Below are 106791 nucleotides of genomic sequence, written 5' to 3' on the forward strand. Positions count from 1 at the left end.
CCCCCCCCCCCCCCCCCCCCCCCCCCCCCCCCCCCCCCCCCCCCCCCCCCCCCCCCCCCCCCCCCCCCCCCCCCCCCCCCCCCCCCCCCGGCCCGGTTCGTGCTCACTCAGTTCACCGCGCTGGCTTACCGCTCAATAAGCACTGCAAGCCCGTCGAGCGTCCGGGCGAGGCCGAACTCGAAGGCGTGCTCGGCGTTGTACGCGGCGTCGTGAGCCTCGCCCGCCGCCTGGCCGACGCGCACGGCGGTCGGAAAGCGTTCGGTGTCGAGGACCTTCGCGAGGAGCGGCCCGTTGGCCTCCCACCATTCCTGGTCGCCGATGCCGCTGGCCGCGCGCTCGGCCTCGGACTGGGCGGCGTCCTGTGCGGCGGTGCGCACGAAGGCCAGCAGGTAGGCCAGGGCGTCGTCCATCTCGACATCGTTGAGCCCCAGGCCTTCCAGGGCCTGCAGCTCGTGCTCGTACTTGGCGCACTGGCCGGGCCCGAGCGGCGGCCGACCCGGCGAGGCGGCCGCGGCCCACGGATGCGCCCGGTAGAGCGCGTAGTTGTCCTGTGCGACAGCGGCGAGCCGAGAACGCCAGGGCCCACCCTCTGCCGTCCTCCCCATCCCCTCGAAAAGGGCATCGAGCATGAGGGCGACGAGCTCGTTCTTCCCCGGCACGTAGGTATAGAGCGTCATCGGCGCCTTCCCCAGCTCCTGCGCGAGGCGCCGCACGGTGACCGCTTCCAGCCCTTCGGCATCGGCCAGGCCGATGGCCGCGGCGACGACCTCGTCGACGGTCAGCTGCTTGCGGGGCCCGCGCCCGGTCTCGGGGGCGGCCCTCCAGAGCAGTTCGAGCAGGTTCGGTTTCGGTGCGTCAGTGGCGGCAGTCACGGAAGAATCCTATCCGACGAACTTGTACGCCGTACGACGTACGTTGTACAATATACAACGTACGAAGAAAAGGAGCCGCACATGCGCATCACCTCATCCGCCGTCTCGCTCAACGTCGCCGACCCGACCGCTTCCGCCGAGTTCCTCAAGCGCCACTACGGCTTCGCCGAGGACATGGCCGCAGAAGGCTTCGTCTCCCTCTCCCGCCCGGACGCCGGCTTCAATGTCATCTTCCTCAAGACGGGCCTGCCCACCTTCAAGCCCGAAAGCGCGAAGGGGCACGCCGACGGCCTCCTCCTCGCCTTCGTCGTCGAGGACATCGACGCCGAATACGAGCGCATCAAGTCCGAGGGCGTCGAGATCACCACGCCCATCGAAACCGAGGAATGGGGAGAGCGCTACTTCCAGACCGCGGACCCCAACGGCGTCGTCATCCAACTGGTCCAGTGGATGACCGAACCCGAGGCAACACCGGGCGCCTGACCTGCAGTGCAGCGACGATCCACAAGGTTATCCACAAGAAGGAAACTTGTATTCGACAGTTGCCTGCAACCCGTGACACCGTTGATACATGCGCCAGACGAACTTCACCACCAGCACCGCCGCCTCAATCCACAAGGCTGTGTGCGCCACGAAAGCCGTTCTGCCGGAAGTTATCCACAGGCAGAAACTTTCTGTTGCAGGCCAACTACGAGGTGTGTCAGCCTTGATACAAAAAAGCCATCTGGCCTTGCGGGATGGCGGCGAAAATGAGGGATTTCGCGAACGTCGCCATACCGAGACCGCGCGCGGGAAGCCACCCGCGCGCGGTCCCCGCACGGGCCACACCTCCTCCATGGAGGAACACCTGCGGGCGGCCGGACACTCCAGCCCGGCCGCCCGCAACACGACTACCCGCAAGCTTGCTCGCACCGGCCCCAGGCCGGCAGCCGCTCAGGACAAGCGGAACAGCGCCGCGCTGTGCGGCTGGAGCTTCGCCCGGAGGTGATCGCCGGGCACGATGTCTGAGCGGTTCCAGCAGTCCCGCACCTGCGCCGGTTGGGTCAGCCCCAGCGAGGCCCACGGCAGCTGCAGTTCGGCGGCCTCGGCGCTCCGGTTGAAGACCGCCGCGAAGGCGCCGTCTTCCGAGGCCCAGGCCACGTGCCGGCCCTCGCGCCAGACCTCCCGGGCCCCAGCGGGGTGTCGTTGGGCCGCGAGGACTTCGGGGTTGGTCAGCAATTCGATCGTTTCAGCGCTCGACGCTGGCAGATCGGCCCCGACCATGAGCGGGGACCGGGCGATGCACCACAGGGTGAGCATCGTCCGCTGCTCGTCGGGGGTGAGCAGGCTCTGGCGGGGTTCGCCGACTTCGGCGCGGATGCCCATGCGGCCCAAGGGGAGCATGTCGGCGTCGGGCCAGTGGCCCGGGCCCGCGAAGGGGGCCCAGTCGCGGAGCAGGTCGAATTGGGCGTCGATGTCGCGCCAGCGGTCCCACAGGTCCGCCGAGATGCGCCACAGGTGCGAGTGGGCCTGGAGGTGCTGGGCGTGGTCGGTGGAGAGGCTCATCCCGGGGGAGAGGCTGAGCACGATGTCGCGGTCGGCGCGGTCGACCGCGTGCCAGAAGGCTTCGACTTCGTCCTCCCAGTAGGGGGCGATCATGTCGTCGGCCTTGATGTAGTCGACGCCCCACTCGGCGAACTGGCGGACCAGCGCGTCGTAGTAGGCCTGCCCGCCCGGGTGGGAGTGGTCGATGCCCCAGTTGTCGTCGACCCAGGAGGAGACCCGCTCGCGGTCGGGGATCTGCGCGGCCGAGTACTCGCTGCCCTTGATGGGGGTGTCGGCCGCGACCGCTTGGCGGGGGACCCCTCGGAGGATGTGGACGCCGAACTTCAGGCCCAGGGAGTGCACGTAGTCGGCCAGGGGCTTGAACCCGGCGCCGTCCGCGGCGGAGGGGAAGCGGTTCGGGGCGGGTTGGGGGAGGCCGTACTCGTCGAGGGTGAGGCGGGTGCCGAGGTTGTAGCCGCCGGCGCGGGCCGCGGGGTCGTACCACTGGATGTCGACGACCACGTACTCCCAGCCGTGCCCGGCCATGTGCTCGGCGATGAATGCGGCGTTGGCGCGGGTCTCGGCCTCGGTGACCGAGGTTCCGAACACGTCCCATGAGTTCCAGCCCATGGGTGGTATGGCAGCGAGTCGGGTCACAGAAACCTCCTCGGGGGTCGGGTCCCATTACGCTACCCGCGTGGTTTGGTGGCCGTGATCACGCCTCCGGGAGGGGTTGCGGCCCTTGGGTTCCGCCTGTTCAGGAGGGTCGGGCGGGGGTGGCGGCGCGGTCGGGGACGGGCTGGGGCCGGGGTCACGCCGGTGGCAATGCCGCATGGAGCGCGTGACCGGGGGTGCTGTACAGTGTTCACGGCGGTGCGCATGACGCGCCTCCTGGCCAGGTAGCTCAGTTGGTACGAGCGACCGCCTGAAAAGCGGTAGGTCGCCGGTTCGATCCCGGCCCTGGCCACCATAGAGTCCCCGTTCACCAGTTTCCGGTGGCGGGGATTTTTTGTGTCGGACGCCGGTGGTTGCGGGCGTTGCTCGGGGCGGGCGTTCGTGGTGAATACACTGGTCGCGAATGTCCCCCGAGACGCGGCGGGCGTCCGCACGACTTCTAGGGGCTACCCGCATGGCGACACGTAAGACGCTGCTTTCGATGGCTGCCGATTCCTGGCCTGTTGCAAAGGACGAGCTGCTTCGCTGCGTTGAGGATGTCGTCGAGGTTCGGCGGGTCGGCGAGGAGTCGGCCGTTTTGGAGGCCGAGCGTACGACGGCCAAGGATCTGGCTTTGCTTGCTCGGCGGGTGCCTTTGGTGTTTCCTCGGCATTTGACGGGTGTCGTCGCCGAGTACGACCATGCTGCTGAGGGGTTGGAGTCGGTTGTCGAGCTCGTCGACTCGGCGCTTCGGGAGTTGGGGGTCAGTGCTGAGGTCTCGCTGCAGATCTGGTTGAGCGGGAAGACCTCCTACAAGTTCAGCCAGCATGATGCCTGGGAAGCTGCTGCTCGGGTGCTCACCGAGCGCGGGTTCTCCGTTACCCGGGCGGGTGGGTCGACTGTCGTTTCGGTTTGCTTTACTCCGAAGACGGCGATCGTCGGGGTGAACCTTGCCTCGGACAGTCTTTCCTCTTGGCCCGGCGGGGAAGTGCGGCTCTCCAAGTCGCCCGAGCAGGTCTCCCGCGCCGAGTTCAAACTCGAGGAGCTGTTCAAGGCCTTCCCGATCGACGAGGGGATCGAGCCTAAGGGCACTGCTCTTGACTACGGTGCCGCGCCTGGTGGGTGGACTCGGATTCTTGCTGGCCGTGGGTATCGGACCACGGCTGTGGATCCTGGGGATATTGATCCTCGGGTGCTTCAGCTTCCTGGGGTTGTCCATGCTCGGACCACCGCTGGGAACTTCTTGCGGGAGAGCACAGAGCGGTTTGATCTCATCGTCAACGACATGAAGATGAGCCCCGACCGCTCCAGCCGCCTCATGGTCGACTCCGTGCGCCTCCTCAAGCCTTTCGGCGTCGCCGTCACGACCCTGAAGACCGGCAGCCACCGCGTGCTCGAGCAGATAGACGAGGCCTTCGAGATCCTCGGTGCCGAGTACGACATCGAGTTCGCCCGTCAGCTGCGGCACAACCGGAACGAGATCACCGTGGTGCTCCGCCGGTTCGGGTGACCGTCAACCTGGCCTGAAATGGGGATATAGGCGTCGGCTCGTCATGACAGAGTTGTGACGGGGGGTTCTAGCGTTGCGCATCATTGGGAACCGCCGAATTCAGGAGCCGTCGCATGAAGCCACTCCGCGATGACGACCCGCGCGAGATCGGGCCGTACCGGGTCCTCGCCGAACTGGGCGAGGGCGGCATGGGCCGCGTCCTCCTCGCCGCCGCCGGTGACGGGCAACTGGTGGCGCTCAAGGTCATGCGCCCCCACCTCATGCACGACCCGCAGTTCCGGTTCCGGTTCCGCCGTGAAGTGATCACCTCCCGGGAGGTGGCTGCCAGCCGTTGGACGGCGGGTGTGCTGGCCTCCGATGAGCATGCGCCTTCGCCTTGGCTTGCTTCCGAGTTCTTTCACGGGCCGACTCTTGCAGAGGCGTTGAGCGCCAATGGGCCCCTGGACGAGGCTTCTTCCCGGCGGCTCATGCACGGGCTTGCTTCCGCGCTGGCCGAGATCCACTCGTTCGGTGTGGTGCACCGGGACCTCAAGCCCTCCAACGTGATCCTCACCGATGACGGCGTGCGCCTCATCGACTTCGGGATCGCCCGTGCCGCTGAGGAGGTCGGCGACGAGGCTTCGATCACCCAGACGGGTGCGCTCATCGGTGCGCCCGCGTTCATGTCGCCCGAGCAGATCGCGCGGCAGGACATCGGTCCCGCCTCGGACTTGTTTTCCCTGGGCACCACCATGATCACCGCGGCCACCGGCGTGAACCCCTTCGACGCCGAAGCGCTCTACGAGATCATGAACCGGGTCGTGAACGGCGATCCGGGGCTGGACAGGCTGCCTGAGACGCTGCGTTATCTGGTCGAGCCGTGCACGCGCAAGCAGCCGCAGGAGCGTGTCACGGCCGCCGAGCTGGTCCTGCGTATCGGCGAGCCGCTGGCCGCGCCCTGGCCGCCCGCGATCGCCGCTATCGAGCAGCGCCAGCGCGCTGAGGTCGCCGATCTCGCTCGTCGGCATGGTTGGGACACGCAGGTGCGCCCTGACCGGACGGTGGTGATGTTCGGTCCCGGTTTTGTTCCTGCGCAGGGGCAGGCGGGGTTGTCCGAGCCGTCGACTATGAGTTATTCGCCGGTGCCTCCTGGGGTCTATCCTTCTGCGCCGCAGGCGTATTCGCCGGTTACGCCGGGGTATGCGCCCTCGGGTCATCCGGGTTATGCGTCCGCGCCGGGCGGGCCGGTGCTGCCTCCTGGCGGTCCGTATCTGCCGCAGCAGGGGCAGCAGCCGGATCGGACGGTGTTGTACGCGGTGCTCGCGGTGCTGGCTGTCGTGGTGATCGCGTTGATCGTGATCCTGCCTAACCTGGGTGACGGTGGCGGCGAAGATCCGGATGTTGCCCTCAGTGAGGGGGCTTCGTCGGATTCCTCGGATGGTGAGGATTCGGGTCTGGGCGGTGAGGTGACCGATCCGGTTGAGACCGAGACTGATCCGGTCGCGGATGCGGTGGTGGGGGACTGCTTCTGGGACTACGGGGATGAGACGACCGCTGATCTGGAGCCTTCGTATTGCGAGGATGGGAGTTTCGAGGTCGTCGATGTCTATTACGACACTACGGATCTTTCGTCTTGTGACTCGGTTGACGATGTGACTACCAGTGTTGCTTCGTCTGCTGGGAATCTGGTGCTTTGTCTGAGTTATCTGCACGCCAATGGGGACGCGTACCACGCTGAGGTGGGCGAGTGCGTGTACGGCCCGAACGATGCGGTCTCGGAGTGGTATCCGCTGGACTGCCAGGAGGGCGCGTTCGAGGTGCTGGAGCGCCTTGAGGGCGTGAGTGATCCGGCGTCGTGTTCGGAGTCGGTGTACTACAACCAGAACTACACGTTCACGACCGGGCAGGCGTATCTGGACGTGGTGCTGTGTCTGAAGATGATCTACCCGGACGACATGGGGTATGCGGTGCAGGACGACTGCATGTCGATGACGGGGGATCCTGATGCGGGGACGGCGTTGTTCTATTTCGCTGATTGCGGGAGTGCGAACACGTATGTGACGGGTCGTGTGAACGAGTACGAGAACTTGGACTGGTGCGGGGATGATGGTTGGAGTACGTGGGAGAACTCGGACTTCCCTGATCTTGCTTACACGGTTTGCTGGCGGTACCTCTAGCAGGACGTAAGTCCTTAGTGGATTTCGCTGGTTGGCTGGTTTCCACAGTTTGCTTGGGAGCGTGTGTGTTCCGCGTCTACCGGCCCTGCGCTAGCGCGCGCAAGTGGGTTGGTATGATCTTTGCAGGCTTGTCTTCGAGGGGTATGGGCCCTGGTCGGCGTTCGCGTCGGCCAGGGCTCTTTTTCGTCTCCGGCCGCAGAGCACATCGTTAGTGCTTCTAACATCGCTCGGGTAGGCTGTGCGGATGGATTCCGACGCTGAACTGCGGTTCGACCACGGCGAGGCGACGCCCGAGCGCCTCAAACGCCAGATCCAGCGCCTCGTGGGCATGACGGGCGCGCAGATGGGCAAGGTCTCCGGCGGCGCGCTCGCCGCCGTCGGCGCCCGCAAGGACCATTTCGTGGTGCTGGCCGCGCTGGCCGAGTCCGGGCCGTCGAGCCAGTCGCAGCTGTCGGACCGCACCCGCGTCTACCGCAGCGACCTCGTGGCGGTCCTGAACGAGCTCGAGGCGTCAGGGCTGATCCGGCGCGACCCGGACCCGGTCGACAAGCGCCGCAACGTCATCACGATCACCGGCCCGGGCGGGAAGCGCCTGACGGAGCTCGACGCGGTCCTCGAAGGCGTCAACGAGCGCATCCTGGCCCCGTTGAGCGCGTCCGAGCGCCGGGAGCTGTTCCGGCTGCTCGGCGTGATCAACGAGCACCTCGCGGGCTGAGGTCAGCGCAGGCGCCGCAGCACCTGCTCCTTGATCGCGGTGAACGGCGGGTACACCACTTTCATCGTGTCGGGCGCGAGCGGCTTGTCCAGCACCGATTTCGCGTGGCTGAACGTCTCGATGGACGCCTTCCCGTGGTAGGCGCCGAGCCCGGAGTGGCCGACGCCGCCGAAGGGCAGGCCGGGGACGTCGATGTGCGCCATGGGGACGTTGAAGCCGACCGCGCCGGAGGCGGTGCGGGTCAAGAGCTTGCGGCGGGTCAGGTCGGAGCCGGTGAACGCGTAGAGCGCGAGCGGCTTCTCGCCCTCGTTGACGAACGCGATCGCGTCGTCGAGGGTGTCGACCTGGAGGATCGGCAGGATCGGCCCGAAGACCTCTTCGCCCATCACGGTGTCGTCGGGGGTGATGTCGGCGAGGACGGTGGGGGCGATGTACTTCTCGTCCCGGTTGTGCCCGCCGCCGCACACGAGGCGGCCTTCGTCGAGGAACGGCGCGAGCCGGTCGAAGGACCGGTGGTCGATGATGCGCCCGTAGTCGGGGCTGTCGGCGGGCGCGTGGCCGTACATCTCGCGCACGGCTTCGGCGAGGTGCTTCTCGAGTTCGGGGCCGGTGCCGTCGACGGCGAGCACGTAGTCGGGGGCGATGCAGGTCTGCCCGGCATTCATGAACTTGCCCCAGGCGATGCGCCGCGCGGCGGTGGCGAGGTCGGCGCCGGGTTCGACGATCGCGGGGCTCTTGCCGCCCAGTTCGAGCGTGACGGGCGTGAGGTGCTCGGCGGCGGCCTTGGCGACGAACTTTCCGACGCGGGCGGAGCCGGTGAAGAAGATGTGGTCGACGCGTTCGGCCAGGAGCGCCTCGGTGGCCTTCGGGCCGCCCTGGATGACGGCGACCGCGTCGGGGTCGAGGTATTCGCCGATGAGCCGCTCGAGGACGGCCGCGGTCGTGTTCGCGGCCTCGCTCGGTTTCACGACGACGGCGTTCCCGCAGGCGAGCGCACCCGCGAGCGGGGCGAGGAGGAGCTGCACGGGGTAGTTGAACGGCCCGATGACGGTGACGACGCCGAGCGGTTCGCGCAGCACGTACGCCTTCGCGGGCTGGAGGTGCGGCGGCGTGTAGACCCGCTTGGGCCGGAACCAGGTCCGCAGGTGCTTTCGCAGGGCCCGCACTTCGGCGGCGACGAAGTCGATCTCGGCGAGGAACGACTCGGGGGCGGCTTTGCCGAGGTCGGCGCGGAGGGCGTCGGCGAGTTCGTCTCCGGCTTCGCGCACCATCCTGTCGAGGCCTTTGAGCTGCTCGAGGCGCCACGGCAGGGGCTTGGTGCGGCCGGTGGCGTAGTGGGCGCGCAGGCGCTCGACGGCGGAGTGAATGTCGTTGCCGGTCATGCCATGAGCCTAGCGGGCCGCGGCTCCCCGCGGGAGCGCCGATCGTCCGCTTTACCCTCTAATGCTGCCAGTGCCATTGGGGACGTTCAACGGTTTGTGGGCGGTTCCATCCGATCCGTGAAGGCGCACCGCGGCGTGACGCATTTGTGAAACCATGCGCCCATGGCCGCCGCAACGAGAAACCCGCTGCTCTCATGGACCCTGGTCGCACCGATCCTGGGGATGGTGGTCCTGGCCGCGGTCTGGGGGCGCGAACTCGGGGCGTTCTGGGTGGTCCTGGCGGCCGTGGCGCTCATCGCCACGGTGCTCGCCGCCGTGCACCACGCCGAGGTCGTCGCCCACCGGGTCGGCGAACCGTACGGGTCGCTCGTGCTCGCCGTCGCGGTGACGGTGATCGAGGTGGCGCTGATCGTCACGGTGATGGCCGCGGGCGGGGACGACGCGTCGACGCTCGCGCGCGACACCGTGTTCGCGGCGGTCATGATCACCACGAACGGCATCATCGGCATCGCGCTGCTCGTGGGTGCGCTCAAGTTCGGGTTCACCCACTTCAACCCGGAGGGCTCCGGCGCGGCGCTGGCAACCGTGGCGACGCTGGCGACCCTGGGCCTGGTGCTGCCGACGTTCACGACCAGCGAGGCCGGCCCGGAGTACTCGACGTCGCAGCTGGTGTTCGCGGCGCTGGCGTCGCTGTCCCTCTACGGGCTGTTCGTGTTCACGCAGACCCTGCGGCACCGCGACTTCTTCCTGCCGGTGACCGAGGAGGGCCGCGCGATCCGCGAGGACGACCACGCGGACCCGCCGAGCGGGAAGACCGCGCTGCTGAGCCTCGTCATGCTGCTGGTCGCCCTGGTCGGCGTTGTCGGCCTCGCCAAGATGGAGTCCCCGGCGATCAAAGCCGGGGTGCTCGCGGCCGGGTTCCCCGCTTCGTCGGTGGGCGTGGCGATCGCGCTGCTGGTGCTGCTGCCGGAGTCGATCGCGGCGATCCGCGCGGCCACGCGCCAGCGCATCCAGACGAGCATCAACCTCGGCTACGGTTCGGCGATCGCCTCGATCGGCCTGACGATCCCGGTGATCGCGGTCGCGTCGTTCTGGATGGACGGCCCGCTGCTGCTGGGCCTCGGTTCCACCGAGATCGTGCTGCTGGGCCTCACCGTCGTGGTCAGTGTGCTGACGGTGGTGCCGGGGCGGGCGACGCGCCTGCAGGGCGGCGTGCACCTGGTGCTCTTGGCGGCGTACCTGTTCCTCGCCGTGAACCCCTAGTTCCAGGTCTTCCAGACGTCCCAGCTCAACCGGGCCAGGAGCGCGAGGACCACGATCACGAGGACGGCGCGCACGAACTTGCTGCCCTTGGACATCGCGGTGTGCGCGCCGAACCACGCGCCGAGCATCGTGCCCAGGCCCATGACGGCGCCCAGCAGCCACCAGATGTTGTCCTGCAGCGCGAACACGACGAGCGCGCCGAGGTTCGTGGTCACGTTGACCACTTTCGTGTGCGCGGCCGCGGCCAGGAAGTCCATGCCGAGGATCGACGTGAACGCCACCGCGAGGAAGATCCCCGTGCCGGGGCCGATGATGCCGTCGTAGAACGCGATGACGACGCCGCATACGACGAGGACGGCCGCGCCGCGCCACCGCGTGTGCAGCTCCGGCCGCGCCTCCAGGCCCAGTTGCGGTTTCGCGACGACGAGGACGAGCACCGCCAGGAGCACGGCGATGATGATGGGCTTCAACGCCTCCGACGACACGGCGAGGGCAGCGAACGCGCCCGCTCCGGAGCCGAGGAACGCGAGGCCGACCGTGGGCCACAGCAGCCGGTGCTCGAGTTTGATCTTGCGGGCGTAGGCGATCGCCGACGTCGTGGTGCCGAACACCGACGCCATCTTGTTCGTGCCCAGCATGAGCGCCGTGGGCGCTGTGGGAAAGGCCACCAGGAGTACCGGGAGTTGGATGAGGCCGCCGCCGCCGACGACCGCGTCGACCCATCCGGCGAAGACCGCCGCGGCGATGAGCAGGGCGAACAGGCCGGGGTCGATGTCGAAGGGCACCACGCCAAATTACTTGCCGCGCGGCTGGCAGACACGCCGATGAGGTGAGGAACACGTGTCGGTGTGTAATCGTCTGATATCAACAGGTCATGGACATGACGAAGCCTATGACCCACTTGGTGAAACGCGGCTACGAGTATACGTTCGACCCCGATGAGCAGCAGGAGCGGAACCTGGAGGAGACGCTCGAAGCGGTTCGGGCCGTGTACAACTGGTCGCTGTCGGTGTTCCAGCGCGAATGGCGCGCGAAGGGGGAGAAGATCTCGTACGCCGAGATCTCGGCCCGTCTCACCAAATGGAAGAACCAGCCCGCGAACCGGTGGGTCAAGGTCTATTCGTCGGTGCCGCTGCAGCAGATCGCCCGGCAGCTCCACACCGAGTACCACTCGTTCCTCAACGGCCGCAGCCGCGAACCGGTCCCCAAGGAGCACGGCGAGCAGACCCAGCTGGTGTACTCCCGCGCCGGGTACTACCTCAAGGGCCGCGAGGTGAAGCTCGCGAAGCACAAGGCGCCCTTGGACATCATGTGGGGCCTGGAGCGGCCCAGCCGCGACGACATCACCTCGATCACCGTCAACCGCGAGGGCGACGGGCACTGGATGCTGTGGATCGTGGCCGAGGAGTTCATCGAGGTGCCCCGCCAGAAGCCGCCGGAATGCGGCGAGTGCGGGCGGGTCATGGAGGAGTAGCCCCGCGAAGCGGACGGGCCCGGCGGTGCGCACGCCGGGCCGCTTCGCGTTCCGGGCATGAGAAAGCCCGGCCGGGGTGCCCTTCCCAAGGCCCCGGCCGGGCATTGACCCGTGCTCCGGCGCTTCCGACAGGGGGCTGCCGGAGCGCGGGTCGTTGTCGAAAAGCCGCGGGCCCGGCGGCTTCTTACTGTGGGCCCGCGGCTCTCGGCGTCTTACTTGCGCAGTTCGGCCACAGCGGCCGTAAGCCGCTTTCCGAACTGCTCGTCGGCCTTCGCGAAGTTCGCGATAGCGCGCTCGGCGATGTCGTCGCGGCTGACCTTCGCGATGAACCCGGCCAGGCCCGCCACGAGGCGGTCCTGCTCGTCGGCATTCATGAGCCGGTAGAGGTTCCCGGCCTGCACGAAGTCGTCGTCCTCTGCATGCGCAGGGGTCTCCCACTCGCCGGTCTGGCCGCTCAGCTGCGACGGGCCCCACAGGGGCTGGCCGGTCTCGTACGGGCCGCCGAACGAGTTCGGCTCGTAGTTCTTCTGCCCGCCGTGGCGGCCGTCGTAGCCCTGGCCGTCGCGGTTGCCGTTGCGCGCCTCAGTGGCGTGCGGGCGGTTCACCGGCAGGTGGTCGGCGTTGATGCCGACACGGTAGCGGTGCGCGTCGCCGTACGCGAACAGGCGGCCCTGCAGCATCTTGTCGGGCGAGGGGCCGATGCCCGGCACGAAGTGCGCGGGGGAGAAGATCGACTGCTCGACCTCGGCGAAGATGTTCTCCGGGTTGCGGTTCAGCTCGAGCTTGCCGATCTCGACCGGCGGGTAGTCCTCGTGCGGCCACACCTTGGTGAGGTCGAACGGGTTGAACCGGTAGTTCGCGGCCTCTGCGGCCGGCATGATCTGCACCTGCACGGTCCAGGACGGGAACTCGCCGCGCTCGATCGACTCGCGCAGGTCGCGCTGGTGCGAGTCGGGGTCCGAGCCCGCGAGCGCGTTCGCCTCGTCCTGGGTGAGGTTCTTGATGCCCTGGTCGGTCTTGAAGTGGTACTTGACCCAGAACTGCTCGCCGGCCTCGTTGACCCACTGGAACGTGTGGGAGCCGTAGCCGTTCATGTGGCGGTAGGACGCGGGGATGCCGCGGTCGCCGAACAGCCACGTCACCTGGTGGGTGGACTCGGGGGAGAGGCCCCAGAAGTCCCAGACGTTGTCGGCCTCCTGTGAACCGGTGTACGGGTCGCGCTTCTGGGTGTGGATGAAGTCGGGGAACTTGATGGCGTCGCGGATGAAGAACACCGGGGTGTTGTTGCCGACGAGGTCGTAGTTGCCCTCTTCGGTGTAGAACTTCAGGGCCCAGCCGCGCGGGTCGCGGCGGGCGTCGGCGCCGCCGAGGGAGTCGGCCACGGTCGAGAACCGCAGGAACGTCTCGGTCTCCTTGCCCACCTGGGACAGGAACTTCGCCTTCGTGTACTTCGTGACGTCGGCGGTCACGGTGAAGGTGCCGTACGCGCCGGCGCCGCGGGCGTGGACGACGCGCTCGGGGATGCGCTCGCGGTTGAAGTGCGCGAGCTTCTCGAGCAGGACCTGGTCCTGGATGAGCAGGGGCCCGCCGACGCCGGCGGCCTCGCTCTGGTTGTTGTTGGAGATCGGCGCGCCGGACTCGGTGGTCAGCGGCCCAGCAGTGTTGTCGAACTGCTTGCTCATGGCTCAGGCCCTCTCTAGCTGTTCACGGCTGTACTTGTACTAAGACAAGATCCTAGCTTAGACTAGTTCTAAACTAAGAACCAGTCCCAGGTAAGGAGTGCCACAGCGTTTCACCTGCTAGAGTGGATTCCAATGCCCCGACCGCGTGAGAGAACAGCATGAGCGACCTCGTTACCCGCCTTAGGCGCCACAACTGGCGCATCACGCCGCAGCGCCGCGTGATCGCCGAGACCCTCGAGGGCTCCCACGTGCACTTCACCGCCGAGCAGATCCTGGAGCGCGCCGTCGAGCGCATGCCCGAGCTCTCCCGCGCCACCGTCTACAACACCCTCAACGAGATGGTCGCCCTCGGCGAGGTCCTCGAGCTCACCCTCGACGGCCGCTCGAAGCGGTACGACCCGAACGCCGACCACGAGCACCACCACCTCATCTGCGAGGGCTGCGGCCTGATGAAGGACGTGCACGCCATGGCCGACCCGGTCGACTGGCTGCCCGGCGACGAGCGGCACGGCTTCGCCGTCACGCGTGCCTCGATCACGTACCGGGGCCTGTGCCCTGATTGCCAACAGGCGGAATAACAGGACAGCGGCACCGGGGCCGTCGCTAGGCTCTCGGACATGACGCAGTCGAAGGAACCCTGGAAGTCGCCCCTCTGGCGCACCGAGCCCGCGTTCCTCTATTCGCGCCGCCCGCTCGCCCGGTACGTCGGCCGCCCCGCCGCCGAATTCCTCAAGATCGAGCCCGCCGCGGGCGTCGTCCTCGTCGTCTGCGCCGTCGTCGCCATGCTCTGGGCGAACTCGCCCTGGGCCGACTCCTACGACGCCGTGTGGGGCCTGGACATCACGTTCCAGTTCGGCGACTTCGAACTGCACCACACGCTCCGGGACTGGATCAACGACGGCCTCATGGCCATCTTCTTCTTCGTCGTCGGCGTCGAGATCAAGAGCGAGATCGTCTCCGGCGAACTCTCCAACCCCCGCAACGCGATCCCGCCGATCGCCGCCGCCGCCGGAGGCATGGCCGCCCCCGCCCTGATCTACGCGGCCCTGAACGCGGGCAGCGCGGGCGCGGACGGCTGGGGCATCCCCATGGCCACCGATATCGCGTTCGCCGTCGGCGTCCTCGCCCTCTTCGGCTCCCGCATCCCCTCGGCCGCAAGGATCTTCCTGCTCACCCTCGCCATCGTCGACGACCTCGGCGCGATCGCCGTCATCGCGGTCTTCTACACCGACGACATCTCCATGTCCTGGCTCGCGGCCGCCGGGGCGCTCATCGCCGTCGCGATCCTCCTGCGGGTCCTGCACGTCTGGTCGGGCCCGGTGTACCTGGTCATCGGCGTGCTCCTGTGGGTCGCCATGCTCGAATCGGGCGTGCACGCCACCATCGCGGGCGTCGTCATGGGCTTCATCATCTCCGCCAAGCCGCTCCTCGACCCGCAGACCGCCCACGCCGAGGCCCAGCGGATGGCCGAGGACCGCCAACTCACCGCCGAGGAGACCGAGCAGCTCGTCAAGCTCGCCCGCGACGCCGTGCCCCCCACCGAGAGGGTCCAGGCCCGCAACCACGCGTTCTCCTCGTTCGTGGTCCTCCCGCTGTTCGCCCTCGCCAACGCCGGTGTCGCGCTCTCGTCCGACCTGTTCGCGACCGCCCTGACCTCCACAGTCACGCTCGGCATCGTCTTCGGCCTCGTCGTCGGCAAGACCGTGGGCATCACCGCGGTCACCTGGATCGTCGTCAAGCTCGGCTGGGGCCGCATGCCCACCGGCGCGACCTGGCCGCTCATCGGCGCCATCGCACTCGTCGCCGGTATCGGCTTCACCGTGGCGCTGTTCATCACCGAGCTCGCCTTCCGCGGCGGCGACGCCCACCTCCTCACCGACGAGGGCAAGATCGGCGTCCTGTGCGCGTCGTTCCTCGCCGCCGTCCTCGGCGCGCTCGCCGTCCACCTCACCGCCCCGAAGCGCGCGAAGGCCGACGCGGACGAGCGGGCTGTGGAGGACGCCGCGAACGCGGGGTTAGGCTTGGCCGACTGCTTTCACAGCGACTCGACCCTAGAGTGAGGACAGCGTATTGGCTCCGCAGAATCTCATGTCCCAGCCTCCGGCGACGCAGCTGCCCGAGGACACCGAGGCCAGGAACTTCCTCGACGAGCACACGCCCGAGGACACGGTCCGCCGCTTCCCGTGGTTCTGCGCCGCCTGGGCCCGCCTCGCGAAGAACGCCCTGGAGTCGGGTGACGACGTCGCCGCGTACGCCTTCGCGCGCACCGGCTACCACCGCGGCCTCGACCAGCTGCGCCGCTCGGGCTGGAAGGGCCACGGCCCGATCCCCTGGGACCACAAGCCGAACCGCGGCTTCCTCAAGTCCCTGCACCAGCTCTCGCGCGCCGCGGCCGCGATCGGCGAGGCCGACGAGGCCGCCCGCTGCGCCCAGTTCCTGCGCGACTCGGACCCGGCCGCGGCCGACGCCCTCACGTAGGACACCGTCCACAGTGACCCGCGAATGACGCGGGCCGAAGACGCGGGAACGGCCGGGAAGCGAATGCTTCCCGGCCGCTGCCGTATCAGTAGCTAAGCCAGCGCGATCTGGCCGTCTTCGACGGTGATCTCCACTGCGGACAGGTTCGTCTCGGCCGGGCCCTCTTCGAGCTCGCCTTCGATCGTCCACGTCGACTGGTGCCGGGGGCAGATGATGTTGCCGTCCGCGTCGGGGGCGGCGACGATCGCGCCCTGGTGCGGGCAGACGGCCGAGAACGCGAGGAACTCGTCGGCGGTGGGCTGCACGATCACGGTCTCGTCGACGACGATGCCGCCGCCGACCGGGACGTCAGTGGTCGCCGCGATGCCGGTGGTGCCGCCGGTCTCGCCGGTCGAGCCGCTGGTGGCGGAGTCGGTGGCGCCGGTGGTGGACTCGGTGGTGTTCGGGGATTCGGCGGTGCCGCAGGCCGCGAGCGCGCCCGCGGCGCCGAGCCCGGCGATGCCGCACATGACGCCGCGCCGTGAAGCAGCGCCTTTGGCCGGCGCCTGCTTCGCGAGATCGGTTCCGGCCCTGGTGTCGGTCATGGTCAAGCTCCTTAGCGCTGTGGGGTGCCGTGTCGGTCGCGGCTGCCTGCGAGCCGTGGCCGTGCGTTGCGGCGCCTGCGGCCGCAACGCTAGCGCCCGAATGCCGAGCCTGTCACGCGATGGGTGGTGAAATCAAGGATTTTAGTTGAAGCTTCATTAAGTTCTCAGGAAGCTCACAGGCCCCGGTCCGCCCCTACACCCCCATCGACCGCGCGATGAGCATCCGCTGCACCTCGTTGGTGCCCTCCCCGATCTCGAGCACTTTGCAGTCGCGCCACGCCCGCGCCACGGGCGTCTCGTTCATGAACCCGTACCCGCCGAAGATCTGCGTCGCGTCCCGCGCGTTCTCGACCGCCGCCTGCGACGCGTGCAGCTTCGCGAGGGCCGCGTCGGTGCCGAACGGCTCGCCCGCGTCCGCTTTCACGGCCGCGTCCTGCCAGGCCAGGCGCGAGGTGTGGGCGCGCAGCCGCATGTCGGCGAGCATGAACGCGATCGACTGGTTCTCCGCGATCGGCCGCCCGAACGCCTCGCGCTCCTTCGCGTGGACGAGCGCCTCGTCGAGGCAGCCCTGCGCGGACCCGGTCGCGAGCGCGGCGAGGGCGACGCGGCCGGAGTCGAGGAGTTCGAGGAACTGGACGAAGCCGCGGCCCCTCTGGCCGACGAGGTTCGCTTCGGGGACGCGGCAGTCGTCGAAGTAGACGGGCCTGGTGTCGGAGGCGCGCCAGCCGACCTTGGAGTACTCGGGTCCGATCTGGAGTCCGGGCGTGCCGGGTTCGACGGCGATGCAGGAGACCTCGCCGGGGCCGGTCTGGGCGGTGGCGATGATGAGGTCGGTCATCTCGGTGCCGGCGTTGGTGATGAAGCATTTGGCGCCGTCGATGACCCACTGGCCGTTCTCGAGGCGGGCCTTGGTGTCGGTGTGCCCGGCGTCGGTGCCGCCGCCGGGTTCGGTGAGCGCGAACGCGACGAGGCCCTGGCCCGCGGCGAGGCGCGGGAGCCACTTGGCCTGCTGCTCGGGGGTGCCGAAGCGGGCGATGCCTTCGGCGCCGAGGGTCACCGAGGCTTCGACGGTGACGGCGACGGACGCGTCGATGCGGGCGATCTCCTCGAGGGCGAGGCCGAGCATGAAGAGCCCGGCTCCGGCGCCGCCGTGCTCTTCGGGGAGGGTGACGCCGAGGACGCCGAGTTTGCCGAGGCCGCGCACGAGGTCGGCGGGGAACTCGCCGCGTTCGTAGAAGTCGCCGATGACGGGCTTGATGTGCTCCTGGGCGTAGGCGCGGACGGCGGCGGCGAATTCGGTCTGTTCGATGTCGAGTTTCATGGCTGTGCTCCTACACCGGTGTGATCGGGTGTCTGCGTTCGGAGAACCGGCGGTCCTTGTGGGTCAGCCGGCGGTATCGGGCGATGAGGTCGTCGCGGAGGCGGGCGGGTTCGATGATGTCGTCGACGACGAGTTCGCCTGCGAGGCGGCGGAGGTCGACGTCGGCTTCGTATTCGGCTCGTCGGTCGGCGACGAACTGCTCGCGTTGTGCGGGGTCGTCGATCTGGGCGATCTTGTTGGCGTACACGGCGTTGACGGCGGCTTCGGCGCCCATGACGGCGATCCGCGCGGTGGGGAGGGCGAGGCAGGCGTCGGAGCCGAACGCGGGTCCGGCCATCGCGTACAGGCCCGCGCCGTAGGCCTTGCGGACGACGACGCAGATTTTCGGGACGGTGGCTTCGGCGACGGCGGCGATCATCTTCGCGCCGTGGCGGATGATGCCGCCGTGCTCGACCGCGGAGCCGACCATGAAGCCGGGGACGTCGGCGAGGAACAGCAGCGGCACGTTGAAGGCGTCGCAGGTGGCGACGAACCGGGTGGCCTTGTCGGCGGAGTCGGAGAAGAGGACGCCGCCGCGCACGGCGGAGTTGTTGGCGACGATGCCGACGGGCCTGCCGTCGAGGCGCGCGAACGCGGTCATCAGCTCACCGGCCCACCGGGCCTGGACTTCCAGGACCGAGTCGCGGTCGACCAGGCCGTCCAGGAAGGCGTGCATGTCGAACGGCGCGGACTCGCTGGCGGGGACCGTGGCGGCGAGGTCGACCGGGAGCGGGGGTCTTGCGGCGCGCACCGGCGCGGGCTGCGTCCAGTTGGAGGGCAGGTAGGAGAGCCAGCGCCGGACCGAGGCGATCGCCTCGTCCTCGTTGCGGCACAGGAAGTGTCCGACGCCGGACTGCTCGCAGTGGACGCGGGCGCCGCCCATGTCCTCGAGGGTGGTCTTCTCGCCGGTGACCATCTCGACCATGCGGGGGCTGCCGAGGTACATGGAGGCGTTGCCGTCGACCATGGCGACGACGTCGCAGAACGCGGGGATGTAGGCGCCACCCGCGGCGGAGGGGCCGAAGAGCGCGCAGGCCTGGGGGATGCGGCCGGAGGCGCGGACCTGCTCGTGGAAGATGCGTCCGGCACCGCGGCGGCCGGGGAAGAGCTGCACCTGGTCGGTGATGCGGGCACCGGCGGAGTCGACGAGGTAGACGATGGGGTGCTGTTCGAGCTGGGCGGCTTCGACGGTGCGGATGATCTTCTCGACGGTGCGGGCGCCCCAGGACCCGGCTTTGACGGTGGAGTCGTTGGCGACGAGGCGGATGGGGCGGCCCTGGACGGTGGCCGTGCCGACGACGACGCCGTCGGCGGGCAGGCTCGGGTCGGGGTTGGCCCACAGGTTGTCCTCGCGGAACGAGTCGGGGTCGCAGAGGCGGCGGATGCGTTCGCGGGCGTGGTACTTGCCCGCGGCGGCGGCGGCCTGGTGGTACTTGTCGGCGCCGCCTTGTGCGATCCGCTCGCGTTCCGCCGGGTAGTCCCCGAATTCCACGGCACGGCCTCCTTGCCGGAACAGTGTTCCTTAACGATCGTTAAGGTAAGCATATTGTGTCCCGTGAATCCCCGCCTGTCAACGCATTCGCGCCGCCGGTCATTCAGTGACTTAGCCCCGCCCCCACCGGGCGGCAACCTGCCGCGGCTACCCTCGAGGCACCACCGCGCGGCGCTCCTCACGCCTCGCCCCGCACGCCTCCCCGGAGTCCGATGAGCCACCCCGCGAGCACCGCCGCCGCCCCGGTCACCGCACCCGCGGCCCCCCGGCCGCCGCGGCTGCGCGAGATCGACGGCCTGCGCGGCCTCGCCATCGCCGTCATCGCCGTCTACCACATCTGGTTCGACCGCGTCTCCGGCGGCGTCGACGTGTTCCTCCTGCTCTCGGGCTTCTTCATCACCGCGAGCCTCCTCCGCTCCGTCGACCGGACCGGCTCCGTCCAGCCCCTCGCGTTCGCCGCCCGGATCGTGCGCCGCATCTTCCCGCCCGCGCTCGTCGTCGCCGCGTGCACCGTGGCGCTCACCGTCCTGTGGCTCCCGCGCGCCACCTGGAACCAGCAGCTCGGCGACATCCTCGCCTCCGCGCTCTACTACGGCAACTGGAACCTCGCGGTCCACTCCGTCGACTACCTCTCCTCCAACAACGGCGCCAGCATCGTCCAGCACTACTGGTCCATGGGTGTCCAAGCCCAGTTCTACGTCCTGTGGCCCGTCCTCATCGCCGCCTCCGTGTGGACCGCCGCCCGCGCCCGGTGGAGCCGCACCCGCGTCCTCGCCGCCGCGCTCGCGCTCGTCTTCGCGGCCTCGTTCGCGTTCGCGCTGTGGGAGACCGCGACCAACCAGGCCTTCGCGTACTTCGACCTGCGCGCCCGCCTGTGGCAGTTCGCCGCCGGAGGCCTCCTCGCCCTCGCCCTCCCGCGCCTGCGCACCGCCTTCGCTGAACCTGATGCGCCGCAGGCGAAATGGGCGGCCGCCGTCCTCGGCTGGGCCGGCGTCGCCGTCCTCCTCGGCGCCGGGTTCGTCCTCGACTCCACCCAGTTCCCCGGCCTCGCCGCGCTCTGGCCCGTCGGCGGCGCCTGCGCCGTCGTCATGGCCGCGTCCCTGCGCCCCGGCGGCGGCGCCGGGCGCCTGCTGAACACGCGGCCCGTGCAGTGGCTCGGCGACCTCTCCTACACGCTCTACCTGTGGCACTGGCCGGTCCTCATCTGCTACCTCACCGCGACCGGACGCGACACCGCCACGCTCCTCGGTGGTCTCGGCGTCCTCGCCGCCGCGACCCTCCTCGCCTGGGCCACCCGCTGGGCCCTCGAACAGCGCCTCCCCGCGACCGGGCTCGGCCAGAAGACCAAACGCGGCGCGTTCGCGCTCGGCGCGGCCTGCCTCGCCCTCGTCCTCGCGTCCTATGCGGCCCTGACCTGGTACATCACCTTCGAACGCGACCGCCTCGCCGAGGCCGTCGAAGACCGGTCGGTCTATCCGGGCGCGGCCGCCCTCGCCGGAGGACTCGAACTCCCCGAAGCCCCCTTCGCGCCCTCCACACTGGACGCCGCGCAGGACTACGACCCCGCGCTCTCCGGCCGCTGCAACCAGACGATGGTCGGCTACGAGCCGGTCCGCTGCGACTTCGGCATTGCCGAAGAGGAAGCGACCGCCACGGTCGTCATGTACGGCGGCTCCAAGATCTGGCAGTGGCTCCCCGCCGTCCTCGAAGCCGCCGAATCCCAGGACTGGCACGTCGTCGCGTACACCAAGAACGCCTGCATCATCGAGACCGGCCAAGAGTCGCTCGGCGAAGAGCGGTACCTGTCCTGCGCCGCCTGGAACGACGCGGTCGTCGCCGAGATCGGCGCCCTCGCACCCGACCTCGTCCTCACCTACGGCTCCCGCGTCGGATACGAGGCCTACGAGACCTTCCCCGACTACACCGACCGCTACGGGCAGCTCCTCGCCACCGGCGCCGCGGTCGTCGCCCTCCGCGACACCCCGAGCCCCCGCTTCGACATCCCGCTCTGCGTCGACCTCAACGGCCCCAAGGCATCCGAATGCACCGTCGACCGGGCCTCCTACTACGACGAAGGCGCCTTCGAGGCCCTGGAGGTCCCCGCAGGCGTCCGGAAGGTCGACCTCACCGACTACATCTGCGAGGCCGACGCCTGCCCGCCCGTGGTCGGCAACGTCCTCGTCTACCGCGACGACGCCCACATGACCAACACCTACGCCGCGACCCTCGGCCCCTACCTCGAAGCCGAACTCGCCGCCGCCCTCGGATAGGCGAAAGGCCCGGCTCACCAGAGCCGGGCCTCATCGGAAATCCTTAAGCGGTGACCGCGTCCAGGGCGATCTCCACCATCTCGGAGAACGACTCCTGCCGGTCGGCCGCGGGCAGCTCCGTGCCCTTGAGGATGTGGTCGGAGATCGTGCACAGCGCCAGCGCGCGCGCCTTGAACTTCGCCGCGAGCGTGTAGATCGCCGCGGCCTCCATCTCGATGGCGAGGATGCCGTAGTCGGCGAGCTTCGCCTCGACCTCGGGGGCGTCGGTGTAGAACGTGTCCGAGGAGTACAGCTGGCCCACGTGCAGGTTGATCCCGCGCGCGGCGGCCGCGTCCGCGGAGGCGCGCAGCAGGCCGAAGTCGGCGACGGGCGCGTAGTCGACGACGCCGTTGAAGCGGATGCGGTTCATCGAGGAGTTCGTCGAGGCGCCGATGCCGGCGACGACGTCGCGCAGCTCGATGTCGTTGTGGATCGCACCGGCCGAGCCGACGCGGACCACCGTCTTGACGCCGTAGACGTCGAGGAGCTCGTGGGTGTAGATCGAGGCGGAGGGCTGGCCCATCCCGGTGCCCTGCACGGACACGCGCTTGCCCTTGTAGGTGCCGGTGTAGCCGTACATGTTCCGGACCTCGGTGTAGCGGACCGCGTCGGTGAGGAAGTTCTCGGCGATCCATTTCGCGCGCAGCGGGTCCCCGGGAAGGAGGACGCTCTCGGCGATGTCGCCCGGCTTGGCGGAGATGTGTGCAGTCATGACGCCAGCTTCTCATAAACATCCCATGAATTTGCGGAGACCGGCTGTGAGCTGGATCGCCGAGCCCGGTTCCACGCCTGCTGCCGCGGTCCGGTAGTGTTCTCGGCGGTGGCGTGTCCGAGCGGCCGAAGGAGCTCGCCTCGAAAGCGAGTGTTGGGTAACCCTCAACCGTGGGTTCAAATCCCACCGCCACCGCCAACGTAACCCCAGTTCAGAAGCCCTAAAGGGCGGATGAGCTGGGGTTTCTTCATGCCCGCTGACCTGGTGTTCCGGGTACGTCCGGGCTGCTCAGGACTGGATTCCCCATCAATTCCCCATTACTTCCCCACAAGCTCTGCGTGTTTTGTACCGAATTGGGCGTTCGGGTCGAGTGATCTCTGCCGCTCGGCTTCCTGTGCCCTGGTGACGATGCCGCGAAGGTGGGCGCCTTCGAGGATCGCGGCGACCGCTTGGGCCATGCCCTCATCGACTTCGGGTTCCAAGTGCCCGTAAAGGTCTGAGGTCACCTTGATGCTGGAGTGGCCGAGGCGGCGCTGGATCGCGGTCAGGTGCTTGCCCTTCTTGATGAGCTGGCTGGCGAGCGTGTGGCGGAAGGCGTGGAAGCCGAGCCCGGCGAATTCGGTTTCCTCAAGGGCGTTGCGCCAGGCTCGGCGCACGACGGCGTAGCGGAGTGGGCCGCCGTTCTTCGACCGGAACACGTAGTCGTTGTCGCCGCGGTCGGCGGACCAGAGCAGGGCGAGGACTTCGCACACCTCTGGAGGGAGGGTGATGGTCCGGCGCGACCACTTGGTCTTGAGTGGGACGTCTTCGAACGTGCCGTTGCGGTCGACCAGTTGGCTCGCGAAGGTGACGTGTCCGGTGAGGAGGTCGAAGTGCTTCCATTTGAGCCCGAGGGCCTCGGAGATCCGCGCCCCGGAGGCGATCAGGAAGACGATCAAGGGCTGCCAGTATGCGGGGGTCAGCTCGATGACTTCCGCGAGTTCAGCTTCGGTGAGGAACCGCGGCTCGGCCCGTTCCCACTTCGGGAGGGAGGACGCCGGGCAGGGGTTCACCTTGATCAGCCGCTCGGCAACGGCGACGTCGAGCGCCATGGACAAGTAGCCGTGGACGTTGAGAATGCTCTTCGCCGAGAGCGGGTCGTATTCGGCGTCCTCGGGCTCGGCGAGCTGGTCGAGCCACTCACGGATGGCCCTCGGCCCGAACGTCGCGAGATTGTGCTGCCCGATGCGGCCGACGATGTGCTTGCGGATGCGCCCGCCCTCCGTCCGTGCTGTGTTCGGCCGGATGTTCTTACTGTGACTGGCCCACCAGGTGTTGACCCAGTAGCCGAGCGCCAACTTGTCGGCGCCGATGGCGAGGAGGTTCCCGTCCATCTTGTCGACTTGGAGGCGCGTCTTCGCCTCTTTGGCGGCGGTCTTCGTCGAGAACCCGATGGCGATGTCCGTCTTCTTGCCATCGATCATGTCTCGGACGCGGAACAGCTTGCCGCCGTTGTATGGCTCAACCCACATAGCCCTTGCTCTCCTGTTGTCGGATCGGTTGGGGCGCAGCCGTTTCGGGGGAGGCTGCGCCGCTCGGTCACGCCGACAAACGGGGGTCTGCCGGCGGTGGTCGAGGACCGTACGCCGACAGGCGGGCACCAGCGAGCGAACACGCGTTCGCCCACAATGGACATTCAGGCGGTGGTGATGCCCTTCGGCCGGGCGGATTCCGGCTTGCGGGCGAGCCCTGCGCTCATGAGCGCTTGAGAAACGCGCGGGCCACGCGTCGTCGCTGGTCAGGCGGAAATGGTGGGAGCCGCTGCCCCTAAACAGCGTCCCGAGTGCAATAGGGCCGTGCGGGGACCTCGGGACGCGACAGCGGCTGTCGCACAGTGACCGTTCACCTTGGTGGGGGGCGAACCGTCGGTAGGTGGTGGGATTGGTTGCGCGGCAGCGCGGGCTAGGACGAGCCCTCGCGGCGCTGGTTCAGTTCAATGACGCCCTCGCCGGTGGTGGGGGAGGCGGGGATGTCGGCGCGGGCTTCGACGCCGTTGAGGACGCGCTGGCGCGCGAACTCCTGCCGGACGGCGTCTCGCATGAAGATGGGGAGGTAGCGGACGATGAGCACGGCGATGACCGCGATCACCAGAAGGACTATCAAGATGGGGCGCATGTGGCTGCGCTCCCAGTTCGCCGCGAAGTAAATCGTGTTGGCGAGTACCAGGAGGGCTGCGGCGACCTCCAGTATTCGCGTGAACAGTTTGGTCATGAGCGGATGCTCCACTGGGGTGAATCGACATGTTTGACGGGTCTTGTTAACTTTGTTGTAATAACTCCCAGTTTGGGGAGGATTACTCACCTTAGTGGGGCGACCGAACTTTGTCTACTAGCCGACAGTTGACGTAGGCCACACTAGATCCTTGGCTTGCAAAGTGCTGCTTGGTTTTTCGCTCAGCTACCGCGCTTGGACTGGCGCGAGAGCGCCTTGCGCATCTCGATCTGCTCCTGCAGATCGACGAGCTTGCCGCGGATCCACTCGCGGTCCTCGCCGATGGAAGCCGTATAGAAACGCTTGATCGCCGCGATCGGGTCGCCGCCGGGGTCGCTCTCGAGCGCTGGCGACGCCTCGAGGGGCTGCGCGGAGAATCCGGCGGCTCGCATCAGGTTGGCGTAGAGGTGGTCGAGTGGCACGTCGGCGTCGTCGGCGAAGGTGATCGCGATCTGCCGGAGGCTGTCTGGGCTCGGGCGCCACGACCCGTTGCGCCAGCGGTTGAGTTGAGAGCTGGACAGCCCTGTGCGGGACTCGAACTCGGCCAAGCTGGGACGGCCGGTGCGCCGAGTCTCGCGCACACCGGCGGCACGCAGAACATCGTCGAGGAAGGCCGCGAACTCCTCGTACGGCCATGTCGGTTCTGTCGGTGCGGTCTCGCTCATGCGCAACAGGGTACGCGACACCAGTACCGCCGTACGGCTCCCGGCTCTCGGGCGGCGGACGCCTGCACTCGGACCTCATCTCGTCCTCCTCGGCGCACCTTTTGGCCTGGTACGCATGGGTAGCGGTGATATTACCGCCCCGTAGCCTACTCATGTTCTTGCGCTACCGCAAGAACGGTGCTACGTTTCTTGCGCTAGCGCAAGATAGAGCAGGATACTCCCCTTGCAACTGTCGTATATCGACAGATTCGCGCTGGTGTTCTCGCAGTTCACCAACCAAGGAGCAGAGCAATGGGCGACGCAAGCGTCATCTCCTACCCCAAGGGCCTGGTCGACATCGCCGGGGCCGCGGCCTGGCTGAAGGTCCCCGAGTCCTGGGTCCGCGACAAGGTCTCGGCGCGCGCCGTGCCATTCACCAAAGTGGGCAGACACGCACGGTTCAGCGCCGACCACCTGCGGGAAATCCTCGAAAGCGGCGAAGTTCCGGTCGAAGTCCGGCGCTGAGGCGCACACATTCACTGAATGCCTGCGACGTTCCTCACTTACCTGCATATGCAAGTCGCAGTAACCACTCGGTTCTCTTGGGCACCAGTCTCTCCGGGCGATCCCGGCTGAGCAGGCCGTGCCTTCCTTCCCGTCTCACCGTTCCAGGAGCGATCCCCCATGCATCCCCAGCCGGTGTGCGCCGCCCCCGCGGCCTACCGCATCGAAACCGACGAGGCCGCGCACTTCGTGTGCATTCGCCATCAGCGGCAGGTGTTCGCCGAGCAGTACCGCGCCGGCCGCGCCCCGACCCTCCACGAGATCCCGATCGGCGAGCGCCGATGCGGCGAGCACGGCCGCCCGGCCTCGGCGCTGGTCGCGGCATGAGCGCCATCGCCGCCCCCGCGCCCGGCGCCGACGTGCTTGCGCTCATCGGGCAGCAACTCGGACGCGCACGCCAGGCCGAGAAGGACCGCGACGCCGCTCGCGAAGCCGAGGCGCTGCGCGCCATCGAGGCATACGCCGCCGGACTGCGCTGGGATCTGGCCTCGCCGCCGGGCGAGGGCGCCTGCGCCGACCAGGTCGCGACTGTCCTCGATGAGGTCTGGTCCTCGGGGGGTGCCAATGCGTAGGCACTGGGTGGCCTTCATCGGCTGGATCCTGATCGGCATCGGCGCCGTCAGCCTCGCCGCCTGCCTGGCCGCCGCCACGCTCGTCGTGGCGCTGTTCGCGGCGGTCCCGCGGTGACCTGGACGGCCCTGGCGATCGGCGCCGGATGCATGTGCGCGCTGGTCCTGCCCTCGGCGATGTTCGGGCTCGGCCTGCTCGTGGGCAGGGCCGACAGGCACGGCCGCGTTGCGGAAGCCGAAGACCGCGCTGAACTGGCGACCCTCGCCGCCGAAGGACTCGCGCGCCGCCTGCGCGAGGCCGACCCCGGCAGCCTCGACCGCCCCGACGAGACCCCCATCAGCGACACCCCCTGAGATCGGCCGCGCCAAAGCGCCCGGCTCGAAAGGAACACACCCATGAACCACCGCGAGTGCATTACCCTGCTCACCACCGTCCGGGACCGACTCGAAAAGGCCGGTGCCGACGCCCGGCTCGCTCGCGACATCGCCCGCGAAGCCGTCGAACGCATTGACGCGGCCATGAACGAACTGGACGGGGCCGTACGCCGCTACCGGCTCGGGCCCCTCGCCGACCAGATCCTCGCCGGCGACCACGAGGAAACCGCCCTGGGCCACCTGACTGGCGACGTGCTCGCCGCCGACCGGGCCGTGGCCGACGCGACCGACCGATGCGAGGCCACCGGCTGCGCCAAGGTCGGTTGCCCCTTCCTCGCCGAAGCGCTCGCCCGCGCCGCCGCCGCGCGAGGGGCCCTCGGGGAGTACCTGGTCGGCCAGCACCTCGCCGAGCCCGACCGTGCCCAGACCGTCGCCGACGACCTCGTCGCCCGCGCCGAGGTGTGGGCGCGGTGAGGGCACTGGTCCGCTCCTGGCGCATCACCGTCGACGCCGACCTGTCGGTTTCCCAAGCAAAGGGGCAGGCACTGACCTGGCTGGGCCACATGGTGACCGCGTCCGGGTTCGTGCTCGACGGCGTCCCCGACCTGACCGTCGAAGACGGCGACACCACCGCAACGGTGGTCGTGGTCGCGACCGCCCCTGTCGTACGCGCCCACACCTCGGCGGACTGGCGGGCCTGGGCGAGCCCGATCGAACGCGAGGCCGACCGCGACGCTTGGCGGCGCCGACGCGGCCCCGGGCGCCGCCACATGATCGAGACCCTCGCCGCCCGCGGCCACCCACCGACCGCCATCGCCGGCTACCTCGACCTGCCAGTGAGCACCGTCCTGCTGCACGACAACGCCGGACTCCGCTCGACCGTCCCGCGGGCCCCAGCGGAGGTGGGCCGTGGCGCGAACTGAGGCCCGCATCTACGCCGACCTGTGGGAGGACCATGACTTCCTCAACCTCACCGCCTCCGCGCAGCGCATGTACGTCTACCTGCTCTCCCAAAGGGACCTCACCCACTGCGGGGCCCTGCCCTTGCGGGTGCGCCGCTGGGCCGACAACCTCCGCGCCACCGTCGCCGCGATCGAGGGCGACCTTGCCGCTCTCGCGAAGGCCCGGTTCATCGTGGTCGACTTCGAACGCGAGGAGGCGCTGGTACGCACCCACATCCGCCACGACCGCGTCCACCGCCAACCCAACCTGCTGCGCGCCGCCCGCCGGGCCCTGGCGGCGGTGACCTCGCCGCTGCTGCGCGCCGCGCTCGCCGTCGAACTCGTACGACTGAGGGACGACCCGGCCACGGTGATGCCGGCCGGGTCGCGCGAGCCCTTGGAGGGGATGATCGCCGACCTCGCCGACGCCATCGACCAAGGCCCCGCCGATGCCTCCGGCGAAGGGTTCGCCGAACCCCTCGCCGATGGCGAGGGGGAGAGGGGTAAGGGGTCAGGGGGACACCTCAAGGTAGTACCACCTCAAGGTCTTTCTTCTCGTCGACGCTCGCGCGCCGACGCCGCTCTACCACCGCGCTCGGAGATCGAGGACCTGTGCACCTACCTCGCCGACCGGGTCGAAGCGAACGGCTCGCGGCGCCCCACGATCACCAAGGGCTGGAAGGACGCGGCCCGGCTCATGCTCGACCGCGACGGACGCACTCTCGAGCAGATCCGGGCCGCCATCGACTGGTCCCAGAATGACGATTTCTGGCGCGCGAACGTCATGAGCATGACCACGTTGCGCAAGCAGTACGACCAGATGCGGCTCCACGCCAAGCGCCAGCGGGGCCCGGCCCGGGAAGCGACCACGGACGTGCGGATGCGGCAGGTCGACGCCGCGCTCGCCGAAGTCCTCGGCGGCGACGTGGGCGGTGAGCCACCGTGACCGCCGAGGAAGCCGCCGAGGTGCTGCGCATGGTCGCCCGAGGCGACCGCCGCACGGTCGCGGCCGACGACATCCGGCTGTGGGCGATGGTCCTCACCCTCGCCGGCGTCACCAAGGTCGAGGCCCTGCAAGCGGTGGTTGAGCACATCGCCGAGGCCCCGGACACGTGGCTCCAGGTCGGGCACATCGTCCAGCGCGTCAAACGAGGCCGCCGCCGAGCCCTGGCCCGGTCGGGGATCTCGGAGCAGGAGCTGCTGCGTTCCCTCGACCCGGACGCGGCCGACTACGACACCCAAGTCCTTGCGGTGTTGCGGGCCGCCCGCGCCGACGCCGCCCGCGGCCTGGCCCCCGCAATCGGCACCCGGGCACCGGGCGAGCTGCCCTCGGGGACCGTGCGCGCGGAACGGGCCCGGCGGGGAGCGGCGAAAGTCCGAGACGCCTTGGCGCGCAGTGGCATCGGCCGTTCGGAGGTCGCCGGGTCGGCCACTGGGAGGACGGGCTTAGAGCCCTATGGTCTCGCAGACTTTCACCCACAAGAGAGGACGAATCCTGGTGTTGACCAGTGAATACATTCAACTCCTGAACGCGGATCGGCGGCCGGTGTGGCTGCTGGGCGCAGGCGGCGTCATCAACGCGAACTATCCGGTGGACGGCGACTGGGCCTCGCAGACCGGCCGGGCGGTCATGGTCGACCGCGTCGGCGTCTCCATCACCTGGGCGCCTGGCCTGGTGAAGCGGATCAAGGCCCTTGCCGAGAACGGGAGCGTCGACATCGTGTGGTCGACCTCTTGGTGCCCGGTGGCCGACAAGCTCGAAGACCTCTGGGGCCTGCCGAAACTCGTTCGGGCATGGGAATACCCGATGTCGCCTTCGACCATCCGCGTCTACAAGTGGAACGCCTGGAAGGAAGCGAAGGCATCGCCGCGCCCGGTTGTCTGGACCGACGACGAGATCGCCAAGGAGATCGACAGCCGCGACTCCGAACTCCTCGGCATCCGCCCCCACACCTCGACCGGCCTCACCCGGACCGACATGGACCGCATCGAGGCGTTCATCGCCACATACAACCCCGACCTCGCCGACACCGACCAGAAGGGACGCCGATGAGCCTCGCTATCTGCCGGGCCCGCCCGATTCACGGGGCGGACTCGTGCCCCAGCAAGACCGACGCAGTCCACCCGGCTGACCTCCACACCTGGGCCAACGGCGACCTGCGATTGATGGCCGCCGTCTTGATCCTTGACGACTCCGGCCTGCTCGATCACGAGTGGACCGCACGATTCATCGGCCGGGAGCTGACCTTCGTGGACTTCGCGGCCATGCGCCGAGCCCTGCCCCGCTCCCCCCTCTCCGACGGCGAGCGCGCCATTGCACAGGCGGCGGTCTCCCTGACTGAGGGACTCAAGATCGACCTCGGCGCGGTCCTCCTCGCCCTCGATCCCGGGAACATCGACACGCTCGTGACTGCCCTCGACCTGTTCAGTCCGCCAACCCGATCCCGGCCGACGCACCTCCGCGCCCTCCCGAACCCCCTGGCGGTGGGCGCATGACCGTCACCCCCTGCTGGGCCTGCGCTGCCCCCATCCGTACCGCGACACGCAAGCGGTTCTGCACCGACACCTGCCATCAAATGTGGTGGGAGACGCCCCGCATCGACCTGGGCGAAAGCGAACACGTCCTCATCGGACAGGGGACGCTCACCTGGTCCCCGGCCGAGGCGTTGAGCGGCCGGTGGGGCGCGGTCGGCCTCACCGGCACCGCCGGGCGGCTCGCGCTCCCGAAGGATCTCGCCGGGACACGCGGCACGCTCGTCGCCCGCGTCCTCGACCAGCCGGACCCTGAGGTGGGGATGATCGGCCCGGAGTCCTCTGCCTCCTCCGCCTGGCGCATCCCCGCGCAGGGCGACAGGATCACCCTCGGGCACGGGGCCCTGTTCTTCGAGAACGAGTCCGGCGGGGGAGAGCCGGTCGCGTGCGGGGTTCGACCGGCCTGGACAGACCCGCGCTTGGGCTGGCTCAACGAGGTGCAGCTCGGCCGCCTCCCGGGGCGGCGCGTTGCCCTCGAAGTCCACGGCGACAACACGAACGGCGTCCGGGCGTCGATGCCCAGCTCCCTCGCCGCCGCCGACACCCACCCCGACCAGGCCGATGGGGACAGCGATCCGCGCTGGCGCACCGACTACCGGGCTCGGCTCGCCGCCATGCTCACCAGCGCCGCCGCCGACTACCTCCACCGCCCCGACCCCGACATCGAGGCAGAAGTCTTCACCATCTACGACGACACCGCCACCGTCACGGTCGCCGCCCCCAGCGACGACGAGTACCGCCGCTTGCAGCAAGGGCAGCCCGAGGACGACCTCGCCGGAGTCGGACAGGCGGTCTTCCACTGGAAGTCCGAGCCTCAAGCGATGACGGTCCGGGCGCTGTGCGGGGACACGAGATACACCCTCAAGTGGTCGGCCGGGGCCGAGGTCCCGACTCTCCAGTTCGAGCCCTGGCCGCACACCTCCCAGGTGTATCCCGAACTCGTGGAGCAACTCCACGCCGACCGGCCCCGCCAACGCCAACCCAGAAGCGGCGCCGAAGCGCCCCGGCGGGACTGGACGGAAATCCTCACGGCTTGCGTGGCGGCGGTCCCGGCCGGTCGGTGGATCTGCTTCGGCGATCTCGGGAAGCTCATCGGCCGCCACCATCGGGAAGTCGTCGGGTTCCTCGACAAGGCGGACATCCTGGGCCGCCACCGCATCCTGCTGGTAACCGGCAAAGCGCGCCCCGGCGGCCTCGGTACCGCCAGCGCCGCAGACCAGACCCAGCGACTTCGCGCCGAAGGCGTCCGTTTCAGCCCTGCCCTCGTCGCCGACCCGACCCAGCGGCTCTACCTCGACGAACTGCGCGCGCTCTCCGCCGCACGCCCCCGCATCTGACCGACCTACCGGCGGGGCGGCACCACCCCCCCCGCCGGTCTCAACACGGAAGCACTGCCACATGAGACCCAACGACCGCGACCACAAGAGCGCCTACCGCAACGGGATCGGCCTGCGCGCCCACTTCATTGCCAAGACCGCCGGCGAACTCCGCGACGACCTCAACACCTGCCCGGACACCGCCCTCCACGCCACCGCCTCTTGGCGGCTGCTCAGTGTGGTGTCCCTGGTCGACGCTGGGGTCCGTGACATGGCCGCCTACACCCCGCAGGACCTCGACGGCGAGCAGCGCCAGCGCCTGACCGACGCCCGCGCCGCACTCGACGCCGCCGAGCGATACCTGAGGGACTTCTGCACCGCCGAACGCGAACACGCCATGGCCGAGCCCGCCGGGGAGCACCATGGCTGACCGCAAGACGGTTCGGCCCGATCAGCCGCACTGCTGGTTCATGCCCGGGGAACTCGGCGAGGCCCTCTCGGCGATGTTCCGCCGCCACTACTACCTCAAGTGCCCGCGCTGCGAGCTCATCATCACCGACCGGCCGCCGCTTCCGAGCTGCTGGCGACGCCTGCTCCGCGCGCTCTTTCCACCGCGACTGGGCGAGGGCGACCTCTACTTCGTGTGGCCTGAAGGACAAGCCATCTCGATGGAGGTCACTCCTGAGCCGCCCTGCGAAGCCGCCCGACCCTGACCGACTCGGGCGCGGCGCCGCACCCGGCGCCGCGCCCTCTCTCCCCCCACACGAGAAAGCGACACCACCTTGACGCACCGAGCACTCAATGATCCGATCTACCAGCGCGCCGGGTATATCGGCGGCGAAGCTGAAACGCTGCGCAGGCAACTGGCCGCGCACGGCGCGGACGGGCGCACCGCCCGCACCGCACGCCGGACCTTCCACATCATCGAGCAGGTCCGTAAAACCCTCGGCGACCTCGCCACATCCGCCGACCCCGGGCTGACCGAGGAGCAGGCCGTCCGCCTCGCCACCGCCGTCAAGCTCCTGGAGGGCGCCGAGTCGACACTCGACGCCTTCGCGAACACCGAGCACGAGCTTCGCCTCGAAGCCGGAGCCGTCGATGCGTGAGACCAACCGTCCCGTCCCGGCTGCCGCCACCCCCTGGGAGGCGCTCGCCGCCGCGATAACGTTCCTGCGCGAAGGCAGACACTGGGCAGCGGCCGAGGCCGCCCGGCGCTGGCGGGCCGCGAACCTGCCCGCGCCCGAACGGTTCTCGGGCCCCGGCGCGACCCGCAAGGCCGTCACCGCCGCCGCGGCCCATCTCACCGACGCCGGGCACGACACCGCCGCCGCAGCCCTCGCCTCCTGGCGGGACGCGCAACTCCCCGCCCCCGGCACCCGCTCGGGGCACCGGTGGCGGGAGCACTGGGAGACCGGCGAGGACATCGACGACCCCGCCCGCCGCTACGACGAGCAGTGCGAGCACTGCGGCCTCGCCCTCACCTACACCGCCAGCGGCAGCCCCGGGGCCGCCGCCTGGGTGTGGCCGGACGGGCGTCGCCTTCCCGCCGCAGGCCGCCCCGCCCCGCCGTGCCCGAGCCCCGAACTCGAACCGACACCCGCACTAGAGAAAGAGGTATCCCTATGCTCATCCTGACCGTGACCGACCTCGACCCCGCCGCCCGGCTCGAACACGGCTACGACCTCATCCGCAAGGACTTCCAAGGGTTCGTCGCCGACCCCCAGCTCCGCGCCCTCGCCGGCAAGGGCGCCGCCGAGTTCACCATCGACCTCACCTCGGGCCTGTACCTCACCGCCGACCCGATGCGCCTGGCCGCCCTCGCCGCCTATGCGATCGGCGACGCCATCCTCAGTGACGTCGACGGCAACCGCAAGGATTCATAGAACAGGTGTGCTAGATTCCGTGGCGGCCCTCCCTATCCGCCGACAGGGAGGGCCGCTCTTGTGCCAACCACCCCTACCCCTCTTCCCTTGCCGCCCATGCGGATCGGGAGCATGTGTTCCGGATACGGGGGCCTCGACCTCGCCGTGGAGGCCGTGCTCGGCGGCGCCGTCGCCTGGCACGCCGAGACCGACCGCGACGCCGCCCGAGTCCTCGCCGAGCGCTGGCCGGGCGTTCCCAATGTCGGGGACCTCACCCGATGCGACTGGGGTGCAGTCGAACCGGTCGACCTCGTCTGCGCCGGGTTCCCCTGCCAGCCGGTCTCCCTCGCCGGGCGGCGCCTTGGCGAGGCCGACGAACGGTGGATCTGGCCCGACATCGCCCGTGCCCTTGGCATCCTTCGACCTGGCCTCGTCTACTTGGAGAACGTCGCAGCCATCGCTCGATCCGGCTTGGCCGCCGTCGCCGCTGACCTGGCCGCGCTCGGGTATGACACGGAGTGGACGACTCTGGCCGCGTCCGCCCTTGGCGCTCCCCACCGCCGCGAGCGCTGGTTCCTCCTTGCCTGGGACGCTGCCCGTGCCTGCGACCTCGGCGAGCGAGTCATCGGATGGCGCGCTGCTGCCGACGCCGCGCGCGAGCCCGAACGAGCAGCGGGTCTACAAGCGAACGCCGTCGCAGGAGGCCGGCACCCACGGCTTGAGCCTGGCCGCGGAGATGGCGAGTCTGCTCCCCACGCCCAGGGCCTCGGACACCGGCACGGCCGGGAGGCGGCCGGGCCGGGGCTGGCGGCCACCGCTCTCGGCGGTACTCCTGCCGACCCCGCTCGCCTCGGACGCGAGGAAAGGGAGCGCGAACCAGTCCCGGGGGAGCCGCCGGGACTACACGCTCCCGAGCGCCGCGGCCCTGATTGGGGGCGCTACCGAGCCGCCATCGAGCGATGGGAGCTCCTGACCGGCCTCCCGGCTCCAGCCCCGACCGCGCCCAGCGCGAACGGCCTCCCACAACTGCGGCCCGAGTTCGTGGAATGGCTGATGGACGCCCCGCCCGGCCACGTGACCGGGCTCGGCCTCTCGCGCGTCGCCCAGCTACGCCTTCTCGGGAACGGCGTCGTCGTCCGTCAGGCCGCCGTGGCGATAGCCGTGCTGCTGGATCGGGCGGGCCTGGTCGGCGGCCGGTCGGACCCACTTGGCGAGGAACTCCTCATAGGTCGGTAGCCGGGTAGCAAAGACCAGTTCCGCCTCGGCGCCGTGGTGCGGCGCGAGCGCGGCGGCCAGCGCGGGCGGGAAGGGGACATGCCGTCCGCCGTCCCCGGCAGTCCCGGCCAGGCGCGCGCGGTCCCCGGGCTCGGCCAGCGCCGCGGCGGCCTCGCCGAACGTGGCCGTGCGCGGGTCGATCCCGGCCGAGGCCAAGAGCAGGGCGAGCTGGCCCTGGCGCGCGTCGAACTCGCCCGGGGCTTCGTCGGTGCTCATGCGCCTGTCTCTGAGCCGATGCGGGCCGGCGGCAGTGCGCCGGGGCGGCCCACATACCAGCGGATGAGCTCCCGGATCGCGTGGGTTCGGTTGGTGCCCAGGGCCTGCGCGACCACGCCGAGCGCCTCCCACTCGTCGTCGGGGATGCGCACGGCCCTCGGTGTCGTGTACGGATCTCTATTTGCCATACCGCGACCCTAGCCGGTTCGTATATACAAATCCAGGGCTGAACGAGTGAACTCATCGACTCCGATTCTCCGTTGTATCGGCTCGCCGTTCGTATATACGAAACCTATGGTCGAGCAGCACCGGGAAAGCGATCCGCCACCCCGGCGGGTTAACGGCCTCCCGGTCTTACAGGAGGTCATTCAAATGAACAGCAGTGATCAGATGCGATTCGTCCAGGTCCTTCGGTCGGCCCGCGACACCAGCCCGGCCGCCGTTTACGCCAACCTCGTCGGCATCGCCGACGCGATCGAGTGGGACGGTACCGATGAGGTCGACTTGGCCGAGGCCGCCCGCGACCTCGCCCGCGTCTTCCGGGAGCTGCGCCGCGTGGTGGAGGCGGTGTGCGACAACGACGACGAGCACGGCACCGAGGCGTTGAACGACTTCATCGAGCTCGTGGATTTCTTCGAGGCCGACCGCCACGGCGAGGAGTGACCAGGACCGCTGCAACAACACAATAGACGAACCAGCAAGCGAGGGCGGGCCGAAAGGCCCGCCCTTTCGCCGCTCCGCTGACGAGTGCAAGGGAGTCGCGAATCCGTTATCGAAAAACCTGGAATTTCTCGCTTCAGAGACTCGCGGTCGTATATACGAAACGCCTATGGTCGAGCAGTCAAAGCGGGACACCGCGAGACATGTTGTTAAACCAATTCAACAGTGTGTAACGCGCCGCTATGACGCAAAGCGGCGGCCCACCCGGAACCACCGGGGGACCGCCGCCCATTCATCATCAACGCGATCATAGCAAGGAGCCCACTCAATGGGTAAGCACCACGCGGATGAGATCCACTACGGGTGGCGGGCCACGAAGGTCTGGACGGGGAGCCGCAACCAGCTCCTCCTCGAAACCCACGACACGAAGTGCCACCGCTTCGCCGACCTGGAGGGCCTCAAGTTCTCCGGCAAGGCGGCCGCCCTGAGCGACGTCCGAGCCGACCTCATCTGCCGAGCGGCCTTCGCCAACGAGACGACCGCCCACCCGGGCGACGTGTTCGTCGGCGTTCACCTCGGCGGATGCCTGACCGGCAACACCGACCGCCCCTGCCCGACCCCGGTCGGATTCGACATCCACACGGGGGCGACAACGTTTAAGGAGTGACCCCATGCGGGGCCCCGGCTAACCACCGGGGCCCCGCCCACGGGCCCTTGCTGGGATCGCCCACGCCGAAGGGCATCAACTCATGACCGCACCATCCGGGGACCTCACCGAGGCCCAGGAGCACGACCTCCGCATCGCCGAAGACGCCATCGCCCGCCTGACCGATCCCGGCAAGGCGAGCCCGGCCCAGGCGATGTGGGCGATCAGCCAGATCCTCGCCACCGCCCGGGTTGCCCTGCGCCCCTACAGCGCCGCCCTCGTCGGTGCACGCGGGGACGCGGGCTACGTCTGGGTATCGGGCCACCTGTTCGACACCGAGATCGCGCTGAACAACGCCGCCGAGCACGCTGCGGGACACCCGATCCCGGCGCGGGCCCAGCGCGACGGGGACGCGCAGCCGCGCTTCATCGGCACCTCCGAGGTGGCCCGGCGCTTCGGCGTCCGGCAGACCACCATCAGCAACTGGGTCCGGCGCTACCCGCACACCCACCCGGCGCTCCCCACCCCCGCGCCCCACGCCTACAACCTCCGCAACGGGACGCCGACCCCGCTGTGGATCGAAGGCGACTGGACGGCCTGGGACGCATGGAAGCAGGCGAAGGACGCCGTCAGCGCCGAGTGGCTCGAACGATTCGCCATCAAGGAACCGGGCGAAAGGGCCGACGCCGAATAGTGAAGTAACCAGCCGATAGCGAATAGGGGAGGTTTCCGCCTCCCCTATTCGCGCTGCCCGGACGAGCGGCGATTATCACTCGATTCGGCGTACTATTCGCCGGTTCTGCGCTGGCATTCGTATATACGAGCCTCCTATGGTCGACCCACCCAAAACGAAAGGCAAAAACATGTTCCACATGACCACCTTCGAAATTGTCGACACCATTACGAACCCGATGATCGATGACCCGCGCGACGTGTTTCTCTCGGCCGCCGTCATCATCGAAACCATCAGCGCCCGGGTCGGCACCCACCTCGACCGGGTCGCCACGCCCGAGGAGTCCACGGCGATCCACGGCCTCCTCGACCAGGCTTCACACGACCTGCGCCACCTCGGGGGCGGCGGCAAGGCGCTCCCGAGCGGGGCCCTCGACCCCCGCATCGCCGCCATCGAGGCCGCCACCAGCCGCGTCTACATCACCGAGTTCGTGTTCTACGAAATGTACGAGATCACCGAGGCCATCGGCACGGGCCTCCGCCAGCGCCTTGACGGATTCACCGACATGTGGACGGTTGACGAGCGCCGCGCGGTCGGGGAAATGCTTGAGCACGCCGCCATGCGATTCATCGCCTACGCCGAATCCGCATAGCTCATACCTCGTCAAGGGGAGGCCACGTGCCTCCCCTTTTCTATGACCATTTCCCGAGCGGCTCGGATCACTCGGATTCGCTCCTTTCAGGGCTCGTTCTCGTATATACGAACTGGCTATGGTCGAGCCATCCAAGAAAGAAAGGAATGTCAATGCAGTACATCATGCGCGACCTCTTCGAGGAAGCCCTCGCCGAATACGGCGGGGACGTCAAGCTCCACCGCGGGTACTCCGGGCGGGCCATGTTCGGCGAGCAGTGCCTCGCGGTCTACGGGCCGGTCAGCGCGCTCATCGCGTTCAGCCTCTACCTCGGGGCCCACCTGTACCGCCGCGAATGGGAGGCGCTCGCCGAGGTCGTCCGGATCGACCAGCTCGGCATGGGCCACGTCGCGTACTTCCCCGGATGGCAGCTCACCGAGGCCGCGCCGGAAGCCGACGCCTAACCGCATATGAGCGCGGGGGGCCCGCTAGCACCGGGGCCGCCCGCCACGCCAGTGCCGCACGGGGCGAAGCCGTTCAACGACCGCCATCAAGGCTCACAACCTTGACGGAGCGCCCGGCGCGGACGCAACCGAATACAAGGGAGGGGAGACGATCCCGAATCGCCTCCCCTCCGCCGTATGTGCGCCCAGCGGCTCGGATCACTCGAATTACCTCGGCAATTCGCGCTTCTGGGCTCGCATTCGTATATACGAACTCCTTATGGTCGACTCACCCGAACGACCAAAGGGAAAGGCAAGAAATGACCGACAATAGCTTTCACTCCGTCAATCACGAAGACGCCATCAAGCTGGTTCGCGCCGCCATCGAACGCGTGACCGACCCGAGCGCCTGCGCCCCCGGCGACGCCCTGTACGCCCTGAGCGAGATCCTCGACGCCGTCCGCGACCGCGCCCGTGACTACCAAGAACACCTCACCGACGTCGACGGCAGCGCGGCGGGCGACCGCATCATCGCCCACCTCGCCATTGCGCAAATGACCTTTGAAGTAGCCGCCAACTAAGCGCACGCAATGGTGAAAGAGGGGAGGCGAAGCGTATCGCCTCCCCTCTTTCATGCCCTGATTCCGAGCGGGACGGATCACTCGGAATCTCGCCTTTCAGGGCTCGTATTCGTATATACGACCTGGCTATGGTCGAGCCACCCGATAAACGAAAGGAACACGAATGCCGACGATCAACCGCGAGATTCTCGAAGACGCAGAGGAAGGCTCCGGAGTGGCGATCACCTACCACGAGGAGTATCTGGTGCCGGTCACGCACGACCGCACCTGCCTGGCCTTCTCCGGCGGCCTGACCGACCTGCTCCGCTTCGCCTACCACCTCGGCCGCTTCACCAGCGCCGACGAGACCGAGGACCTCGTCAAGAGCCTCCGCATCACCAAATACGGCTACCACCACATCGCCTTCGCGCCGGGCTGGACGTTCACCGAGGACGCCTAGCGACACGAAACGGGCGGCCCCGCTAGCACCGGGGCCGCCCGCCACATCAGCCCCGCCCTGGGGCGAAGCCGTTCAACCACAACGAGATTACCAGGAGCAACACACCATGATCACCATCCGAGCCCGCATCCTCCCGATCCGCAAGCGCGACACCGCCGCCCCGAGTCTCGCGGTCGAAGCCCACGACCCCGCGTGCGCGCACGCCGCGTGGCCCTACCTCGGCGAGCCGGTCGCGGTCGAAGAGGCCGAACTCGCCGACTTCCTCTACCACCTGGGCGAAGCCGAACGCGGCGAGTGGGAGGCCGAGGAGGTCTTCACCCACTACTGCCCCTGCCTCACCCCGCGCCTGCCCTAACCGCACCCCACGGGGCGGGCCCCAGGGCCCGCCCCACCACCCCGAAGCATTGAAGGAGAAGCATGTCCGACAGCGTGTACATCTACGACGCCCTCCACGTGACGCCCCCGATCTCCGAATCCGAAATCGCGCCCCTCATCGAAGAGGGGACCTACCTCCGGGTCGAAAACAACGACCCCCGAGGCGCACCCGGCTACCTCGCCAGAAGGCGCGACGCGGTCATGGGCGTCTTCGTCTGCGACTACGCTGCCGAGGACGGCACCACCACCCGCGCCGCCACCTCCATCGACGTCGACCGCCAGATCGAGTTCACCGAGGAGGACCGGCCCATCGATGTCGTCATCGCCGAAATCGCCCAGATCATGGACGACTTCCGCACCGCCCCGGACGGCTTGCTCCGCCTCTTCGACAACGTCCTTGGCTACGAGGCCAACACCTACCTCGGCTCCGGTGTCTACGACACCACCGAGTCGGTGATCGTGATTCGGGAGGGGAAGCCGGTCGGCCTCCCCGAGAAGGAATGGCGCGCATCGCGGCCATGACCGCACGGGCGCGCTGGCCCCACCCGCCAGCGCGCCCGCGCGCGGCCAACTGAACGTCTCTTAGGGAGTGGTGGAGACAACTCGCCTTCTGCGCCTTACAAACTCGTTTTCGTATATACGAACACCTATGGTCGACCAGGTAAGCGACAACGAAAACCATTGTGAGAGAAGGAAGATCATGAACTACAGCAACGCCCTGGAAAACCTGGTCGGCGCCACCGCCATCGCCGCCGAGGCGGCCGAAACCGGGCCCGAAGCCGAGCGCGACCTCGCGGCCGAGGCCATGCAGTACTTCCGCCTCCTCGACTTCGTGAGCAACCGGATGAGCGAGGCGTTCGGGGAAAACGCGGGCCACCCCGAGGACAGCCTTGTCGCCTACCGGTGGCAGGAGGCGCGGGGCCGCCTCAACAGCGCCGCCTACGACGTCGAACGGTTCGCCTACGCCATCGCCAAAGCCCAGAAGTAGCCCACCCGGCCGGGCCCGCACGGGCCCGGCCACCCTCCACGATCGAACTAAGGACGCCACCATGATCGACCTCAGCGACGTGACCGCCGCCGTCTACGACACCCGACAGTCCCTGCGCGCCAACGTGTACGCCGTCCAGCCTCGAGACCACGACCAGCGCGCCAACCTGCTCGCCGGAATCTTGGAGCACCTCGCCGCCGCCGCACCCGACCTCCTGGGCCGCAACCACGAGACCGAGGCCCTCCTGGAACGCCTCGAAGCGACCGCGCGCGACGCACGCGACTACGCCGACACCGTCGACTGCTACCGCACTGAACCCGCCGACCCCCAAGACCTCTACGACTACCCGTACTAGCCACCCGCGGCCGGGACACCGAGCCCCGGCCGCACCAACCGAAAGGCGACCCCATGACCACCACCCCCACCCGCGAACCCGGCAACGCACCGGCCACCATCGTCACCGCCTTTTACGAGGAAGACGACGCCCGCATCGAGGCCGTCCTCACCGAATGCGGCTACGAAGTCCGCCACATCCGCTACGCCGTCGAAATCTGGGACCTCCCGACCCGCCCCGCCGGGCACCTCTTCGCCAACCCCGCCGGCGACGCGCGCCTCCTGGAACTGCACGGCACCTCGATCTGGCTCGACGATGTCCACGAGGCCGTCCGGAAGCGCCTGCGACGCCGCCAGTTCCCCGGCCCGGTCATTCCCGGTTCTGAGTTGAGCGCCGAATTCCGGGCAGTCCTGCGCGAGGCCATCGCCGAAGCCTCCCCGGAACGCTAAGGCGAACCCTTCGCCCGGCCCCGCCGCGCTGAATTGGCGGCGGGGCCGGAGTGTGTCGCGTAACTGGAACCCTGGCCGCCTGACCCTCGCATTCGTATATACGACGGCCCTATGGTCGACCAGCCAAAGAGGACTAAAACGAAGGAGCGAACCCGCAATGACCGAGCACACCGCAGGGTCCCGAATCACCGTGACCCTGGTACCCCAGCCCGATGAGGTGCTCAATCTCCCCGGCGTCGTCGTACGAGCAGGCGAAGACCACCTCGTTGTCGCAGTATTGAACTTCGAGGGTGCGCTGCAGTTCGGCCACTTCGGCCCTGACGACATCACCGACCAACAGGCCAGCGCATCGGGCCTGGAACATGACCGCATCCAGCGACTGCTTCGCGTGGCGCGCATCAAACAAGGCAGCATCGATGCCGCACTCGCCGACGCCTACGAGCACGGGGAGGTGATCGGCGCCTAGTGCCAACCCACGAGCCCGGCCCCGCCACGCGGGGTCGGGCGCACCTCGCTGGCCGAAACCGCCCCCGCCGCCTACACTCTGGAATCTCCACAACCGAATAGTCACCTGGAGTGCCATGAGCGCCAACCAGACCGCGGCCCTCGACGCCCTCACCGAGCCGACCCGCGAAACCGCAGGCGGCAGGACCGTCACCATCCCGCCCCTCCTCGCCCAGCTCCGCGGCGCCGTCGCCAACTCCGGCGAGCGCACCGAAGGCGTCCGCCGCGTCCCCTCCTCCACACCCCCGCTCGACGTCGGCGCCCTCGACCTGTGGCAGGAAATCGCCGAGGCCGCCCTCGACTGGGCCGCCTCCTGCGACATCGACCCCGGCCCCGTCCACCACGAGAACGACCCGCGGCCCCTGCCGGCCCGGCTCCTGCGCCGCACCGCCGCGGCCCTCACCGCCCGAGGGGACGCCCGCCGCCTCCAGCGTCTCGCAGCCGATGCCGAGCGGTGGGCCGCGCGTGTCACCGAACTGCTCGCCCCGCCGCTCCTGCGCCGCCGCCGCATCTGGGGTGCCGAGTGCCCGCACTGCAAGACCCAGGCCGTCACCGAGTACGACCGCGACGGCCAGCGCGTGCGCGTCCCCGCCATCACCGCCGCCCGCGACAAAGCGCGGCCCCTCCTGTGGCTCTCATGCACCAACTGCGGGTGGATGCGGGGCCTGCCCACCACCGAACCCGAACACGAGGAACCCGAGGCCGCCGCCACTCCCGCGCTGGCCGCCGCCTGACCCCAAGGGCCGCAACCCGAAACGTGGAATGCGTCACTCGCACTGGCATTTAGTACACGTGTATGGATATGTTCTTCTGGCTCGCCACCCGTGTGCCCACATCCCGGTCGGCGAGCGTTCTGCTTCCCTCCCCCCAAAGACCGCTCGACCGCCGGTGCGCCGCGCCGACGCCATCGGGGGAGGGCCCGCGCGCGAACCCACCGCGCCGGCGGTCGAGCACCCCTGCCTCCCCCGGCCAAGTCCTGACCCCGACGCCGAGGGAACCCCTATGCCCACCGAGCCCCGCAAACACAAGATCGACCTGCACGGCATCTACCCCTACTCGATCCTGCGCACCGACCGCGGCCCCTGGCAGGAAAGGCGCCGCTACTGGGACGACCTCGGCCTGACCCGCGACGCCGGGCGCGCTGGCCGCGAGGAAGTCGAGACCTTCGACCCCCGGTCCCTCTGGGCGCGCGAGGTGTTCAACAAACCAGGCTTGGGCACGCTGTCCACGTTCGACCCGGTCCTCGCCGAACTCGCCTACACCTGGTACTGCCCCGAAGGCGGCCGCGTCCTCGACCCGTACGCGGGCGGGCCCCCGCGCGGTCTCGTCGCCGGAAACCTCGGCTACCGCTACACCGGCATCGACCTCTCCGAGTCCCAGATCGAAGCCGACCTCACCGCCACGGCCGACTGGTCGACCGCCGGACTCCTTGCCGCACAGCCGGAGTGGTACTGCGGGGACGCCGCCGAGACCCTCGCCGAACTCCCCGAGGCCGAATACGACTACGTCTTCACCTGCCCCCCGTACTTCAATCTCGAGAAGTACACCGACGACCCGAAAGACATCTCGAACATGTCCTGGGGCGACTTCGTCGCCGCCTACCGCGAGACCATCGCGCTGGCGGTCGAGCGCCTGCGGCCCAACCGGTTCGCGACCTTCGTCGTCGGCGACCTGCGCGACTCGGCCGGACGCCTTCGAGCGCTTCCCGAACTCACCGTTGCCGCGTTCGTGGCCGCGGGCGCGGACTACTACAACGACCAGATCCTCATGAACGTGCTCGGGTCGGTCCCGGCGCGCACCCCCAAGCAGTGGAAGGCCAGTCGGAAAGCGGGCAGGCACCACCAGTGGGTGTTGACGTTCGTCAAGGGCGACCCCAAGGCCGCGACCGCCGCGATCGGCAACCCCGATGAACGGTGATTTCACGCCCGACGTGACGCCGATCGAGTTCCTTGGCGGTGTCTGGGTCAAGCGCGAGGACGCCTGGACCTGCGGGGGCGCTTCCGGCGCGAAGTCGCGCGCGATGTTCGCTGCCGCCGAAGGATCGCCGGGCCTGATCTCGGCCGGGGCCCGCATCTCGCCGCAGTTGGAGCGCGCCGCGCTCGTCGCCGCCGCCCTCGGCATCCCCGCCCGGCTCCACACCGGCTGGGGGAACGACACCGACGAGACTCGCACCGCCCTCGCCGCCGGCGCGGAGCTGCTGCGCCATCGGCCCGGCCGCCTCTCGGTCATCAAGGCTCGGTTCCGGACTGATGCCGCCGCCCACCCCGGCTGGTGCGCCATCCCCTTCGGCATGGACCTGCCCGTCTACCGAGACCAGGTCGCCGCCCAAGCCCACGACCTCGAACACCGCGAATTCAGGCGGATCATCGTTCCCGTGGGCTCGGGCTCGACCCTCGCGGCGATCTGCCGCGGCCTCGACGACGCCGACAACCCGATCCCGGTTGTCGGCGTCGTCGTCGGCGCCGAGCCCACAAGCCTGCTCGACACCCGTTACCCATTGTGGCGCAACCGCACCGCACTGGCCCGCGCGCACACCGCATACGAGAAGCCGGTCCGCGCCGACCTCGGCGGACTCGTCCTCGATCCCCATTACGAAGCCAAGTGCCTCCCGCACCTGCGCGAGGGCGACCTGCTGTGGACTGTGGGCCGCCGCGCCAGCGCCGACCCCTGCCCGTACTGCGACCGCCCGCCTGGCTGGGACGCCTGCCCCGTTCACGCGAGCGCCCCCGCCACCTGACCTCCTGCACCGCAATCGAAAGGACGCCGACACCGTGGAGCGGCTCATTCACCAGATCTGGATCGGCCCCGCCAAGCGCCCAGCGTGGACTGAAGCGTGGGCGGGCCTGGAGGGGTGGGAGTACCGGCTCTGGGACGAGGCCGCCATCGACGCCCTCAACTTGCGTCACCGCTGGCTCTACGACTGCTATGTCGCCGAGGGCTGCTGGAACGGCGCGGCGAACATCGCCCGCGTGGAGATCCTCGCCCGCCACGGCGGGGTCTACATCGACGCCGACACCGAACTCGCCGCCGACCCCGCAGCCGCGCCGTTCATGGCCATGGACGGCTGGGTCGTCCACTCCCCGAACCTCGACCCCCACCCGGACGGCCGCCCGAGCAGGCTGACAAACGCGGTCATGGGATTCACCCCCGGCCACCCCTACCTCGGCGCCTACCAGGACGCGCTGGCCGAAGTCTCCGACCTGCATCCCTCGTGGCGTACCACCGGCGGTGAGCTGATGACCACCCTGCACCGCACCCACGCTTACGTCGCGGTCCTCCCCGCCCACACCTGGCTGCCGTTCAACATGCGACGCAAGCAGATCGGCCCGGTCACCTGGGGCATCCACCACTACGGCACCACCAAGGGGCTCTACCAGTGAGCACCGTGGACATGTGGTGGTGGCGGCCCCGCGACGGCCGCACCACCAACTTCGGCGACGAACTCGGCGCGCACATCATCGAGCGCCTCGGGCACACTGTCCGCCGCGTCGACCCCGCCGACGCCGAACTCGTCGCGTGCGGCTCCATCCTCCACCTGGTCACCAACCCCGACACCATCATCTGGGGTTCAGGGATCATGCGCACCAGCCCCGGACGGAACGGACGCCGCGGCGTCACCCCGGGCCGGGTCGCGGCCGTCCGTGGCCGCACCACCGCCGCGCACCTCGGCCTCGGCCCCGACGTGCCGCTCGGCGACCCCGGACTCCTCGTGAGCGCCCTGTGGGCCAAGCCGAAACCGAAACACCGGCTCGGCATCGTCCCGCACTACGTCGACACCCGCGCCTGGCCCGAGGCCGACCTCGTCATCGACGTCCGCAACCCGGTCGACGAAGTCATCGCCCAGATCGGCTCATGCGAGGTCATCGCCGCATCCAGCCTCCACGGGCTCATCGTCGCCGAGTCGTACGGCATCCCCAACGTCCGACTGCACCACAGCAGGATCGGCGGCGGTGACACCAAGTACGTCGATTACGCCAGCGCCCTCGACCGCCCGCTCGACCAGATCCAGCACGCCCTCGCGGAGGCACTCCCCATATGACCCGACGGACTGCCGTCCTCATCCCGTGGAAACCAGACGGCTCCCACCGCTCCCGCGCCTGGCGCCACCTCCGCCCGCGCTGGCAGGCCGCCCACCCCGACTGGGAAGTCCTTGAGGGCCTTCACGAAGCTGAGCCCTGGGTGAAGGCCGAAGCCGTGGCCGCCGCGCTCGCGCGGACTGACGCTGAGGTCCTCGTCGTCGCCGACGCCGACGTGTGGTGCGAGGGCACCGCCCGCGCTGTCGAAGCCGTGCGGTCCGGCGATGCCCGCTGGGCCATCCCGCACCGCCGAGTCCACCGCCTCGGCCCCCTACCGACCCGGCGGCTCCTCGCCGGACGCCTCGCCTGGGACGACATCGCGACCGCTTCCCTTGCCCAGAGGCCGTACACCGGGATGGTCGGCGGCGGACTCTTCGTCATCGACCGCGCCCTCTACGAGGCCGCCCCGTTCGACCCCCGTTTCCGGGGGTGGGGTGGCGAAGACTCCGCAGCCGGCATCGCCTGGACCGCGCTCGCCGGAACGCCATGGCGGGGAACCGATCCGCTCTGGCACCTCTGGCACCCGCCCCAGCAGCGCGCCACCCGCGGCATGGGCTCGACCGCGTCCCTCCAGCTCCTGGGCCGCTACAAACTCAAGCGCGGCAACGCGGACGGCATCAAGGCGATCATCGCCGAGCACCTCCGACGCGATGGCTGACTGGCCCCGACGCGAACACTTTCCTCGGGCCGTCCGGGCGGCGATCCTACGACGCGACCGTATCTGCCGCATCTGCGGCCAGCGCCCGGCGACTATCGCCGACCATCGCACCCCCGTTGCCGAAGGCGGCCGACACGACCTCGAGAACGGCCAAGGCGTCTGCGAGCCCTGCCACGACGCCAAGACCGCGAGCGAAGTGCGACGCGGGTATACGCGGTGGAACCAAAAGCATCGGCCCCGTCAGGGCCGTGAGCCTGAGGCACACCCCGGCCTCAGCGAGGACTAAGCAGCGCTGACCACTTCTCGCGCAACCATGAGGGCCCACGATCGAGTAGTGCATCCCCGATGACTTCCACAGTCAGGTCGAGGTCCCCTACTCCAGGCCACTCAACGAACCAGCCCGCGTTCATCAGCGCCTCGGCGTACCGATCAAGAGCGCCTTCGAGACGCTGCTCCTCGTCTGTGCAGGTGACCTGGTAGCACTCAAGATATGCGTCGCATCGCGTAGGGCCGACCGTGACCCGGTAGCCGCCGAAACCGTGGAAGCTCTTGTGCTCACCAGCGCGGGTGAGTGTTTCGCCGATGAGCTCGGGGATCAAGGCGCGGCGGGTGGAAGTCCTGCACTCTACCTGTGCGAGGCCGTCATAGGTGTCGTTGCTCATGAACAGCACTGTGCCACAACCCATGCTTAATGCCCTGATTTCGTGCACGCGCGGCGAGTCAAACTCTTGCGGAGATCCCAGGGGGAGGACCCCCAGGGGCCTGGCAGCGCGACGGGTAGGTGCTGCGGTCCGCCCTCCGTACGAGTCTGGGGTCTCATCTCAATCGATCTGGGGCAAGTAAGTCTGCCCCAGAAGCCAGGCTGCTGTTGCCCAAATCGGGTTTGAACTTCCGCTGACGGCCGAGATATCTGAATCTGAACAAGAAACATAGAATTCAGGTTCAGTCCTGAATCCCTCTGTGATCTCGTATGATTCTTCGTTGTAGCCGCAAGTCAAGGCGATAAAATTGTCACGGTACTCGATCCGAACATGCCATTCATACCCATATTCGTGACTCGCGATATTCATCTGTGAACCTTGATACTCGAAATCAAGATTGTATGTCTCGGCCCAGCCGTCTAGTTGACGAATTTCCGGAATGAACGAGAGCGCGTGAGTAAAGAGCTCATGCGCCTCATCCGGGTCTTCGCAGTATCGAAATGGACGCGACGCTTGGCTCTCGCCAACAACGCGAAACTCCGAAATTTTTCCATCTGCGAATGAGAACTCGCATGTCGCATCCACCAAGAAGTCGGACCACTCAACCGTTGACATGGATTCAAGATCGTCTGCCGTATCCGCCAGTCCTCCAGTTGCCTGGATATTTCCTAGCAAGGAAATGTCCGCAATAACTAGAGGCGGCCTAGGACTACTTGTCTTACGGTCCCCAGGGCGTCCGCGACTTGGGATCGATGCTAGTCTCACGTTTCGCATTGCCGCAAGCGCGGTCCATTCGGTGAACCTTGCTCCGTAGACATAGATGTCAGCAAGGTGATCCCATTCAAGTGCTACGACTGCTGGCAAGTTCGAGATATTTCCGATGTCAATTGAGCCTTCTCTATAGCCAATAAACTGGGAGTCGGCGACGGGCCAATTAAGGCCACGGAAATACTCAAGGATTTGCGCCCTCTTATCACTTGCGTCACCGCTAGACTTGTAGAATTTCTTGGGGATGTCGCGAACGCTCATGCAGGTGGGTGAGGCAAGTTTCCATTCCTCGAATGCGGAATAAACGTCTTTGTCGGCACCAATGAATACGAGAGATTTAGCAGGATCATTTACAAGCCTTATCACGCTTCGAAGCCAAGCCGAATCGCTAGCTCCGGTCTTGATATTGCTCTTGGTGCTCCCAGGCGCGCGCTGTAGCACTTGGTCCTTAATTGCTTCGACTGCGGACTCAAAGTCCAGCGCGATTACCTTTATCGTGTCAATCGATCGAAGATGTTCCAGAAAAGAAGTTTGCACGGCAGCAGAGTTGCCGGGGGGGATTGACCAGCTCGCATCTTGCGCCAAGTGCGCACGTTCGAGTCTCTTGAAATTCGCTCCCTGGCCGGCAAAGGTTGCCCAAACTCGACTTATGTGCTCGGCCCATTCCCATGCAACAGGCTCGGGCACCCATGTTTCAATGCTCCCTTCCGCCAAGTTCTGGGAAATTCTGATCAATTGGGAAAGATCTGGATTCCCTCCTCCAAAAGCGTTTGTGTCGAACACAACCGCTTCAACGGCAGCGGTGTCTATGTCTTCCAAGTTGATCGAATTCCTCTCGTAACCGGGCCCAGGCAAGGGTGGAACCGCGCTGCCGCGAGCCCTAGGCAATCACTAGGAAGGTTTCACCGTATCAGTACGGAACTCCTGTGAGTGACGGCGTTCTCAAAGCCGTGTGAGGGAGCTAGGTCTGTCGAAAGGCCATTCAGGATCCATCTAGGGGGCATGCAGTTTGGCTGGTCGTGGTCCTCAGCCCAAGAACCTGGCACAGCGGCGACGTCGGAACACCGACGCTGTTGAGCCAATCATCCTAGAGGCAGAAGGTGACCTTCGAGGTCCTCCGCTCCCAGAGGAGGTGCTGCCCGAAGGGGAGGATTGGCACCCGGTCACGGTCGCGTGGTGGGAGCACTGGCGTCGGTCGCCGATGGCGCAGACATTCCTCGACACGGACTGGGCGTTCCTGCTCGACACCGCGCTTCTGCACCACCGGCTCTGGGAGACCGGGAAGGGCGACGCCGCCGAGATCCGGCTCCGCGCCGCGAAGTTCGGCGCCACCTTGGAGGATCGCCAGCGGTTGCGCATGACCGTGCAGATACCGGGTGAAGCCGAAGGCGCTGCGCCCCAGGGGCTCGCGGTCGTGACCGATCTCGACGCGCGCCGTCGCCGGCTGCTGGAGTAGCCGGTGCCGCGCACTCTAGTGCGCGCGCCCGCGCACGACCGGTCCCGCTCGCTCGGCTGGCTGGCCGTCGCTTGGATCGAGCATTTCGTCCGCCACGGCCCCGGCGACGTCCAAGGTGAGCCCGTCCGCCACGGCGACGAGTTCACGGGGTTCATCGTCGATGCCTACGGCCTCGATGAGCGCGGGCGCCGCCTCTACGACTCGGCGTTCCTCTCCCGCCCCAAGGGCTGCGACAAGTCCGGCCTCGCGGCCAGGCTCGCGCTATTCGAGGCCCTCGGCCCGGCCAGGTTCGACGGCTTCGCTGAGGGCGGCGAGGTCTACACCGACCCCTGGGGACTCGGGTTCGCGTACACCTATCAACCCGGCGAGCCGATGGGCCGCCCCGTCTCGGTTCCCGTCATCCGGATCATGGCGACCGAAGAGTCGCAGGCGGGGAACACTTACGACTCCGTCCACTTCAACCTCACCGACGAGTCCTGCCCCCTCGCCCACATCCCCAGCCTCGACGCCGGACTCACCCGCGTCAACCTACCCGGCGGCGGCCAGATCATCCCCTCCACCGCCTCCTCCGCATCGAAAGACGGCGGCCGCGAGACGTTCGTCGTCTTCGACGAGACGCACCTCTACAACCAGCCCGAGCTGCGCGGCATGTACCGCACGGTCACCCGGAACTTGAGGAAGCGAAAAAAGGTCGCCGAGACCTGGTACATCGAGACCACGACGATGTACGCCGCCGGCGAGGAGTCGGTCGCCGAGCAGACCTACGCGCTGGCCGAACTGATCCAATCCGGCCGGTCCCGGCGCGCGCGGCTGCTGTACGACCACCGATGGGGCGACTGCGAAGACCTCTCCGACGAGGAAGCCCTCCGCAAAGGGATCGCCGAAGCCTTCGGGGATGCCCTCGCGTGGAACGACCTTGACGCGCTCGTGGACGAGTTCTACGACATCCGTGCCGACCCCGCCGACAGCCGCCGCTACTTCCTCAACGTCAGGGAAAGCGCCGGCGACGCGTATTTGCGCCACCACGAGTGGGCCGGACGCGCCGACCCCGACCGCACATTGCTGCCGGGCGAGGCGATCACGCTCGGGTTCGACGGCTCCCGCGGCCGCCGCGGCGGGCGCCGCGCGAAACCGGATGCGACCGCCCTCGTGGCCTGCACGATGGACGGCCACCTCGTCGCGCTCGGCGTCTGGGAGGCCCCGGACGGCCCCAGCCAGGAGCAGTGGACGCCGCCGCTTCCGGAGATCGAGGCGGCCGTGTCCGACGCGTTCCGCCGCTACAGGGTCGTCGCGTTCTACGCCGACCCGGCCCGCGACTGGCGCTCCTACGTCAACAACTGGGAAGCCAAGTGGGGCAGAAAGCTCAAGGTCCGCGTCCGCGCCGACCACCCCATCGAATGGTGGATGACCGGCGGCCGGGCGCTCCTGGTCGAGCGCGCCGTGGAGGCGTTCGCCGCGGCCGTGCGCAACGGCGACCTCACCCATGATGCGAGCTTCGCCCTGACCCGGCACGTGCTCAACGCGCGCAGGCGCATCCGCCACCAGCGGCTGACGGTCGGGAAAGAACACCCGTACTCGCCCAACAAGATCGACGCCGCCGTGGGGGCGATCCTCGCGTGGCAGGCCCGCCTCGACGCGCTCGCCCGCGGCATCGGCACCCGCCGCACCTCTTCCGTCCGCCGCTCCCGCTAGATCCCCGGAGGCCCCGCCTTGCCCGCGACCGACTGGTGGCTCGACCGGCTCGGCCACACCCTCGACCGGCGCCGCCCCGCCCTCGCGCTGCTGCGCCGCTACCTCGACGGCGACGCCCCCTTGCCCGAAGGCGCCGAAGGCTGCCGCGAGTCCTATAAGGAATTCCAGCGGAAAAGCCGCTCGAACTGGGCCGAGCTGGTCGTGGAGGCCGTCGCCGAGCGGATGATCGTCTCCGGCTGGCGGGTCGGTGACTCGAACGAGGACGACGACGCCGCCAGATCGGTCTGGAAGCGGAACCGCTTGGGCACGTGGGCGGCCGATGTCCACCGGGACATGATCGGCCTCGGCGCCGGGTACGTGTGCGTCCAGCGCGACGCCCGAGACACGGGCCGCGCCGACATCACGTACGAGCGGCCCGAGCAGGTGGTGTGCGACCACGACCCGGCCCGCCCCGACCGGGTCCGCGCTGGCCTCAAGGTCTACCGCGACGATGTCGCCGGGCTCGATGCCGCCTATGTCCATGTCCTGGGTGAGGACGGCCTGGCCTACGTCGAGCGGTTCGAGCGATCCACCCCGGTCAACGGCGACGGCATCGCGCAGCCGATCCAGACCGTCGCCGGGCAGTGGACGCCCGCGCTCGATGTCGAAGGCTTCCGGCTCGGCCCCCAGTCGACCGGCCTGCGGCACGTCCCCCTCGTGCCCTTCGTGAACCGCAGCGGGCGCAGCGAGTTCGGCTCGCACGTCGACCTCATCGACCGCATCAACTGGGGCGTGTTGCAGCGCTTGGTCATCACCGCGATGCAGGCGTATAAGCAAAGGGCGACCAAAGGGGACCTGCCCGAGACCGATGAGGCCGGCAACCTCATCGACTACGCCGAGCTGTTTCGCCCGGGCCCCGGCGCGCTTTGGCACCTGCCGGAGGGCGTGGAGCTGTGGGAGTCGGGTGTCACCGACGTGTCGGGCATCCTCACCGCCTCCCGCGACGATGTCCGCGACCTCGGCGCGCTCACCCGCACCCCCATGAGCATGTTGCTGCCCGACAACACGAACCAGTCCGCCGAAGGCGCCGCCGCGGCCCGCGAGGGCCTGGTCTTCAAGACCGGGGACCGGTTGGAGCGGGCCGGACCGTCGTGGTCGCTGTCGATGGGACTGTCCCTCCAGATCGAGCAGGGACTAGACGAGGTTCCCGAGGTGGACGTGCAGTGGCGCCCGCCCGAGCGCCAGTCCCTAACCGAGCGCCTCGACGCGCTCTCCAAGGCTGGCAGCGACATCCCGTGGCGGACGAAGATGGCCCGCATCATGCAGTTCGACGGCGACGAAATCGACCGGATGGCCATCGAACGCGCCGAAGACCTCCTCACCACCCTCACCGCCCAGCCGCCCGCCCCCGCCCCCGCCCCCGCCCCCGCCCCGGCGCCGGCGCCGGGGCCGGGGCCGCAGAACCCGGCGGGCGCCGATGGCCGTTGATGCCCACACCGTCCGGATCGTCGCCGCCTACCTCGACGCCGACGCGCGCACCCGCACCCAGACCCTCGCCCGCGTCGAACGCGCCTGGGCCGCACTCGACTCCTGGAGGGACGCCGACGCGGAGCGCTTCGTGCGCGCGGTGGTCCCGATCATCCGGGCCGGGGAGCGGCAGGTCGCCAACCTGACCGGCGCCTACCTCGCCCAGTACGCCGCGCACCTGTTCGGCGGCCCGTTCCGCCCCGCCCCGCTCGACCCCGACACGGTCACCGGGTCTGTGCTCCGCGGCGTCGACCCGGCCGAGGTCTACGAGCGGCCTTTCCACACCCTGTGGACGGCGCTGTCCGAAGGGAATCGCGTCGCCGACGCGGTCGACGCCGGGTGGGTGCGGGCGAAGACCCTCGCCGCCACCGACCTCCAGCTCGCCAAAACCCACACGGCCCGGGACGTGCTCGGCCGCGACGACCGCGTCGTCGGCTACCGGCGGGTCCTTTCCGGCCGCGAGGACTGCGGCATCTGCGCCGTTGCCGCCACCCAGCGGTACCGCAAGGCCGACCTCGCCGCGATCCACGGCGGCTGCGACTGCGGCGTCCAACCGATCTACGCGGGCCGAGATCCGGGCCAGGTCATCGACCCCGATGGCCTCGACCGCGTCCACGACTCGATCGCTGAGCGCTTCGGCGCGGACGCCGTCGACGCCACCGCGAGCGCCGCTGCCTACTGGCCGCAGATCGCTGTCCGCGAGCACGGCGAACTCGGCCCCGTCCTGACCCTGAGCGCCCACACCTTCACCAGCGCCGCGGACCTCACCTGACCTGCCCGCCCCGACACGGGACGGACCGACCCCGACACGGGAGACACCACCAATGTCCAAGCCCACCACCCAGAGCGCCCCGACCGCCGGGCCGGAATCCGAGACCGGTACCGCCGTGGCCGACACCGAGCCCGACACGGGCACGGACGCCTCGACCGACACGGACGAGACCGCCGAAGGCGACGACCTGCTCGCGCAGGCGCAGGCCGAGGCCGAGAAGTGGAAGCAGCTCGCGCGCAAGCACGAGACGAACGCGAAGACGAACGCCGCCAAGGCGAAGCAGTTCGACGCGATCGAGGACGCCAACAAGTCCGAGACCCAGAAGCTGACCGAAGCCCGCGACGCCGCCGAGACCGCCGCGGCCGAGGCCGAGGCCGAACTCGCCCGCCACCGCGCCGCCCTCGCCCACGGCCTGTCCGAGGACGACCTCGCCCTCCTCGGCACCGGTACCCCTGAAGAGATCGCCGACCGCGCCGAGCGACTCGCCAAGCGCCTCAAGGGCGCCGAAACCGACAAGGCCCGGCGCACCGACTTCGGCGGCGGCCACCGCGGCTCCGACGTGGGCGGCAAGGGGCAGTGGACGAAGTCCGACCTCACCGGGAAGACCCCGGCCGAGATCGAGTCCGCGCGCCTGGCCGGGCACCTCGACCAGCTCCTGGGCAAAACCCAGTAGGAGAACCCTTTGACGATCGACAATTTCATCCCCGAAATCTGGTCTGCGGCAGTCTTGTCCGCGCTCCAGGACAACGCGGTCATCGCCGCGCTGTGCAACCGCGGCTACGAGGGCGAGGCCCGCCTCGGTAACGCCGTCCGCATCACCGGCGTCATCCCGCCGGAAGTCAAGGACTACAAGGCGGCCGGGCGGACCACCGAGGCCGACGACATCGAGGACGCCGGCGACAAGCTCCTGATCGACCAGGAGAAGTCGTTCGACTTCCACGTCGATGACATCGACAGGACGCAGGCCGCGGGCGGTTTCGGCGACTGGACCACCGCCGCGGGCAAGAGTGTGGCGGCCGACGCCGACTCGTACATCGCCTCCCGCATGGTCGCCGAGGGCACCGACGCGACGGGCCAGGTGACCGTGCACGCCGAGGACGGCGACTCCACGCACGACGTCATCCGCGACATCCGCAAGTTCCTGTCCAAGGCGAAGATCCCCGCCGCCGACCGCATCCTGCTGATGAACGCCGAGTTCGAGGCGCTGCTGCTCGGCTCGGACGCGAAAATCACCAGCGTGGACACCTCCGGCACCCCGGCGGGCCTGCGCGAGGCGATCATCGGCCGATACCTCGGGTTTACCCTCGTCCCCTCGAACCTGCTGCCCGAGGTGGATGTGCCGCAGGCGATCGGGTTCTGGACCCCGGCTGTGGCGTACGTGTCGCAGATCGACACCGTCGAAGGCATGCGCAGCCACAAGAAATTCGCGGATCGCTTGAGGGGCCTGCACGTCTACGGCGCGCGCGTCCTCGGCCTGCCCGGCTACCGCGAAGCCGTCCAGGTCTACACCTACCCCGGCTCGTGAAGCGGTGCCGCGCCTGCCCGACCTGATCGGCCCGGATGACTTGGCCGCGTTCGGGTACGAGGCCGCTGCTGCCGCGAAGGCGGCGGCGGCCTCGGCCCGGGTGCGCCGCCACACCGGCCAGCAGATCACCCCCGACACCTCCACACTCCAGCTCACCGGGGTCGGGCCGTGGCGGCTCCCGCAGCGGCCCGTCCGGTCCGTCCGGTCCCTCACCGACGCCGAGGGGCGCCCGGTCGCATTCGCGCTCAACGGATCGCACCTGAGGGCCGACGCCTGCGGACCGCTCACCGTGGCTTACCACCATGGGTGGTTCGAATTGCCCGACGAGCTCGTGGAACTGGTGTGCTCGATCGCCGCGCGCCTGGCCGCAATTCCCGACGCGATGCTCACCGGCGCCCGCTCCGAGCAGGCCGGCGGCGAATCCGTCACCTGGGGCACCGACGCCTACGGCGGCACCACCGGACTCACCAGCGCAGAAGAGGCTGCGCTCGACAACATTTTTCCGGCCCTACCACGAACGACACACCTCATATTGTTACGCATCGAGGTTGGCAAAAAACGTTTAGCTGGTTTGCATCCCCTTGCGGATTAGCCCGTGGAGTTCCTCGATCGAGATCTCGTACTTTCGCTCACTGACTCTCGTCGGAAGTGTGAACGCTGTACTCCGGATTTTGTCCTCTCCTACCGGAGCGCCGCGAACAAGAAAAGGCCGAGATGACGAATGTTGTCGAGGAATGTAAATCAAAAGAATTTGACGATCGCCTTTTTCGTGGAGTGTAACGTCTAGGTTCTCAACTCGGGGGAATATGAGGCGGTTCAGCACTTCGGTATATCTCTCCACTGCGACATGTCCGAGTTTGCAACCGGAGACGTCGACAATGAGATCTCGACCGTGCGGGTCTCGGCGAGTTGTCGCGCCGATTACTATCATTCCTCCTTCCTCGGAGTTTGCGAAGCTAGCTACATCGAGAGCCATCTCATAATGTTGACGTGGGTTCTCGAGTCCGTATCCCTTTGCCTTTACCTCAAGCCAAGAGGATTCATATTGCCCGACGAGCGACTGTGAGAATCCGGCTTTGGTCAAAGAGTAGGCCCCGTGGAGCGTCTCCGCGCTCAACCTTGGGTAGCAGATCATCATTGCAAGAATCGAATGAACTTGAATAATGTCTGACAATATTGATTCCATGCTTGGCGCCAGAGTGACGGAATAGAACGGGTAGTTTTCGTCGCCACTCCCGTCCTTTCTATATCGGGCACTCCTAATTTGCATGTCATACAGGTTCACTATCGGAGCAACGCGAGAGTGGAAGTCAGGGACCTCCGCCAAATCGCGATGAGAAAACTCAATAAGATATGTGAAATCCCCATCAGGCTCCAAGTCAAAGAATTCGCAGCCAAAGTTCGTCATATCGAGAAGCTCACTGATTAGCCCGTTTCCCGGTATGGAAAACCTATCAAGAACCACGGTGAAGTCAATTGATGGCGAGTCTTCGGGATTATCAGATTGGGCTGCCTTTAGGGCTTGAACGAGGTCCTCTACCTTAACATCGATGATCTGACGAAATTCGGCATCGAATGAGGTCAAACGTCGTCCATTTGGGGCAATCGTGGCCCCCTTGTCGGTTACCAGCGCCCCTCGCGCGCTCTCCCAACGTATTGTCGCCATCTCACGATTCTAAGAGTCAGCCTCAGTCGGCTTTCAGCGGGTGTGGCGCGAGCGTCTTCACTTCTTGTCGCAGCGAAATAACTGGTACACGAGACCGCCAACTAAGAGAAGGCATTTACCGTCATGCCGATCTCATTTAAGACCGAGACCGTGGTAGTCATCCGCCCCGCCTGGCGCACCGAACGCGGCACCTCCGTCCCCGACTGGGACAACGCGAGCGAGCACGACCTCCCCGCATGCCGCCTCCAACCCGCCAGCAGCGAGCGTGTCCTGTTCACCGGCACCGGGCAGGCGCGGGACGCCGCCGTCTCGACCTGGCAGCTCTTCGCCCCCGCCAGCGCTGATCTCGATGTCCGCGACCGCGTCCGCTACCGGGGCGTCGTCTATGCCCTCACCGGCGATCCGCAGCCGTGGCCCTCACCGACCGGCGCGCTCGCCCACGTCGAAGCCGAACTCCGCCGCGTCGAAGGATAGGAGAGAGCCCTTGCCTCGCAATGACATTCCCGTGCGCATCAGTGTCGGGAACATCCACTCCGAGGTCATCGCCTCGCTCGCGCGCTCGGGCGATGTCCGGATCGCGCTGGCGATGTTCCTGCGTGCCTTCGCCGACGAACTGGACGGGGGTGAGAGCGCTGGCGAATCCTCGAGTTCGACTCAACCGCAGCGAAGTCCGCAAGCTCTTGAGGGCTGAGGGCGACTACTCGGGTGTCGCCGAGGATCTGGAGCGGCGCGGCGAAGCGATCGCCGCAGACGCGGGCGAAGGGATGGAAGTCGACGCCGAGACCAGCCGCAACCGCTACCGCGTCTCGGTGCGCACCGCGACTCCCGAGGCCGTCCGCGCCGAGTCCGAGACCCGCGACCTGACGCGGGCGATCGACGCCGGGCGGTCCTGATGCGCGCCGAGGTGATCGTCTTTCCCGACACCGAAGCGCTCCTCGTGGACTACCTGACGGCCGCGCTCGCCGAGCACGGCCGGGCGGATGTGGTTGTGGCGGTGACGATGCCCGCGCCCAGGCCGGAGCGGTGCGTCCTGGTTCCCAGGGTCGGCGGCGCCCGCCGCGGCCTGGTGGTCGACGCCGCCACGATCGGCGTCGAATGCTGGGGGACCGGCGAGACCGACGCGCACGACCTCGCCCAGCTCGTGCGCGGCCTCCTTGCCGCCATCCCTGGCCGCGTCCTGGACGGGACCCCCGTCTACCGCGTCGAAGAACTCGGCGGCCCGACGAATCTCCCTGACCCGGTCTCGGGCCAGGCCCGCTACACCCTCACCGCCGCCGTGCACGTCCGCGGCCGCGCCCTCCCCGCCGCCGGTTCCGGCGGCGCCACCCTGACCACTTTCTGATTGGAGGACTCGATGGCGCTGGATTCATCCGCCGTCCGGGTCGGCATCTCCGGCGCGATCTGTTTCGCGCCGGTCGGCACGCCGGCCCCGCGCAACGCGACCGACCCGCTTCCCGAGGTATGGCGGGATGTCGGCTACCTCTCCGAGGACGGCATCGACGAGGAACGCTCCCGCTCCCTGTCCGAGACGACGGCCTGGCAGAACGCCGACGTAGTCCGCGTATCAGTCACGAGCGCGTCGTTCACCAAGGCATTCACCATGATCGAGACGAACCGCAACAGCTTGGAGTTCTTCTACGGGCGGCCGGTGGCCGCGGACGGGTCAATCGTCATCGACCCCAACGAAATGGGCCCCCGCCGGGCGATCGTCATCGACTACGTCGACGGGGACGCCTTCTGCCGCGAGCACCTGCCCGAAGCGCAGGTGACCGAAGTCGACACGCAGACCGTGAACTCCGCCGACCCGATCGGCTACACCAACACCGTCACCGCCTACCGCAATCGGGCCGCGCGCTACGCCGCGAAGAAGTGGTACTCCACGCTCGCGACCGACCAGAGCGAGCCCGGCGACGGCGAAGGCGAGGCGACCTGATGGCCCGCAACCGAAACCGCAACCGCCAGCGCCAGGCGCCCCCGCCTGCGGGGACGGAGGCTCGCGTCGCCGCCGGGGCCCCGCGCCCGTTCCACTTCACCCACGAGGGGACGCGGTACATGCTGCCGCCCGCCGCGGCGGCCCCCGCGAAGATGGAGGCCGGGGCGCTCATCGACGCCGTCACCGACACCTCAGGCGTCGGCGAGCTGCGCCTGGGCATCGCGATGCTCCACGCCGCCGGCCCCGACCCCGCCGCGCTGAAGGCACTGCGCGCCATGTCGATCGAGGAGTTCGGGCGCGTCATCGGCAAGTGGATGCGCCAGACCGGAGCACACCCGGGGGAATCGCCGGGCTCCTCGACCTGATCGAGGAGCATCCCGGACCCCTCGCCTACGACTTCCGCGTCCGCTTCGGCCTATCGCTCTCGGCCGTGTTCGACGGGCGCCTGTCCTGGCATGAGGCATGGCTGCTGACCGAGCAGCTCCTGGCCGACCCCACCTCGCATCTCGCCGCCGCCCTCGCCGGATGGGACTACCCCGCCACCCGCGAAGCCCTCGCGCTGGCCGACCTGTTCGACCTCACCGTCGCGGTCAACTCCGACAGGCGCAAGCGGGGCCGGGCCGAACGCTATCCCCGCCCGTTCCCTCTCGGCGAGCGCACCAGATCAACCAAACCCAAGGTCAGCCAGGCCGAAGTGCAGGCCGCGCTCGAAGCGCGCGGGCACCCCCGCCGGGCCTGACCACTCCTCTGGACGGAAGGCGCCCGAATGGCCGGTGAGATCGCCGCCGTCTACGTCTCCCTCATCCCCGCATTCCGGGGCGGGGCCGCCGCGATCGCCCGCGAACTGCGCGGCCCGGCCGATGCCGCCGGGCGCGACGCGGGGGAGCGGGCCGGCGAGGGCTTCGGTGACGGCTTTCAAGGCACCGTGCAGAACCTGCTGGGCGCCGGGCTCCTCTTTGGCGGCGCCGCCCTGTTCGCCACCGCGTTCGACCAGGCCCTGACCGGGGCCGACCTGCCCGCCGTCCTCGGCGCTCAGTTCGGACTCGCCGAAGACGTCGCCGCCGAATCCGCGCAGATCGCCGCCGACGTCTACGCCGCCGGGCTCGGCAACTCCCTCGCCGAAGTCGGCACCGCGGTCGGCGAGGTCACGCGCTCGCTCGAAGAGCTCGGCCAGACCGGCGACGTCCAGGCCCTGACCTCCGACGCCGCCGCGCTGGCGAACATGTTCGGCCAGGACGTCACCCAGACCATCGACACCGCGGCGCAACTGGTCCGCACCGGCCTCGCCTCCTCGATGGACGAGGCATTCGACCTCATCGCCGCAGGTTTCCAAGGCGGCGCCGACCGCGGCCAGGACTTCCTTGACACGCTGACCACCTCGGCGGTCAACCTCAAGCAGTTCGGGTTCGACGGCGCCTCGGCGATCGGCATGCTCGTCCAGGGCCTGGAGGCCGGAGCGCCCTCGGCCGACGCCCTCACCGGCGCGCTGGAAGAACTCATCGGCAACGCCGCGGACGGCACTGACACCTTCGAGGCCCTCGGCCTCGGTGGCGCGGCCTTCGCCGCGCAGCTCGCCGGCGGCGGCGAGAAGGCGAAGGCCGCGCTCGACCAGCTCCTTAGCGCGATCAGCGCGATCGAGGACCCCGCCGAGCGCTCAAGGGTCATGGTCGAGCTGTTCGGCGAAGAGGCCACCGCGATGCAGTCGGCTCTGCTGGCCGTCGACCCCTCGACCGCGACCAGCGCGCTCGGCGACTTCACCGGGGCCGCAAGCGACGTCGCCGGGGCGACCGGCGAATCCGCGCGGGCGTCGCTGGCCGAGTTCGGCCGCACCTTCACCACGGGCCTGGCCGAGCACATCACCCCGCTCCTTCCTCAAATCCAGTCGCTTGTGGACAAATTGTTGCCGTTGACGCCGGTCCTGGTCGGCCTGGCGATCGCCATCGGCATCGCCGCGGCCGCGATGGGCCTGTGGCGCGTCGCGGTCATCGCCGCCACGGTCGTAATGGCGATCTGGCGCGCGGCCGTCGTGATCGCCACCATCGTCCAGATCGCCTGGAACATCGCGCTGGCGCTCAACCCCATCGGACTCGTGATCTTGGCGATTGTCCTGCTCATCGCCATCATCGCGGGTCTCATCATCGGCATCGTGGCCCTGGTCAAGAACTGGGACACCGTGGTCGCGGCCCTCGGCCGGGCCTGGCAGTGGATCAAGGACACCACCGAATCGGTCTGGAACGCCATCGTCGGCTTCGTGACCGGGATCGGCGACCGGATCGTCGGATTCGTCCAGGATCACGCCCTGGAGATCCTCGCCGCCTACGGGTGGCTGCAAGCGCTGCCCGGCCGGGTCGCTGCCTGGTTCGGCGAGCTGGCCGCCTCTGCGATCGCCAAGGGCGAGGAGCTGGTCGCCTGGGCCGGTGGCCTGCCCGAGCTGATCCTCGACGGGCTAGGCAACCTGGGCGACCTGCTCGTCAATGCCGGTCGCGATCTGGTCGACGGCCTGCTGGAGGGCCTCGAATCGAGTTACGACTCCGTCCGCGACAGCCTCCAGGGCCTGACCTCGTCCATGACCGATTGGAAGGGCCCGTCCTCGACGGACCGGCGCCTGTTCACGCCCGCCGGCGAGATGGCCATCGACTCGCTCAACATCGGCATGGAACGGCGCATCCCGCGGACCCGCGCGCTCTTGCAGGGGCTCACGAACGACCTGCCCGGCATGGTCGGCGCCGACTTCGACGCCCCGACCGTCCGCCTGGATGCGTCCGACCGCGAGCTCTTGGCCCGCGGCGACGGCGTCATGATCGCGCGCATCCCCATCGACCTTGGCGACGGGATCCGCGAAGTACTCGAGATCGAGCTGGAGCGCCACGACGCGGCCCTCGCCCGCGGCGCCCTCGCCGGCACCGGAAGGGTCCGCTGATGCCGCTCGCACTCACCTACGTGGACGACTTCGCCCGCGTCCGGATCGAAGCGACCGGCCTCATCACCGAATTGGACTGGGAGACCGCGGCCCGGATCTGGCCGACCTGGGCCGCCCTCGCCGACGCCAACCCCACCTGGGGCGCTTTGGCCGACCGGTTCCAGACCGTCACCATCGAGCGGTCGACCGACGCCGGGCGTACCTGGCGGCCCGTCCGCGGCGCCGCCCGCCTACCAGTTGGTGGAGCGGACTCCTTGCGCGTCAACGACTTCGAGTTCGCGCCCGGCACCGAGAACCGGTACCGCGTCACTGACGCGCTTGGCCGTACGCTGGCCGGGGCCGCCATCACCCCCGTGCTCGACCGGGTGTGGCTCAAATGCCCAGTCCTGCCGTTTCTCAACCAGCCGATTGACGTGCTCACCTGGGGCCCCATCGCTCGCGCCAGCAGGGCCGGGGTCTTTGAGGTCCTCGACCGGCCCGAACCGATCATCGTCGCCGCGCCGCGGGCCTCGCGGGCGTGGACCCTGACCGTCGCCACCGACGACCTGCGTCATGACTTCGGCGTCGACGCCGAAGCCCAGGCGGACCGGATCGAGGCCGCGCTCGCGCCCGGCGAGGTGATGCTGCTGCACGTCCCCAGCGATTGGCTGGTCCCCGGCGGGTACGTCCACATCGGCGACATCGAGCGCACCCTGCTGGCCGGGCACGTCCAAGGGCCCCGCACGTTCACGCTCCCGTGCCGGGCCGCCGCCGCCCCCGCCGCGGAACTTCCCGCCGCGCAGATCACCTGGGCCGGTGTCAATCGCACTTGGGCCACCTGGAGCGAAGCCGCCACGGCGGCCCCGACCTGGGACGACCTCGCCGACCGGTTCGGCGCCCCCGAAGACCTGGAACCGGTCCCGTGACCGACGCGGCCTTGCTGGAGGCGATCCTCCGCGGCTCGCACACCGCGCTCATCGAGGCCCGCCTCGTCACCGGCCGCCCCACCGGGCCCAACCCGCCGGGGGAGCGGCTCGACATCATCGACGGCGACGTGCAACTGGACGCGACCGCCAGCGTCCACGGCACCCTACGGCTCACCGTGACCGGCACCGCCGGGCAAGGCGGCCCCTCGCGCTGGCCCGGCCCGCGCGATGAGCGCCTGTCCCCTTGGGGCGGTGAGGTGTTCGTCCGCCGCGGCGTCCGCACGCCCGCGGGCACCTGGTGGTCGCCCTTGGGCTACTACGGGATCGACGCGGTCGAGCAGACCCGCCGCCGCGGCCAGATCGCCCTCACCGGCTCCGACCGCATGGAGACCATTGCCGCCTCCAAGCTCATCGCCCCGCGCCAGTACGGTCCCGAGACCACCCTCGCCGAGGTCTACGCGGACCTCGTCAACGAACTCGTCCCCGGCGCGGTCGTCCGCTTCGACTCCGGTACCGGCGACATCGCACTCGGGCGGGCGATCGTCTGCGAGGAAGACCGGAGCGCGACCCTCGCGAACCTCGCCGCCGCGCACGGCCAGATCCCATGGTGGGACGGCGAAGGCGTCCTGCGCGTCAGGGACATCCCCGCCGACGCCGAACCGGTGTGGACCGTGGACTCGGGCCCGGCCGGCGTCCTGGTCGACGCCCGCCGACGCCTCTCCAAGGACGGCGCGGTCGGCGCCATCGTCGCCCGCGGCGAGACCGCCGGGACCACCTACCCGGTCCAGGCCGTCGCCTACGACCTCGACCCCGCCTCCCCGACCCGGTGGGGCGGGCCGATGGGCATGGTGCCCGCGGTGTTCGAGTCCGCGGCAATCCTCACCCATGCGCAGGCAGCACACGCCGCGCAATCCATGCTCCGCCGCGGACGCGGCACACCCAGGGGGATCGACTTCGGATCGATCGTCCACCCCGGTCTGCGCCCCTGGGACCGCGTCCGCGTCACCGGCGCGGACGGCGGCTTCGAGCTCCACCAGATCGAGCGCCTCACCATCCCCCTCACCGTCACCGCCGCCATGGCCGCGACCACCCGCGACCAGACCGCCCTCACCACCCAGCCGGAGGCCACACCCGCATGACCGCGACCACGCCCCGCTACGACCTGCGCCACCCCGAACGGACCGACCCCGCCCGGGCATGGGTCGCCTTCGCGCAACTGGCCGACGACACCGAGGCCGCCATCGGCGGCGTCGACGACCGACTCACCACCGGCGAGGCCACACTCGGCGCCCTGCGCGACCAGGTCACGGCCGTTCGACGGTCAATGGAGACCAACGTCGTGGCAGTGTCCTTCACCGCCAAGGACAGCCACACCGTCCCCATCCAGTTCGCGCGGCCCTTCCCCGCGCAGCCGGTCGTCTTCACGAACATCCACTCCGGCGCCGGACCCACCGCGAGATGGAGCTCCAGGGCCATCCACGTGACCCCCGAGGGCTTCACCTTGTTCGTCTTCGCGGCCACCGACCGCGACGCCACCTGGAGCGACATCCCCGTCCAATGGACCGCCATCCACCACAACTAGGAGCGGCACATGTCCCGCCCCGCCGCCGACCTCACCCCCCTCCTGCGCACCGACCCCGCCAGCGCGGTCCGCTTCGGACAAGGACGGGTCGTCGCCTGGGATTCAGCCGCGCGCACCAACACCGTCGAATGGCGCGGCGTGCCCCTCCGCGACCTGCCCGTCATCGCCTCCACTACCTCGATGAGCCTGGGCGTCGGCGACCTGGTCGCGCTCCTGGGCTGGGCCCCAGCCCAAGGCCCTGGCACCTGGTGGATTCTCGGCAGAGTCATCCCGCCCGGTACCTCCACCACCCTCACCGGCGCCCTGAGCTTCCGCTCCGACAACGGCATCGACGTCGCCACCTTCGGCGGGGCCCTCACCGCGGACGGCGCCCCCTGGCGGCTCAACTACAGCGACGGGCGACCCGCCGTCCACGCCACCGCAACCCGTGACGGCACCGGCGCGGTCGCCCTCCTCGACCACAACGGCGCACGCATCATCGCCACCGCCCCCGCCCCCGCCGGCGGCCTCGCCCGCCCCACCCTGCCCCTCCACCTCGTCCCCACGCGCGAGGCCGAAACCGCCGAAGGCGGCCCGGCCCTGTGGCCCTCCACCGCCGAGGCTGACCCCGTCCCGCTCCTGACCGGAACCACGCCGATCTGGCAGGGCCGCATCGCCATCAGCGTCCAGACCGCCACCAGCGGCCCCAGCACCACCGCGCGCTGGCGCCTCGACGTCGGCGACACGACCGTCCTGGACAACCAGTCTGGTGCGGGCGAGGCCACCGTCACCGTCCCGGGCTGGGGCACCGGCTTCGACCCCGGCGACAGCGCTGAGGTCACCGTCTACGGCTGGGCCACCGGGCCCGGCCGCATGTGGCTCCAGGCCACCCGCGCCCACACCCTCGGCGACTCCTGAACCGCCCGGGCGCCACCGAACCCCACCCGCACCCCGCGCCCCTCAGCAGGCCCGGCGCTTCCGCGCCGGGCCTGCTCCGTACCCCGCACCACATCCGTGACCACTTTGGAGGGTTTGTGTCCAGTATCGTCTCCCGCTCCGCTTGGGGCGCCCGCAAGGCCACCGCCGTCGACCGCACCACCTGGTCGGCGCGCACCACGTTCGCCGTCCACCACTCGGGCGCCGACCCCGACCAGACCCCGCGTGAAATCCAGGACTTTCACATGAATTCGCGCGGGTGGAGCGACATCGGGTACAACTTCCTCGTCGGCGCGGACGGCACCATCTACGAGGGCCGCGGCTGGCTCGTCGTCGGCGCCCACATCGCCGGGCACAACACGGCATCGGTCGGTGTGTGCGTGATCGGCAACTACGTGAGCCGGTCCGTGCCCGAAGCCGTCAAGGACTCCCTCGCCTGGCTCTACCGCGAAGCGAACCGCCGCGCTGGCAAGTCGCTCCGCGTCCGCACCCACCAGCAGCTCGCCTCCACCGCCTGCCCTGGCGAGCGCCTCCACGACTGGGTCACCGACCACCTCACCGACCACGACGGCGGCAACGGCGGCGGGAAGCCAACCGTGCCCCCGGCCGACACGCCCGCACCCGGCCCCGAAGTGGACTTCCCCCTGCCGAGCGGCTACTACTTCGGGCCCGCCGGCGGCGGGCCCGAGTCCGTGTCCGGGCACTACGGACGCCGTTTCAACAGCCGCAAGGACTACGAGTGGCTCCAGGAATGGACCGAGCAGCTCGAACACCGCGGCTGGTCCATCGGCCGCGGAAAGGCCCACCTCACCATCTACGGCAACGACGGCCGATACGGCGGCGAGTACCGCGACCTGATCCGCGCGTTCCAGGCCGATCAGGGCCTCCGCGTCGACGGGCTCCTCGGCCCCCAGACGTGGGCCGCGGCCTACCGCAACCCCGTCACCGGCTGACCCGGCCCCCGCCCGAAGACCCCTCAACCACACCCACCCCACGGGGCCGACGCCCCAGATAGGAAGTGCCACATGGCAACCGCCGCCCTCCCTCCCATCCAGCCCGGCACCGCCCAGAAGGTCCGCGCCTGGATCTACCGCATCGCCACCGCCGCACTCCTCGTCGCCTCCGTCTACGAGGTCAGTGGCGAGCTGTGGACCGAGCTGGCCGCGACCGTGCCCGGCGTCGTCACCTCCGCAATCGCCGCCCTCAACACCCCCACCCGCTCCCGCATCAACTAGTCGACGGCCCCACCAGGGCACTTGCACCCGCGCCCGACCACCCTTCGGGGGTGGTCGGGCGCGTTTGATCTATTGGCGCCGTTAATAACCCGATAGGCCAAGGTCGGCAAACCTCAGAGCCCCCGGAATGAGGCCGAAGCCGTACAGTGGACCGATGGACGAGAATGGGACTCCCGGGGAGGAGCCCGAGCGACTGCCAGCGAAATTGGAGCCGTGGGCACGGTTCACTTCGATGGGCCTCGGTGTCGCGCTCGCCTTCGTTGGCGGCTGGGCAGTGTTGACCGATTCGGGAAATCAGGCCGGCACCCTGGGGGTCTTCCTCATGGGCCTCGTGCTCCTCGTTATGGGACTTCAGAACACCCCTCTGACCGGCATCACCGCAGGAGGCGGTGCGAGCTTTGCCGCCACCCAGCAACAAGTACGGCGAACGAAAGAGCTTGCGACCGAAAAACTTGACGAGGGCGAACCCGACGAGGCGAAAACGGTCATTGACACTGCGAACGCCCTGAACCCGGAGATCGCCAGACGCCCCATAATCCGATCGCTCCATTATGAGGCCAAAGTCGGCCTAGCCCTGCACGCCATCAGTCCGGAAGGCGTCCGATATTTCGAACTGCGCCAAGCCCCGGCCGACTACATGGTCCGCACTCCATCCGGCCGCTCCCTCGCAGTCGAAGCCAAGTTCGGACGAGTTACTCGCCTCAGCGATCTTAGGCGGCTGGTAGGAAGTGTGCGGCGCGCCCGAACCCCGGACGGCGGCATGTTCGCGGGCCTGCTCCTGGTCACCAATCTGCCAGTAAGAGGCCTCATGCCTCAATTCCTATCGAAGACGCTCGGCCTCCCCGTACAGATCGCCGTTTGGGATGGCGAGAGCAACACCACGCCCCTGGCAAAGAGCCTTGAACTGCTGATCGCGGAGACCGACGAGTCTTCCAACTGAGCCCGCCGGCACCGCCCAGAAAGTCCGCGCCTGGATCTACCGCATCGCCACCGCCGCACTCTTCGTCGCCTCCGAACCGCCCGGCCACCTCACTGCGGTGGCCGGGCGTTTTCGCTTTTCCACACTTGACCGCTACGGGCGCTTGACCTTCCATTCCCGGTAGATGCCTCGCCCGTCAGGTTGGGTCAGGATCTCCTCGGCGTTCGCGAGCGCCCGATCCGGCGCCGCAAATGCGCTGAGCCGCCGCGGGGCGGTCGCGTCGCTCGTCTCCACGACCCACACCTCCAGGCGACGCACACGCACCGACCCCTGGGTGAACATGCCGGTCTCGACCGCGTGCGCCTCGAACATCGGAGCGTCGGCCCAGTCGCTGATCTGGTCGAGATGCAGGCGGTAGCGGCAAGGTCGGGAGTCCACACCGCGAGTATCGCACATGTGTACGATAAAATCACGGGGGACGGCCGGTCCCATCCTCCCTGACGGGGCCGGCCGCTGACCCATACCTCTTCGAATAGCCTCGCTCCGCGTCTCGCGCTTCGGATCGGAGTGGCTGGGGATAGCAGCGCAGGGGAAGAGCGGAACGGGGCCTGGTGCGCGGTATCGCGCACCAGGCCCCGCCTTTGCCGTCTCAGGCGCTGGCCTCGGCCGGGATGAGATCCGCCTCGGAGTCCTCCGCCGACGTGCTCGCGTTCGCGGCGAGCTCGTCCTGAACTTGCTGGCGGTAGCGGGTCGCAGTGCGCGGCTCACGGTCGATTCGCTGTGCGATCTCCGCGTCGCTCATGTCGGGGTCCTCCTGAAGGAGTTTGCGGACCTGGGTTCGCAACTCCTCGGCGGAAAGACGCGGCCGCCGCTCGCGCGCTTCGTCGGGCTCGTGCTCGGTGGGTTCGTCGCTAACCGTGGTGTCGAGAGGGGCGGCGTCCTCGATCGCGACCCAGAACAGGCCCTCGGGGAGGAATGGCGCGGGCTCGTCCTCGGTGTCGTTCGCCGACAACATGGCGGCCAACGCGTGGGCCTCGGCTGGCATCTCGGTTTCCATCTGCGCCACCAGGGCCTCGATGGCGTCGGCCGCGGCCGCCTGCCGTAGGACCGCCACGGCCGTCTCGGCGACGGTGCGGCGACTGGACCGGATGAGGACCTCCACGGTCAACAACAGGGCGAGGCTCGGGAACGCCGACACGATGCGCGAGAGGAGGTCCGGGGCGGCCACCAGGACGTTGGCGGCCAAGGAGAACGCGACGCCGGCGGCGAAGGTTGCCCAGGCGATGCCGCGCTCGGTCCGGCCGTCGGTGAGGGCGAGGCTGCCGACGAGGATCATCCCGTCAACGGCCAGGGGGAGGGTCGCGGCGATGTGCTCGGGCTGGCCGTGCGCGGCCGCGAGGGTGTGGATGTGGTCGTAGGAGGCCATCGCTGCCACGGCCGCGACGGGCGCGGTGGCGGCGATCAGGACCGCCCGGCGGGGGATTGCGAAGTTCATGTCGTTCTCTCCAAGTTTGGACGCTTGAGTGTCCAGGACCGTAGCTGGAGAGGACGGGCCGTGTATATACGAGAGGGACCCTCAGTAGGCCAGCTAACTGGAGCGCCCGAAGACGTTGGCCCCCAAGCAGATCGAGGCGGACAGCGCCCCGCACTGAGGCTGGCGAGAGGACACGACGACAGGCTGCTGAACTGCTACCGTTGACAACGGTTCTCAAGTTTGGACGCGAAAGAACCGAGAGGCCCGGGACCGCGCGAGCGGTGCCGGGCCTCTGTCGTCTCGTCTCGGAAGCGTCGTCGGCGAGGTACGGCTACCGCTCGTCTGTCGCCGCCGAGGCAGCCTCGTCCGCCCAGGTCTCCAGATCGAACTCGCCGTCGCGGACGCCTTCAACGAACGCCTGCCACTCAGCCGGGGTATAGATGAGGATGTCGCCCTCGGGGTCCTCAGCCATCCGCAGAGCAACCAGGCCGTTGTCGCCATAGCCGACTTCCAGGGCAGCCAGCGTGCCGTCCTCGTGTTTCGTGCGTTCCCAACGGGCCGTGGTGGTGTCAAACTCGCCCTTCAGCGGGTGCTCACGCTTCGTCATGATGACTCCGTGCTGGTCAACCTGGAAAAAGACAAGGACGCGCCCCCCTGCACGGAGAGCGCGCCTCGAAGCTTTCTAGGGGCGGCTAGACGATCTCGCCGGACTTGATGCCAGCGAGCAGACTGTTGAGGTCAGTGGTTGTTACGACGAAGTGCGCGTAGGTGTCTTCCGCTTCGACCGGAGATTTGGTGTCGCCGATCGCGACCGCACCGCCCTGCACATCGACCCCAACGCAGTTGCCGTTGCCGGTGCCATCGCTTCTGCTGCTCTTGCGGAAGCGCGCTCGCGGCCAGCGGACATTGCTACCATTGAGGCTCATTTGTCCAATTCCTTCAACATAGTTTCCAACTGTTCCAGGGTGTGGCTCTCGTCAAGCACGCCCTCGTTCCAGAGTTCTTCATAGATCCCTGGAAACGAGTCTATGTCAGGAGCTTCGGCGACCATCCCGCTGATGGGCGTCTCGACGTGCATCAACATCGGCCAAGGGCTGGGCATATCCAGAATCGTGAACCCGGTCATGATCCCCATGGGGTTATGGCGGGCCCAACGAAGCGGAGCGATCCGAAGGCGCACGTTCGGATATTGAGCGACCTTCAGTAGGTGCTTGAACTGAGCTCGGTAGGCGGCATCACTGATCCCGTCGATGCGCTGGTGGAGCACGGCCTCATGGATCAAGAACCGGACCTCTGGCCCGTTTGGCTGCGCCAGGCGCTCGCCCCGCGCCATTCTGGCGGCGAGCAGGTTCAGGACGTCCCCTTCGTTATCCCTTGACGGCCCGAGGCGGATGAGTTCCTCTGCGTAGAGGGGGTCTTGAAGGAGGCCGGAGAAGAACGCCAACTGGAACGAGTGGATCTGCCGCGCCTTGCCCTCCGCCCAGATGAAGTCGGCGAAGGTGCGATCGCTGACGAGCGACTCGACCCAACCCCGTTCGGAGGCGTCGCGCGCCATCTCCATCAACTCTTGCTGCTCGGCCTTGTCGTTCACTCCATACAGCTTCAGAAGGAGCACCATCTCCTTGGATTTGGGCGGGTAAATGCCCTTTTCCATCCGCCCCACTGAGGAGGCGCCGATCCCCACGTATTCGGCGACGCCGGCGAGATCGAGTTCCTTCGTCTGCCTCATCGCGCGCAGCTTCTCGCCGAGCCAGACGGCCCGGAAGGTCGGTCCCTGTGGTTGGGGCATCGCTCGAACTCCTTCGTCCCGAAGGCGGGCTGCTGTTCTCCCGCGGGTCGTGCCGGGAGTCTATCTGAGGTGTTTTGAGGAAGATACGGCCGTGGTCCTTGACATGTTCTTGGGTATACCCAATACTGTGTTGACTGTCATCGTTCTGGTGACTAGCTCAACTTGATTCTGGTCGGGCGCTGCTCGAACGGCCGGAACCCGAGGGCTCCGTCAGGGAGTTGGTGAAGGGTTCCAGCTCGACCGGCCCGCCCGCTCGTCGTGATGGGTGTCGGTGGCGGGTGGGCCACTCCATAACTGAAGACGCGTCCGTATCCACAGGCCGCACACAAGACAGCGGCCCACGCAGGGACATGGGAACTTTTGGCGAGATCCGTCCTGGCGTGGGCCGCCCAGCGGCCACGAGAGAAATGGACCTTCTCTCATGACACGTACTTACCAATCCTACGATGAGCGCCTCGGCCCGGCAAAGACGCAGCTCGCGCTCCATCAGTCCCGCCGGGTGCTGTTCGGCTGGTACTGCGACTGGTGCGCGGAACGCTGCCCCAGGGCGGGCTGCGAGATCCGCCAGCAGGCCCTCCAGGACTACCGGAAGGCCTCCGACGAGCGGGACCGTGCGCAGGCCGTGCAGGACGGCTACCTGTTCTCCCCAACCGAAGCGCACACGATCCTCAACCCGCAGGCTTGCACTGCCCCTCCGATTCAAACGCCCCGGTCCCGGCCCCTGGGGAAGCGGCTTCGACGGCACCGCCGATCGCGGAAGCCCTCGTCCCGCCCGAGGTCCGCGCGGTCAAAGGGCTGTCCGGTCGACCGTTCGGCGGTGGTCCGATGAGCGGGGAGCCTGACTATTCGATCGACATGACCGGCGCAGCCGTAACGCCGAAACGCCTGCGGCAGCTCAGTGACGGCTCGACCGAGCTGGCATACCGGGCGTATCCCGGCGACGCCACGGTGTTCGTATACGCACCAGGGACCCCGGCGAAGCTCGTCGCGGAGGTGAGCAAGATCAGGTCCGACGGAGGCCCTGAATTCGAGGTTCCCGCCCCCAAAGGCTTCGAGCAGTTCAGAGAGTACGCCGACGAGATCCTGACGGAGGCGGTCGCGTTCTATAACGAGGTGTCCTCGAAAGGGACCTCCTCTTACTTCCCGTCTCCTAGGAGCGGGTCATGAGCCGCCGTCCGGAAATGTCAACTGACGCGGCGGTCTGGCTGAACATCGGCGAGTTCAGAGTGGCTGGCGTGGGCCAGCTCCGCGCCTACCTTCCCGAGTACGCGAACCAGCCCGGCACGCCGGACTCGAGCGCGGACAGCGCTCGGTACAGCATCGTTCACCCCGTCAGCCAAGACGGAGTAGCCGTCGTAACGGGCCTCGACACCGAACAGCCGGCCTGGGAGCACGTCTCGGCAGAGTGGACCGCGGAGCAGCGGACCGAAGTGGTCGCGAAGACGCTTCAGCTCAGGCGGGTATGCCAGCGGGCCAGACCGATCCATGCGGCAGGGACGGGGTCGTAGGCGGTGGTGGAGGAGAACGCCGTGGAGCCGGTGGTGGACATCGCCGGGCTGCAACTGCGATTCAAGCGCGACGGCAATATCGTCAACGTGACGCGCGCTGAAGACGGCCTCTTCGTCGCGAACGTCTTCCGACTCGACTCCAAATCTCCGAGCGTCTACCCCAGTTCGCGGTTTCGAGACGTGTTGGGGGGCAGTGACATCGACCGCGAAGGGTCCCATGTCCGGAAGGTCATCGCCGCCCACGCAGTGGATGTCTACAAGGGACATGACTGAGGCGCGCGCCGGCGGCGGGGAGGTTCTCGGGGAGTTCTCCCGAGACGGCCTGACGTTCACCGTACGTCGCGTACCTCGCGACATGTTCGAGGTTGACTCCCGCGAAGGCAACGGGGCACCGGTGAAGGTCAGCCGCATCTACCCGTTCGCGTCGTCCGACTGGTTCTCCACCTGGCACCGGGACTCCTGGCGGCCGTGGATCGACATGAAGGCCCGCCAAATCATCGAGGCCGACCGAGCGAACGCCGTTCAGTAACACCAGATCACACAGCGACATATCGGAACGCGACGCGATCACCGAGCCCACACCTCGAAGGGCCCGGAAGGTCATCGCTACCCACCTGACTCGGGTGCGGCGGGAGCCGACTCGGTACGAGAGCATCCCCGATCCCGTGGATGACCCGCCGCACCCGGGACCCCACATCACAAACCACACAGGACCGTTTAGCCCATCGATATCTAGTGAGGAATCAGCACCCCAATGAGTACCGCAACCGAGCAGCCGGAGGCCGCCATCTCGATCGTGATCGGGACGATCAGGGAATCCGGCTACTCCATGCGAATCACCCAGACCCCGTCCCTAGCCGTCTGCAACCATGCGTTCGCGCTCGCACTCGTCATCCCCAGCGACCAGGACCGGCCTCTCGGCACTGTCCGCGTGACACCCACGGGCGATATCGTCCCCGCCTGGGACCGCGACGAGGCAATCGACATCGGCATGCTGCCCGGCAGCCAGTTCCAGCGCAACGTGCTCGACACCTGCCGGGCGCTCTCCGAAGCGATCCGGGACCGAACCCCCCTCGACGCCCGCCACGGCCTCAGGCCCGGCCCTGACTGCCCCGCCTATCTCGCCCCCGAGTACGAGGGCGCCCTGTCGTGAACGAGTTGCTCGATACGGCAGCGGACAGCCTCGCAGCCGACCTGTGGGCGCCACTTCGCGGCGTACTCATCGGCGTCGGCATCGCACTGGTCTTCGCCCTGGGCGTCTGGATGATGGCGGTGGCCGCGCCCGGCAAGATGGGCAACATTTCCCGATGGCTCGTGGACATCTTCACGGGCAAACTGGTCCGCCGATTCGGGGGATCGGCCCTGCTGATCGTCTCCGGTATCGGCGCCGAATTGCATTTCGGCCCAAGCCTGTTCATCACCCCGAAGCAAGCGGGCCTCGCCGTGGTGGTGGGCATCGCCGCCATCGTCATCGGAATGCACGTCCTCACCAGGAACCCCGCGAAGCCCCCACGCCGGGCTCTGCTCACGATGACCGCCATCGTGACCGCGGTCCTGGTGACCGGCTCCGCCCTCGGCACCGCAGTCGGGGAGGTCGCCTCGTGAAGCGCCTGAGCGTACTTACGACTGCCGATGGCTCGTACGCGCTGGACCAGTCGACCACGAAGGGCACTGTGGACACGCCGACCGTGGCGGGCCTGATCAACCCGAACGCTGGCCCCCATGATTACTGGCTGCTCGCCAGCGTCCAGCAACTCCACACCGACGAACCCGAGTTGATCGTCCACACCTGGATAGACGAGAAGGACAAGGCCCGCATTGAAGCCGAGCGCGAGGTGATCTTGGCATGGGCCTTTGAGCACTGGCGCTTCCACTACAACCCGGCCGACTTCGCCGACCTCAGCCCAGCACAAGCGCAAAGCCAGGACGCAGAAGACACCTCCCGCATAGACAACGGCACTGGAGCGGAGGCGAGCCTGGTCGCCGCGCTGTTCAACCTCGCCCTCTGGTTGTCCGTGGGCATCTGGCTTGTGCCTGAAGGGACACCGCGGCTGACCGCGGTGGCGCTCGGCGACCTTGCCTATCTCACCATCCACTTCACCGTGCACCTGCTGGTCTACCGGGACGTGCGAAAAGCACTGCGCAACAGCCGGTACCTTGCGGCGTTCCTCGTCGGAATCTTTGCCCTGCTGGCCGCGTGGATCTGGTCCGGAGCCTTCCCCGGAGGCGCGTACTCATGACGACCCGCAACCTGGGCCGACCGGCCCCGAACCCGTACACCGACCGCGCGGAGCGGGCACTAGCCGCGCTGGTCACCTTCTCCGGCTCCCTCGACCAGAACCTCACCGAGGTCCAGCATCTCTTCGACACCGGCCCGCGCGGCGGACCGAGGATCGTGGTCGCCCGTGTCCATGCGCGCGGTGCCTTGCTCCGCTGGCGCAACGAGACGATCACCTCCGAGCAGCTTCGGGATTGGGCGCAGGCCATCAACTTGCACCACTGCGCCCTCGTGAAGCGTTCCTACCTCGGGTACATGAACGGCTCCAAAGCCGTCCTCACCGAGGTGATCGCCCAGTTGGGGACCACGCGCGAACTGCCGTACCCAGCGGCACTGATCGACAAGATGGAAATGCGCCTTGACTCGCCGATCGAGTGGCTGATGCCCGAGCCGTGGCATCGCCGAATCTGGCGCAGCATCACGAGGAGGCGCTGACGCGGCTCAGCGGGCTGACCGGACCACGCCGCCCAGAGACCGGGGAGTCTCCTCCCGGACTCCCCGCGGGGCCGCCGCCGACCGATTCCTTCGAGCGGCGGCCCCACCCAAGCAACCACACCCATCCGCCGTCTAAAGCGGCCACATACGGGGACCGGAAAGGGCCCACCAGGCTGCCCGGTCCCAAGGGGCAGCCGCACGCCGGGAAATGCGACGGCACTAGTGCGGCTGCCCCGCCTTTCCACTGTGTCGCATTCGGGTTGACCGGCCTGCTTCAATGGGAGAGGACTTCGTTGGGGGTGTGCCATGGTCGAGGTATGGACCGGAGCCGAGGCCGCCCTTCTACGCCGGGCGATGCGCCTGTCCGTGCGCGACTTCGCCACCAGGCTCGGCGTCGCACCTCGCACGGTCTCCTACTGGGAGGCCAGGGGCGTCGCCATCACGCCGCTGCCCGAGACGCAGGACATCCTCGACGCCGCGCTCGATGCCGCCGCCCCGGCCGCACGGCAGCGCTTCACCAGCCAAATATCCGCTCCCACAACCGAACTCACCGGAGCGGACCCGTATGACGGTGCGGGACTGAGCGATTGGGCCGAGGATCTCGAACGAGCCAGAGAGGCGGTGGCGCGCCAACACTTTGTGCTCGCCGCCAGACTGACCGAGCGGTGGCTCGCCGCCCCGCCGACCACCGAGGACATGGGGGCGGAGCTGTACGCGCTCTCGCTCCTGGTCGCCGGGGACCTGCGCCGCGATCAGGGCTTCGTGATCGGACCCGGCTCGGCCGAGCCGTGTTACCGCGCCGCCGCCGGCCTCTTCGCCTCACTCGGCCTCGCACGCCGACAGGCCCAGACCGAACTCGTTCTCGCCGTGGTCGCGGAGATGAGCGGGAACCTCACGCACGCCGCTGAGGCCTACCAGAGCCTCAGCGACGACGGCAGGCTCAGCCAGCGGGACCGGGCACGCGCGAGGCTGTGGGTCGGCACCGCGCTCACCAAGCAGGGCCTGCACGAGAGCGCCGCCGAATGGATGGAGGCCGCGGCCGGCGAGTTCGACCGGCTCGGGGAAGTCGAGGACTGGTCGGTCGCCCAGCAGAAGCTCGGGCTCGTTCACCGCGCCGCAGGCAGGCTCGATCAGGCGCACGCGGCCATCAGCGCCGCCGAAGCCACCGGGACCGCCGCGACCCCGCTCCAGCAGGTGCGGCTGTGGACGGCCCGGGGCCACATCCTCCTGTCCGACCGGGCCACCCTCGGCGAAGGCGAGTCGGTCCTGGAGGAGGCGCTGTCGATCACCGCCCGGTATGGTCTGGGCCATCAGCGCCGGAGCATCGAAGCGATCCGCGCCAGCGCGACCAGGAGGAGGGCGACGTGATGATCGAGGACCCGACCCGCCCCGCAGCAGGCAGCGCAATCTGGCGGGCCGCCGAGACGGTCTGGGATTACCACCAGCTGGGGCACACGCCCGGCCCGGCCGAGGCGATCATCGCGCTCGGCTGCCACGACATCGCTGTCGCCGACGTCGCCGCCGACCTCTACTTGGAAGGCCTCGCGCCGCTCGTCGTCGCTACCGGCGGCGAGCATGCCTCCACGCGCGACCTGCTCGGCGGCGGTGAAGCCCTCGCTTACCGCGAGCGGATGGTCAGCCGCGGCGTTCCCTCCGAGGCGATCATGGTCGAGACCGAGGCCCGGCACACCGGGGAGAACTTCACCAACTCGCGCGACCTGCTCGCCGCCGAGGGCATCAAACCGGCCACGATCCTCGCCGCCTGCATGCCCTACATGGAGCGCCGGGCATGGGCGACCTGCCGGTCCCAATGGCCCGAAGTCGACCTCCAATGCGTCTCCACCGGCGCCGCGCTCGGCACCTACCTCGACCTCATGTGGCACCGGGACGCACTGCCGGCCGAGACGGTCCTGGCGAACATCGTGGGCGACCTCGACCGGATTTGGAGGTACCCTGCACTCGGATTCGCGATCGAGCAGCCCCAGCCCCCGGAGACCCTGAATGCGTTCCAACTCCTCATCGATGCCGGATGCGGCACCAAACTCCTCTGACCCCCGCCCGGTGACGTGCGCGATTCACCAGCCGAATCTGCTGCCGCGCATGGCGACCCTCGCCAAGATTGCCGCCGCCGATACCTGGATCGTCCTCGACACCGTCCAGGCTGTCCGCCGCGACTGGCAGCACCGCACCCGTCTTGCGGCGCTGGCTGACCCTGAACGGCGCCAATGGCTCTCGATTGAGACCCACCGACCGAAGGGGCGCGACACGCTCATCCGCGACACCATCGCCGCCGAACCGTTAAGGGCCGCTCGGCGCATCACCGAGATGATCGCCGCCGCCTACCGCCCCAGCGCCCACTGGCACACCGTCGAGCACATCCGAGACCGCACCCTCGACGCCCTCCGCGAAACCGGCACCCTCACCGACGCCGCGACCGCATCCACGGCCGCGATGCTCGATGCCCTCGGCTGGAAAGGCACCATCGCCTACGCCAGCGACCTCCGCGCCGGTGCCGACCGGACTGACCGGCTCATCGACCTGTGCGCCGCGGTCGGCGCCGGCGCGTACCTGTGCGGGAGCGGCGGGCTGCGCTACGTCGACCCCGCCCGCTTCGCCCTCGCCGGGATCGGCCTCGTGCCGTACCCCTCGCCGGGCGAGGAGGCCGGGCCGGTGTGGCGGGCCGCCCGCCAGATCACCGGCCTGTGGGCCCTCGCTGCACACGGCGCCGACACCGTCGCCGACGCGGTGACCGGCCTCGCCACGGCCCGCGGCCTGCACCCGCCAATCGGGACCTGACCTGCACGGTTGCAGCGCCACTGCTACACCCCTGCCACGCGAGTGCATTGTGGCCTGACGCATCCGAATCGAGAATTGAGGGACCAAGTCCACCACCGCCGTACCCGGCGGCCCTGCTCAGGGAGGACCCATGCCCCCACCCGCCACCGCCGCAGGCCCGGCCCCCACGCTGACGTTCGGGCCGATCAGGACCGTCATCATGCAGCCGACGACGCTGTGCAATCTCGACTGCGACTACTGCTACCTGCCGTTCCGCCGCGACCGGCTGAACATGTCGCCCGCCGTCGCGAAAGCCGTCGCCCGCAGCGTCGCCGTACTCGACGGGCCGATCGATGCCGTCGAGATCGTCTGGCACGGCGGCGAACCCACCGCCATCGGCCTCGACGCGCTCCGGCGCCTGTGCGACGCCTTCGACCCGCTGCCGGTCGTCCACACCATCCAGACCAACGCCACCCTCATCAACGACGACTGGTGCGCCTTCTTCGAAGCCCGCGACATGAAGGTCGGCGTCAGCATCGACGGGCCGATCGACGCCAACCGCCACCGCCTCGACCTGGCAGGCCGCGAGACCTGGACGCGCACCATGCGAGGCATCGAGCGCCTGCGCGCCGCCGACATCCCCTTCACCGCCATCACCGTCGTCGACGACCCCGACCCAGCGACAGCGCCCGAGCTGTACGAGTTCTTCGTGGCCCTCGGCTGCACGTCCCTGGGAATCAACATCGAAGAGACCGAAGGGAGCAACACCACCACCCGGCACGAGGCAGGTCACCGCCTGAGCCTGGAACGCACCACCAGGTTCTGGGAGGCGATCACCGCCGCCTGGGCGTCCAACCCCGCCCTGCACATCCGCGAACTCGACCGCATCGCCGACTACCTCAGATCGCCCGACGCCGGACCCCCGGTGGACTGGGTCGACCCGATCCCCACCGTGGAGTGGAACGGCAACGTAACGCTGCTGTCTCCCGAGCTGGCCGGATTCACCGACGCACGCCTCGGCGACTTCGCCTCCGGCAACATCCTCGAGCACGGCTTCACCGAAATCCTGGCACGCGCCTCCGATGCGCTCTGGGTCCGGGAGTTCGCCGCCGGCCAGGCAGCCTGCGCGACCACCTGCGAGTACTACCAGAGCTGCGGCGGCGGACAGGCGTCCAACAAGTTCTTCGAACACGGACGGCTCGACGGCACCCGAACCGACTACTGCACCGGATCAAAAATCACCACAATGGAAGGAGTGCTCGCCCATGCGCGCCGCAACACTCGATGAACGGATCGAACTCGCCAACGAGACGCTGGCCGAACTGCTGGCCCCCGCCGGCACCGGCCCCGGCGTCCACACTGCAGGCAAGTTCGACAGCCGCCCCACCTGGGACAAGCTCCCCGCCAAGCCCTTCGACAGCCGCCCCTCCTGGGACAACTGGCACAAGAAATAGGCCCGGCCTAGTCGACCGCTAGCCCCACCTCGCGGGCGAGGTCACCGGCAACTTGGAGCACCTGGTCGCCGGTGACCCGCGCCCCCCGCAACGACAAGAACCCCTTCGCCCCCGAAAGCTTCGACTCCCGCAGATCCAGGCCGCGCGCGTCAGTCACACCCGAGAAATCCGTGTCCGCCAAGTCGCAGTCCAGGAACACCGCGCGCGAGAGATTCCCGGAGAACTCGGACTCCTTGAACCGGCAGCGCTCGAACACCACCAGGCCCTTGACGGAGGCGAAGTCGAAGCTTGCGAAGTCGGCGCGGCAGTCGCCGATGTAGACGTCCTGCGCCAGCTCGAACTCGACCCGCCACCCCACCACCTGCGACTTCACGACCTCGACCCGCCGCGCATCGACCGCGCTCCAGCGGGAGTTCGACAGCACGCACCCCGACAGGCGAACATCCGCCAGAGCCAGCGGATCGACCACCGTCTCCGACAGGTCCGCATTCTCCAGCACCGCCCGGGTCAAACGGCCCTCGCCGGTCGTACCGGAGAACTCGCCGCCAATGACGTGGACCTCCTCGAACGCGAACTCGCCCTTCAGCCCAACCGAAACCGTCTCCAAGTCCTCGGACTCGATCGTCGGCTGCTGCACCCGCCGGTTCTCGCTGAACTCTCGAAATTCCACGCCCGCGTACCTCCGCATCGCCTTTTCCGCAGTGTAGTGAAACCAGCCTCAACCCGAGAGCGCCGAGCGCCATGTCTCCCCGGTCTGCCGCAATCCCGAACTAGAGAAACAGGGGCACGCTATGCACGTAGTTGCGGCTGTGCGAAGCGCACAGGTCGTAGTGGAAGAGGCCGCCCGCATCGTGGTAGCCCTCAACCGTGCCTGCTGCCTTTTCCTTGAAATCAGGCCAGGGCCACGTCCGGCTCCGGCCCTCGCCTTTCGGGGCCTGCGGGTACTGGCCGCCAATCGTAGGAAGGACGATCGCTGAGCCACTGTGATGCCGGACCGTGATCGAGGGGGCGGGCGTGGTGGTTTCGTAGATCAGGTTTCCCGTCTCGCCGCCTGCTGAAATCAGGCCGCGGACGAGTTGCGCCTCAACTTCGTCGGTCAATCGGCCATCGATCAGTGCTTGACGCACCTGGGTCAGCTCGACCGAAAGCGCCCAGGTGTAGCCAAACACCATGAACGCCAGAAAGAATGCCGCCTTGAGCTCCGTCAGCAGAATCGGCCGCTTCTCCACCAGGAAGAGACGGTCGCCCTTGCTCGTACGGACATGCAGCCCCCCGTGGACGGGGCACCGCTGGTGGGGGATATCGAGAATCGGCTTGTCCGCCAGCCAACTGGCGATTTTCTCGTAACTCTTACCAGCGCCGTTATTGCAGCGCTTGCAGGAAAAGCACCCAGTGACCCACTGGCCGAACGTCGAAGGAGCTTTGCGCGCAGGCACATCCTCGAAGGTCAGCTCGTCCCGAGGAGTCAGCCGTCCGCACAACGGGCAAATTAGCTCGTCGGGAACGTGGCCGATGCCGCCACATGCCGCCGGCCGCAACCCCTTGAACTGCCACGCGAAGTGGCGCTGCGCGTGCGCTTGGTACTTGAGCACCTCGAGGGCGTGTTCCTCCTTGCTGGGCACCTGTTTCATGCCTCAATCGTACCGATCCGGACAATGATGCACAAACAACTTTCTCGCCCTCCGTCGTAGGCCCAGGGCGGGCGCTCTCTCGGCGATCTCGGCGCCACAGGGCCGGAGTGATCTACGGGGGTTACGGGGCCGGGAACGTGGCGTTCCCGGCCCGCTGTTGTTCATCCGCCGGGTCCGTCGGGCTTGGGGGAAACGGAGTCCGAGTCTTTCTGTTAGTAGGCGTGTCGCTACCTTCAGTGTGTTCCCCATCTATTCCCCACCCAAGTCCCTAGTCGACCTATCAAGTACCGTTGAGCTGGCCTTCAGGCTCGGATAGGCCAAGATGGCAGCGGGTTCAAATCCCACCGCCACCGCCAACGTCGCGAACGCCGGGTCTGCCAAGGCCCGGCGTTCGTCGTTTCTCGCAACGGGCGGCTAACCTGTCGGGACCGCGCCGCCGGGCGGGCGCGGACGGCGCGTCAAGCGCCGCTCACACGGAGAAAGGCGGCAGCGGGTGAGCCGATCCTCGACGGGCGGGAAGATCTTCAGCGGGGCGGTCATCGTCCTCTCGCTGCTCCTCGCCGCGATCCTGCTCCTCCACCGGTTCATCCCCAACCGCTGGTTCAACCTCGGCAGCCTCATCGAGACGTTCCTGCCGTGGTTCGGCCTGGCCGTGCCCGTCCTCGTGGTCCTCGCCGCGATCCGCCGCAAGCCGCTCGCGATCGTGTGCGCGCTCCTGCCGGGCCTGGTCTGGTTCCAGATGTACGCCGGGCTCATCCCCGACAAGCACAAGGGCGAGGGCGACTTCCGGATCGTCTCGCACAACGTCAACGCGAACAACACCGACACCGAGGGCACGGCCGCCACGCTGCTCGCGGCCGAACCGGACGTGATCGTCCTCGTCGAGCTCACCGAGGAGCAGCGGTACGAGTGGAGCGAGGTCCTCGACCCCGCCTACCAGTACTCGGTCTCCTACGGCACCGTGGCGCTCTGGTCCACCTACCCCGTCGTGGACTCCTACGAGGTCGACCTCAACCTCGGCTGGGCCCGCGCGTTCCGCGCCGCCCTGGAGATCGAGGGCGAGCCCGTCGCGGTCTACGTCGCGCACCTGCTCTCGGTGCGCGTCAACACCGAGGGGTTCACCTCGGCGCAGCGCAACGAGACCGCACTGCTCCTGGGCGAGGCGATCGCCGACGAGGAGCTCGAGCGGGTCGTCCTCGCCGGGGACCTGAACGGCACCTCGCAGGACCGGGCGCTCGCGCCGATCACCTACCAGCTCTCCTCGGCCCAGGCCGAGGCCGGGAAGGGCTTCGGGTTCACCTGGCCCGCCGACACGCCGCTGGCGCGGATCGACCAGGTCCTGTACCGGGGCCTGGAGGCCACGGGCTCGGACGTGCTGGACGCGACCGCTTCCGACCACCGCCCGGTGATGGCCGACTTCGCGTTCCAATAGCGGATCAGCGCTTGCGTGCAACCGGACGCGGCGCCTCGGGCGTCTTGGAGACGTGACCGAAGACGACGCGACCATGATCCTGCCGACCGTCAGCGCGGGCGCCGACGACACCGCGGTGTTCGCGCGCGTCGACGCCGGGCCCGCCGCGAGCGGCCGGGCGCTGATCGAGCTCGACGGCGTAGGCATGACCTACCCCGGCCCGCCGCCCGTCGAGGCCCTGAAACCGGTCGAGCTGCGCATCGAGGACGGCGAGTACGTCGCGATCGTCGGCCCCTCCGGCTCGGGCAAGTCGACCCTCCTCAACCTCCTGGGCCTCCTCGACGCCCCCACCGCCGGTACGTACTGGCTCGACGGGCACGACACGTCGAAGATGAAGGAGGCGCACCGCACGCAGCTGCGCGCCGACAAGATCGGCTTCATCTTCCAGGCGTTCCACCTCATGGCCCACCGCACCGCGACCGAGAACGTCGCGATGTCCCTGGTGTACCAGGGGATTCCGAAGCGCAAGCGGCGCCAGATCGCCCGTGAGAAGCTCGAGCTCGTGGGCCTGTCCCACCGCCTCGACGCCCTCCCCACGACCCTGTCGGGCGGTGAGCGCCAGCGCGTGGCGATCGCCCGCGCCCTCGCGGCCGGGCCGAGCCTGCTGCTGTGCGACGAGCCCACCGGCAACCTCGACTCCAAGACCGCCGACTCCATCATGGCCACATTGGACGAATTGCACGAGGAGGGCCTGACGATCCTCATCATCACCCACGACCACGAAGTGGCCGAACGGGCCCAGCGGGCCGTCACCATCCGCGACGGCCAGCTGCGCGAAGGCAACCACCTCCACGACGACCACCACGGCACGGTCCCGGTCGACCGCGCCGCCCCCGGCACCCTCGTGATGCCGAAGGCGCCCTAGAAGCTTCCTTCCTCCCAAAAGGACTGCGGGCCCCGCGCCGAAAGGCGCGGGGCCCGCAGTTCGCTTGCGGCCCTTCCGGGTCAGTCCCGGTCCGGCGGTGTGCTCGGCTCGGGCGTCTCGCCGTCCCCGGGCTTCTCGTCCTCTTCCTTGTAGTCCTTGCCGTTGGAGATGAGGATGTAGATCGGGCTGCCGCTGGGGGCGGAGCCGGTCATCGAGGTGCCGTACGCTTCGCCTTCCTTGCAGTCCGAGTCGTACTGGCCGGGTGCGATGGAGGCGTCGAACCCGGCGTTCGCGACCCGCGCGCGGGCGTCGTCGGCGTCCATGCAGTCGATGGACGGGATCGACACGAGGTTCTTGCCGTTGACCATCGCGTCCGAGGGGGCCTTCCAGCCCTGCTCGTCCAGGTCCTTCACGGCCTTCTTGAGGATGGCCGCGCCGGCCTGGCGGACCTGGTCGTGGAAGCCCGAGGCGAGGCCGTTGTTCGCGGAGTTGTCGGGGTCGCCGACGAACGTAGCGGTGGCCGCGTTCGGGGTCGCGGCGATGAACCAGTAGGAGCGGTCGGAGTCGGCGGTGCCGGTCTTGCCCATGATCGGGCGGCCGAAGTCCTCGGTCTCGCGGGCGGTGCCGCCGGTGCACTGCGTGCGGTCGGCCGAGTCGTACACCGGGCAGTGGGCGGCGCTGACGGCCGCGAGCGCGACGTCCTCGGCGATGGCCTGGTCGCACTTCGGCGCGGCCGCCTCGGCCCATTCCTTGCCGTCGGCGCCGAAGACCTGGAGGACCGGCAGGGGCTCGCAGTGCTTGCCCTTGGCGGCGACCGTCCCGTAGGCCTCGGCCATGTCCATCGGGGTGGTGGTGTCGCCCATGCCGAGGGTGAACACGCCGTAGGAGTCGAGGTTGTCGCGGTTGGACTGGACGCCGCCGGGGTAGAAGGTGACGCCCATCCGCTCGGCCACGTCGACCGCCTTCGAGGTGCCGACGAGCTGCTGCAGCTGCACGAACGCGGTGTTCGAGGACCTGCCGAACATGGACCACATGTTCATGGGCCCGCCGCTGGCGTATTCGCCGTCGTTCGAGGGGCACCAGTGGCGCACGTTGTCCTCGATGTAGGCGCCGCACGCCGAGTTCTCCGAGGCGGCGGCCGGGTACATCGAGGTGTACCGGAACGGCGAGGGCAGCGTCGTCTTGAGCGGGAAGCCCGCTTCGAGGGCGGCGACCATGGTGAACATCTTGAACGTCGAGCCCGCCGGGAAACCGGAGGACTGCTCGTTGCCGCTGAGGAGCGGGATGGTCGTGTTCGGGTAGTTCGAGGGCTTGGAGTCGTCGCCGTCGGAGCGCGGGCCGTTCTCGGTCTGGTCGAGGCTGTAGACGCGGTTCACCGCCATGGAGCGGATGTGCCCGGTGCCGGGCGTGAGCGTCACCGAGCCGAGCGCGCGTTCGTCGTCGTCGTCGATCTTGTCGTGGATCGCGTCCATCGCCGACTCCTGGAGCGCGGGGTCGAGGCTGGTGACGATCTTGAAGCCGCCGCGCTTGAGCAGCGAGACGCGGTCGCGCTCGGTCTCGCCGAACTCGGGGTTGGACGCCCACCACGCCTTGAAGTAGTCGCAGAAGAAGCCCCAGTTGGGGGTCGCGACGTCGACGCATTCGCTGCGGACCGGGCGCGGGTTCAGGCCCAGCGGGAGCGCCTGTGCCTCGTCGGCCTCGGCCTGGGTGATCTTGCCGAGGTCGGCCATGCGCTGCAGGACCCAGTCGCGGCGGTCCACAATGGGCTGCTCGTCGCCTTCGCCGTCGCCGTCGAGGAGCCCGTCGGCGAGCGAGGGGAACTTCGGCAGCGAAGCGAGGGTCGCGGCCTCGGCCACGGTGAGTTCGCTCGGCGGCTTGTTGAAGTAGGCGTAGGACCCGGCGTGGACCCCGTAGGCCTGGTTGCCGAGGTAGATCACGTTCAGGTAGCCCTCGAGGATCTCCTCTTTGGACATCGTCTCTTCAACGCCCATGGCGTACCGGGCTTCTCGGAGCTTGCGGTCGTACGAGTCCTCCGACGCGGCGATGACGTCGTCGATGGTTGAAGCCGAGTAGATCAGGGTATTGCGTACGTACTGCATGGTGAGGGTCGACGCCCCCTGGGAGTCGCCGCCCTGGTTGGCCACCGCCGCGCGGACGATGCCGACCCAGTCGACGCCGTTGTGCTCGTAGAACTTCGAGTCCTCGGCCGACAGGAGCGCGTCGATCATGACCGGGGAGACCTCGTCGAGTCCGACCTCGCGCCGGTTCTCCTCGTAGAAGGAGGTGATGAGCGTCTCGCCGTCGGCGGCGTACACATAGGTCGTCTGCGGCAGCGTGGGTTGGGTGAGCTCCGTCGGCAGCGACTCGAACGAGTTGACGCTGTTCTCGGCAACGAGGCCGCCGAGCCCGACGAGGGGGAAGGCGGCCGCGGCCGCGAGCACACCGGCGAGCACGCCGCAGATCAGCAGCGCGATGCCGTCCCTCAGGGGACTCCGGTCGCGTTTCAAGGTCTCCACCGCCTCAGATTAGAACGAACGTCGGGAAGTGCGGCACGGCAGCATCCGTATTCCGGACGGCGGCTCGCATGCGGGCCGACATGAATGCCCGCAATTGATACGCCCCCATACGGAAAGGGAGATGCACTCGTATCGGAATCGTTATTATCGCGAGCCGACTTCGCATAGTGAACCGTAGGGGTGAAGCCGTCCCATGGAGTCCGATTTTCGTCTCGGAGAGTAGTCAAACCCTTACGAGAGGTGTAAGGTCCGTTCTGACGGCCACTTTGAGTGATCGAGAGGTCACTCGAATGTAGTCGTCGGGGGGTATGAAGGGGAAAGATCTCACGGGGAGGTCATGCGGATGGGTTTGCTGATCGACTGGACGACCAAGGCGCTATGTCAGGAAGGCGATCCTGACGCCCTGTTCGTGCAAGGGGCAGAGCAGAACAACGCGAAGAAAGTGTGCCGCGGCTGTCCGGTACGGCTTGAATGCCTCGCGGACGCGCTCGACAATCGCATCGAGTTCGGCGTCTGGGGCGGCATGACGGAGCGGGAGCGGAGGGCGCTGCTGCGCAGGCACGCCGACGTCCGCTCCTGGCGATCGGTCTTCGAGGTCGCACTTGAGGAGGAGCAGCGAAGCGCCCGCAAGGGCAACCGGCGCCGGATACCGGTAGACGTCAACTTCTGACCGGCGAGCCTCTCACTAGAAGGCATGAGCACCGCGCCTGGACGGCATCCCCGTCCGGGCGCGTTTTTCATGCGCCCACCTCGGCCTGTGGATAACTTCAACCCACGAGAACAGGCAAAATAACAAATACTCACAAAGTTATCCACAGGCGGAAAAATAGTTCTTGGCAACCTGTACCGGACATGTGATTGTAGATATCAAAAACAGCTGCTTCGCCGGTGGCGGAGGAAGTGCGGAGTGGCGAACCGGTCCTGGCAGGACTGGCGGCGAAAGTGGGATACCCCGGGGGCCGCCCCCGAAGATCGAGCGCGGGTGCACCCGCGCTCGGCTCCTGTCAGGACACCTCGCGAGGTGAGAACGCGGGCGCTCCGGCAAAGGCGCCGGAGCGCCCGCACCAGAACACGAGCATCAGGCGCCCGCCGCTACCTCGCCGAACTTCCGCAGATCCGCCAAGTCCACGACCTCCACGCCCAGCGCGGGCAGCCACCGCTGCGGCACCTCCGGGCACGCCGCCGCGTACCGGGCCGCGACCCGCTCCTCGGCGGCCCGCCGCCGCGCCAGGTCCGCGTGCGTGCGCAGCACCGCCGCCACCGGGTCGTCCGCGTCCGACTCCTCCAGCGCCGCCGCCGCACCCAGCGCCCGCTCGGCCGTCAGATCCGCAGCGACCGGCGTGAGCCGGTTCAGGATCATCCCGTCCAGCGGCATCCGCTCCTCCGTGAGCCGCCGCGTGAAGTACACGGCCTCGCCCACCGCCGCCGGTTCCGGCGCCGCGACCACCAGGAACGACGTCTGATCGTCCTGCAGCGCTTGGAACGTCGCCTCCGCCCGCTTGCGGAAACCGCCGAACGTGTCCTCCAAGCTCGCCGTGAACTCCGCGACATCCGTCAGCAGGTGCCCGCCGAGGACCTTGTTGAACACACGCGTGAACACCGCCGCGCTCGCGCCCATGAGCGACAGCATCGACCGCCGCGCACCCGGCGTCGACGCCGACAGCAGCCGGATCACCCGCCCGTCCAAGAGCCGCGCGAGCCGCGCCGGGGCGTCCAGGAAATCCAGCGCCGACCGCGACGGCGGCGTATCGAGCACGATCAGATCCCACTTCCCGGTGGCGCGCAGCTGCCCGAGCTTCTCCATCGCCATGTACTCCTGCGTACCGGAGAACGTCGAGGACACCGCCTGGTAGAACGGGTTCGCGAAGATCTCCGCCGCCCGCTCCGGCGTCGTATGCGAGGCCACGACCTCGTCGAACGTGCGCTTCATGTCGAGCATCATCGCGTCCAGCGAACCGCCGCGAACCGCCCCGACCGCCTTCGGGACGTTGTCGAGCGCGTCCATCCCCAGCGACTGCGCGAGCCGCCGCGCCGGGTCGATCGTCAGCACCACCGTCCGCCGCCCGTGCACCTCCGCCGCGCGCAGCGCCAGCGCCGCGGCCGTCGTCGTCTTCCCGACGCCTCCCGAACCGCAGCAGGCGATCACGTGCTTGCCCCCGTCGCCCAAGAGCGCGTCGACATCGAGTTCAGCCATGGCGGCGCTCTCCTGACATGCCCGGCCGCAGCACGCGGGCCAGCTGGTACAGCCCCGAAAGGTCGACCCCTTCGGGGATCAGCGGCAGTTCCTCGACGGGCCTGCCGAGCTGCTCGAGCCGGTCCCGGTACGCGTCCACCGCCTCGATCTCGGCCCGCGCCCCGCGGTACTCCTCCATCAGACCGGCGACCAGGGCGTCGTCGGGGCTCAGCCCCGACCGCTCCAGGCCCGACCTGACCTCGTCCTCGCCGACCTCGACGGCCTTCGCCCCCGCGACCTTGTTCAAGACCACGTGCCCGACAGGCAGGTCCGCGGCCATGAGCTCCTTGTACGCATCCAGGGTCTCCTGCACCGGCATCGCCGCCGGGGTCGTCACCAGGTGCACCGAGGTCTGCGACGAGTGCAGCATCCGCGCCACCGACCGGGAGTGCTTCCCGATCGGCCCGGTCTTCGCCAGCCGCCCGGACTCCACGGTCACGTTGAGGAACTTGACGACCCGGCCCGTCGGCGGCGCGTCCAGCACGACCGCGTCGTACGCCATCCGGCCCGACTCGGCGCGCGAGACCGCTTCTTTGAGCTTCCCGGTGAGCAGGATGTCCCGCAGCCCGGGCGCGATCGTCGTGGCGAAGTCGATCGCGCCGAACTTCTGCAGCACCTTCCCGGCCGACCCGAGCCGGTAGAACAGCGTCAGGTAGTCCAGCAGCGCCTCGTCGGCGTCCACGGACTGCCCGAAGACCTCCCCGCCGTCCAGGCCCGCCGCCAGGTGCCGCTCCTCGTAACCGAGGGACGGCGCGTCGAACAGCGGCGCGATCCCCTGGCGCCCTTCGACCTCCACCAGCAGGACCCGCCTGCCGGTCCCGGCCAGGGCCAGCGCCAGCGCCGCCGCGACCGAGGTCTTCCCCGTGCCGCCCTTCCCGGTGACGATGTGCAGTCGCGGCACCGGGAGCGCTGTGGCAGTCATTCATCGGAGTCTAGTCATTCCGCGGTGATCCCGCAGATGAGCCATTGCGGCTCGCCTTCCTCGGCGACGAGCGCGAACGCCCACGTGGTGGGCGCCGAGTCGTCGCCGCTGACGCTGATGTCGGCGGTGACCGTGGCCGCTCCGACCGAGCGGCCGGTCTCCTCGACCGCGCCCCACTTGAATTCGCCGGGCCCGTCGATGAACGACAGGGCCGCGACGGCTTCGCTCAGGTCGCGGTCGGCCTTGTCCGCGCACAGCCATGTCGCGGCCGCTTCGGCGTCGCGGTCGTCCAGGAGCGCTTCGAGGAACGCGTCCACCGTGCGCTCGGGGGTGTCGGTGACGTCGCCGACGTCGACGAACAGGCGCATCGCGCCGAGGACGAGCGCGATACAGAACGCGACGGCGGCCGCGGCGATGATCCACGTCCACAGGCGGTTCGATTTGTCGCGCGGCGGTTCGTGGCGGCCGTGCCCGGCGCGGGGCGCTGCGGCCGGGCAGTCATCGACGGTTTCGTCATGGGGCGCGTTTTCTGAAGACGGCGCAGTGGAGGACGGCGCACTGGTGTCTGACGACACGGGGAACTCCCTGGTTCGACTGGTGCGGCCCGAGGGCGGGGCACCGTAAGGACTTCGGGGGAGGCGACGCACTCTGAGCGTAGCGGTGCGACGCCGCCGGATCAAGACGCCGTACTGTGGGCGCATGGAGAAATGGGAGTACCTCACCGCGCCGCTGCTGATCCACAACACCAAGATGATCCTCGACAACTTCGGCGACGAGGGTTGGGAACTGGTGCAGGTCCTGCCCGGGCAGAACTCGGAGCAGCTCGTGGCGTACTTCAAGCGCAAGAAGGAGCAGTAGCGGTGACCGATGTGGACAAGGCGCTGGCGCGCCTGGGACTCTCGCTGCCGACGGTGGTGCCGCCGCTGGCCGCCTACCAGCCGGCCGTCCGCTCGGGGGACTACGTGTACACCTCGGGTCAGCTGCCGATGGTCGACGGCTCGCTCGTCGCCGCCGGGAAGGTCGGCGCCGAGATCGACCCCGAGCAGGGCTACGACCTGGCCCGGATCTGCGCCCTGAACGCGCTGGCGGCGGTCGCTTCGATCGCGCCGCTCGACCAGGTCGTCAAGATCGTCAAGGTCGTCGGTTTCGTGGCCTCGGCGCCCGGGTTCACCGGCCAGCCGAAGGTGCTCAACGGCGCTTCCGAACTGCTGGGGGAAGTCTTCGGTGACGCGGGGACGCACGCCCGCAGCGCGGTCGGCGTGGCCGAGCTGCCGCTGGGCGCTCCGGTCGAGGTCGAGCTGATCGCCCAGCTTGCCCCGGGCGCGTAGACCGTCCTGGTCTGACCTTTTGCTTTAACCGGCCGGTACCGCGAGCAGCGGTACCGGCCGGTTCGCGTTGCTAGGTGATCGACGGCAGGACGCGGGCCTCGACCTCGCCGAGGGCGATGGTGGTGCCGCGCGGGCCGGGGGCGGTCGCGGTGACCTTCACCGTGTCGCCGTTCTCCAGGTTGAACTGGCCGGTGACCGCTTCACCCGAGCCGTACAGGAGGCCCGAGCGCAGGAGCGCGCCGTTCGAGGTGAGCTGCGCGAGCTGCTGCGCGGGGGTCCAGTAGGACTCCGCGAAGTCGGCTCCGGCGACGGCGACGCCGTTCACCTCGATGTCCAGGCGCAGGTCGAACCCGTACCGGTCGGATTCCTTGAGGTACGACGCCATGTCGGCGGTCGGCTCGGGCGCGGCGGTGCGGGCGGCGCCCAGCGCTTCGATCGGGGTGACCCAGGCGCTCATCGAGGTCGCGAACGACTTGGACGCGAGCGGGCCGAGCCCGTCGGTCTCGAGCTCGGCGAAGTCGCGGGCGGTCCAGTCGTTGAGCAGGACCGCGCCGAACACGTGGTCCTCGAACGCGTCCGGGGACACCGGCCGCCCGAGCTCCGATTCGCCGCCGATGAGGAAGCCGACCTCGGCTTCGATGTCGAGGGCCCGGGTCGGGCCGAACGCGGGCTGGCCGTCGTCGCCGCGGCGGTGCCCGGATGGGCGCACGAGGTCCATCCCGGACGGGACGATGGTCGAGGCCCGGCCGTTCGAGGCGCGCGGGAAGACGCGGGCGGCGTCCGGCGTGCGCATCGTGAAGTCGACGTAGTCGGTCACCAGCAGCGGGGCGTGCATGATTGCGTCGCTGAGCGGCGTGAGCCAGTTGCTCGCGATGTCCTGGATGCTCGACTCGGTCAGCGCCTCCTGGGCCTGGACGCGGATCTGCTTCCACGCCTCCTTGCCCAGCGACAGGAGCCGGTTGAGGGCGGGGTCGCGCAGGGCGGTGCACGCGGCGCAGGTCTGGCAGTCGCCGGAGAGGACCGCCTTGTGCATGTCGAGGATCTGGTCCCCGATGCGCACGCCGATACGCGGCAGCGTCTCCTCGGCGGTCGAGAAGACCCCGTACGGCAGGTTGTGGATGTTGTAGGGGCTCTCGTCGGCCCCGGGAACCCAGCAGGTCGTCACTAGCTCGTCCTCCAAAGATCGTGGTGAAGGAGTAACGAGCGCCGCGCTGGAAAGGTCACTCGGGGTTGCGGTGCCTGCGCAGAACTGTGAACCATCCCACCCATGCGGCGGCGGCGACGACCGCGAAGAACACCCGCGGGCCGGTCGCGATCTCGGTGCCGAGCAGCGCCGGGAGCGCGAAGATCACGGCGATGCCGAGCAGCACTGACCGCCCGAGCGCGCCCCGGAACAGCCCGGGGCCGTAGATCTTGCCCCGCCACGCGGGGTCGGCCGCGTCGGCGTCGACCCAGCGGCGCCGCGTCCGGCGCGCTTCGGGCGGCAGCCCGGCGGCCGGGTCGAAGTCCCGCAGGCCGCTCATGTCGGGTGCCGTCTCGGGTTCGAGGTCGGCGGCGGCCTGACGCGAGCGCTTCGCGAGGTCGTCCATTTCGAGGCTCTCGGCGATCGCCGCGAGTGCCAGGTGCGTGCGCGGCTGCTCGGGGGCGAGGTTCACGGCGTTCCACGCGGCGTCGAGCGCGGGCTGGCCCGCGCCGGCGCGGCGGGTGATGAGCGCGTAGTGCACGTGGTGCAGCCACGAGGCCCGGTCGAGGTCGAGCATGCTCGCGGCCGCCTGGAGGGCCTCGTCGCGCCTGCCGGTGTCGGCGAGGGCGTACCCGCGGGTGATCATCGCCCGCGAATGCGCGGGTTTGTGCGCGAGCGCCGCGCCTGCGTACGTCAGCGCCTCGTCCGGGTCGTGGTCGGCGAGGGCGCACGCGGCGGCCATCGCGTTCGCGTCCGGGTCGAGGGGGTCGATGCGCAGCGCGGCGTCGGTCTCGGCGCGGGCGTCGACGACCTGCCCGAGGTCGTAGAGCATCTCGGCGCGCTGGAGGTACTCCGCGACAGTGCGGCGGGTGGGGTCTGCGTCCATGGGATAACTTCCGAACGGCGGTCAGAGCGTGTACAGCAACGCTACCGCGGTCGCGGCGAGACCCTCGCCTCGTCCGGTGAAGCCCAGGCCGTCGGTGGTGGTCGCCGAGAGGCGCACGGGCGCGCCGACGGCCTCGCCCATGGCGGCCTCGGCCTCGGCCCGGCGCGGGCCGATCTTGGGGCGGTTGCCGATGACCTGCACCGATACGTTCCCGATCGCCCATCCGGCGTCGCGGACGCGGCGGGCGGTCTCCTCGAGGAGCGCGGCACCGGAGGCTCCGGCCCACTCGGGGCGGGACGTGCCGAAGTTGGAGCCGAGGTCGCCGAGCCCGGCGGCGGAGAGCAGGGCGTCGCAGGCCGCGTGCGCGGCCGCGTCGCCGTCGGAGTGCCCGGCCAGGCCCGCCTCGCCGGGCCAGGAGAGGCAGGCGAGGCGGCACGGCTGGCCCTCGTCGAAGCGGTGCACGTCGGTGCCGTGCCCGATGACGAAGGGCGTATGGGGACTCACGCGTTCGCGGGAGCCCGCGGTGTGCTCGGGGAGCGCACGCTCGTTGATGGTCACGCTGTTGCGGTTCTGGACGGGGGACCGGCTACTTGACCGGGGCCTCCGAGAGCAGGACCTTGTCGAGGATGTTGTCGGCCTCGTCCTTCACGCAGTCCTCGGCGAGGGCGATCTCGCCGGTGAGGATCTCGCGGGCCTTGGAGAGCATGCGCTTCTCCCCGGCGGAGAGTCCGCGCTCGCGGTCGCGCCGCCACAGGTCGCGCACGACCTCTGCTATTTTCAGCGGGGAACCGGAAGCGAGCTTCTCGACATTGGCCTTGTACCGCCGCGACCAGTTGGTGGGCTCCTCGGTGTGGGGCGCGCGCAGCACCTCGAAGACCTCTTCGAGGCCTTCGGCGCCGACGACTTCCCGGACGCCGACGAGCTCGACGTTCTTTGCTGGAACCTTGACCGTGAGGTCACCCTGTTCGACGCGCAGCACGAGGTATTCCTGTTCGATACCGCCGATGGTGCGAGTCTCTACAGCTTCAACGAGTGCGGCCCCGTGGTGGGGGTAGACAACGGTCTCGCCGACACTAAAACCCATAGGATCGAAACCCCTTTCGCTGTGTCCAGCTTAACACGGGATCGGGGGTTTCCCCGACAGCGGATCGCCGCGAATTCCCTGGTCAATTGGTATGTGACTGATTACTCTACGGCACCTTGGGCTCTCGGGCGGCGAGCAGAGGAGACAAATGAGGCCTGCGTCCCTCTTTCGTGTCCGGCCCCGCCGATCCGGCCCTCTTGCTGCTCCTCAGTGGTGCCCGCCTCGCCGGCGACGCCCGGGACATAGCCGCGGCTACCTGCTTCGATGGCCCAGAATCGGCTTGATCTTGTTGCGCCGCAAGGAAAACCACCATCCGGTACGGCGGGGTGAGATCCAGGGCTCGCCTCCCTCCCGGCCAAGGGAAACGACGAGGGCTCGTCGTCTACGCTGTCGTCAGCATGCCTGTCGGAACTCAGGGAGGACCAGCAGTGGTCAGGGGAATCAGCACGGTGGTCACGGTCCGCCGCGCGGCCGCTATCGCGATCGCGGGGGCCGCTGCGACCGTGCTGTCCGCGTGCGGTGCCAGCCTCGGCTCGCAGACCGAGGTCAAGGAGAGCGCGATCGCGGGGGTCAACATCGACCACGGCGACATCGCGCTGCGCGACCTCCAGGTCGAGTTCGCCTCCGCTGAGGGCTACGAGCCCGGCGACGACGCGGCCCTGCGGCTGTGGATCGGCAACGAGGGCAAGGCGGAGATCAGCCTCACCTCGATCGAGACCACCGCCGGCACGGTGACGTTCGTCGACCCCGCCGCCCAGGCCGCCGAGGCCATGGAAGCGGCCCGCGAGTCCGCCGCCGAGACGCCCTCCGGCGACGAGACCGGTGACGCGACCGCCGAGTCCACCGAGGAGCCCAGCGGGACCGCCACCGAGGCGCCCGCTGTCGACGAGCTCGCCGGTGAAGAGGCCTACGAGCCCGTGGCCATCGCCCCGGCCGGGTACGTGCGCCTCGACCAGGGCGCCGAGTCCGGCGTCTACTTCCTCATCGAGGACCTGCAGGAGGCGCTCGTCTCCGGCGACACCATCGACGTGGTCTTCCACTTCTCGGACGGCAGCAAGGTCCCGGCCAGCCTCCCGGTCGGCCAGGCCCTCGAGCCCGACGAGCGCGAGTACTACGAGCCCGAAGGCGAAGCCGAAGGCCACTAAGAACGCGAACTTCCGAGGCCCCGATCCACCCGGATCGGGGCCTCGTTCGCGTCAACGGCAGAGCGGCCAGCGGCGCTCCACTGCCTCTTCGCGGCCCTTGCGGCGGAAGTACGCCTCCAGGCTCGCGGCGTCCTCGGCGTGCCACAGGACCTGCGCCGCATGGAGATCCAGCGGTGCGAGCTCGCCGACCTCCGGGTACATGGCGCCGATCGCGCGCGCCAGCGCCACCGTGGCGATCGCGTCGCCCGCCGCCGAGTGCGCGTCCGAGTGCGCCACACCGTACTGCGCGGCCGTCACGCCCAGGGTCCGCTTGCCCTTGCGGTACCGGTCCACGCGCTTGTCGAGCACCGACGGGTCGATGACCGCCATGCGGGTCCAGTCGGGCTGCTCGATGCCGTGCCGCTCCAGCTCCCACGACAGGAGCGTGCAGTCGAACCCGGCCCGGAACGCGACGACCGGGACCCCGGCGTCGACGGCGCCGCGCAGCGCCGCCGCGACTTCCGCCAGTGCTTCGACCGGTGCGAGGCCCTCGGCCTGCACCATCTCGTCGGTGATCCCGTGGACGCGGGTCGCGCCGGGCGGGATGGGCACGCCGGGGTCGATCAGCCAGGTGCGGGGCGTCTCGGTGCCCGGTTGCGCGCCGTCGACCAAAGCGGCCTGGACGATCCGGTCGCGGTCGACCGCGACGCCGGTGGTCTCGGTGTCGAAGCCCAGGAGGGGGCCCTCAAACCATCGTTCGCTCATGGCCACACCGTACCGGGAGGGTCCGACATTCCCTTATATGCTCTGCGGGCTCGGGAGGATCACGACTTTCCGCGCAAATCACTCTCGGAGAAGGTGGAGCCCATGGACTTCCTCGAACCGGTGACCGGCGCGGTCCAGTCCTGGTCGGACGGCCTCAACGCGGAGTACGGCGCGGCCGTCGCCGCCATCGGCGCGGTGGTGTGGGGCCCGCTGCTGGTCTTCACGCTGTTCGGCGTGGGCCTGATCTTTACGATCCAGCTCAAGGGCGTCCAGTTCCGCCGCCTCGGCTACGCCCTGTGGCTCGCGCTGTGGAAACGCAAGGAGAACTCGGGCTCCGAAGGGGACCTGAGCCACTACCAGGCGCTGTCGGTGGCGCTCGCGGCCACCGTCGGCGTCGGCAACATCGGCGGCGTGGGCGCGGCCATCGCGATCGGCGGCCCCGGCGCGCTGTTCTGGATGTGGGTCACCGGTTTCCTCGGCATGGCCACCAAGTACGCCGAGGCGCTGCTGGGCGTCAAGTTCCGTGCCGTGAACCGGAACGGCGAGCAGTCCGGCGGCCCGCAGCGGTACCTCTCGGACGGCATCCCCGGCCCTATCGGGAAGGTCCTGGCGTTCTCGTTCGCGCTGTTCGGCGTGGTCGCGTCCTTCGGCATCGGCAACGCGGTCCAGTCCGGGAACGTCACGAGCGCGATCGACGCGCAGCTGCCCGACGGCTCCTGGTGGACCCCGCAGCTCACCGGGCTCGTCATCTTCGTGCTCACCGGCGTGACGATCCTCGGCGGCATCAAGTGGATCGGGCTGGTCTCGGCCGCGTTGGTGCCGTTCATGATCGTGTTCTACGTCGTCGGGGCGCTGCTGGTCCTCGCCCTGAACTGGGACGCGCTCGGCGCGGCCCTCGTCCAGGTCTTCGAGCAGGCGTTCACCGGCGGCGCGGCCGTCGGCGGGTTCACCGGGTCGGCGATCATGCTGACTATCCAGATCGGGTTCGCGCGCGGGATCTTCTCGAACGAGTCGGGCCTGGGCACCGGCGGTTTCGCGGCCGCCGCCGCGAAGACCGACCAGCCGGTGCGCCAGGCGATGGTGTCGATGACGCAGACGTTCATCGACACGATCATCGTGGTCACCATGACGGGCCTGGTCATCGTCGTCACCGGCGTGCTGGGCGCCGTGGACGCGAACGGCGACCTCGTCACCTCCTCGGCGCTCACCCGCCTCGCGTTCGAGGAAGGATTGGGCGGCCCCGGCACCGCGGGCGGCGCGATCGGCGGGTTCATCGTCGCGGTCGGCCTCGCCACGTTCGCGTTCTCCACGATCATCGGCTGGTCGTACTACGGCGAGAAATGCCTGGAGCGGTACACGGGCCGGGCGCTGATCCTGCCGTACCGGCTCGTCTACGTGTGCGTCTCCTACCTCGGCGCGGTCACGAGCCTGAGCCTCCTGTGGGGGCTCTCGGACATCGCGAACGGGCTCATGGCCCTGCCGAACCTCATCGGCCTGATGATGCTGACACCGCTGGTCTACCGCGAGACGCAGGCGTTCTTCGCCCGCCCGGACTGGCGGCTCCTGCCCGCCTCGGGCGTCGGCGACAACCCGCCCGAGCCCCGTCACGAGCTCGTGCTCGCCGCCGAACCGGACAGGGAGTGACACACCCTTCCTCTACCGTGGTGCCATGGCGGAACCCCGAACCGGCGGCACAGAACTCTCTGCGGTCCTGGAGCGCGTCACCTACGCGAACGAGGAGACCGGCTACACGATCGCCCGCGCCAGCCCCGCGCGCGGCGGCGGCGACCTCGTCACGATCGTCGGCCCGCTCCTGGGCGCGCAGGTCGGCGAGTCGCTGTCGCTGACGGGCCGCTGGTCGAGCCACCCGAAGTACGGCCGCCAGTTCGAGGTCTGGTCCTACCGCACGGTCCTGCCCGCCACCGTCCAGGGGATCGAGCGGTACCTGGGTTCGGGCCTCATCAAAGGGGTCGGGCCGAAGACCGCCGGGAGGATCGTCGCCCATTTCGGCACCGAGACGCTGAACGTGATCGACGCGGACGCCGCCCGCCTCGTCGAGGTCCCCGGCCTCGGTCCCAAGCGCACCAAGGCGATCGCCGCGGCCTGGGAGGAGCAGCGGGCCATCAAGGAGGTCATGGTCTTCCTCCAGTCCGTGGAGGTCTCCACGTCGCTCGCGGTGCGCGTCTACAAGCAGTACGGGGACGCCGCGATCGGGGTGGTCAAGAACGAGCCGTACCGCCTCGCGAACGAGGTGTGGGGCATCGGGTTCCGCACGGCCGACTCGATCGCCCGCGCCGTCGGCATCCCCCACGACGCCCCCGAGCGGATCAAAGCGGCCCTGCAGTACACGCTGTCGCAGGCGTCCGACGCCGGGCACTGCTTCCTGCCCGCCCCGAACCTCGTCGCCGACACCGTCGAACTCCTCGGCCTCGAACCGGGCCCGGTCGCCAAGGCCCTCGACGAACTCGCGGCCGCAGGCGAGCACGTGATCGCCGACGAGGTGCCCGCGAAGGACTCCACCGTGCCCGCCCGGTACCTCGTGCCGTTCTTCCACGCCGAACGCGGCCTCGCCGCCGGACTCACGGGCCTCCTGCGCACCGGCGAGGACCGGCTCCCGGCGTTCAAAGACGTCGACTGGGACCGGGCCTTCGCGTGGCTGGGCCGCCGCACCGCGGCCGAGCTCGCGCCCGAGCAGGCCGAGGCCGTCAAGCTCGCGCTCACCGAGAAAGTCGCGGTCCTCACGGGCGGTCCCGGGTGCGGCAAGAGCTTCACCGTCTCCTCGATCGTGGCCCTCGCGAAAGCCAAGGGCGCCAAGGTCATGCTCGCGGCCCCCACGGGCCGGGCCGCGAAGCGCCTCGCCGAGCTCACCGGCTTCGAGGCCCGCACCCTCCACCGGATGCTGGAGCTGCGGCCCGGCGGCGACGCCGCCTACGACCGCGAGCACCCCTTGGACGTGGACCTCCTCGTCGTCGACGAGTCCTCCATGCTCGACACGATCCTCGCGAACAAGCTCGTGAAGGCCGTGCCGCCCGGCGCGCACCTGCTGCTCGTCGGCGACGTCGACCAGCTCCCGAGCGTCGGCGCGGGCGAAGTCCTCCGCGACCTCCTCGCCGCCCCCGCGATACCGCGCGTGCGGCTGACGCAGATCTTCCGGCAGGCCGCCGAGTCGGGCGTGGTCGCGAACGCCCACAAGGTGAACCACGGCCAGATGCCCGAGCTCGACGGCTTCCCCGACTTCTTCTGGTTCGCGTGCGACGACAACGAGCAGGTCGCCGACCGCATCGTCGAGATCGTCGCCCACCGCATCCCCAAGCGCTTCGGCATCCACCCCGTGCGGGACGTGCAGGTCCTCGCCCCTATGCACCGCGGCGGCCCCGGCGCCGGGAACCTCAACGCGCGCCTGCAGGAAGCGCTCGTGCCCGCGAGGGACGGCCTGCCCGAGCGCCGCCACGGCGGCCGCGTCTTCCGCTTGGGCGACAAGGTGATCCAGATCCGCAACAACTACACGAAAGGCAAAGCGGGGGTCTTCAACGGCACCGTGGGGCTCGTGCAGGGCATCGACGCGGTCGCCCAGACCATGACCGTGCGCACCGACGAGGACGAGGACGTCGAGTACGAGTTCGCCGAACTCGACGAGCTCGTGCACGCCTACGCGATCACCGTGCACCGCTCGCAGGGCTCGGAGTACCCCGCCGTCGTCATCCCCGTGACCACGAGCGCGTGGACCATGCTGCAGCGCAACCTGATCTACACCGCGATCACCCGCGCCAAGCGCCTCGTCGTGCTCGTCGGCTCCAAGCAGGCCCTCGCCGTCGCCGTGCGCACCAAGGGCACCGGCAAACGCCACACGGGACTCACCCACCGCCTGAACTCCTAGAACGCGGCGGACCGGCCGCTCGCGGCGGCGCTTGACGCCGACTATACGTATATGTATATTATGCTCATGGCGATCGCACGCCACGAACGTCCTCCGCCTCGGACCAAGGAGCACCCATGTCCCACCCCGCCGCCGCGGGCCTCCTCGCCCCGCCTGATTTCACCGCCTCCAGAACGCGGTCGCTCGCCCCCGACCTCGCCCGCGGGCTCATGCTGCTGGCGATCTGCCTCGCCCACGTCCGGGGCTTCATCACCGACTGGGGTACCGGAGCGGTGAACGCGACCGCCGAGTTCACCGGCGTGTACCTGCTCGACAACCAGGCCCGCATCATGTTCATCGTGCTGTTCGGCTACGGCCTCGGCCAGCTCGCCTACCGCCGCGCCGCCCAGGGCGCCGACTGGACCGACGTACGCAGACTCATGCGCCGCAGGGGCTTCTGGCTCCTCGTCATCGGCCTGCTGCACTTGGTGCTGCTCGTCCCGATCGACTTCATCTCCACGTACGGCCTCACCCTGCTGCTGTTCGCCGGGATCGTGCGCCGCAGCGACAAGGCCATCCTGTGGACCGCCGCCGCGACGATCGCGCTCGCGATCGCCATGACCGCCTGGACCGAAGTGGACCTGCTGCGCCGCTACGCGGACGGCGACCTCGCCGCCGAGATGATGTTCACCGCGAATTACGGCGAGCACGTGGTCCTCGGCCTCGGCGTCGCCGCCTTCAAAGTCGTGCTCTCGATGATCGGCGTCGTGCCCGGGATGCTGCTGGGCCTGTGGGCCGCGCGCCGCCGCGTCCTCGACGAACCGGGACGCCACCTCCCGCTGCTGCGCGGCCTCGCCTTCGGGCTGCTCAGCGTCGCGCTCCTCGTGCGGCTTCCCTACGCGCTCATCCAGACCGGCCACTGGGACGCCGAATCCGGGCCGCTGTGGTGGCTCTCGGCCGTGCTGCACTCCGCCGGCGGGTACGCCGGGGGCATCGGTGCGGCCGCCCTCATCGGGCTCATCGCCTCACGCATGACCCGCCCGGGGCCCGTGGCCACCTCGATCGCGGCCCTCGGCCAGCGCTCGATGACGTTCTACCTGTTCCAGTCCGCCGCGATCCTGGTGCTGTTCTACCCGTTCACGCTCGACCTCGCCGGGGACGTCAGCATGGCGGGCTCGTTCGCCGTCGCGTTCGCGATCTGGCTGGCGACCCTGCTCCTCGCCGAGTGGATGCGCCGCGCCGGGCGACGCGGCCCGTTCGAGACGCTGCTGCGCAGGCTCTCCGAGAAGCGTTAAGCCTCGGCCATCCGTGCTCGTGCGCCCGCGCGCACGAGCACGGCCTGCGCTTTCGTGGCCGTCGCGTGGTCCACGCCCGTCAGCACCGTGGCGGGGATGCCGTCGACCATCGCCTGCGCCGGGGCCAGGCCCAGGCCCGTGAGCGCGCGGATCTCCTTGATCACCAGGACCGGCCGACTGCCCGGCTCTTCGAGCACCACGGCCCACCGCGACTCGGGCCGTTCCGACGGGTACACGACCCAGTGCTCGGAGCGCTCGTCGACCTTGTAGGCGCGCTGGGTGATCGTCACCATCAGCGCGACCAGGCCCCCGCCCACGACGAACAGGGCGAGGACCAGGACGTTGATCCAGGAGACTTCCACGCGACTAACGGTAGTTCGTGAACTGGAGCGCGACTTCGAGGTCCTTGCCCTTGAGGAGCGCGATGACCTCCTGCAGGTCGTCGCGCTTCTTGCCCGTGACGCGCAGCTTGTCGCCCTGGACCTGCGGCTTGACGCCCTTGGGGCCCTCGTCGCGGATGATCTTGCCGATCTTCTTCGCGTCCTCGGTCGAGATGCCCTGCTTGAAGGTCACATCGATCTTCGTCTCCTTGCCCGACGCGCGCGGGTCGCCCGCGTCCAGGGCCTTCAGGGAGATCCCGCGCTTGATCAGCTTCTCCTTGAGCACTTCGAGGGCCGCCTTCACGCGGTCCTCGGTCTCGGCCGTGATCAGCGCCGCCTCGTCGCCGGAGCGCTCGACGCTCGCGCCGGTGCCCCGGAAGTCGAACCGGGTCGCCAGCTCGCGCTGGGTCTGGTTGATCGCGTTGTCGAGTTCGGCGAGGTCGATCTCGGAGACGATGTCGAACGAGGCGTCAGCCATGGCAGTCCGGTCCTTCCGTGCAGGTTCAAGGCGCAGTGCGGGGGCGGCGCGAGGGGCGCGACCGCCAAGCTTAGTCCGGCCGCACCGGCCCGGGCGGGCGCATTGCGGCCCGGCCGCAGTGAACGCGGTCTCAACTGGGGATAACCCGCTTGCGCGTCCCCCCGGACGGGAGGTTATTCTTGCTCTCGCTACAAGCCACGGCAGGTTACCCAAGTGGCCAAAGGGAGCTGACTGTAAATCAGCCGTCATCGACTTCGCAGGTTCGAATCCTGCACCTGCCACCAGTAGCGGAAGGCCCCAACCACCAGGTCGGGGCCTTTCTCGTTCACTCGGCCGGGAGCGCCGACTCGCGCGGCAGCCACGCGGCCGTCTCCCACCCGCCCTCGGGCCTCGCCTGCGCCCTGAGCTGGCCTCCGACCGCTTCGATGCGCTCGTTCAGGCCCAGCAGGCCCATGCCGCCGCCCGAGCTGGCGAGCTTCCCGCGCGCCGCCCGGCCGTCGTCGCGGACCGACACCTCGAGGCCGTTGCCGCTCGCGGCTGCCACGACCACGCGCACGCGGGTCGCCCCGCGCGCGTGCTTGCGCACGTTCGTCAGCGCCTCCCGCACGACCCGGTGCGCCGTCGCCGCGATCTCCGGCGCGACCGCGCTCCCGGCGAGCTCGGGCGAGATGAAGCACGTCGCGTCGGTGCCCTCGCGGCTGAACCGCTCCACGAGGTCCTCGATCTGCGCGAGGTCCCCGAGCGGGTTGACGCCGGCGCCGCCGTCGTCGTTGCGCAGCATCTTCACCATGCGCCGCATGGAGGTCAGGGCCGCGAGACCGGCCTCCTCGATGTCGGCGAACGCCTGCTTCGGGTCGGTGTCCGTCACCTGCGCGGCCTGCGCGAGCACCACCATGCCGGTGACGTGGTGCGCGACGAAGTCGTGCATCTCGCGGGCGAGCTCGAGCCGCTCGGCCTGCCGCACCTCCTCCTGCGTCTCCCGCCGCAGCTTGTCGAGGCTGCGCAGGTAGGCGCCGAAGCCGATCATCGTCATCATCGCCATGAAGATCAGGACGGTGCCGCCGATGGCGGCGGTAGCGAGGTCGCCCGCGAACAGCCGGAACCCGATGAGCATCACCGCCGCGCCGTTGGCGAACGCGACCCACCGGCCGGGCGGCGCGTCCCAGTGCCGCACCGAGAACAGCATGAGCAGGCCCAGCGCCAGCAACTCGGCGGTGCCGACCCCGCGCACGCCCTGGTCGTACAGCATGTCGAACCCGGTCATCGCGAGCGATGCGATCGAGGCGGCCGCGATCCACCGCTTGCGGCCGGGCCGGTACCAGATGTAGACGCCGATGACGAACAGCGAGACCGCCATCTGCACCCATGAAGCCCACGAGATGACCGGCGGCCGCTCTTCCGTACTGCTCGACAGCATCTCGGAGGCGAGGGCCAGCATCAGCGTGCCGATGATGAAGATCTTGAGCAGCAGCATCGCCAGCCGGTTGAACCGGCCGGGCATGGAACGCGACGCGGGCGTGGAGGTCATGCCACGACCGTAACCGCCTTTCCGGGCTCCTCGGCCGAACGGCCGACCCGCGCCGCCTGAAACCGGCCGCCGAGCCGAAGTGGAGGGCCCCTGTTGCGGGCCAACCTGGTGTCATGAACGGATTCCTGGAGATCAGCATGGTCGTGAGCCTGGTGCTCACCCTCGCGTTCCTCATCGCGGGCACGGCCGTCCCCTTCGTCTCGCATGAGAGGAAGGCCCGCCGATGAGGCCCCCGATGCTCACCGCCCGCGCCCTCACCAAGCGCTTCGGCACCGCACCCGCCCTCGACAGTCTCGCTCTCGACAATGTGGACTTCCACGTCGGCCCCGGCGAATCGGTGGCCGTGACGGGGCCCAGCGGCTCCGGCAAGTCGACCCTCCTGCACTGCCTGGCCGGGATCATGCGGCCCGACTCGGGGGAGGTGCGCCTGTTCGACGAGCGCATCGACACCCTCTCCGAGCGCCAGCGCAGCCACTTGCGGCGCACCAGGTTCGCGTTCCTGTTCCAGTTCGGGCAGCTCCTCCCGGAGCTTCCCGCGGACGAGAACGTGGCCCTGCCGCTCATGCTCGGCGGCACGCCGCGCAAGACCGCGCTCGTCCCGGCCCGCGCCGAGCTGAAGCGGCTCGGCTTGGAGGGCAAGGAGGACCGGCGTCCCGGCGAGCTGTCGGGCGGCGAGGCGCAGCGGGTGGCGCTGGCGCGGGCGCTCGTGGTGCGCCCGGCGGTGGTGTTCGCGGACGAGCCGACCGGCGCGCTGGACCGGGCCACGGGCGACCAGGTGATGGGGGTGCTGCTGGATACCGTGAGGGAGTTGGACGCGGCGCTGGTGGTGGTCACGCACGACCCGCGGATCGCGTCGCGGTGTACGAGGACGATCGAGATCCGCGACGGACGCCTCTCGGGCGCCCCGCGGACCGGGAACGGTGCGCCGCAAGGAGGAGCGGCACCGGTCGCGTTCGCCGCCGGGACGGTCCCGGCCGCGAACCCGGTGGGCAGCGGCAGCGACGCGTTCGCTCCTCGCACCGCCGGACCGGACTTCGGTCCCGAATCCGTGGTCGAGGTGTGGCGATGACCGAGCTGGCCTGGCGGCTCACCCGGCTCGGCGGGCGCAGCGCCCTGCTGAGCACCGGCCTGACCGCGCTCGCCGTCGCCGTCGCGACGCTGCTCCTCCAGTTCGCGGTCGCCGGGAACTTCGCGTTCGCCGAGCGGGCCGACCGCACCGACTGGCGCGACCCGTCCGGGGCCACCGGCACCGCTGAGGCCGTGATCGCTACGGCCGCAGACCATTTCGGCGGGGACTCGATCACCCGCGTCGACTTCGCGGCCCTGAGCGCCGACGCGCCCGTGCCGCCCGGCATGGACGCGTTCCCCGAACCCGGCGAGGTCTGGCTCTCCCCGGCCGCCGCCGACCTCCTCGAAGGCGTCCCGGCCGCCGACTTCCTCGACCGCTACGGCGATGCGCACATAGCGGGCGAACTCGGCGCCGAAGCGCTCGCGCACCCGAACGAGCTCGTCGCCGTCGTCGGCCGCGACGCCGCCGACCCGGCCATGACCGCCGAGCGCACCAGCGCGGACGGCGTGTCCCCCAGGCAGATCGACTCGTTCGCGGTCGGCAGCGCCGACGCCGTCTACGGCTTTTACATGATCTTGATGGTCCTGGCCGCGATCCTCATGGCGGTGCCCGCCGCCGTGTTCGGCGCGGCCGCCGCCCGCCTCACTGTGGCCCGCCGCGACGAACGGCTCGCCACCCTCCGCCTAGTGGGCGCGACCCCGGGCCAGGTCGTGCGCCTCACCTTGATTGAGACGACGCTCGCGGCCGTCGCCGGTGCGGTCGCGGGCACGTTCGCGTGGATGGCGGTCACGCCCCTGGCCGCGCTCATCCCGATCGACGGCGGCCGCTGGTACGTGAGCGACCTGTGGGCCGGGGCCCCGTGGATGCTCGCCGTGGCGCTCGCGGTGCCGGTCCTCGTGGCCGCCTCCGCGCTCCTCGGCCTGCGCAGCGTCGTGATCAGCCCGCTCGGGGTGGCGCGGCGCGTGAAGACCAAGGGCCTCAAGGCGATCCGTCTGGTCGTGTTCGCGGTGCTGGCGCTGGCGTTCATGGTCGGCTCGAACCTCGTGGGCGGCGACATGGTGGCGGTGGCAATCCTCATCGGCCTGTTCGCGGCGACGCTCGCTGCGGTGAACCTGGTCGGGCCGTGGATCGTGCAGAAGCTCGGCCGCGTCCTGGCCCGCACCGCGCGGGGCCCGGAGCGGCTGCTGGCGGCCCGGCGGCTCGCCGACGACCCGAAGGCCGCGTGGCGCGCGGTCGCCGGGGTCGCGATCGCGGGTTTCGTGGCCGGGTCGGTCGCGATGTTCCCGATGCTGCAGACGGACACGAGCGCGCAGGGCACGGAGTCGGTGGCCGCCATGGTCCCCGCCGCCGAGGCGGACGTGCTCGCGGCGGACCTCGCCGACCGGCTCGGCGGCACCGCCGAGGTCGCGGTCGTCGACTCCAGCGGGTACCTCACTGCGGACGCCGACAGCGCCGTCATCGAGGCGACCACGACCGGCGCGGCACTGGAAGCCGTGCGCACCGTGATGACCGCCGCCCTGCCCGGCGACCCGCCCGAGCGGGAGGTCGATTCGAGCATCATGTCGAACCGGCTCGTCGGGTCCGTGCGCACCGGCGTCACCGTGGTCCTCGCGGTGGTGTTCGCGACCGCGGCGGTCTCGGCGGCGATCAGCGCGATCGGCTCGGTCCTCGACCGCCGCCGCGCCTACCGGCTCCTGCACCTGGCCGGGACCGAGCAGCGGGTCCTCGACCGGGCCCGCCGCCAGGAGACCCTGCTGCCGCTGGGGATCATCGGCGGCGCGTCGATCCTCGCCGGGATGGTCCTGACCTCGCCGGTCATCGGCGGCATGGGCTTCGACGCGAGCGGCGCGCTCATCCTCGCCGCCACCGTGGGCGCCGGGGTGGTCGCGGTGATCGCGGCCGGGGCCCTGTCGCGGCCGCTCCTGCGCTCGGTCATGCACGATGTGAGCCCTCGTCCGGATTAGCCGCGAAAGCTCCGGGGCCGCCGCGCTGGGGGTGTGGCGGCCCCGGTCCGTGGCCGAGCCCACTGGCGGCGCCGAGTTTCCAGGTGTGATAGTTAGGGAAACCTAAGTTGTCACGTATCGGAGGAGCCGCAATGGCTGAAGGCCGAGGACGCCGGACCCCCAGGGTCACCACCGCCGAGGTGCTGCGTACCGAGCGGGTCACCCCGCACATGATCCGCGTCGTGCTCGGCGGCGAGGGCCTCGCCGACTTCGACTGCGGCGACTACACCGACCACTACCTGAAGCTCCAGTTCCCCGCCGCGGGCGTGGTCTACCCCGAGCCGTTCGACCTGGCCCGCATCCGCGAGGAGTACCCGCGCGAGCAGTGGCCGGTCACCCGCACCTACACGGTCCGCAAGTGGGACAAGGCCGCCCGCGAGCTCTCGATCGACTTCGTCTACCACGGCGACGAGGGCATCGCCGGCCCCTGGGCCGCGAGCGTCCAGCCCGGCGAGGTCGTGCGCTTCGCCGGACCCGGCGGCGCGTACGCCCCGGCCCGCGACGCCGACTGGCACCTCCTCGCGGGCGACGAGTCCGCGCTCCCGGCGATCTCGGCCGCCGTCGAACGACTCGACCCCGGCGCCCGCGCCCACGTCTTCCTCGAAGTCGAAGGGCCCGAAGAGGAGCAGCAGTTCAAGTCCGCCGCCGACGTCCAGGTCGTCTGGCTCCACCGCGGCGGCGCCCGCGTCGGCGAGCGCCTGGTCGAGGCCGTGCGCGCCTTCGACTTCCCCGCCGGGGAGCTGCACGCCTTCGTCCACGGCGAGGCCGGTTTCGTCCGCGACCTGCGCCGCCTGCTCCGCTTCGAGCACGAGGTCCCGAAGGAGCGCCTGTCGGTCTCCGGCTACTGGCGCCTCGGCCACGACGAGGACGGCTGGCAGTCCAGCAAGATGGAGTGGCGCAAGACCGACGACGAGGACGAGGCCAGAGCCGCTGCCGCGTAAGCGAAAAGGGGCCGCTGATCGCGGCCCCTTCTGCCTGTCGTCTTAGTCGGTAGAAGCGCTCTCGGTCTCGCTAGCCGTCTCCGTGGGCGTCTTCCCCGGGGTCTTCACCCACTCCGGGTACTGGGTCATCCACTGGTCGAGCGTGTCCTGCTGCAGCGCCTCCCACAGGGCGTCGGCCGCGATCTGCTCGGCGCCCTCATGGGTCATGACGATCGAGATCTCCTCGCCGCCGAGCGTCGTCTGGTCGGTCGACGACGGCACCTGGACGCTCGTGATGCTCTCGGGGTCGATGTCGCGCAGGTTCACCGCGAGGTCGGTGATGGTCCACTCCTCGGGCTTGTCGATCGTCAGCGAGTCCCCGAACCCTTCGAGGATGTCGGTGAGCTTGCCCGGGTCCGTCAGGTAGCCCTTCTCCTTGAACGCCTTCAGGAGCGCCTTGATCGCCTGCTGCTGCATGGCCTGGCGCCCGTAGTCGCCGCCGCGCCCCTCCTGCCAGTCCGAGTCCCACGACCAGCCGTAGCGCTGCCGGATGAGGTCGAGCGACTCGTCCTTGTCGTACATGGCGCAGCCCTCGGGGAACACCCGCTTGTCGCCGTGGATCGAGGTGATCTCGTGCCACGGGCACAGCTCGATCTCGCCGACCATGTCGACCAGCCCCAGGAACCCCTCGAAGTCGACGGTGGCGCCCATGTGGAACTCGACGCCCGTCAGGTCGTAGATCGTCTGCACGACGTTCGGGCGCGTCACCTCCCAGTCGCCGCTGATCGACGCCGAGTGGTTGATCTTGTTCTCGCACGGGTTGTTGCTGTACCCGGGCCCGCAGTCGGGGATCTCGACCCACAGGTCGCGGGGGAGCG

At 69.0% G+C, this 106791-nt stretch carries 131 protein-coding genes, 3 tRNA genes and 1 pseudogene (1 of these 135 only partly in view); 98 read left to right on the forward strand and 37 right to left on the reverse strand.

The genetic code is table 11. From position 1 onward, the window contains the following. Positions 1-125: 125 nt before the first annotated feature. Entirely contained in the window at positions 126-872 is a 747-nt protein-coding gene (locus tag ACZ60M_RS04245) for a TetR/AcrR family transcriptional regulator C-terminal domain-containing protein (protein WP_465414556.1), read from the reverse strand. Positions 873-953: 81 nt separating this feature from the next. Between ACZ60M_RS04245 and ACZ60M_RS04250 the strand changes: the two genes are divergently transcribed. Then, on the forward strand, positions 954-1355 hold the full coding sequence (locus tag ACZ60M_RS04250; protein WP_465414558.1) for a VOC family protein: 402 nt from the start codon (positions 954-956) through the stop codon (positions 1353-1355). A gap of 450 nt (positions 1356-1805) precedes the next feature. Here the strand turns inward: ACZ60M_RS04250 and ACZ60M_RS04255 are convergent, their stop codons facing one another. Next, entirely contained in the window at positions 1806-3053 is a 1248-nt protein-coding gene (locus ACZ60M_RS04255; protein WP_465414560.1) for a glycoside hydrolase family 27 protein, read from the reverse strand. 236 nt (positions 3054-3289) lie between these two features. Between ACZ60M_RS04255 and ACZ60M_RS04260 the strand changes: the two genes are divergently transcribed. The 4 genes from ACZ60M_RS04260 to ACZ60M_RS04275 all read left to right on the forward strand — a co-directional run bounded on the left by ACZ60M_RS04260 (position 3290) and on the right by ACZ60M_RS04275 (position 7431). Further along, positions 3290-3366 (forward strand) — tRNA-Phe (locus ACZ60M_RS04260). A 159-nt stretch (positions 3367-3525) separates the two neighbouring features. Beyond that, positions 3526-4560 (forward strand): SAM-dependent methyltransferase, encoded by a 1035-nt coding sequence (locus ACZ60M_RS04265; RefSeq protein WP_465414562.1) that lies wholly within the window; start codon positions 3526-3528, stop codon positions 4558-4560. Between the two features lie 113 nt (positions 4561-4673). After that, entirely contained in the window at positions 4674-6716 is a 2043-nt protein-coding gene (locus ACZ60M_RS04270; RefSeq protein WP_465414564.1) for a serine/threonine protein kinase, read from the forward strand. A gap of 244 nt (positions 6717-6960) precedes the next feature. Continuing rightward, the gene (locus ACZ60M_RS04275) at positions 6961-7431 is read left to right on the forward strand and encodes a MarR family winged helix-turn-helix transcriptional regulator (RefSeq protein ID WP_465414566.1); all 471 of its coding nucleotides are present in this window, start codon (positions 6961-6963) and stop codon (positions 7429-7431) included. Between the two features lie 2 nt (positions 7432-7433). On the opposite strand, the gene ACZ60M_RS04280 is transcribed toward ACZ60M_RS04275, so the two are convergent. Continuing rightward, entirely contained in the window at positions 7434-8813 is a 1380-nt protein-coding gene (locus ACZ60M_RS04280; protein ID WP_465414568.1) for an aldehyde dehydrogenase family protein, read from the reverse strand. A 162-nt stretch (positions 8814-8975) separates the two neighbouring features. Here ACZ60M_RS04280 and ACZ60M_RS04285 point away from each other — a divergent pair, with 162 nt between their 5' ends. Continuing rightward, positions 8976-10076: a calcium:cation antiporter gene (locus ACZ60M_RS04285; RefSeq protein ID WP_465414570.1), complete on the forward strand. Its 1101-nt coding sequence runs from the start codon at positions 8976-8978 to the stop codon at positions 10074-10076. On the opposite strand, the gene ACZ60M_RS04290 is transcribed toward ACZ60M_RS04285, so the two are convergent. Then, positions 10073-10849: a TSUP family transporter gene (locus tag ACZ60M_RS04290; protein ID WP_465414920.1), complete on the reverse strand. Its 777-nt coding sequence runs from the start codon at positions 10847-10849 to the stop codon at positions 10073-10075. The genes ACZ60M_RS04285 and ACZ60M_RS04290 overlap by 4 nt on opposite strands. Before the next feature lie 101 nt (positions 10850-10950). On the opposite strand from ACZ60M_RS04290, the gene ACZ60M_RS04295 reads away from it, so the two are divergent. Then, on the forward strand, positions 10951-11550 hold the full coding sequence (locus ACZ60M_RS04295; RefSeq protein ID WP_465414572.1) for a helix-turn-helix domain-containing protein: 600 nt from the start codon (positions 10951-10953) through the stop codon (positions 11548-11550). 212 nt (positions 11551-11762) lie between these two features. On the opposite strand, the gene ACZ60M_RS04300 is transcribed toward ACZ60M_RS04295, so the two are convergent. After that, on the reverse strand, positions 11763-13232 hold the full coding sequence (locus tag ACZ60M_RS04300; RefSeq protein ID WP_465414574.1) for a catalase: 1470 nt from the start codon (positions 13230-13232) through the stop codon (positions 11763-11765). A 158-nt stretch (positions 13233-13390) separates the two neighbouring features. Here ACZ60M_RS04300 and ACZ60M_RS04305 point away from each other — a divergent pair, with 158 nt between their 5' ends. The 3 genes from ACZ60M_RS04305 to ACZ60M_RS04315 are packed head-to-tail and all read left to right on the forward strand — an operon-like array spanning position 13391 to position 15710. Further along, entirely contained in the window at positions 13391-13810 is a 420-nt protein-coding gene (locus ACZ60M_RS04305) for a Fur family transcriptional regulator (protein WP_465414576.1), read from the forward strand. A gap of 39 nt (positions 13811-13849) precedes the next feature. Next, positions 13850-15292: a Na+/H+ antiporter NhaA gene (gene nhaA, locus ACZ60M_RS04310; protein WP_465414578.1), complete on the forward strand. Its 1443-nt coding sequence runs from the start codon at positions 13850-13852 to the stop codon at positions 15290-15292. 28 nt (positions 15293-15320) lie between these two features. Further along, on the forward strand, positions 15321-15710 hold the full coding sequence (locus ACZ60M_RS04315; RefSeq protein ID WP_465414580.1) for a DUF3151 domain-containing protein: 390 nt from the start codon (positions 15321-15323) through the stop codon (positions 15708-15710). Positions 15711-15802: 92 nt separating this feature from the next. Here ACZ60M_RS04315 and ACZ60M_RS04320 read toward each other — a convergent pair whose 3' ends face one another. The 3 genes from ACZ60M_RS04320 to ACZ60M_RS04330 all read right to left on the reverse strand — a co-directional run bounded on the left by ACZ60M_RS04320 (position 15803) and on the right by ACZ60M_RS04330 (position 19146). Further along, the gene (locus ACZ60M_RS04320) at positions 15803-16294 is read right to left on the reverse strand and encodes a Rieske (2Fe-2S) protein (protein WP_465414581.1); all 492 of its coding nucleotides are present in this window, start codon (positions 16292-16294) and stop codon (positions 15803-15805) included. Positions 16295-16487: 193 nt separating this feature from the next. Continuing rightward, positions 16488-17615, reverse strand: a complete 1128-nt coding sequence (locus ACZ60M_RS04325) for an acyl-CoA dehydrogenase family protein (protein WP_465414583.1) — start codon at positions 17613-17615, stop codon at positions 16488-16490. A 10-nt stretch (positions 17616-17625) separates the two neighbouring features. Further along, on the reverse strand, positions 17626-19146 hold the full coding sequence (locus ACZ60M_RS04330) for an acyl-CoA carboxylase subunit beta (RefSeq protein ID WP_465414585.1): 1521 nt from the start codon (positions 19144-19146) through the stop codon (positions 17626-17628). A gap of 212 nt (positions 19147-19358) precedes the next feature. On the opposite strand from ACZ60M_RS04330, the gene ACZ60M_RS04335 reads away from it, so the two are divergent. Continuing rightward, a complete protein-coding gene (locus ACZ60M_RS04335; RefSeq protein WP_465414587.1) occupies positions 19359-21416 on the forward strand; it encodes an acyltransferase family protein in 2058 nt (685 codons plus the stop codon). A 43-nt stretch (positions 21417-21459) separates the two neighbouring features. Here ACZ60M_RS04335 and deoD read toward each other — a convergent pair whose 3' ends face one another. After that, the gene (deoD, locus tag ACZ60M_RS04340) at positions 21460-22167 is read right to left on the reverse strand and encodes a purine-nucleoside phosphorylase (protein ID WP_465414589.1); all 708 of its coding nucleotides are present in this window, start codon (positions 22165-22167) and stop codon (positions 21460-21462) included. Positions 22168-22274: 107 nt separating this feature from the next. Here deoD and ACZ60M_RS04345 point away from each other — a divergent pair. After that, a tRNA-Ser gene (locus ACZ60M_RS04345) sits at positions 22275-22365 on the forward strand. A gap of 119 nt (positions 22366-22484) precedes the next feature. Here ACZ60M_RS04345 and ACZ60M_RS04350 read toward each other — a convergent pair. From ACZ60M_RS04350 to ACZ60M_RS04360, 3 genes are all read right to left on the reverse strand, one after another. Then, complete coding sequence (locus ACZ60M_RS04350) at positions 22485-23678, reverse strand: tyrosine-type recombinase/integrase (RefSeq protein ID WP_465414591.1); 1194 nt, start codon at positions 23676-23678, stop codon at positions 22485-22487. Positions 23679-24108: 430 nt separating this feature from the next. After that, entirely contained in the window at positions 24109-24417 is a 309-nt protein-coding gene (locus tag ACZ60M_RS04355; RefSeq protein ID WP_465414593.1) for a hypothetical protein, read from the reverse strand. A 182-nt stretch (positions 24418-24599) separates the two neighbouring features. Next, entirely contained in the window at positions 24600-25082 is a 483-nt protein-coding gene (locus ACZ60M_RS04360) for a helix-turn-helix domain-containing protein (RefSeq protein ID WP_465414595.1), read from the reverse strand. 291 nt (positions 25083-25373) lie between these two features. On the opposite strand from ACZ60M_RS04360, the gene ACZ60M_RS04365 reads away from it, so the two are divergent. From ACZ60M_RS04365 to ACZ60M_RS04450, 18 genes and pseudogenes are all read left to right on the forward strand, one after another. Continuing rightward, positions 25374-25586, forward strand: coding sequence for a helix-turn-helix domain-containing protein (locus ACZ60M_RS04365; protein ID WP_465414597.1), 213 nt, complete (start codon positions 25374-25376; stop codon positions 25584-25586). Between the two features lie 159 nt (positions 25587-25745). Continuing rightward, positions 25746-25952, forward strand: a complete 207-nt coding sequence (locus ACZ60M_RS04370; RefSeq protein ID WP_465414599.1) for a hypothetical protein — start codon at positions 25746-25748, stop codon at positions 25950-25952. Next, positions 25907-26197: a hypothetical protein gene (locus ACZ60M_RS04375; RefSeq protein ID WP_465414600.1), complete on the forward strand. Its 291-nt coding sequence runs from the start codon at positions 25907-25909 to the stop codon at positions 26195-26197. The genes ACZ60M_RS04370 and ACZ60M_RS04375 overlap by 46 nt, the downstream gene beginning before the upstream one ends. Beyond that, complete coding sequence (locus tag ACZ60M_RS04380) at positions 26190-26312, forward strand: hypothetical protein (protein WP_465414602.1); 123 nt, start codon at positions 26190-26192, stop codon at positions 26310-26312. Before ACZ60M_RS04375 ends, ACZ60M_RS04380 begins: the two co-directional genes overlap by 8 nt. Then, positions 26309-26548, forward strand: coding sequence for a hypothetical protein (locus ACZ60M_RS04385; RefSeq protein ID WP_465414603.1), 240 nt, complete (start codon positions 26309-26311; stop codon positions 26546-26548). Before ACZ60M_RS04380 ends, ACZ60M_RS04385 begins: the two co-directional genes overlap by 4 nt. A 42-nt stretch (positions 26549-26590) precedes the next feature. Beyond that, positions 26591-27043 carry a hypothetical protein gene (locus tag ACZ60M_RS04390; RefSeq protein ID WP_465414605.1) on the forward strand — a complete coding sequence of 151 codons (453 nt, stop codon included), beginning with the start codon at positions 26591-26593 and terminating at the stop codon, positions 27041-27043. Continuing rightward, complete coding sequence (locus tag ACZ60M_RS04395) at positions 27040-27492, forward strand: hypothetical protein (RefSeq protein ID WP_465414606.1); 453 nt, start codon at positions 27040-27042, stop codon at positions 27490-27492. The genes ACZ60M_RS04390 and ACZ60M_RS04395 overlap by 4 nt, the downstream gene beginning before the upstream one ends. Then, positions 27479-28456, forward strand: a complete 978-nt coding sequence (locus tag ACZ60M_RS04400; RefSeq protein ID WP_465414608.1) for a hypothetical protein — start codon at positions 27479-27481, stop codon at positions 28454-28456. The genes ACZ60M_RS04395 and ACZ60M_RS04400 overlap by 14 nt, the downstream gene beginning before the upstream one ends. Beyond that, a complete protein-coding gene (locus ACZ60M_RS04405) occupies positions 28453-29022 on the forward strand; it encodes a hypothetical protein (RefSeq protein ID WP_465414610.1) in 570 nt (189 codons plus the stop codon). The genes ACZ60M_RS04400 and ACZ60M_RS04405 overlap by 4 nt, the downstream gene beginning before the upstream one ends. Further along, positions 29009-29563 carry an HAD domain-containing protein gene (locus ACZ60M_RS04410; RefSeq protein WP_465414611.1) on the forward strand — a complete coding sequence of 185 codons (555 nt, stop codon included), beginning with the start codon at positions 29009-29011 and terminating at the stop codon, positions 29561-29563. The genes ACZ60M_RS04405 and ACZ60M_RS04410 overlap by 14 nt, the downstream gene beginning before the upstream one ends. Then, positions 29560-30006 (forward strand): hypothetical protein, encoded by a 447-nt coding sequence (locus ACZ60M_RS04415; protein WP_465414613.1) that lies wholly within the window; start codon positions 29560-29562, stop codon positions 30004-30006. Before ACZ60M_RS04410 ends, ACZ60M_RS04415 begins: the two co-directional genes overlap by 4 nt. After that, on the forward strand, positions 30003-31379 hold the full coding sequence (locus tag ACZ60M_RS04420; RefSeq protein ID WP_465414614.1) for a hypothetical protein: 1377 nt from the start codon (positions 30003-30005) through the stop codon (positions 31377-31379). The genes ACZ60M_RS04415 and ACZ60M_RS04420 overlap by 4 nt, the downstream gene beginning before the upstream one ends. Positions 31380-31440: 61 nt before the next feature. Then, positions 31441-31788 (forward strand): hypothetical protein, encoded by a 348-nt coding sequence (locus ACZ60M_RS04425; protein WP_465414615.1) that lies wholly within the window; start codon positions 31441-31443, stop codon positions 31786-31788. Beyond that, complete coding sequence (locus ACZ60M_RS04430; protein ID WP_465414617.1) at positions 31781-32071, forward strand: hypothetical protein; 291 nt, start codon at positions 31781-31783, stop codon at positions 32069-32071. Before ACZ60M_RS04425 ends, ACZ60M_RS04430 begins: the two co-directional genes overlap by 8 nt. A 69-nt stretch (positions 32072-32140) precedes the next feature. After that, positions 32141-32464: a hypothetical protein gene (locus ACZ60M_RS04435; protein ID WP_465414619.1), complete on the forward strand. Its 324-nt coding sequence runs from the start codon at positions 32141-32143 to the stop codon at positions 32462-32464. Continuing rightward, on the forward strand, positions 32457-32993 hold the full coding sequence (locus tag ACZ60M_RS04440) for a hypothetical protein (RefSeq protein ID WP_465414620.1): 537 nt from the start codon (positions 32457-32459) through the stop codon (positions 32991-32993). The genes ACZ60M_RS04435 and ACZ60M_RS04440 overlap by 8 nt, the downstream gene beginning before the upstream one ends. Beyond that, a complete protein-coding gene (locus tag ACZ60M_RS04445; protein WP_465414621.1) occupies positions 32981-33241 on the forward strand; it encodes a hypothetical protein in 261 nt (86 codons plus the stop codon). The genes ACZ60M_RS04440 and ACZ60M_RS04445 overlap by 13 nt, the downstream gene beginning before the upstream one ends. 96 nt (positions 33242-33337) lie before the next feature. Next, a pseudogene (locus tag ACZ60M_RS04450) lies at positions 33338-33799 on the forward strand (DNA cytosine methyltransferase); the annotation flags it as partial. A 528-nt stretch (positions 33800-34327) separates the two neighbouring features. Here the strand turns inward: ACZ60M_RS04450 and ACZ60M_RS04455 are convergent. Together ACZ60M_RS04455 and ACZ60M_RS04460 are read right to left on the reverse strand one after the other, a co-directional pair. Beyond that, the gene (locus tag ACZ60M_RS04455; RefSeq protein ID WP_465414623.1) at positions 34328-34711 is read right to left on the reverse strand and encodes a hypothetical protein; all 384 of its coding nucleotides are present in this window, start codon (positions 34709-34711) and stop codon (positions 34328-34330) included. Beyond that, positions 34708-34899: a ribbon-helix-helix domain-containing protein gene (locus ACZ60M_RS04460; RefSeq protein ID WP_465414624.1), complete on the reverse strand. Its 192-nt coding sequence runs from the start codon at positions 34897-34899 to the stop codon at positions 34708-34710. The genes ACZ60M_RS04455 and ACZ60M_RS04460 overlap by 4 nt, the downstream gene beginning before the upstream one ends. Positions 34900-35083: 184 nt before the next feature. On the opposite strand from ACZ60M_RS04460, the gene ACZ60M_RS04465 reads away from it, so the two are divergent. From ACZ60M_RS04465 to ACZ60M_RS04560, 20 genes are all read left to right on the forward strand, one after another. Beyond that, entirely contained in the window at positions 35084-35374 is a 291-nt protein-coding gene (locus tag ACZ60M_RS04465) for a hypothetical protein (RefSeq protein ID WP_465414626.1), read from the forward strand. A gap of 325 nt (positions 35375-35699) precedes the next feature. Continuing rightward, positions 35700-36038, forward strand: a complete 339-nt coding sequence (locus ACZ60M_RS04470) for a hypothetical protein (RefSeq protein ID WP_465414628.1) — start codon at positions 35700-35702, stop codon at positions 36036-36038. 82 nt (positions 36039-36120) lie between these two features. Continuing rightward, the gene (locus ACZ60M_RS04475) at positions 36121-36711 is read left to right on the forward strand and encodes a hypothetical protein (RefSeq protein WP_465414630.1); all 591 of its coding nucleotides are present in this window, start codon (positions 36121-36123) and stop codon (positions 36709-36711) included. A gap of 178 nt (positions 36712-36889) precedes the next feature. Then, positions 36890-37342, forward strand: coding sequence for a hypothetical protein (locus tag ACZ60M_RS04480; RefSeq protein ID WP_465414632.1), 453 nt, complete (start codon positions 36890-36892; stop codon positions 37340-37342). Positions 37343-37494: 152 nt separating this feature from the next. Then, a complete protein-coding gene (locus ACZ60M_RS04485) occupies positions 37495-37785 on the forward strand; it encodes a hypothetical protein (RefSeq protein WP_465414633.1) in 291 nt (96 codons plus the stop codon). Between the two features lie 299 nt (positions 37786-38084). After that, positions 38085-38345: a hypothetical protein gene (locus tag ACZ60M_RS04490; RefSeq protein ID WP_465414635.1), complete on the forward strand. Its 261-nt coding sequence runs from the start codon at positions 38085-38087 to the stop codon at positions 38343-38345. Positions 38346-38508: 163 nt separating this feature from the next. Beyond that, the gene (locus tag ACZ60M_RS04495; protein WP_465414637.1) at positions 38509-38784 is read left to right on the forward strand and encodes a hypothetical protein; all 276 of its coding nucleotides are present in this window, start codon (positions 38509-38511) and stop codon (positions 38782-38784) included. A gap of 106 nt (positions 38785-38890) precedes the next feature. Continuing rightward, a complete protein-coding gene (locus ACZ60M_RS04500; RefSeq protein WP_465414639.1) occupies positions 38891-39139 on the forward strand; it encodes a hypothetical protein in 249 nt (82 codons plus the stop codon). 62 nt (positions 39140-39201) lie between these two features. Then, positions 39202-39681, forward strand: coding sequence for a hypothetical protein (locus ACZ60M_RS04505; RefSeq protein WP_465414641.1), 480 nt, complete (start codon positions 39202-39204; stop codon positions 39679-39681). Between the two features lie 178 nt (positions 39682-39859). Continuing rightward, positions 39860-40147: a hypothetical protein gene (locus ACZ60M_RS04510; RefSeq protein ID WP_465414643.1), complete on the forward strand. Its 288-nt coding sequence runs from the start codon at positions 39860-39862 to the stop codon at positions 40145-40147. 61 nt (positions 40148-40208) lie between these two features. Beyond that, entirely contained in the window at positions 40209-40502 is a 294-nt protein-coding gene (locus tag ACZ60M_RS04515) for a hypothetical protein (protein WP_465414644.1), read from the forward strand. A 53-nt stretch (positions 40503-40555) separates the two neighbouring features. After that, a complete protein-coding gene (locus ACZ60M_RS04520; protein ID WP_465414646.1) occupies positions 40556-40930 on the forward strand; it encodes a hypothetical protein in 375 nt (124 codons plus the stop codon). 157 nt (positions 40931-41087) lie between these two features. Further along, a complete protein-coding gene (locus ACZ60M_RS04525) occupies positions 41088-41396 on the forward strand; it encodes a hypothetical protein (protein WP_465414648.1) in 309 nt (102 codons plus the stop codon). 115 nt (positions 41397-41511) lie between these two features. Continuing rightward, the gene (locus ACZ60M_RS04530) at positions 41512-42168 is read left to right on the forward strand and encodes a DUF7341 domain-containing protein (RefSeq protein WP_465414649.1); all 657 of its coding nucleotides are present in this window, start codon (positions 41512-41514) and stop codon (positions 42166-42168) included. Positions 42169-42436: 268 nt separating this feature from the next. After that, positions 42437-43351 (forward strand): class I SAM-dependent methyltransferase, encoded by a 915-nt coding sequence (locus tag ACZ60M_RS04535; protein WP_465414651.1) that lies wholly within the window; start codon positions 42437-42439, stop codon positions 43349-43351. Beyond that, positions 43341-44171 (forward strand): PALP domain-containing protein, encoded by an 831-nt coding sequence (locus tag ACZ60M_RS04540; protein WP_465414653.1) that lies wholly within the window; start codon positions 43341-43343, stop codon positions 44169-44171. Before ACZ60M_RS04535 ends, ACZ60M_RS04540 begins: the two co-directional genes overlap by 11 nt. A 34-nt stretch (positions 44172-44205) precedes the next feature. Then, positions 44206-44814, forward strand: coding sequence for a glycosyltransferase (locus ACZ60M_RS04545; RefSeq protein WP_465414655.1), 609 nt, complete (start codon positions 44206-44208; stop codon positions 44812-44814). Further along, a complete protein-coding gene (locus ACZ60M_RS04550; protein WP_465414657.1) occupies positions 44811-45473 on the forward strand; it encodes a polysaccharide pyruvyl transferase family protein in 663 nt (220 codons plus the stop codon). The genes ACZ60M_RS04545 and ACZ60M_RS04550 overlap by 4 nt, the downstream gene beginning before the upstream one ends. Further along, positions 45470-46168 (forward strand): hypothetical protein, encoded by a 699-nt coding sequence (locus tag ACZ60M_RS04555; protein ID WP_465414659.1) that lies wholly within the window; start codon positions 45470-45472, stop codon positions 46166-46168. The genes ACZ60M_RS04550 and ACZ60M_RS04555 overlap by 4 nt, the downstream gene beginning before the upstream one ends. After that, positions 46161-46454: an HNH endonuclease gene (locus tag ACZ60M_RS04560; protein WP_465414660.1), complete on the forward strand. Its 294-nt coding sequence runs from the start codon at positions 46161-46163 to the stop codon at positions 46452-46454. Before ACZ60M_RS04555 ends, ACZ60M_RS04560 begins: the two co-directional genes overlap by 8 nt. Here the strand turns inward: ACZ60M_RS04560 and ACZ60M_RS04565 are convergent. Together ACZ60M_RS04565 and ACZ60M_RS04570 are read right to left on the reverse strand one after the other, a co-directional pair. Then, positions 46441-46830 (reverse strand): hypothetical protein, encoded by a 390-nt coding sequence (locus ACZ60M_RS04565; RefSeq protein WP_465414662.1) that lies wholly within the window; start codon positions 46828-46830, stop codon positions 46441-46443. The genes ACZ60M_RS04560 and ACZ60M_RS04565 overlap by 14 nt on opposite strands. 159 nt (positions 46831-46989) lie before the next feature. Continuing rightward, on the reverse strand, positions 46990-48456 hold the full coding sequence (locus tag ACZ60M_RS04570) for a hypothetical protein (protein ID WP_465414663.1): 1467 nt from the start codon (positions 48454-48456) through the stop codon (positions 46990-46992). A 190-nt stretch (positions 48457-48646) separates the two neighbouring features. Here ACZ60M_RS04570 and ACZ60M_RS04575 point away from each other — a divergent pair, with 190 nt between their 5' ends. Genes ACZ60M_RS04575 through ACZ60M_RS04605 form a run of 7 tightly spaced genes read left to right on the forward strand, consistent with a single transcriptional unit; the run spans position 48647 to position 55180 of the window. Further along, positions 48647-49093, forward strand: a complete 447-nt coding sequence (locus tag ACZ60M_RS04575) for a phage terminase small subunit (RefSeq protein WP_465414665.1) — start codon at positions 48647-48649, stop codon at positions 49091-49093. A 3-nt stretch (positions 49094-49096) separates the two neighbouring features. Then, on the forward strand, positions 49097-50785 hold the full coding sequence (locus tag ACZ60M_RS04580) for a terminase large subunit domain-containing protein (RefSeq protein ID WP_465414667.1): 1689 nt from the start codon (positions 49097-49099) through the stop codon (positions 50783-50785). An 18-nt stretch (positions 50786-50803) separates the two neighbouring features. Continuing rightward, positions 50804-52252, forward strand: coding sequence for a phage portal protein (locus ACZ60M_RS04585; RefSeq protein WP_465414668.1), 1449 nt, complete (start codon positions 50804-50806; stop codon positions 52250-52252). Further along, positions 52242-53063, forward strand: coding sequence for a VG15 protein (locus tag ACZ60M_RS04590; RefSeq protein ID WP_465414670.1), 822 nt, complete (start codon positions 52242-52244; stop codon positions 53061-53063). The genes ACZ60M_RS04585 and ACZ60M_RS04590 overlap by 11 nt, the downstream gene beginning before the upstream one ends. A gap of 52 nt (positions 53064-53115) precedes the next feature. Then, positions 53116-53736: a hypothetical protein gene (locus ACZ60M_RS04595; protein ID WP_465414672.1), complete on the forward strand. Its 621-nt coding sequence runs from the start codon at positions 53116-53118 to the stop codon at positions 53734-53736. Positions 53737-53745: 9 nt separating this feature from the next. Further along, positions 53746-54588, forward strand: a complete 843-nt coding sequence (locus ACZ60M_RS04600; RefSeq protein WP_465414674.1) for a major capsid protein — start codon at positions 53746-53748, stop codon at positions 54586-54588. Positions 54589-54592: 4 nt separating this feature from the next. Further along, the gene (locus ACZ60M_RS04605; RefSeq protein ID WP_465414676.1) at positions 54593-55180 is read left to right on the forward strand and encodes a hypothetical protein; all 588 of its coding nucleotides are present in this window, start codon (positions 54593-54595) and stop codon (positions 55178-55180) included. Here the strand turns inward: ACZ60M_RS04605 and ACZ60M_RS04610 are convergent. Continuing rightward, on the reverse strand, positions 55151-56254 hold the full coding sequence (locus tag ACZ60M_RS04610; protein WP_465414678.1) for an AlbA family DNA-binding domain-containing protein: 1104 nt from the start codon (positions 56252-56254) through the stop codon (positions 55151-55153). The two genes, ACZ60M_RS04605 and ACZ60M_RS04610, sit on opposite strands and share 30 nt — an antisense overlap. A 123-nt stretch (positions 56255-56377) precedes the next feature. On the opposite strand from ACZ60M_RS04610, the gene ACZ60M_RS04615 reads away from it, so the two are divergent. The 15 genes from ACZ60M_RS04615 (at position 56378) to ACZ60M_RS04685 (ending at position 66684) form a co-directional block, all read left to right on the forward strand. Continuing rightward, positions 56378-56728 carry a hypothetical protein gene (locus tag ACZ60M_RS04615; RefSeq protein ID WP_465414681.1) on the forward strand — a complete coding sequence of 117 codons (351 nt, stop codon included), beginning with the start codon at positions 56378-56380 and terminating at the stop codon, positions 56726-56728. A gap of 31 nt (positions 56729-56759) precedes the next feature. Then, positions 56760-56945 (forward strand): hypothetical protein, encoded by a 186-nt coding sequence (locus ACZ60M_RS04620; RefSeq protein WP_465414682.1) that lies wholly within the window; start codon positions 56760-56762, stop codon positions 56943-56945. After that, the gene (locus tag ACZ60M_RS04625) at positions 56935-57147 is read left to right on the forward strand and encodes a hypothetical protein (RefSeq protein ID WP_465414684.1); all 213 of its coding nucleotides are present in this window, start codon (positions 56935-56937) and stop codon (positions 57145-57147) included. Before ACZ60M_RS04620 ends, ACZ60M_RS04625 begins: the two co-directional genes overlap by 11 nt. Further along, entirely contained in the window at positions 57147-57596 is a 450-nt protein-coding gene (locus ACZ60M_RS04630; protein WP_465414685.1) for a hypothetical protein, read from the forward strand. Before ACZ60M_RS04625 ends, ACZ60M_RS04630 begins: the two co-directional genes overlap by 1 nt. Before the next feature lie 12 nt (positions 57597-57608). Next, positions 57609-58187 carry a phage tail tube protein gene (locus tag ACZ60M_RS04635; protein ID WP_465414687.1) on the forward strand — a complete coding sequence of 193 codons (579 nt, stop codon included), beginning with the start codon at positions 57609-57611 and terminating at the stop codon, positions 58185-58187. After that, positions 58187-58552, forward strand: a complete 366-nt coding sequence (locus tag ACZ60M_RS04640; protein ID WP_465414689.1) for a hypothetical protein — start codon at positions 58187-58189, stop codon at positions 58550-58552. The genes ACZ60M_RS04635 and ACZ60M_RS04640 overlap by 1 nt, the downstream gene beginning before the upstream one ends. Further along, positions 58498-58926, forward strand: coding sequence for a hypothetical protein (locus ACZ60M_RS04645; RefSeq protein WP_465414691.1), 429 nt, complete (start codon positions 58498-58500; stop codon positions 58924-58926). Before ACZ60M_RS04640 ends, ACZ60M_RS04645 begins: the two co-directional genes overlap by 55 nt. A 27-nt stretch (positions 58927-58953) precedes the next feature. Then, on the forward strand, positions 58954-61107 hold the full coding sequence (locus tag ACZ60M_RS04650) for a phage tail tape measure protein (protein ID WP_465414693.1): 2154 nt from the start codon (positions 58954-58956) through the stop codon (positions 61105-61107). Next, positions 61107-62012, forward strand: a complete 906-nt coding sequence (locus tag ACZ60M_RS04655) for a hypothetical protein (RefSeq protein WP_465414695.1) — start codon at positions 61107-61109, stop codon at positions 62010-62012. Before ACZ60M_RS04650 ends, ACZ60M_RS04655 begins: the two co-directional genes overlap by 1 nt. Beyond that, positions 62009-63151, forward strand: coding sequence for a DUF5047 domain-containing protein (locus tag ACZ60M_RS04660; RefSeq protein WP_465414696.1), 1143 nt, complete (start codon positions 62009-62011; stop codon positions 63149-63151). The genes ACZ60M_RS04655 and ACZ60M_RS04660 overlap by 4 nt, the downstream gene beginning before the upstream one ends. Then, complete coding sequence (locus ACZ60M_RS04665; RefSeq protein ID WP_465414698.1) at positions 63148-63594, forward strand: H-type lectin domain-containing protein; 447 nt, start codon at positions 63148-63150, stop codon at positions 63592-63594. The genes ACZ60M_RS04660 and ACZ60M_RS04665 overlap by 4 nt, the downstream gene beginning before the upstream one ends. 9 nt (positions 63595-63603) lie before the next feature. After that, positions 63604-64491 carry a hypothetical protein gene (locus ACZ60M_RS04670; RefSeq protein ID WP_465414699.1) on the forward strand — a complete coding sequence of 296 codons (888 nt, stop codon included), beginning with the start codon at positions 63604-63606 and terminating at the stop codon, positions 64489-64491. Between the two features lie 116 nt (positions 64492-64607). Then, positions 64608-65462, forward strand: a complete 855-nt coding sequence (locus tag ACZ60M_RS04675; RefSeq protein WP_465414701.1) for a peptidoglycan-binding domain-containing protein — start codon at positions 64608-64610, stop codon at positions 65460-65462. A gap of 72 nt (positions 65463-65534) precedes the next feature. Next, the gene (locus ACZ60M_RS04680; protein WP_465414703.1) at positions 65535-65744 is read left to right on the forward strand and encodes a hypothetical protein; all 210 of its coding nucleotides are present in this window, start codon (positions 65535-65537) and stop codon (positions 65742-65744) included. Positions 65745-65898: 154 nt separating this feature from the next. After that, positions 65899-66684 carry a hypothetical protein gene (locus ACZ60M_RS04685; RefSeq protein WP_465414705.1) on the forward strand — a complete coding sequence of 262 codons (786 nt, stop codon included), beginning with the start codon at positions 65899-65901 and terminating at the stop codon, positions 66682-66684. A 132-nt stretch (positions 66685-66816) separates the two neighbouring features. Here ACZ60M_RS04685 and ACZ60M_RS04690 read toward each other — a convergent pair whose 3' ends face one another. The 5 genes from ACZ60M_RS04690 to ACZ60M_RS04710 form a co-directional block, all read right to left on the reverse strand. Beyond that, the gene (locus ACZ60M_RS04690) at positions 66817-67101 is read right to left on the reverse strand and encodes a hypothetical protein (RefSeq protein ID WP_465414707.1); all 285 of its coding nucleotides are present in this window, start codon (positions 67099-67101) and stop codon (positions 66817-66819) included. Between the two features lie 211 nt (positions 67102-67312). Next, positions 67313-68158 carry a DUF2637 domain-containing protein gene (locus ACZ60M_RS04695; protein WP_465414709.1) on the reverse strand — a complete coding sequence of 282 codons (846 nt, stop codon included), beginning with the start codon at positions 68156-68158 and terminating at the stop codon, positions 67313-67315. A 310-nt stretch (positions 68159-68468) separates the two neighbouring features. Continuing rightward, positions 68469-68744: a DUF397 domain-containing protein gene (locus tag ACZ60M_RS04700; RefSeq protein WP_465414711.1), complete on the reverse strand. Its 276-nt coding sequence runs from the start codon at positions 68742-68744 to the stop codon at positions 68469-68471. An 85-nt stretch (positions 68745-68829) separates the two neighbouring features. After that, positions 68830-69063 carry a DUF397 domain-containing protein gene (locus ACZ60M_RS04705; RefSeq protein WP_465414712.1) on the reverse strand — a complete coding sequence of 78 codons (234 nt, stop codon included), beginning with the start codon at positions 69061-69063 and terminating at the stop codon, positions 68830-68832. After that, positions 69060-69926 carry a helix-turn-helix domain-containing protein gene (locus ACZ60M_RS04710; RefSeq protein WP_465414714.1) on the reverse strand — a complete coding sequence of 289 codons (867 nt, stop codon included), beginning with the start codon at positions 69924-69926 and terminating at the stop codon, positions 69060-69062. The genes ACZ60M_RS04705 and ACZ60M_RS04710 overlap by 4 nt, the downstream gene beginning before the upstream one ends. Before the next feature lie 855 nt (positions 69927-70781). On the opposite strand from ACZ60M_RS04710, the gene ACZ60M_RS04715 reads away from it, so the two are divergent. The 13 genes from ACZ60M_RS04715 to amcA all read left to right on the forward strand — a co-directional run bounded on the left by ACZ60M_RS04715 (position 70782) and on the right by amcA (position 78376). Then, complete coding sequence (locus tag ACZ60M_RS04715) at positions 70782-71093, forward strand: hypothetical protein (RefSeq protein ID WP_465414716.1); 312 nt, start codon at positions 70782-70784, stop codon at positions 71091-71093. Continuing rightward, positions 71090-71434 (forward strand): hypothetical protein, encoded by a 345-nt coding sequence (locus tag ACZ60M_RS04720; protein WP_465414718.1) that lies wholly within the window; start codon positions 71090-71092, stop codon positions 71432-71434. Before ACZ60M_RS04715 ends, ACZ60M_RS04720 begins: the two co-directional genes overlap by 4 nt. 21 nt (positions 71435-71455) lie before the next feature. Beyond that, complete coding sequence (locus ACZ60M_RS04725) at positions 71456-71707, forward strand: hypothetical protein (protein WP_465414720.1); 252 nt, start codon at positions 71456-71458, stop codon at positions 71705-71707. Next, positions 71700-71963 carry a hypothetical protein gene (locus ACZ60M_RS04730; RefSeq protein ID WP_465414722.1) on the forward strand — a complete coding sequence of 88 codons (264 nt, stop codon included), beginning with the start codon at positions 71700-71702 and terminating at the stop codon, positions 71961-71963. Before ACZ60M_RS04725 ends, ACZ60M_RS04730 begins: the two co-directional genes overlap by 8 nt. 225 nt (positions 71964-72188) lie before the next feature. Beyond that, a complete protein-coding gene (locus ACZ60M_RS04735) occupies positions 72189-72587 on the forward strand; it encodes a hypothetical protein (protein ID WP_465414724.1) in 399 nt (132 codons plus the stop codon). Further along, positions 72584-73039 (forward strand): hypothetical protein, encoded by a 456-nt coding sequence (locus ACZ60M_RS04740; protein ID WP_465414726.1) that lies wholly within the window; start codon positions 72584-72586, stop codon positions 73037-73039. The genes ACZ60M_RS04735 and ACZ60M_RS04740 overlap by 4 nt, the downstream gene beginning before the upstream one ends. Further along, on the forward strand, positions 73036-73674 hold the full coding sequence (locus ACZ60M_RS04745) for a hypothetical protein (RefSeq protein WP_465414728.1): 639 nt from the start codon (positions 73036-73038) through the stop codon (positions 73672-73674). Before ACZ60M_RS04740 ends, ACZ60M_RS04745 begins: the two co-directional genes overlap by 4 nt. After that, a complete protein-coding gene (locus ACZ60M_RS04750; protein ID WP_465414730.1) occupies positions 73671-74147 on the forward strand; it encodes a hypothetical protein in 477 nt (158 codons plus the stop codon). The genes ACZ60M_RS04745 and ACZ60M_RS04750 overlap by 4 nt, the downstream gene beginning before the upstream one ends. Before the next feature lie 306 nt (positions 74148-74453). Beyond that, a complete protein-coding gene (locus ACZ60M_RS04755; protein WP_465414732.1) occupies positions 74454-75515 on the forward strand; it encodes a helix-turn-helix domain-containing protein in 1062 nt (353 codons plus the stop codon). Continuing rightward, positions 75515-76198: a YdcF family protein gene (locus tag ACZ60M_RS04760; RefSeq protein ID WP_465414922.1), complete on the forward strand. Its 684-nt coding sequence runs from the start codon at positions 75515-75517 to the stop codon at positions 76196-76198. Before ACZ60M_RS04755 ends, ACZ60M_RS04760 begins: the two co-directional genes overlap by 1 nt. Next, positions 76170-76943, forward strand: coding sequence for a WbqC family protein (locus ACZ60M_RS04765; protein ID WP_465414924.1), 774 nt, complete (start codon positions 76170-76172; stop codon positions 76941-76943). The genes ACZ60M_RS04760 and ACZ60M_RS04765 overlap by 29 nt, the downstream gene beginning before the upstream one ends. 130 nt (positions 76944-77073) lie before the next feature. Then, positions 77074-78210, forward strand: a complete 1137-nt coding sequence (amcB, locus tag ACZ60M_RS04770) for a cyclophane-forming radical SAM peptide maturase AmcB (RefSeq protein WP_465414734.1) — start codon at positions 77074-77076, stop codon at positions 78208-78210. Then, complete coding sequence (gene amcA, locus ACZ60M_RS04775) at positions 78188-78376, forward strand: multiple cyclophane-containing RiPP AmcA (protein ID WP_465414735.1); 189 nt, start codon at positions 78188-78190, stop codon at positions 78374-78376. The genes amcB and amcA overlap by 23 nt, the downstream gene beginning before the upstream one ends. 7 nt (positions 78377-78383) lie before the next feature. Here the strand turns inward: amcA and ACZ60M_RS04780 are convergent, their stop codons facing one another. Both ACZ60M_RS04780 and ACZ60M_RS04785 read right to left on the reverse strand, forming a co-directional pair. Next, a complete protein-coding gene (locus tag ACZ60M_RS04780) occupies positions 78384-79046 on the reverse strand; it encodes a pentapeptide repeat-containing protein (RefSeq protein ID WP_465414737.1) in 663 nt (220 codons plus the stop codon). A 100-nt stretch (positions 79047-79146) separates the two neighbouring features. Then, positions 79147-80007, reverse strand: coding sequence for a hypothetical protein (locus tag ACZ60M_RS04785; RefSeq protein WP_465414739.1), 861 nt, complete (start codon positions 80005-80007; stop codon positions 79147-79149). Between the two features lie 493 nt (positions 80008-80500). On the opposite strand from ACZ60M_RS04785, the gene ACZ60M_RS04790 reads away from it, so the two are divergent. Together ACZ60M_RS04790 and ACZ60M_RS04795 are read left to right on the forward strand one after the other, a co-directional pair. Continuing rightward, positions 80501-81439, forward strand: coding sequence for an endonuclease/exonuclease/phosphatase family protein (locus ACZ60M_RS04790; protein WP_465414741.1), 939 nt, complete (start codon positions 80501-80503; stop codon positions 81437-81439). 184 nt (positions 81440-81623) lie between these two features. Continuing rightward, complete coding sequence (locus tag ACZ60M_RS04795; protein ID WP_465414926.1) at positions 81624-82343, forward strand: ABC transporter ATP-binding protein; 720 nt, start codon at positions 81624-81626, stop codon at positions 82341-82343. Positions 82344-82423: 80 nt separating this feature from the next. Here ACZ60M_RS04795 and ACZ60M_RS04800 read toward each other — a convergent pair whose 3' ends face one another. Then, on the reverse strand, positions 82424-84859 hold the full coding sequence (locus ACZ60M_RS04800) for a transglycosylase domain-containing protein (protein WP_465414743.1): 2436 nt from the start codon (positions 84857-84859) through the stop codon (positions 82424-82426). Between the two features lie 343 nt (positions 84860-85202). On the opposite strand from ACZ60M_RS04800, the gene ACZ60M_RS04805 reads away from it, so the two are divergent. Continuing rightward, positions 85203-85529: a WhiB family transcriptional regulator gene (locus tag ACZ60M_RS04805; protein WP_465414745.1), complete on the forward strand. Its 327-nt coding sequence runs from the start codon at positions 85203-85205 to the stop codon at positions 85527-85529. Between the two features lie 408 nt (positions 85530-85937). On the opposite strand, the gene ACZ60M_RS04810 is transcribed toward ACZ60M_RS04805, so the two are convergent. From ACZ60M_RS04810 to ACZ60M_RS04820, 3 genes are read right to left on the reverse strand one after another with little or no spacing between them, the layout of a single operon-like run. Continuing rightward, complete coding sequence (locus ACZ60M_RS04810; protein ID WP_465414747.1) at positions 85938-87053, reverse strand: ArsA family ATPase; 1116 nt, start codon at positions 87051-87053, stop codon at positions 85938-85940. Beyond that, on the reverse strand, positions 87046-88014 hold the full coding sequence (locus tag ACZ60M_RS04815; protein WP_465414749.1) for an ArsA-related P-loop ATPase: 969 nt from the start codon (positions 88012-88014) through the stop codon (positions 87046-87048). Before ACZ60M_RS04815 ends, ACZ60M_RS04810 begins: the two co-directional genes overlap by 8 nt. Before the next feature lie 14 nt (positions 88015-88028). Then, positions 88029-88589: a hypothetical protein gene (locus ACZ60M_RS04820; RefSeq protein WP_465414751.1), complete on the reverse strand. Its 561-nt coding sequence runs from the start codon at positions 88587-88589 to the stop codon at positions 88029-88031. 124 nt (positions 88590-88713) lie between these two features. On the opposite strand from ACZ60M_RS04820, the gene ACZ60M_RS04825 reads away from it, so the two are divergent. Together ACZ60M_RS04825 and ACZ60M_RS04830 are read left to right on the forward strand one after the other, a co-directional pair. Beyond that, complete coding sequence (locus ACZ60M_RS04825) at positions 88714-88872, forward strand: hypothetical protein (RefSeq protein WP_392960231.1); 159 nt, start codon at positions 88714-88716, stop codon at positions 88870-88872. 2 nt (positions 88873-88874) lie between these two features. Then, entirely contained in the window at positions 88875-89342 is a 468-nt protein-coding gene (locus ACZ60M_RS04830; RefSeq protein ID WP_465414753.1) for a RidA family protein, read from the forward strand. Positions 89343-89412: 70 nt separating this feature from the next. On the opposite strand, the gene ACZ60M_RS04835 is transcribed toward ACZ60M_RS04830, so the two are convergent. The 4 genes from ACZ60M_RS04835 to ACZ60M_RS04850 form a co-directional block, all read right to left on the reverse strand. Beyond that, the gene (locus ACZ60M_RS04835) at positions 89413-90507 is read right to left on the reverse strand and encodes a fumarylacetoacetate hydrolase family protein (RefSeq protein ID WP_465414755.1); all 1095 of its coding nucleotides are present in this window, start codon (positions 90505-90507) and stop codon (positions 89413-89415) included. 55 nt (positions 90508-90562) lie between these two features. After that, positions 90563-91411, reverse strand: coding sequence for a hypothetical protein (locus ACZ60M_RS04840; protein WP_465414757.1), 849 nt, complete (start codon positions 91409-91411; stop codon positions 90563-90565). Between the two features lie 21 nt (positions 91412-91432). After that, positions 91433-91891, reverse strand: coding sequence for a 2-C-methyl-D-erythritol 2,4-cyclodiphosphate synthase (gene ispF, locus ACZ60M_RS04845; protein ID WP_465414928.1), 459 nt, complete (start codon positions 91889-91891; stop codon positions 91433-91435). Between the two features lie 106 nt (positions 91892-91997). Further along, on the reverse strand, positions 91998-92495 hold the full coding sequence (locus tag ACZ60M_RS04850) for a CarD family transcriptional regulator (RefSeq protein ID WP_205325932.1): 498 nt from the start codon (positions 92493-92495) through the stop codon (positions 91998-92000). A 428-nt stretch (positions 92496-92923) separates the two neighbouring features. Here ACZ60M_RS04850 and ACZ60M_RS04855 point away from each other — a divergent pair, with 428 nt between their 5' ends. After that, complete coding sequence (locus ACZ60M_RS04855; RefSeq protein ID WP_465414759.1) at positions 92924-93640, forward strand: copper chaperone PCu(A)C; 717 nt, start codon at positions 92924-92926, stop codon at positions 93638-93640. Between the two features lie 51 nt (positions 93641-93691). Here ACZ60M_RS04855 and ACZ60M_RS04860 read toward each other — a convergent pair whose 3' ends face one another. Then, positions 93692-94384 carry an exonuclease domain-containing protein gene (locus tag ACZ60M_RS04860; RefSeq protein ID WP_465414761.1) on the reverse strand — a complete coding sequence of 231 codons (693 nt, stop codon included), beginning with the start codon at positions 94382-94384 and terminating at the stop codon, positions 93692-93694. A gap of 102 nt (positions 94385-94486) precedes the next feature. Here ACZ60M_RS04860 and ACZ60M_RS04865 point away from each other — a divergent pair, with 102 nt between their 5' ends. From ACZ60M_RS04865 to ACZ60M_RS04875, 3 genes are all read left to right on the forward strand, one after another. Next, the gene (locus ACZ60M_RS04865; RefSeq protein ID WP_465414763.1) at positions 94487-96028 is read left to right on the forward strand and encodes an alanine/glycine:cation symporter family protein; all 1542 of its coding nucleotides are present in this window, start codon (positions 94487-94489) and stop codon (positions 96026-96028) included. 25 nt (positions 96029-96053) lie between these two features. Continuing rightward, entirely contained in the window at positions 96054-98261 is a 2208-nt protein-coding gene (gene recD2, locus ACZ60M_RS04870) for an SF1B family DNA helicase RecD2 (protein WP_465414765.1), read from the forward strand. Positions 98262-98377: 116 nt separating this feature from the next. Continuing rightward, the gene (locus tag ACZ60M_RS04875) at positions 98378-99535 is read left to right on the forward strand and encodes a DUF418 domain-containing protein (protein WP_465414767.1); all 1158 of its coding nucleotides are present in this window, start codon (positions 98378-98380) and stop codon (positions 99533-99535) included. Here ACZ60M_RS04875 and ACZ60M_RS04880 read toward each other — a convergent pair. Both ACZ60M_RS04880 and ACZ60M_RS04885 read right to left on the reverse strand, forming a co-directional pair. Continuing rightward, a complete protein-coding gene (locus ACZ60M_RS04880) occupies positions 99532-99897 on the reverse strand; it encodes a ribosomal protein L7/L12 (protein WP_465414769.1) in 366 nt (121 codons plus the stop codon). The two genes, ACZ60M_RS04875 and ACZ60M_RS04880, sit on opposite strands and share 4 nt — an antisense overlap. Positions 99898-99901: 4 nt before the next feature. Beyond that, positions 99902-100393: a YajQ family cyclic di-GMP-binding protein gene (locus tag ACZ60M_RS04885; RefSeq protein WP_465414771.1), complete on the reverse strand. Its 492-nt coding sequence runs from the start codon at positions 100391-100393 to the stop codon at positions 99902-99904. Positions 100394-100592: 199 nt separating this feature from the next. Between ACZ60M_RS04885 and ACZ60M_RS04890 the strand changes: the two genes are divergently transcribed. Further along, positions 100593-100677: transfer RNA gene (locus ACZ60M_RS04890), tRNA-Tyr, on the forward strand. A 41-nt stretch (positions 100678-100718) separates the two neighbouring features. Here the strand turns inward: ACZ60M_RS04890 and ACZ60M_RS04895 are convergent. After that, positions 100719-101921 (reverse strand): sensor histidine kinase, encoded by a 1203-nt coding sequence (locus tag ACZ60M_RS04895; RefSeq protein WP_465414773.1) that lies wholly within the window; start codon positions 101919-101921, stop codon positions 100719-100721. 223 nt (positions 101922-102144) lie between these two features. Here ACZ60M_RS04895 and ACZ60M_RS04900 point away from each other — a divergent pair, with 223 nt between their 5' ends. From ACZ60M_RS04900 to ACZ60M_RS04910, 3 genes are all read left to right on the forward strand, one after another. After that, the gene (locus ACZ60M_RS04900; RefSeq protein WP_465414774.1) at positions 102145-102990 is read left to right on the forward strand and encodes an ABC transporter ATP-binding protein; all 846 of its coding nucleotides are present in this window, start codon (positions 102145-102147) and stop codon (positions 102988-102990) included. Next, complete coding sequence (locus ACZ60M_RS04905) at positions 102987-104954, forward strand: FtsX-like permease family protein (RefSeq protein ID WP_465414776.1); 1968 nt, start codon at positions 102987-102989, stop codon at positions 104952-104954. The genes ACZ60M_RS04900 and ACZ60M_RS04905 overlap by 4 nt, the downstream gene beginning before the upstream one ends. Positions 104955-105085: 131 nt before the next feature. Beyond that, positions 105086-105934, forward strand: coding sequence for a siderophore-interacting protein (locus ACZ60M_RS04910; protein ID WP_465414778.1), 849 nt, complete (start codon positions 105086-105088; stop codon positions 105932-105934). Between the two features lie 42 nt (positions 105935-105976). Here the strand turns inward: ACZ60M_RS04910 and ACZ60M_RS04915 are convergent, their stop codons facing one another. Continuing rightward, positions 105977-106791 carry the 3' portion of an LCP family protein gene (locus tag ACZ60M_RS04915; protein ID WP_465414780.1) on the reverse strand. Its footprint extends 301 nt past the window's final position, so 815 of the gene's 1116 nt are visible here — the last part of the coding sequence; its start codon lies beyond the right edge, outside the window; the stop codon is at positions 105977-105979.

Source organism: Glycomyces sp. NPDC050141 (genome assembly GCF_055586545.1).

Bases quoted from the DNA above. Each gene is read 5' to 3' on its own strand.
- ACZ60M_RS04250 (WP_465414558.1), top strand. From the start codon at position 954: ATGCGCATCACCTCATCCGCCGTCTCGCTCAACGTCGCCGACCCGACC.
- ACZ60M_RS04265 (WP_465414562.1), top strand. From the start codon at position 3,526: ATGGCGACACGTAAGACGCTGCTTTCGATGGCTGCCGATTCCTGGCCT.
- ACZ60M_RS04270 (WP_465414564.1), top strand. From the start codon at position 4,674: ATGAAGCCACTCCGCGATGACGACCCGCGCGAGATCGGGCCGTACCGG.
- ACZ60M_RS04275 (WP_465414566.1), top strand. From the start codon at position 6,961: ATGGATTCCGACGCTGAACTGCGGTTCGACCACGGCGAGGCGACGCCC.
- ACZ60M_RS04280 (WP_465414568.1), bottom strand. From the start codon at position 8,813: ATGACCGGCAACGACATTCACTCCGCCGTCGAGCGCCTGCGCGCCCAC.
- ACZ60M_RS04285 (WP_465414570.1), top strand. From the start codon at position 8,976: ATGGCCGCCGCAACGAGAAACCCGCTGCTCTCATGGACCCTGGTCGCA.
- ACZ60M_RS04295 (WP_465414572.1), top strand. From the start codon at position 10,951: ATGGACATGACGAAGCCTATGACCCACTTGGTGAAACGCGGCTACGAG.
- ACZ60M_RS04300 (WP_465414574.1), bottom strand. From the start codon at position 13,232: ATGAGCAAGCAGTTCGACAACACTGCTGGGCCGCTGACCACCGAGTCC.
- ACZ60M_RS04305 (WP_465414576.1), top strand. From the start codon at position 13,391: ATGAGCGACCTCGTTACCCGCCTTAGGCGCCACAACTGGCGCATCACG.
- nhaA (WP_465414578.1), top strand. From the start codon at position 13,850: ATGACGCAGTCGAAGGAACCCTGGAAGTCGCCCCTCTGGCGCACCGAG.
- ACZ60M_RS04315 (WP_465414580.1), top strand. From the start codon at position 15,321: ATGTCCCAGCCTCCGGCGACGCAGCTGCCCGAGGACACCGAGGCCAGG.
- ACZ60M_RS04320 (WP_465414581.1), bottom strand. From the start codon at position 16,294: ATGACCGACACCAGGGCCGGAACCGATCTCGCGAAGCAGGCGCCGGCC.
- ACZ60M_RS04325 (WP_465414583.1), bottom strand. From the start codon at position 17,615: ATGAAACTCGACATCGAACAGACCGAATTCGCCGCCGCCGTCCGCGCC.
- ACZ60M_RS04335 (WP_465414587.1), top strand. From the start codon at position 19,359: ATGAGCCACCCCGCGAGCACCGCCGCCGCCCCGGTCACCGCACCCGCG.
- deoD (WP_465414589.1), bottom strand. From the start codon at position 22,167: ATGACTGCACACATCTCCGCCAAGCCGGGCGACATCGCCGAGAGCGTC.
- ACZ60M_RS04350 (WP_465414591.1), bottom strand. From the start codon at position 23,678: ATGTGGGTTGAGCCATACAACGGCGGCAAGCTGTTCCGCGTCCGAGAC.
- ACZ60M_RS04355 (WP_465414593.1), bottom strand. From the start codon at position 24,417: ATGACCAAACTGTTCACGCGAATACTGGAGGTCGCCGCAGCCCTCCTG.
- ACZ60M_RS04360 (WP_465414595.1), bottom strand. From the start codon at position 25,082: ATGAGCGAGACCGCACCGACAGAACCGACATGGCCGTACGAGGAGTTC.
- ACZ60M_RS04365 (WP_465414597.1), top strand. From the start codon at position 25,374: ATGGGCGACGCAAGCGTCATCTCCTACCCCAAGGGCCTGGTCGACATC.
- ACZ60M_RS04370 (WP_465414599.1), top strand. From the start codon at position 25,746: ATGCATCCCCAGCCGGTGTGCGCCGCCCCCGCGGCCTACCGCATCGAA.
- ACZ60M_RS04375 (WP_465414600.1), top strand. From the start codon at position 25,907: ATGCGGCGAGCACGGCCGCCCGGCCTCGGCGCTGGTCGCGGCATGAGC.
- ACZ60M_RS04380 (WP_465414602.1), top strand. From the start codon at position 26,190: ATGCGTAGGCACTGGGTGGCCTTCATCGGCTGGATCCTGATCGGCATC.
- ACZ60M_RS04390 (WP_465414605.1), top strand. From the start codon at position 26,591: ATGAACCACCGCGAGTGCATTACCCTGCTCACCACCGTCCGGGACCGA.
- ACZ60M_RS04415 (WP_465414613.1), top strand. From the start codon at position 29,560: ATGAGCCTCGCTATCTGCCGGGCCCGCCCGATTCACGGGGCGGACTCG.
- ACZ60M_RS04420 (WP_465414614.1), top strand. From the start codon at position 30,003: ATGACCGTCACCCCCTGCTGGGCCTGCGCTGCCCCCATCCGTACCGCG.
- ACZ60M_RS04425 (WP_465414615.1), top strand. From the start codon at position 31,441: ATGAGACCCAACGACCGCGACCACAAGAGCGCCTACCGCAACGGGATC.
- ACZ60M_RS04430 (WP_465414617.1), top strand. From the start codon at position 31,781: ATGGCTGACCGCAAGACGGTTCGGCCCGATCAGCCGCACTGCTGGTTC.
- ACZ60M_RS04440 (WP_465414620.1), top strand. From the start codon at position 32,457: ATGCGTGAGACCAACCGTCCCGTCCCGGCTGCCGCCACCCCCTGGGAG.
- ACZ60M_RS04445 (WP_465414621.1), top strand. From the start codon at position 32,981: ATGCTCATCCTGACCGTGACCGACCTCGACCCCGCCGCCCGGCTCGAA.
- ACZ60M_RS04455 (WP_465414623.1), bottom strand. From the start codon at position 34,711: ATGAGCACCGACGAAGCCCCGGGCGAGTTCGACGCGCGCCAGGGCCAG.
- ACZ60M_RS04460 (WP_465414624.1), bottom strand. From the start codon at position 34,899: ATGGCAAATAGAGATCCGTACACGACACCGAGGGCCGTGCGCATCCCC.
- ACZ60M_RS04465 (WP_465414626.1), top strand. From the start codon at position 35,084: ATGAACAGCAGTGATCAGATGCGATTCGTCCAGGTCCTTCGGTCGGCC.
- ACZ60M_RS04470 (WP_465414628.1), top strand. From the start codon at position 35,700: ATGGGTAAGCACCACGCGGATGAGATCCACTACGGGTGGCGGGCCACG.
- ACZ60M_RS04475 (WP_465414630.1), top strand. From the start codon at position 36,121: ATGACCGCACCATCCGGGGACCTCACCGAGGCCCAGGAGCACGACCTC.
- ACZ60M_RS04480 (WP_465414632.1), top strand. From the start codon at position 36,890: ATGACCACCTTCGAAATTGTCGACACCATTACGAACCCGATGATCGAT.
- ACZ60M_RS04485 (WP_465414633.1), top strand. From the start codon at position 37,495: ATGCAGTACATCATGCGCGACCTCTTCGAGGAAGCCCTCGCCGAATAC.
- ACZ60M_RS04490 (WP_465414635.1), top strand. From the start codon at position 38,085: ATGACCGACAATAGCTTTCACTCCGTCAATCACGAAGACGCCATCAAG.
- ACZ60M_RS04495 (WP_465414637.1), top strand. From the start codon at position 38,509: ATGCCGACGATCAACCGCGAGATTCTCGAAGACGCAGAGGAAGGCTCC.
- ACZ60M_RS04500 (WP_465414639.1), top strand. From the start codon at position 38,891: ATGATCACCATCCGAGCCCGCATCCTCCCGATCCGCAAGCGCGACACC.
- ACZ60M_RS04505 (WP_465414641.1), top strand. From the start codon at position 39,202: ATGTCCGACAGCGTGTACATCTACGACGCCCTCCACGTGACGCCCCCG.
- ACZ60M_RS04510 (WP_465414643.1), top strand. From the start codon at position 39,860: ATGAACTACAGCAACGCCCTGGAAAACCTGGTCGGCGCCACCGCCATC.
- ACZ60M_RS04515 (WP_465414644.1), top strand. From the start codon at position 40,209: ATGATCGACCTCAGCGACGTGACCGCCGCCGTCTACGACACCCGACAG.
- ACZ60M_RS04520 (WP_465414646.1), top strand. From the start codon at position 40,556: ATGACCACCACCCCCACCCGCGAACCCGGCAACGCACCGGCCACCATC.
- ACZ60M_RS04525 (WP_465414648.1), top strand. From the start codon at position 41,088: ATGACCGAGCACACCGCAGGGTCCCGAATCACCGTGACCCTGGTACCC.
- ACZ60M_RS04530 (WP_465414649.1), top strand. From the start codon at position 41,512: ATGAGCGCCAACCAGACCGCGGCCCTCGACGCCCTCACCGAGCCGACC.
- ACZ60M_RS04535 (WP_465414651.1), top strand. From the start codon at position 42,437: ATGCCCACCGAGCCCCGCAAACACAAGATCGACCTGCACGGCATCTAC.
- ACZ60M_RS04540 (WP_465414653.1), top strand. From the start codon at position 43,341: ATGAACGGTGATTTCACGCCCGACGTGACGCCGATCGAGTTCCTTGGC.
- ACZ60M_RS04555 (WP_465414659.1), top strand. From the start codon at position 45,470: ATGACCCGACGGACTGCCGTCCTCATCCCGTGGAAACCAGACGGCTCC.
- ACZ60M_RS04560 (WP_465414660.1), top strand. From the start codon at position 46,161: ATGGCTGACTGGCCCCGACGCGAACACTTTCCTCGGGCCGTCCGGGCG.
- ACZ60M_RS04565 (WP_465414662.1), bottom strand. From the start codon at position 46,830: ATGAGCAACGACACCTATGACGGCCTCGCACAGGTAGAGTGCAGGACT.
- ACZ60M_RS04590 (WP_465414670.1), top strand. From the start codon at position 52,242: ATGGCCGTTGATGCCCACACCGTCCGGATCGTCGCCGCCTACCTCGAC.
- ACZ60M_RS04595 (WP_465414672.1), top strand. From the start codon at position 53,116: ATGTCCAAGCCCACCACCCAGAGCGCCCCGACCGCCGGGCCGGAATCC.
- ACZ60M_RS04610 (WP_465414678.1), bottom strand. From the start codon at position 56,254: ATGGCGACAATACGTTGGGAGAGCGCGCGAGGGGCGCTGGTAACCGAC.
- ACZ60M_RS04615 (WP_465414681.1), top strand. From the start codon at position 56,378: ATGCCGATCTCATTTAAGACCGAGACCGTGGTAGTCATCCGCCCCGCC.
- ACZ60M_RS04630 (WP_465414685.1), top strand. From the start codon at position 57,147: ATGCGCGCCGAGGTGATCGTCTTTCCCGACACCGAAGCGCTCCTCGTG.
- ACZ60M_RS04635 (WP_465414687.1), top strand. From the start codon at position 57,609: ATGGCGCTGGATTCATCCGCCGTCCGGGTCGGCATCTCCGGCGCGATC.
- ACZ60M_RS04640 (WP_465414689.1), top strand. From the start codon at position 58,187: ATGGCCCGCAACCGAAACCGCAACCGCCAGCGCCAGGCGCCCCCGCCT.
- ACZ60M_RS04650 (WP_465414693.1), top strand. From the start codon at position 58,954: ATGGCCGGTGAGATCGCCGCCGTCTACGTCTCCCTCATCCCCGCATTC.
- ACZ60M_RS04655 (WP_465414695.1), top strand. From the start codon at position 61,107: ATGCCGCTCGCACTCACCTACGTGGACGACTTCGCCCGCGTCCGGATC.
- ACZ60M_RS04665 (WP_465414698.1), top strand. From the start codon at position 63,148: ATGACCGCGACCACGCCCCGCTACGACCTGCGCCACCCCGAACGGACC.
- ACZ60M_RS04670 (WP_465414699.1), top strand. From the start codon at position 63,604: ATGTCCCGCCCCGCCGCCGACCTCACCCCCCTCCTGCGCACCGACCCC.
- ACZ60M_RS04680 (WP_465414703.1), top strand. From the start codon at position 65,535: ATGGCAACCGCCGCCCTCCCTCCCATCCAGCCCGGCACCGCCCAGAAG.
- ACZ60M_RS04685 (WP_465414705.1), top strand. From the start codon at position 65,899: ATGGACGAGAATGGGACTCCCGGGGAGGAGCCCGAGCGACTGCCAGCG.
- ACZ60M_RS04695 (WP_465414709.1), bottom strand. From the start codon at position 68,158: ATGAACTTCGCAATCCCCCGCCGGGCGGTCCTGATCGCCGCCACCGCG.
- ACZ60M_RS04700 (WP_465414711.1), bottom strand. From the start codon at position 68,744: ATGACGAAGCGTGAGCACCCGCTGAAGGGCGAGTTTGACACCACCACG.
- ACZ60M_RS04705 (WP_465414712.1), bottom strand. From the start codon at position 69,063: ATGAGCCTCAATGGTAGCAATGTCCGCTGGCCGCGAGCGCGCTTCCGC.
- ACZ60M_RS04710 (WP_465414714.1), bottom strand. From the start codon at position 69,926: ATGCCCCAACCACAGGGACCGACCTTCCGGGCCGTCTGGCTCGGCGAG.
- ACZ60M_RS04715 (WP_465414716.1), top strand. From the start codon at position 70,782: ATGACCGGCGCAGCCGTAACGCCGAAACGCCTGCGGCAGCTCAGTGAC.
- ACZ60M_RS04720 (WP_465414718.1), top strand. From the start codon at position 71,090: ATGAGCCGCCGTCCGGAAATGTCAACTGACGCGGCGGTCTGGCTGAAC.
- ACZ60M_RS04730 (WP_465414722.1), top strand. From the start codon at position 71,700: ATGACTGAGGCGCGCGCCGGCGGCGGGGAGGTTCTCGGGGAGTTCTCC.
- ACZ60M_RS04735 (WP_465414724.1), top strand. From the start codon at position 72,189: ATGAGTACCGCAACCGAGCAGCCGGAGGCCGCCATCTCGATCGTGATC.
- ACZ60M_RS04750 (WP_465414730.1), top strand. From the start codon at position 73,671: ATGACGACCCGCAACCTGGGCCGACCGGCCCCGAACCCGTACACCGAC.
- ACZ60M_RS04755 (WP_465414732.1), top strand. From the start codon at position 74,454: ATGGTCGAGGTATGGACCGGAGCCGAGGCCGCCCTTCTACGCCGGGCG.
- ACZ60M_RS04760 (WP_465414922.1), top strand. From the start codon at position 75,515: ATGATCGAGGACCCGACCCGCCCCGCAGCAGGCAGCGCAATCTGGCGG.
- ACZ60M_RS04765 (WP_465414924.1), top strand. From the start codon at position 76,170: ATGCCGGATGCGGCACCAAACTCCTCTGACCCCCGCCCGGTGACGTGC.
- amcB (WP_465414734.1), top strand. From the start codon at position 77,074: ATGCCCCCACCCGCCACCGCCGCAGGCCCGGCCCCCACGCTGACGTTC.
- amcA (WP_465414735.1), top strand. From the start codon at position 78,188: ATGCGCGCCGCAACACTCGATGAACGGATCGAACTCGCCAACGAGACG.
- ACZ60M_RS04785 (WP_465414739.1), bottom strand. From the start codon at position 80,007: ATGAAACAGGTGCCCAGCAAGGAGGAACACGCCCTCGAGGTGCTCAAG.
- ACZ60M_RS04795 (WP_465414926.1), top strand. From the start codon at position 81,624: ATGACCTACCCCGGCCCGCCGCCCGTCGAGGCCCTGAAACCGGTCGAG.
- ACZ60M_RS04805 (WP_465414745.1), top strand. From the start codon at position 85,203: ATGGGTTTGCTGATCGACTGGACGACCAAGGCGCTATGTCAGGAAGGC.
- ACZ60M_RS04810 (WP_465414747.1), bottom strand. From the start codon at position 87,053: ATGGCTGAACTCGATGTCGACGCGCTCTTGGGCGACGGGGGCAAGCAC.
- ACZ60M_RS04815 (WP_465414749.1), bottom strand. From the start codon at position 88,014: ATGACTGCCACAGCGCTCCCGGTGCCGCGACTGCACATCGTCACCGGG.
- ACZ60M_RS04825 (WP_392960231.1), top strand. From the start codon at position 88,714: ATGGAGAAATGGGAGTACCTCACCGCGCCGCTGCTGATCCACAACACC.
- ACZ60M_RS04840 (WP_465414757.1), bottom strand. From the start codon at position 91,411: ATGGACGCAGACCCCACCCGCCGCACTGTCGCGGAGTACCTCCAGCGC.
- ACZ60M_RS04850 (WP_205325932.1), bottom strand. From the start codon at position 92,495: ATGGGTTTTAGTGTCGGCGAGACCGTTGTCTACCCCCACCACGGGGCC.
- ACZ60M_RS04860 (WP_465414761.1), bottom strand. From the start codon at position 94,384: ATGAGCGAACGATGGTTTGAGGGCCCCCTCCTGGGCTTCGACACCGAG.
- ACZ60M_RS04865 (WP_465414763.1), top strand. From the start codon at position 94,487: ATGGACTTCCTCGAACCGGTGACCGGCGCGGTCCAGTCCTGGTCGGAC.
- recD2 (WP_465414765.1), top strand. From the start codon at position 96,054: ATGGCGGAACCCCGAACCGGCGGCACAGAACTCTCTGCGGTCCTGGAG.
- ACZ60M_RS04875 (WP_465414767.1), top strand. From the start codon at position 98,378: ATGTCCCACCCCGCCGCCGCGGGCCTCCTCGCCCCGCCTGATTTCACC.
- ACZ60M_RS04885 (WP_465414771.1), bottom strand. From the start codon at position 100,393: ATGGCTGACGCCTCGTTCGACATCGTCTCCGAGATCGACCTCGCCGAA.
- ACZ60M_RS04895 (WP_465414773.1), bottom strand. From the start codon at position 101,921: ATGACCTCCACGCCCGCGTCGCGTTCCATGCCCGGCCGGTTCAACCGG.
- ACZ60M_RS04900 (WP_465414774.1), top strand. From the start codon at position 102,145: ATGAGGCCCCCGATGCTCACCGCCCGCGCCCTCACCAAGCGCTTCGGC.
- ACZ60M_RS04905 (WP_465414776.1), top strand. From the start codon at position 102,987: ATGACCGAGCTGGCCTGGCGGCTCACCCGGCTCGGCGGGCGCAGCGCC.
- ACZ60M_RS04910 (WP_465414778.1), top strand. From the start codon at position 105,086: ATGGCTGAAGGCCGAGGACGCCGGACCCCCAGGGTCACCACCGCCGAG.